The organism is Mesorhizobium sp. C264A (assembly GCF_040324515.1).
In the GTDB taxonomy this organism is placed as follows: domain Bacteria; phylum Pseudomonadota; class Alphaproteobacteria; order Rhizobiales; family Rhizobiaceae; genus Mesorhizobium.
The window spans coordinates 449,164-560,918 of sequence record NZ_JAMYVY010000001.1 but is presented as its reverse complement, the minus strand read 5'-3'; the positions used below and the strand labels follow the sequence as shown (position 1 = coordinate 560,918).

General features: G+C 60.4%; 118 protein-coding genes and 2 pseudogenes (2 of these 120 only partly in view). 71 read left to right on the top strand and 49 right to left on the bottom strand.

Going from position 1 to position 111,755, the window contains the following annotated elements; translation table 11 throughout:
• Positions 1-1,140, bottom strand: the 5' portion of a protein-coding gene (locus NKL04_RS02790) for a HAMP domain-containing protein (protein ID WP_031246159.1). Its footprint begins 4,572 nt before the window's first position; only the first 1,140 of its 5,712 coding nucleotides appear in the window; its start codon is at positions 1,138-1,140; its stop codon lies off the left edge, out of view.
• 312 nt (positions 1,141-1,452) lie between these two features.
• Here NKL04_RS02790 and NKL04_RS02785 point away from each other — a divergent pair, with 312 nt between their 5' ends.
• Complete coding sequence (locus NKL04_RS02785; protein WP_156951424.1) at positions 1,453-1,704, top strand: hypothetical protein; 252 nt, start codon at positions 1,453-1,455, stop codon at positions 1,702-1,704.
• 435 nt (positions 1,705-2,139) lie between these two features.
• Here the strand turns inward: NKL04_RS02785 and NKL04_RS02780 are convergent, their stop codons facing one another.
• The 4 genes from NKL04_RS02780 to NKL04_RS02765 form a co-directional block, all read right to left on the bottom strand.
• Positions 2,140-2,760, bottom strand: coding sequence for a cysteine hydrolase family protein (locus NKL04_RS02780; RefSeq protein WP_023687850.1), 621 nt, complete (start codon positions 2,758-2,760; stop codon positions 2,140-2,142).
• Between the two features lie 23 nt (positions 2,761-2,783).
• The gene (locus tag NKL04_RS02775) at positions 2,784-3,269 is read right to left on the bottom strand and encodes a DUF6894 family protein (RefSeq protein WP_156933725.1); all 486 of its coding nucleotides are present in this window, start codon (positions 3,267-3,269) and stop codon (positions 2,784-2,786) included.
• A gap of 101 nt (positions 3,270-3,370) precedes the next feature.
• On the bottom strand, positions 3,371-3,970 hold the full coding sequence (locus tag NKL04_RS02770) for a LysE family translocator (RefSeq protein WP_245271357.1): 600 nt from the start codon (positions 3,968-3,970) through the stop codon (positions 3,371-3,373).
• Between the two features lie 178 nt (positions 3,971-4,148).
• Positions 4,149-4,409 carry a hypothetical protein gene (locus NKL04_RS02765; RefSeq protein ID WP_352723240.1) on the bottom strand — a complete coding sequence of 87 codons (261 nt, stop codon included), beginning with the start codon at positions 4,407-4,409 and terminating at the stop codon, positions 4,149-4,151.
• On the opposite strand from NKL04_RS02765, the gene ku reads away from it, so the two are divergent.
• On the top strand, positions 4,408-5,427 hold the full coding sequence (gene ku / locus NKL04_RS02760) for a non-homologous end joining protein Ku (protein ID WP_502903335.1): 1,020 nt from the start codon (positions 4,408-4,410) through the stop codon (positions 5,425-5,427). The genes NKL04_RS02765 and ku overlap by 2 nt on opposite strands.
• 651 nt (positions 5,428-6,078) lie before the next feature.
• Here the strand turns inward: ku and NKL04_RS02755 are convergent.
• The 5 genes from NKL04_RS02755 to NKL04_RS02735 all read right to left on the bottom strand — a co-directional run bounded on the left by NKL04_RS02755 (position 6,079) and on the right by NKL04_RS02735 (position 9,918).
• Positions 6,079-7,125 carry an ATP-dependent DNA ligase gene (locus tag NKL04_RS02755; protein WP_050591512.1) on the bottom strand — a complete coding sequence of 349 codons (1,047 nt, stop codon included), beginning with the start codon at positions 7,123-7,125 and terminating at the stop codon, positions 6,079-6,081.
• A 128-nt stretch (positions 7,126-7,253) separates the two neighbouring features.
• On the bottom strand, positions 7,254-7,760 hold the full coding sequence (locus NKL04_RS02750) for a YciE/YciF ferroxidase family protein (protein WP_023668075.1): 507 nt from the start codon (positions 7,758-7,760) through the stop codon (positions 7,254-7,256).
• A gap of 331 nt (positions 7,761-8,091) precedes the next feature.
• A complete protein-coding gene (locus tag NKL04_RS02745) occupies positions 8,092-8,511 on the bottom strand; it encodes an HD domain-containing protein (RefSeq protein WP_023700051.1) in 420 nt (139 codons plus the stop codon).
• Positions 8,512-8,551: 40 nt separating this feature from the next.
• Positions 8,552-8,962 carry a DUF427 domain-containing protein gene (locus tag NKL04_RS02740; protein WP_031209115.1) on the bottom strand — a complete coding sequence of 137 codons (411 nt, stop codon included), beginning with the start codon at positions 8,960-8,962 and terminating at the stop codon, positions 8,552-8,554.
• A 635-nt stretch (positions 8,963-9,597) separates the two neighbouring features.
• On the bottom strand, positions 9,598-9,918 hold the full coding sequence (locus NKL04_RS02735) for a hypothetical protein (RefSeq protein WP_031209113.1): 321 nt from the start codon (positions 9,916-9,918) through the stop codon (positions 9,598-9,600).
• 202 nt (positions 9,919-10,120) lie between these two features.
• Between NKL04_RS02735 and NKL04_RS02730 the strand changes: the two genes are divergently transcribed.
• The gene (locus tag NKL04_RS02730) at positions 10,121-10,690 is read left to right on the top strand and encodes a GNAT family N-acetyltransferase (protein ID WP_023700047.1); all 570 of its coding nucleotides are present in this window, start codon (positions 10,121-10,123) and stop codon (positions 10,688-10,690) included.
• Positions 10,691-10,769: 79 nt separating this feature from the next.
• Here NKL04_RS02730 and NKL04_RS02725 read toward each other — a convergent pair whose 3' ends face one another.
• Genes NKL04_RS02725 through NKL04_RS02710 form a run of 4 tightly spaced genes read right to left on the bottom strand, consistent with a single transcriptional unit; the run spans position 10,770 to position 13,142 of the window.
• A complete protein-coding gene (locus NKL04_RS02725; RefSeq protein WP_031209111.1) occupies positions 10,770-11,102 on the bottom strand; it encodes a hypothetical protein in 333 nt (110 codons plus the stop codon).
• Between the two features lie 2 nt (positions 11,103-11,104).
• Positions 11,105-11,467, bottom strand: coding sequence for a hypothetical protein (locus tag NKL04_RS02720; protein ID WP_245260609.1), 363 nt, complete (start codon positions 11,465-11,467; stop codon positions 11,105-11,107).
• Entirely contained in the window at positions 11,464-12,684 is a 1,221-nt protein-coding gene (locus NKL04_RS02715) for an NRAMP family divalent metal transporter (RefSeq protein ID WP_023700044.1), read from the bottom strand. The genes NKL04_RS02720 and NKL04_RS02715 overlap by 4 nt, the downstream gene beginning before the upstream one ends.
• Positions 12,681-13,142, bottom strand: a complete 462-nt coding sequence (locus NKL04_RS02710) for a hypothetical protein (RefSeq protein WP_031209110.1) — start codon at positions 13,140-13,142, stop codon at positions 12,681-12,683. Before NKL04_RS02710 ends, NKL04_RS02715 begins: the two co-directional genes overlap by 4 nt.
• 528 nt (positions 13,143-13,670) lie before the next feature.
• Here NKL04_RS02710 and NKL04_RS02705 point away from each other — a divergent pair.
• From NKL04_RS02705 to NKL04_RS02695, 3 genes and pseudogenes are all read left to right on the top strand, one after another.
• Positions 13,671-14,456: an SDR family NAD(P)-dependent oxidoreductase gene (locus tag NKL04_RS02705; RefSeq protein ID WP_031209109.1), complete on the top strand. Its 786-nt coding sequence runs from the start codon at positions 13,671-13,673 to the stop codon at positions 14,454-14,456.
• Positions 14,457-15,060: 604 nt separating this feature from the next.
• Positions 15,061-15,463, top strand: a pseudogene (locus NKL04_RS02700) (SDR family NAD(P)-dependent oxidoreductase); the annotation flags it as partial.
• Between the two features lie 90 nt (positions 15,464-15,553).
• Positions 15,554-15,799, top strand: coding sequence for a hypothetical protein (locus NKL04_RS02695; RefSeq protein WP_023691400.1), 246 nt, complete (start codon positions 15,554-15,556; stop codon positions 15,797-15,799).
• Between the two features lie 191 nt (positions 15,800-15,990).
• Here the strand turns inward: NKL04_RS02695 and NKL04_RS02690 are convergent, their stop codons facing one another.
• Together NKL04_RS02690 and NKL04_RS02685 are read right to left on the bottom strand one after the other, a co-directional pair.
• A complete protein-coding gene (locus tag NKL04_RS02690; protein WP_023700039.1) occupies positions 15,991-16,407 on the bottom strand; it encodes a response regulator in 417 nt (138 codons plus the stop codon).
• Positions 16,404-19,511: a CheR family methyltransferase gene (locus tag NKL04_RS02685; RefSeq protein ID WP_031209107.1), complete on the bottom strand. Its 3,108-nt coding sequence runs from the start codon at positions 19,509-19,511 to the stop codon at positions 16,404-16,406. The genes NKL04_RS02690 and NKL04_RS02685 overlap by 4 nt, the downstream gene beginning before the upstream one ends.
• Before the next feature lie 146 nt (positions 19,512-19,657).
• Between NKL04_RS02685 and NKL04_RS02680 the strand changes: the two genes are divergently transcribed.
• Together NKL04_RS02680 and NKL04_RS02675 are read left to right on the top strand one after the other, a co-directional pair.
• Complete coding sequence (locus NKL04_RS02680; RefSeq protein ID WP_023668059.1) at positions 19,658-20,224, top strand: response regulator; 567 nt, start codon at positions 19,658-19,660, stop codon at positions 20,222-20,224.
• Positions 20,225-20,226: 2 nt separating this feature from the next.
• The gene (locus tag NKL04_RS02675; RefSeq protein ID WP_031197822.1) at positions 20,227-20,517 is read left to right on the top strand and encodes a hypothetical protein; all 291 of its coding nucleotides are present in this window, start codon (positions 20,227-20,229) and stop codon (positions 20,515-20,517) included.
• Positions 20,518-20,742: 225 nt separating this feature from the next.
• On the opposite strand, the gene NKL04_RS02670 is transcribed toward NKL04_RS02675, so the two are convergent.
• The 4 genes from NKL04_RS02670 to NKL04_RS02655 form a co-directional block, all read right to left on the bottom strand.
• Complete coding sequence (locus NKL04_RS02670; RefSeq protein WP_023681159.1) at positions 20,743-21,006, bottom strand: hypothetical protein; 264 nt, start codon at positions 21,004-21,006, stop codon at positions 20,743-20,745.
• A gap of 339 nt (positions 21,007-21,345) precedes the next feature.
• Positions 21,346-21,510, bottom strand: a complete 165-nt coding sequence (locus NKL04_RS02665; RefSeq protein WP_023681158.1) for a hypothetical protein — start codon at positions 21,508-21,510, stop codon at positions 21,346-21,348.
• 244 nt (positions 21,511-21,754) lie between these two features.
• Positions 21,755-23,248 carry an alpha,alpha-trehalose-phosphate synthase (UDP-forming) gene (locus tag NKL04_RS02660; RefSeq protein WP_245260253.1) on the bottom strand — a complete coding sequence of 498 codons (1,494 nt, stop codon included), beginning with the start codon at positions 23,246-23,248 and terminating at the stop codon, positions 21,755-21,757.
• A 291-nt stretch (positions 23,249-23,539) separates the two neighbouring features.
• Positions 23,540-23,764 (bottom strand): hypothetical protein, encoded by a 225-nt coding sequence (locus tag NKL04_RS02655; protein ID WP_023668054.1) that lies wholly within the window; start codon positions 23,762-23,764, stop codon positions 23,540-23,542.
• Positions 23,765-23,956: 192 nt separating this feature from the next.
• Here NKL04_RS02655 and NKL04_RS02650 point away from each other — a divergent pair, with 192 nt between their 5' ends.
• Both NKL04_RS02650 and NKL04_RS02645 read left to right on the top strand, forming a co-directional pair.
• Positions 23,957-24,427, top strand: coding sequence for a GFA family protein (locus tag NKL04_RS02650; protein ID WP_023691407.1), 471 nt, complete (start codon positions 23,957-23,959; stop codon positions 24,425-24,427).
• 174 nt (positions 24,428-24,601) lie between these two features.
• The gene (locus NKL04_RS02645; protein WP_023736055.1) at positions 24,602-25,486 is read left to right on the top strand and encodes an alpha/beta fold hydrolase; all 885 of its coding nucleotides are present in this window, start codon (positions 24,602-24,604) and stop codon (positions 25,484-25,486) included.
• Here NKL04_RS02645 and ligD read toward each other — a convergent pair.
• The 3 genes and pseudogenes from ligD to NKL04_RS02630 all read right to left on the bottom strand — a co-directional run bounded on the left by ligD (position 25,466) and on the right by NKL04_RS02630 (position 28,783).
• Positions 25,466-28,107: pseudogene (ligD, locus tag NKL04_RS02640) on the bottom strand (DNA ligase D). The gene NKL04_RS02645 and the pseudogene ligD overlap by 21 nt on opposite strands.
• A gap of 161 nt (positions 28,108-28,268) precedes the next feature.
• On the bottom strand, positions 28,269-28,562 hold the full coding sequence (locus NKL04_RS02635; protein WP_352723233.1) for a hypothetical protein: 294 nt from the start codon (positions 28,560-28,562) through the stop codon (positions 28,269-28,271).
• Entirely contained in the window at positions 28,559-28,783 is a 225-nt protein-coding gene (locus tag NKL04_RS02630) for a hypothetical protein (protein ID WP_155921617.1), read from the bottom strand. The genes NKL04_RS02635 and NKL04_RS02630 overlap by 4 nt, the downstream gene beginning before the upstream one ends.
• Positions 28,784-28,975: 192 nt before the next feature.
• Here NKL04_RS02630 and NKL04_RS02625 point away from each other — a divergent pair, with 192 nt between their 5' ends.
• Together NKL04_RS02625 and NKL04_RS02620 are read left to right on the top strand one after the other, a co-directional pair.
• The gene (locus tag NKL04_RS02625; RefSeq protein ID WP_023700031.1) at positions 28,976-29,968 is read left to right on the top strand and encodes a YihY/virulence factor BrkB family protein; all 993 of its coding nucleotides are present in this window, start codon (positions 28,976-28,978) and stop codon (positions 29,966-29,968) included.
• Between the two features lie 171 nt (positions 29,969-30,139).
• The gene (locus NKL04_RS02620) at positions 30,140-30,337 is read left to right on the top strand and encodes a hypothetical protein (RefSeq protein WP_023700030.1); all 198 of its coding nucleotides are present in this window, start codon (positions 30,140-30,142) and stop codon (positions 30,335-30,337) included.
• 91 nt (positions 30,338-30,428) lie between these two features.
• Here NKL04_RS02620 and NKL04_RS02615 read toward each other — a convergent pair whose 3' ends face one another.
• Positions 30,429-31,829 (bottom strand): phospholipase D family protein, encoded by a 1,401-nt coding sequence (locus tag NKL04_RS02615; protein ID WP_023700029.1) that lies wholly within the window; start codon positions 31,827-31,829, stop codon positions 30,429-30,431.
• A 413-nt stretch (positions 31,830-32,242) separates the two neighbouring features.
• Here NKL04_RS02615 and NKL04_RS02610 point away from each other — a divergent pair, with 413 nt between their 5' ends.
• From NKL04_RS02610 to NKL04_RS02585, 6 genes are all read left to right on the top strand, one after another.
• Positions 32,243-32,770 (top strand): YciE/YciF ferroxidase family protein, encoded by a 528-nt coding sequence (locus NKL04_RS02610; protein WP_023681150.1) that lies wholly within the window; start codon positions 32,243-32,245, stop codon positions 32,768-32,770.
• 54 nt (positions 32,771-32,824) lie between these two features.
• Positions 32,825-32,989, top strand: coding sequence for a hypothetical protein (locus NKL04_RS02605; RefSeq protein ID WP_023713350.1), 165 nt, complete (start codon positions 32,825-32,827; stop codon positions 32,987-32,989).
• Complete coding sequence (locus tag NKL04_RS02600; protein ID WP_245259911.1) at positions 32,986-33,198, top strand: hypothetical protein; 213 nt, start codon at positions 32,986-32,988, stop codon at positions 33,196-33,198. Before NKL04_RS02605 ends, NKL04_RS02600 begins: the two co-directional genes overlap by 4 nt.
• 68 nt (positions 33,199-33,266) lie before the next feature.
• Positions 33,267-34,043: an exodeoxyribonuclease III gene (gene xth / locus NKL04_RS02595; RefSeq protein ID WP_023700027.1), complete on the top strand. Its 777-nt coding sequence runs from the start codon at positions 33,267-33,269 to the stop codon at positions 34,041-34,043.
• Positions 34,044-34,159: 116 nt separating this feature from the next.
• On the top strand, positions 34,160-34,723 hold the full coding sequence (locus tag NKL04_RS02590) for a hypothetical protein (protein ID WP_032997193.1): 564 nt from the start codon (positions 34,160-34,162) through the stop codon (positions 34,721-34,723).
• Between the two features lie 15 nt (positions 34,724-34,738).
• On the top strand, positions 34,739-35,035 hold the full coding sequence (locus tag NKL04_RS02585; protein WP_023700025.1) for a SemiSWEET family sugar transporter: 297 nt from the start codon (positions 34,739-34,741) through the stop codon (positions 35,033-35,035).
• A gap of 1 nt (position 35,036) precedes the next feature.
• On the opposite strand, the gene NKL04_RS02580 is transcribed toward NKL04_RS02585, so the two are convergent.
• Complete coding sequence (locus tag NKL04_RS02580) at positions 35,037-35,636, bottom strand: cupin (protein ID WP_023700024.1); 600 nt, start codon at positions 35,634-35,636, stop codon at positions 35,037-35,039.
• Positions 35,637-35,676: 40 nt separating this feature from the next.
• Positions 35,677-36,186 carry a pyridoxamine 5'-phosphate oxidase family protein gene (locus NKL04_RS02575; protein ID WP_023700023.1) on the bottom strand — a complete coding sequence of 170 codons (510 nt, stop codon included), beginning with the start codon at positions 36,184-36,186 and terminating at the stop codon, positions 35,677-35,679.
• A gap of 140 nt (positions 36,187-36,326) precedes the next feature.
• On the opposite strand from NKL04_RS02575, the gene NKL04_RS02570 reads away from it, so the two are divergent.
• Entirely contained in the window at positions 36,327-36,503 is a 177-nt protein-coding gene (locus tag NKL04_RS02570) for a hypothetical protein (RefSeq protein WP_156932420.1), read from the top strand.
• A 282-nt stretch (positions 36,504-36,785) separates the two neighbouring features.
• Here the strand turns inward: NKL04_RS02570 and NKL04_RS02565 are convergent, their stop codons facing one another.
• On the bottom strand, positions 36,786-37,703 hold the full coding sequence (locus tag NKL04_RS02565; RefSeq protein ID WP_023700021.1) for a glycoside hydrolase family protein: 918 nt from the start codon (positions 37,701-37,703) through the stop codon (positions 36,786-36,788).
• A gap of 353 nt (positions 37,704-38,056) precedes the next feature.
• Here NKL04_RS02565 and NKL04_RS02560 point away from each other — a divergent pair, with 353 nt between their 5' ends.
• Genes NKL04_RS02560 through NKL04_RS02550 form a run of 3 tightly spaced genes read left to right on the top strand, consistent with a single transcriptional unit; the run spans position 38,057 to position 40,943 of the window.
• Positions 38,057-39,229 (top strand): glycosyltransferase family protein, encoded by a 1,173-nt coding sequence (locus NKL04_RS02560; protein ID WP_023729506.1) that lies wholly within the window; start codon positions 38,057-38,059, stop codon positions 39,227-39,229.
• A gap of 2 nt (positions 39,230-39,231) precedes the next feature.
• On the top strand, positions 39,232-40,374 hold the full coding sequence (glf, locus tag NKL04_RS02555; RefSeq protein WP_023700019.1) for a UDP-galactopyranose mutase: 1,143 nt from the start codon (positions 39,232-39,234) through the stop codon (positions 40,372-40,374).
• 47 nt (positions 40,375-40,421) lie between these two features.
• Complete coding sequence (locus NKL04_RS02550; protein ID WP_023687824.1) at positions 40,422-40,943, top strand: ferritin-like domain-containing protein; 522 nt, start codon at positions 40,422-40,424, stop codon at positions 40,941-40,943.
• A 69-nt stretch (positions 40,944-41,012) separates the two neighbouring features.
• Here NKL04_RS02550 and NKL04_RS02545 read toward each other — a convergent pair whose 3' ends face one another.
• Entirely contained in the window at positions 41,013-42,170 is a 1,158-nt protein-coding gene (locus NKL04_RS02545; RefSeq protein ID WP_023691420.1) for a hypothetical protein, read from the bottom strand.
• A gap of 299 nt (positions 42,171-42,469) precedes the next feature.
• Between NKL04_RS02545 and NKL04_RS02540 the strand changes: the two genes are divergently transcribed.
• The 5 genes from NKL04_RS02540 to cyoD all read left to right on the top strand — a co-directional run bounded on the left by NKL04_RS02540 (position 42,470) and on the right by cyoD (position 47,615).
• Complete coding sequence (locus tag NKL04_RS02540; RefSeq protein ID WP_023668030.1) at positions 42,470-43,360, top strand: MBL fold metallo-hydrolase; 891 nt, start codon at positions 42,470-42,472, stop codon at positions 43,358-43,360.
• A 340-nt stretch (positions 43,361-43,700) separates the two neighbouring features.
• The gene (locus tag NKL04_RS02535; RefSeq protein ID WP_352723228.1) at positions 43,701-44,522 is read left to right on the top strand and encodes a COX aromatic rich motif-containing protein; all 822 of its coding nucleotides are present in this window, start codon (positions 43,701-43,703) and stop codon (positions 44,520-44,522) included.
• 2 nt (positions 44,523-44,524) lie between these two features.
• Entirely contained in the window at positions 44,525-46,525 is a 2,001-nt protein-coding gene (gene cyoB, locus NKL04_RS02530) for a cytochrome o ubiquinol oxidase subunit I (protein ID WP_032910044.1), read from the top strand.
• Positions 46,522-47,208, top strand: a complete 687-nt coding sequence (locus NKL04_RS02525) for a cytochrome (ubi)quinol oxidase subunit III (protein ID WP_023668027.1) — start codon at positions 46,522-46,524, stop codon at positions 47,206-47,208. Before cyoB ends, NKL04_RS02525 begins: the two co-directional genes overlap by 4 nt.
• Positions 47,205-47,615 carry a cytochrome o ubiquinol oxidase subunit IV gene (gene cyoD / locus NKL04_RS02520; RefSeq protein ID WP_023668026.1) on the top strand — a complete coding sequence of 137 codons (411 nt, stop codon included), beginning with the start codon at positions 47,205-47,207 and terminating at the stop codon, positions 47,613-47,615. Before NKL04_RS02525 ends, cyoD begins: the two co-directional genes overlap by 4 nt.
• A 69-nt stretch (positions 47,616-47,684) precedes the next feature.
• Here the strand turns inward: cyoD and NKL04_RS02515 are convergent, their stop codons facing one another.
• On the bottom strand, positions 47,685-51,014 hold the full coding sequence (locus NKL04_RS02515; protein WP_023696344.1) for a DEAD/DEAH box helicase: 3,330 nt from the start codon (positions 51,012-51,014) through the stop codon (positions 47,685-47,687).
• Positions 51,015-51,324: 310 nt separating this feature from the next.
• On the opposite strand from NKL04_RS02515, the gene NKL04_RS02510 reads away from it, so the two are divergent.
• The 3 genes from NKL04_RS02510 (at position 51,325) to NKL04_RS02500 (ending at position 52,789) form a co-directional block, all read left to right on the top strand.
• The gene (locus NKL04_RS02510) at positions 51,325-52,164 is read left to right on the top strand and encodes a Crp/Fnr family transcriptional regulator (protein ID WP_245260969.1); all 840 of its coding nucleotides are present in this window, start codon (positions 51,325-51,327) and stop codon (positions 52,162-52,164) included.
• A 19-nt stretch (positions 52,165-52,183) separates the two neighbouring features.
• On the top strand, positions 52,184-52,420 hold the full coding sequence (locus NKL04_RS02505) for a DUF6894 family protein (protein WP_023668023.1): 237 nt from the start codon (positions 52,184-52,186) through the stop codon (positions 52,418-52,420).
• A gap of 192 nt (positions 52,421-52,612) precedes the next feature.
• Positions 52,613-52,789 (top strand): hypothetical protein, encoded by a 177-nt coding sequence (locus NKL04_RS02500; protein ID WP_023700016.1) that lies wholly within the window; start codon positions 52,613-52,615, stop codon positions 52,787-52,789.
• Positions 52,790-52,975: 186 nt separating this feature from the next.
• On the opposite strand, the gene NKL04_RS02495 is transcribed toward NKL04_RS02500, so the two are convergent.
• From NKL04_RS02495 to NKL04_RS02480, 4 genes are all read right to left on the bottom strand, one after another.
• Positions 52,976-53,368 carry a response regulator gene (locus NKL04_RS02495; protein ID WP_023700015.1) on the bottom strand — a complete coding sequence of 131 codons (393 nt, stop codon included), beginning with the start codon at positions 53,366-53,368 and terminating at the stop codon, positions 52,976-52,978.
• A 242-nt stretch (positions 53,369-53,610) separates the two neighbouring features.
• The gene (locus NKL04_RS02490) at positions 53,611-54,141 is read right to left on the bottom strand and encodes a DUF1003 domain-containing protein (protein WP_023681128.1); all 531 of its coding nucleotides are present in this window, start codon (positions 54,139-54,141) and stop codon (positions 53,611-53,613) included.
• A gap of 20 nt (positions 54,142-54,161) precedes the next feature.
• Complete coding sequence (locus NKL04_RS02485; RefSeq protein WP_023700014.1) at positions 54,162-55,220, bottom strand: alpha/beta fold hydrolase; 1,059 nt, start codon at positions 55,218-55,220, stop codon at positions 54,162-54,164.
• Between the two features lie 128 nt (positions 55,221-55,348).
• The gene (locus tag NKL04_RS02480; RefSeq protein WP_023700013.1) at positions 55,349-55,603 is read right to left on the bottom strand and encodes a hypothetical protein; all 255 of its coding nucleotides are present in this window, start codon (positions 55,601-55,603) and stop codon (positions 55,349-55,351) included.
• 220 nt (positions 55,604-55,823) lie between these two features.
• Between NKL04_RS02480 and NKL04_RS02475 the strand changes: the two genes are divergently transcribed.
• The 13 genes from NKL04_RS02475 (at position 55,824) to NKL04_RS02415 (ending at position 71,006) form a co-directional block, all read left to right on the top strand.
• Positions 55,824-58,976 carry a GAF domain-containing protein gene (locus NKL04_RS02475; protein ID WP_352723226.1) on the top strand — a complete coding sequence of 1,051 codons (3,153 nt, stop codon included), beginning with the start codon at positions 55,824-55,826 and terminating at the stop codon, positions 58,974-58,976.
• Positions 58,977-59,342: 366 nt separating this feature from the next.
• On the top strand, positions 59,343-60,311 hold the full coding sequence (locus NKL04_RS02470) for a manganese catalase family protein (RefSeq protein ID WP_023681124.1): 969 nt from the start codon (positions 59,343-59,345) through the stop codon (positions 60,309-60,311).
• Between the two features lie 142 nt (positions 60,312-60,453).
• Entirely contained in the window at positions 60,454-61,503 is a 1,050-nt protein-coding gene (locus NKL04_RS02465) for a chemotaxis protein CheB (RefSeq protein ID WP_023700011.1), read from the top strand.
• A 322-nt stretch (positions 61,504-61,825) separates the two neighbouring features.
• Positions 61,826-62,560, top strand: coding sequence for a heme-binding protein (locus tag NKL04_RS02460; RefSeq protein WP_502898378.1), 735 nt, complete (start codon positions 61,826-61,828; stop codon positions 62,558-62,560).
• Complete coding sequence (locus tag NKL04_RS02455) at positions 62,557-64,434, top strand: methanol/ethanol family PQQ-dependent dehydrogenase (RefSeq protein ID WP_031209100.1); 1,878 nt, start codon at positions 62,557-62,559, stop codon at positions 64,432-64,434. The genes NKL04_RS02460 and NKL04_RS02455 overlap by 4 nt, the downstream gene beginning before the upstream one ends.
• Positions 64,435-64,492: 58 nt before the next feature.
• Complete coding sequence (locus tag NKL04_RS02450) at positions 64,493-65,284, top strand: substrate-binding domain-containing protein (protein WP_023668012.1); 792 nt, start codon at positions 64,493-64,495, stop codon at positions 65,282-65,284.
• A complete protein-coding gene (locus NKL04_RS02445; RefSeq protein WP_023668011.1) occupies positions 65,281-65,814 on the top strand; it encodes a c-type cytochrome in 534 nt (177 codons plus the stop codon). The genes NKL04_RS02450 and NKL04_RS02445 overlap by 4 nt, the downstream gene beginning before the upstream one ends.
• Complete coding sequence (coxB, locus tag NKL04_RS02440) at positions 65,811-66,824, top strand: cytochrome c oxidase subunit II (protein ID WP_023700007.1); 1,014 nt, start codon at positions 65,811-65,813, stop codon at positions 66,822-66,824. The genes NKL04_RS02445 and coxB overlap by 4 nt, the downstream gene beginning before the upstream one ends.
• Positions 66,821-68,791, top strand: a complete 1,971-nt coding sequence (gene ctaD, locus NKL04_RS02435; RefSeq protein WP_023700006.1) for a cytochrome c oxidase subunit I — start codon at positions 66,821-66,823, stop codon at positions 68,789-68,791. The genes coxB and ctaD overlap by 4 nt, the downstream gene beginning before the upstream one ends.
• Positions 68,788-69,393, top strand: coding sequence for a cytochrome c oxidase subunit 3 (locus NKL04_RS02430; protein WP_023733209.1), 606 nt, complete (start codon positions 68,788-68,790; stop codon positions 69,391-69,393). The genes ctaD and NKL04_RS02430 overlap by 4 nt, the downstream gene beginning before the upstream one ends.
• The gene (locus NKL04_RS02425) at positions 69,393-69,734 is read left to right on the top strand and encodes a hypothetical protein (RefSeq protein ID WP_023687807.1); all 342 of its coding nucleotides are present in this window, start codon (positions 69,393-69,395) and stop codon (positions 69,732-69,734) included. The genes NKL04_RS02430 and NKL04_RS02425 overlap by 1 nt, the downstream gene beginning before the upstream one ends.
• Positions 69,731-70,609 carry a cytochrome c oxidase assembly protein gene (locus NKL04_RS02420; RefSeq protein ID WP_023700004.1) on the top strand — a complete coding sequence of 293 codons (879 nt, stop codon included), beginning with the start codon at positions 69,731-69,733 and terminating at the stop codon, positions 70,607-70,609. The genes NKL04_RS02425 and NKL04_RS02420 overlap by 4 nt, the downstream gene beginning before the upstream one ends.
• Positions 70,590-71,006: a c-type cytochrome gene (locus NKL04_RS02415; RefSeq protein ID WP_023700003.1), complete on the top strand. Its 417-nt coding sequence runs from the start codon at positions 70,590-70,592 to the stop codon at positions 71,004-71,006. Before NKL04_RS02420 ends, NKL04_RS02415 begins: the two co-directional genes overlap by 20 nt.
• A gap of 1 nt (position 71,007) precedes the next feature.
• Here NKL04_RS02415 and NKL04_RS02410 read toward each other — a convergent pair whose 3' ends face one another.
• The 8 genes from NKL04_RS02410 to NKL04_RS02375 all read right to left on the bottom strand — a co-directional run bounded on the left by NKL04_RS02410 (position 71,008) and on the right by NKL04_RS02375 (position 77,636).
• Complete coding sequence (locus tag NKL04_RS02410) at positions 71,008-71,814, bottom strand: lanthanide ABC transporter permease protein PedC (protein ID WP_023691435.1); 807 nt, start codon at positions 71,812-71,814, stop codon at positions 71,008-71,010.
• The gene (locus NKL04_RS02405; protein ID WP_023700002.1) at positions 71,811-72,536 is read right to left on the bottom strand and encodes a lanthanide ABC transporter ATP-binding protein PedB/LutE; all 726 of its coding nucleotides are present in this window, start codon (positions 72,534-72,536) and stop codon (positions 71,811-71,813) included. Before NKL04_RS02405 ends, NKL04_RS02410 begins: the two co-directional genes overlap by 4 nt.
• The gene (locus NKL04_RS02400; RefSeq protein WP_023704603.1) at positions 72,533-73,495 is read right to left on the bottom strand and encodes a PQQ-dependent catabolism-associated beta-propeller protein; all 963 of its coding nucleotides are present in this window, start codon (positions 73,493-73,495) and stop codon (positions 72,533-72,535) included. Before NKL04_RS02400 ends, NKL04_RS02405 begins: the two co-directional genes overlap by 4 nt.
• A complete protein-coding gene (locus tag NKL04_RS02395; protein WP_023700000.1) occupies positions 73,483-74,658 on the bottom strand; it encodes a lanthanide ABC transporter ABC transporter substrate-binding protein PedA1 in 1,176 nt (391 codons plus the stop codon). The genes NKL04_RS02400 and NKL04_RS02395 overlap by 13 nt, the downstream gene beginning before the upstream one ends.
• On the bottom strand, positions 74,655-75,326 hold the full coding sequence (locus NKL04_RS02390) for an ABC transporter ATP-binding protein (protein WP_023699999.1): 672 nt from the start codon (positions 75,324-75,326) through the stop codon (positions 74,655-74,657). Before NKL04_RS02390 ends, NKL04_RS02395 begins: the two co-directional genes overlap by 4 nt.
• Positions 75,326-76,210 carry an ABC transporter permease gene (locus NKL04_RS02385; RefSeq protein ID WP_352723222.1) on the bottom strand — a complete coding sequence of 295 codons (885 nt, stop codon included), beginning with the start codon at positions 76,208-76,210 and terminating at the stop codon, positions 75,326-75,328. Before NKL04_RS02385 ends, NKL04_RS02390 begins: the two co-directional genes overlap by 1 nt.
• On the bottom strand, positions 76,104-77,138 hold the full coding sequence (locus NKL04_RS02380) for an ABC transporter substrate-binding protein (RefSeq protein WP_031209097.1): 1,035 nt from the start codon (positions 77,136-77,138) through the stop codon (positions 76,104-76,106). The genes NKL04_RS02385 and NKL04_RS02380 overlap by 107 nt, the downstream gene beginning before the upstream one ends.
• Before the next feature lie 156 nt (positions 77,139-77,294).
• Positions 77,295-77,636: a DUF768 domain-containing protein gene (locus NKL04_RS02375; RefSeq protein WP_023667997.1), complete on the bottom strand. Its 342-nt coding sequence runs from the start codon at positions 77,634-77,636 to the stop codon at positions 77,295-77,297.
• A gap of 188 nt (positions 77,637-77,824) precedes the next feature.
• Here NKL04_RS02375 and NKL04_RS02370 point away from each other — a divergent pair, with 188 nt between their 5' ends.
• The 4 genes from NKL04_RS02370 to NKL04_RS02355 all read left to right on the top strand — a co-directional run bounded on the left by NKL04_RS02370 (position 77,825) and on the right by NKL04_RS02355 (position 81,152).
• Positions 77,825-78,781, top strand: coding sequence for an NAD(P)/FAD-dependent oxidoreductase (locus tag NKL04_RS02370; protein WP_031196940.1), 957 nt, complete (start codon positions 77,825-77,827; stop codon positions 78,779-78,781).
• A gap of 165 nt (positions 78,782-78,946) precedes the next feature.
• Entirely contained in the window at positions 78,947-80,233 is a 1,287-nt protein-coding gene (locus tag NKL04_RS02365) for an SDR family oxidoreductase (protein ID WP_352723219.1), read from the top strand.
• Entirely contained in the window at positions 80,233-80,715 is a 483-nt protein-coding gene (locus NKL04_RS02360; RefSeq protein WP_023699994.1) for a DUF2269 family protein, read from the top strand. The genes NKL04_RS02365 and NKL04_RS02360 overlap by 1 nt, the downstream gene beginning before the upstream one ends.
• 110 nt (positions 80,716-80,825) lie before the next feature.
• Entirely contained in the window at positions 80,826-81,152 is a 327-nt protein-coding gene (locus NKL04_RS02355; protein ID WP_023681103.1) for a low affinity iron permease family protein, read from the top strand.
• A 214-nt stretch (positions 81,153-81,366) separates the two neighbouring features.
• On the opposite strand, the gene NKL04_RS02350 is transcribed toward NKL04_RS02355, so the two are convergent.
• Complete coding sequence (locus NKL04_RS02350; protein ID WP_023667991.1) at positions 81,367-81,642, bottom strand: hypothetical protein; 276 nt, start codon at positions 81,640-81,642, stop codon at positions 81,367-81,369.
• 217 nt (positions 81,643-81,859) lie between these two features.
• On the opposite strand from NKL04_RS02350, the gene NKL04_RS02345 reads away from it, so the two are divergent.
• The 9 genes from NKL04_RS02345 to NKL04_RS02305 all read left to right on the top strand — a co-directional run bounded on the left by NKL04_RS02345 (position 81,860) and on the right by NKL04_RS02305 (position 91,078).
• Positions 81,860-82,966 carry an NAD-dependent epimerase/dehydratase family protein gene (locus tag NKL04_RS02345; RefSeq protein WP_023691443.1) on the top strand — a complete coding sequence of 369 codons (1,107 nt, stop codon included), beginning with the start codon at positions 81,860-81,862 and terminating at the stop codon, positions 82,964-82,966.
• Positions 82,963-84,036: a GDP-mannose 4,6-dehydratase gene (locus tag NKL04_RS02340; protein ID WP_023691444.1), complete on the top strand. Its 1,074-nt coding sequence runs from the start codon at positions 82,963-82,965 to the stop codon at positions 84,034-84,036. The genes NKL04_RS02345 and NKL04_RS02340 overlap by 4 nt, the downstream gene beginning before the upstream one ends.
• Complete coding sequence (locus NKL04_RS02335) at positions 84,033-85,325, top strand: TIGR04295 family B12-binding domain-containing radical SAM protein (protein WP_023699992.1); 1,293 nt, start codon at positions 84,033-84,035, stop codon at positions 85,323-85,325. Before NKL04_RS02340 ends, NKL04_RS02335 begins: the two co-directional genes overlap by 4 nt.
• Entirely contained in the window at positions 85,310-86,410 is a 1,101-nt protein-coding gene (locus tag NKL04_RS02330; protein WP_031209094.1) for a glycosyltransferase family 4 protein, read from the top strand. Before NKL04_RS02335 ends, NKL04_RS02330 begins: the two co-directional genes overlap by 16 nt.
• A 2-nt stretch (positions 86,411-86,412) precedes the next feature.
• Complete coding sequence (locus NKL04_RS02325) at positions 86,413-87,543, top strand: CgeB family protein (protein ID WP_023699990.1); 1,131 nt, start codon at positions 86,413-86,415, stop codon at positions 87,541-87,543.
• The gene (locus tag NKL04_RS02320) at positions 87,540-88,634 is read left to right on the top strand and encodes a CgeB family protein (RefSeq protein WP_031209092.1); all 1,095 of its coding nucleotides are present in this window, start codon (positions 87,540-87,542) and stop codon (positions 88,632-88,634) included. The genes NKL04_RS02325 and NKL04_RS02320 overlap by 4 nt, the downstream gene beginning before the upstream one ends.
• Positions 88,631-89,734, top strand: a complete 1,104-nt coding sequence (locus NKL04_RS02315; RefSeq protein WP_023699988.1) for a CgeB family protein — start codon at positions 88,631-88,633, stop codon at positions 89,732-89,734. Before NKL04_RS02320 ends, NKL04_RS02315 begins: the two co-directional genes overlap by 4 nt.
• Positions 89,735-89,757: 23 nt before the next feature.
• On the top strand, positions 89,758-90,798 hold the full coding sequence (locus tag NKL04_RS02310; protein ID WP_023681096.1) for a UDP-glucuronic acid decarboxylase family protein: 1,041 nt from the start codon (positions 89,758-89,760) through the stop codon (positions 90,796-90,798).
• 94 nt (positions 90,799-90,892) lie between these two features.
• Entirely contained in the window at positions 90,893-91,078 is a 186-nt protein-coding gene (locus tag NKL04_RS02305) for a hypothetical protein (RefSeq protein WP_023667982.1), read from the top strand.
• 8 nt (positions 91,079-91,086) lie between these two features.
• On the opposite strand, the gene NKL04_RS02300 is transcribed toward NKL04_RS02305, so the two are convergent.
• Positions 91,087-92,901: a hypothetical protein gene (locus tag NKL04_RS02300; protein ID WP_023699987.1), complete on the bottom strand. Its 1,815-nt coding sequence runs from the start codon at positions 92,899-92,901 to the stop codon at positions 91,087-91,089.
• An 85-nt stretch (positions 92,902-92,986) separates the two neighbouring features.
• Between NKL04_RS02300 and NKL04_RS02295 the strand changes: the two genes are divergently transcribed.
• The 11 genes from NKL04_RS02295 to NKL04_RS02245 all read left to right on the top strand — a co-directional run bounded on the left by NKL04_RS02295 (position 92,987) and on the right by NKL04_RS02245 (position 101,959).
• Positions 92,987-94,090, top strand: coding sequence for an inositol-3-phosphate synthase (locus tag NKL04_RS02295; protein ID WP_023736084.1), 1,104 nt, complete (start codon positions 92,987-92,989; stop codon positions 94,088-94,090).
• The gene (locus NKL04_RS02290) at positions 94,087-94,683 is read left to right on the top strand and encodes a histidine phosphatase family protein (RefSeq protein ID WP_023667978.1); all 597 of its coding nucleotides are present in this window, start codon (positions 94,087-94,089) and stop codon (positions 94,681-94,683) included. The genes NKL04_RS02295 and NKL04_RS02290 overlap by 4 nt, the downstream gene beginning before the upstream one ends.
• Positions 94,684-94,697: 14 nt before the next feature.
• A complete protein-coding gene (locus NKL04_RS02285; protein WP_023699986.1) occupies positions 94,698-95,798 on the top strand; it encodes a CgeB family protein in 1,101 nt (366 codons plus the stop codon).
• Entirely contained in the window at positions 95,798-96,601 is an 804-nt protein-coding gene (locus NKL04_RS02280; RefSeq protein ID WP_023667976.1) for a sugar phosphate nucleotidyltransferase, read from the top strand. Before NKL04_RS02285 ends, NKL04_RS02280 begins: the two co-directional genes overlap by 1 nt.
• A 3-nt stretch (positions 96,602-96,604) precedes the next feature.
• The gene (locus NKL04_RS02275; protein ID WP_023687791.1) at positions 96,605-97,366 is read left to right on the top strand and encodes a TIGR04290 family methyltransferase; all 762 of its coding nucleotides are present in this window, start codon (positions 96,605-96,607) and stop codon (positions 97,364-97,366) included.
• Complete coding sequence (locus NKL04_RS02270; protein WP_023699985.1) at positions 97,359-98,291, top strand: glycoside hydrolase 5 family protein; 933 nt, start codon at positions 97,359-97,361, stop codon at positions 98,289-98,291. The genes NKL04_RS02275 and NKL04_RS02270 overlap by 8 nt, the downstream gene beginning before the upstream one ends.
• 7 nt (positions 98,292-98,298) lie before the next feature.
• Positions 98,299-99,456 (top strand): glycosyltransferase, encoded by a 1,158-nt coding sequence (locus NKL04_RS02265; RefSeq protein ID WP_023744465.1) that lies wholly within the window; start codon positions 98,299-98,301, stop codon positions 99,454-99,456.
• Positions 99,457-99,464: 8 nt separating this feature from the next.
• A complete protein-coding gene (locus NKL04_RS02260) occupies positions 99,465-100,442 on the top strand; it encodes a GNAT family N-acetyltransferase (RefSeq protein WP_023667972.1) in 978 nt (325 codons plus the stop codon).
• A gap of 4 nt (positions 100,443-100,446) precedes the next feature.
• The gene (locus NKL04_RS02255) at positions 100,447-101,349 is read left to right on the top strand and encodes a class I SAM-dependent methyltransferase (RefSeq protein WP_023691450.1); all 903 of its coding nucleotides are present in this window, start codon (positions 100,447-100,449) and stop codon (positions 101,347-101,349) included.
• 73 nt (positions 101,350-101,422) lie between these two features.
• Positions 101,423-101,641 carry a hypothetical protein gene (locus tag NKL04_RS02250; protein ID WP_023691451.1) on the top strand — a complete coding sequence of 73 codons (219 nt, stop codon included), beginning with the start codon at positions 101,423-101,425 and terminating at the stop codon, positions 101,639-101,641.
• Positions 101,642-101,782: 141 nt separating this feature from the next.
• Positions 101,783-101,959, top strand: a complete 177-nt coding sequence (locus tag NKL04_RS02245) for a hypothetical protein (RefSeq protein ID WP_023667969.1) — start codon at positions 101,783-101,785, stop codon at positions 101,957-101,959.
• On the opposite strand, the gene NKL04_RS02240 is transcribed toward NKL04_RS02245, so the two are convergent.
• The 5 genes from NKL04_RS02240 to NKL04_RS02220 form a co-directional block, all read right to left on the bottom strand.
• Entirely contained in the window at positions 101,960-102,523 is a 564-nt protein-coding gene (locus NKL04_RS02240; RefSeq protein ID WP_023667968.1) for a sigma-70 family RNA polymerase sigma factor, read from the bottom strand.
• A gap of 623 nt (positions 102,524-103,146) precedes the next feature.
• Positions 103,147-104,118, bottom strand: a complete 972-nt coding sequence (locus NKL04_RS02235; protein ID WP_023687785.1) for an amino acid ABC transporter permease — start codon at positions 104,116-104,118, stop codon at positions 103,147-103,149.
• Between the two features lie 19 nt (positions 104,119-104,137).
• Entirely contained in the window at positions 104,138-105,418 is a 1,281-nt protein-coding gene (locus NKL04_RS02230; protein ID WP_023687784.1) for an NAD(P)/FAD-dependent oxidoreductase, read from the bottom strand.
• Positions 105,419-105,562: 144 nt separating this feature from the next.
• Positions 105,563-106,390, bottom strand: a complete 828-nt coding sequence (locus NKL04_RS02225) for a transporter substrate-binding domain-containing protein (protein WP_023691453.1) — start codon at positions 106,388-106,390, stop codon at positions 105,563-105,565.
• 299 nt (positions 106,391-106,689) lie between these two features.
• Positions 106,690-107,892 carry an MFS transporter gene (locus tag NKL04_RS02220; protein WP_031209088.1) on the bottom strand — a complete coding sequence of 401 codons (1,203 nt, stop codon included), beginning with the start codon at positions 107,890-107,892 and terminating at the stop codon, positions 106,690-106,692.
• 176 nt (positions 107,893-108,068) lie between these two features.
• Here NKL04_RS02220 and NKL04_RS02215 point away from each other — a divergent pair, with 176 nt between their 5' ends.
• From NKL04_RS02215 to NKL04_RS02200, 4 genes are all read left to right on the top strand, one after another.
• Positions 108,069-108,980 (top strand): LysR family transcriptional regulator, encoded by a 912-nt coding sequence (locus tag NKL04_RS02215; RefSeq protein WP_023691455.1) that lies wholly within the window; start codon positions 108,069-108,071, stop codon positions 108,978-108,980.
• Positions 108,981-109,270: 290 nt separating this feature from the next.
• Entirely contained in the window at positions 109,271-109,474 is a 204-nt protein-coding gene (locus NKL04_RS02210) for a hypothetical protein (protein WP_023667962.1), read from the top strand.
• Positions 109,475-109,698: 224 nt separating this feature from the next.
• Complete coding sequence (locus NKL04_RS02205) at positions 109,699-109,953, top strand: hypothetical protein (RefSeq protein ID WP_023699977.1); 255 nt, start codon at positions 109,699-109,701, stop codon at positions 109,951-109,953.
• Between the two features lie 314 nt (positions 109,954-110,267).
• A complete protein-coding gene (locus tag NKL04_RS02200) occupies positions 110,268-111,242 on the top strand; it encodes a L,D-transpeptidase family protein (RefSeq protein ID WP_023699976.1) in 975 nt (324 codons plus the stop codon).
• An 86-nt stretch (positions 111,243-111,328) separates the two neighbouring features.
• On the opposite strand, the gene NKL04_RS02195 is transcribed toward NKL04_RS02200, so the two are convergent.
• On the bottom strand, positions 111,329-111,755 hold the 3' end of the coding sequence (locus NKL04_RS02195) for a CHASE2 domain-containing protein (protein WP_031194956.1). The gene runs 1,619 nt beyond the window's last position; 427 of the gene's 2,046 nt are visible here — the last part of the coding sequence; its start codon lies off the right edge, out of view; it ends in the stop codon at positions 111,329-111,331.

Below are 111,755 nucleotides of genomic sequence, written 5' to 3'. Positions count from 1 at the left end.
GGTCAGGTTCTCGGCCATCGAGTTGACGTTGTCGGTGAGGTCCTTCCAGGTGCCGGCGACGCCGCGCACCTGCGCCTGCCCGCCAAGCTTGCCTTCGGTGCCAACCTCGCGTGCCACGCGCGTGACCTCGCCCGCGAATGAATTCAGCTGGTCCACCATTGTGTTTATCGTGGATTTCAGCTCGAGAATCTCGCCCTTCACGTCGACCGTAATCTTCTTCGACAGGTCGCCCAAAGCCACTGCGGTCGTCACTTCGGCGATGTTGCGCACCTGGCCAGTCAGGTTCTCGGCCATGGAATTCACATTGTCGGTCAGATCCTTCCACGTACCACCAACACCCTCAACGCGCGCCTGGCCGCCAAGCTTGCCTTCAGTGCCGACCTCGCGCGCCACGCGCGTCACTTCCGAAGCGAAGGAATTAAGCTGGTCCACCATCGTGTTGATGGTGTTCTTCAGTTCTAGGATTTCGCCCTTGACATCGACTGTGATCTTCTTCGACAGGTCGCCCGACGCGACTGCGGTCGTAACCTCCGCGATGTTGCGCACTTGCCCGGTCAGGTTCGTGGCCATCGCGTTGACGTTGTCGGTCAGATCTTTCCACGTGCCGGCGACGCCCTTGACCCGGGCCTGGCCGCCGAGCTTGCCTTCCGTACCGACCTCGCGCGCCACGCGCGTCACCTCGGAGGCGAAGGAGGCCAACTGGCCGACCATGGTGTTGACGATCTTGCCGATGCGCAGGAATTCGCCACGCAGCGGTCGGCCGTCAATTTCGACCATCATGGTCTGCGACAGGTCGCCCTTGGCGACGGCGCCGATAACGCGCGCAACCTCAGCCGTTGGCTGAACCATGTCTTCTATGAGATCATTGACTGAACGGACACTGGATTCCCAACTGCCGGTGGCATTGCGAACCCGGCCGCGCTCGCCTATCCGCCCTTCCTTGCCGACGACCCGGCTCAAGCGCTCGAACTCACGCGTTACTTGGTCGTTGAGGTCAGCGATCTCATTGAAAGTCTCAGCTATCTCGGAATCGAGGCCTTCATAAACATTGTCGATGCGGACGGAGAAATCGCCACGCCGGAAGGCTTTCAGAGAATTCAGGATGCTTCGACGGTCCAATTGCTTCTTGGATGCCTGCACGGTCACAGCGCCACTCCCAGCCCTATGGATTTATACGGATAAAGTTGCCCCCGCGGCCAATGGTGGATCGCGCCGCGAGACCCCAAACGCCCCATTTTCAATTTTGTTCCATCGTGCCGTGAAAATTCCAGGCCGACGATTGCGCCTTGGTTTGAACGCCGGATTTCATGATGCGGTTGCGATTTATCGGGCTTCAGCCGACCACGACACGTCATCGCCGTTTGCCATAGCCAGAGAGGCATGAATTGCGTTGCGCAACTCGGAAGGCGAGGCAGGCTTTGCGACCCATGTCCCTTGAAGGAAAATCGGATCGTGAAAACCCGAATTGGCGTAGCTTGCCGAATGGACGACAAAGGGGATGTTTCGGGCGTCAAGCAACGTAGCTATTCGTTCGAGCGCGATAAACGCCTCGTCTTCCAAAATCGCAACGGACCTATGGTGGTCCAATTATCGCAGTCCTTTGCTCTCCGAAGCGATCGGCAGCGCAGCACGCCGCCTGACCGGTTCCACCCGGTGGTCGAAGCTCACGGCAATTTTCTTGCCGGACAATGGCATGGACCATAAGCCCGACAATTCCTCGTCGTCGCAGCGACACTCAGGAAACTTGCGCGGATTCCATCGACCGCAAACGCCGTCGACACAATGTCGTCAGCGCGATTGCCAGCGACTAGGTTTCAAGGTCAATGACTTCGCTTTTCAGCAAATCACCCTCCCAGCGGAAGGCCGACGGCAGAGGCGCCGGATGTCTTGCAAAGATTGCTAGATGCCGGCATCGAGTCTTCGGCGCTGTATCCTGTCCATTCTATGACGGTTGGCCGCGCTGTCGATAGCTCTGCAAGGCTTTGTACGCTTCCAGACACTGATTCACGCGAGCGAGCAGATCAGGCAATCGTGCCGTTCATATACGTTTTCCGGTTCACTGTAGTGCCGTCCGCCAACTGAAACAGTCCGCCCGACCAGAATGACGATTGTCGGCCCTTTCACTTGAAGCCCCCCAGATCAGCGAGTGAGTTGTGGCCAACACTCCAACACCTCCGCCATGCTGGCCGCCTCAATCTGCTCACTGAAGCGGGAATGGTAGACTTCCATCAGTGCGTCATGGGTCTGGTCGGCAGAGCTGCAGATGGCATCGGTGACGAGAATGACGCGGAAGCCACGATCGATGGCGCCAAGCACGGTCGCGAGAACGCAAACGTCGGTTTCGCCACCGGTGATCACGAGCGCACGCACGCCGGAGCCACTCAGCAGCGCGTCGAGCCGCCCCTCGGTCCAGGGCGAATAGACATGTTTGTCGACCACCGTCGCCGGCGGTACAAATCGTGCAAGTTGAGGCATCAGCTCGATCAGGCGCGGATCGATGTTGGAAAGGGTTACCTCCGCCCACCGACGATAGTAGTTTGCCCACATTCCCGGCGCCTCGCCCGGGCGGGCGGCAGGAATGAAGCGCGTGAACAGGGTACGGCTGGCATGTCTGGCGACCAGTTCTTCGATCGCCGGGACCACCTTTTCAGCCCACGGCACGGGCCAAGGTCCACCCGGCGCAAACAGGCGCTGCATGTCGACGCACAGATGCAGGCCATCGTCGCCTATTGGTCCGTGAATCAATCCTTGGGCGGCCACTGGTGGATTCCGTCGGGTTTGGGTTACTGGCCTGCCTGCCGCGCTGCATCGGCCTCAGCCACATCAACAGTGTAAAGCAATTCACCGTTTTCGTTGGATACCCTTACAAGCCAGCCGGACAGAGCGTCCGTGCCAGGCTGCAGGTCGGCGAGAAGATCGATTGCGCAGCGGATAGCTTCGGACCGGGCCGCCTCAAGGCTCGCCATCCTCGACGGCGGTATGCGTCGGCTGGTTTCGCCATCGCGATACTCAAAGACATATACGTCGCCGGCGCCGTCGCTTGCAGAGGTTATCTCGACCTGGTCGAAATTGCCGTTGCTGCTCGCGTCATATTCATTGGCTGCGAGATCAAAGGTCGCTGTCTGGACCAGGATTGCCTTTGCGCGGGCAAGCACGTCATCTTCAGCTTGTATCCCGACGTTTGCCATGTCCACCGTAACGCAGTCGCCGCCCTCGCCGCAAAATATCACCCGGCGAACCGACTGCCCGTCTGGCGCCCTGGCATTCACCACTTCGGTCCGAACGACTTGCATGACACTCTCCTGCCTGTGTCTGACAATGTTCATGGTGCGCTTTCGGTTCCTGCGGATGCAGGCGCCGGCCCGGCAACTTAACGGCCTGCGCCGCCGCCAAAGGCCATTCGGAACCCAAGGCCAACAATGAGAAGGCCGGCGATCCGCTGCTGCCAAAGCCGCACACGAGGGCGCTTCAGGATCCAGGCGCCTATGCTGCCGGAGGCCACGGCATAGGTCCCCAACACCAACACGCCCGTCATTTTCTGAGTTGCTCCCAGCAGCAACAGTTGAAGCGTCACGGAACTCCCATGCGGATCAACGAACTGAGGCAGGAACGCTACCATAAACGTGATGGGCCACGGATTGAACAGGTTGCCTTCCCGTGCCGCGGCAACGGCCTTGATCGGGGTCGTATCCGGCCGGGCCTGTGTTTCCGGCTTCGTGAAGACCAGCCCTAGCCCGAGCCATACGAGATACGCCGCCCCAAGCCATTGCAGTGCTCCAAAAGCTAGTGGGGAGGTTCGCACGAGAGACGAAACACCGAACGCTATGAGAGGAAGCTGAACCATGCCGGCGCCGGCCGTCATCCCCAATACCGTGAACAGCGCAACCCTGCGTCCCTGCCCTATGCCGCGCGCCGTCACCAGCATGCTATCCGGCCCGGGCGGCATCTGCAGCAGGACGACCGTTCCCACGAATGCTATCCAATGGGCGGGATCGATGACTTGTTCCTCTCAACAATGATGCTCTTGTTGGACTTGGAGCGGCGATATAGCCGGTTAACGCGAAGCTGCGGCGCCGAGGCCGTTGCGCAGAAGTAGCTCATGTCTGCTTCAGAATTAACTGCAGAGCCGCGACCGCCTTGCTCCACGATCATCTCGGCAATGTACTCCTTGAGGTCCCCGACTTCGTCCTGAATGTCCTCGGGGCGATGCCTTCCTCGTCTGCATCCGCGATGCATTGGCTTGCGAGTTCCTCTGCGGCATCGACGCCCTTCCGCATGAGAGCAGGCTTTTCGATCACATGCTCCTCAATCCATACTCCGACGAAATGGACTGTACGATTTACGATGAGGTCAGCGTCTTCCGAGAGCTGCGCCTCGGTTTTCAAATCGTCCCTCGTGGACACTTTCATGGAAATCACCTCGGCAAATGGGCTCACTTCCAACGCCGACAGGTTGCCAAAGATGCACCGTGCCGATGAAAATCGCTGTCGAGACCGACAGGATTTCCCCCACCGGACATTCACGGTGCACCGAGCCCCCGCCGCAGGAACAATTCGAACGGAAACGCGTTGCCCTAGCTGGAAACGGGATAAGCGCAAAATGGCCGCGCCACGTGCTGCCTGGAAGGGCTTCTTGAAGGTTGGTTCGGTTACCTGCGGCGTGAAGATTGTCGGCGCAACCAGCGAAGCATCCAAGATCCATTTCAAGATTTTGAACCGCAAGGACGGTCTGCCGGTCAGGAGCGTCTACGCCGACGAGGAGACCGGAAAGCTGGTGGATGCAGCGGATCAGGTGAAGGGTTTCGAGATCGAAAAGGACGAATTTCTCCAGATCGAACCTGACGACATAAAGGCGTTGAAGCTGACGTCGAAGCACACGCTCGAAGTCGGCGAATTCGTATCGATTGACGATATCGATACGCGCTATCTCGAGAAGCCCTACTATCTGATCCCGGCCGACGGCGCCGCAATCGAAGCATACGGAGTGATCCGCGATGCCATGAAGAACAAGGGCGTGGCCGCTCGATCCTGCGTGGTGCTCTACCAGCGCGGCCGCGAAGTGCTGATTCAGCCCTATGGCAAGGGGATGGTGATGACCGAGCTTCGCAACCACAACGAAATGGTTTCGGAAAGCACTGTGTTCGATGGATTGGCCAAGCAGAAATACGACCCCGATCTGCTCGAAATCGCCGGCATGCTTATTGACAAAAAAGTGACGACCTTCGATCCCTCGAAATTTGAAGACACCTATGAAGACGCGCTGATCGCCATGATCGATGCAAAGCGCAAAGGCAAGAAGCTGCCGAAGCCCGCACCAAGGCCACAGGAGAATGTCATCAACCTCGCTGAGGTGCTGAAGAAGAGCCTCAAACAGGAAGGGCTGGCGAGATCCACAAAGAGAGCCTCACCGAAACGCAAGACAGCATAGTTGATAACTGCCCAGCCAGAAGGTCCGCACAGCAGCCCCAGCCGCCCTAAATCGCTCGGAACAATTCTCGCGGTTGCCCGTTGGCCACCAAGGACGATTCCTTATGGCCGAGATCAAGAACGTCGACAGGGCAGTCCTCAAAGAGCCAGAGGCAGCGGATGCCAACATTGCGCTCAAAGGAGCCGGAACGCAGGACTCTGATCGAGCGCCGACAAGCCCCAGGACCGCTGGCCATCGGTAAAATACATGGGGTGTGAAAAGACCCTTTCGCCTCCAGACGCGGCGACGCGAGACCTGGCGGGCCGAACCCCACGCCCAAGCGAAACCCGGAGAATAGATGTGCCCCCCAAACCAGAGCCAACCGAAGAGCCGCCAGTGGATGCGCCGACGTGGACGCCGGACATACGCGAGCCTGAGCCGGATCTTCTTCCCGACGAAGTGCCAGTTCCTAATCCGGACGAGAACCGTGATCCGCCAAAGCGAGGCGTGGTGACAGACTGAACAACGGGTTTGGTCCGGCATCCTCCTGCAAAGGCGTTTATCTCGCCGCCGGGTTCAAGATCGCCAGTGAAATGCGACTGGATTTGGCTACGCCGAATGCTTGACGGATTTGGTCTCCATAGTGTGGACCTGCCGACGCTTCGCCAAGCCTCATTTTCCAAGTATCTGTTCGAACGTGCATTGCTTCGGGCTTTTGTCAGGACGCCATCGCAGAAATTTGGTGCCATGACGGAAACGATCCCCGGTGACATGATCGAACCGCACCTCCGCCACCAGTTCGGGCCGCAATGGCTCCCATTGTCCGCTTCTTTCCGTGCTCCACCGACTGGGACCGCCCGGCGCTTTTCCCGTGAAGCCAGGAGCCGATCGCAAAGCTTCAAGTTGTCGCGTAAGCTTGGCCCTGTCCTCCCGGGCGATCGTCGAAGTGAACCCGACATGGTCGAGTTGCCCCTGGTCATTGTACAGACCGAGCAACAGGGAGCCGACTTCACGCGACTTCGCCAGGTAGCGGAACCCTCCGACGACACAATCGGCCGTGCGCAGGCGCTTGACTTTGACCATGGCGCGCTCGCCGGGCCGATATTCGTCATCGAGAAGCTTGGCAACGACCCCGTCGGTCGAACCTTGTCCGGATTGGCCAAGCCATCTGCCTGCCGCCGCCAAATCAAGCGTTGCCCGAGACAGTTCGAGATCCTTTCGCCCGGCCGACTTTACGAACAGTTCGAGTGCAGCGCGCCGAACCGAGAGCGGCTGTTGCATCAAGGCGCCCTCGGAGGTCGCCAACATGTCAAAGAGGATCAGCTTTGCCGGCGTCGCGACCGACAGTTTCCGGATCCTGCTTTCCGCCGGATGCAGCCGCATCTGCAAGGCGTCGAAAGAAAGAGAGCCTGCAATTTCGATGACGATCTCACCATCGACCACGAACTCTTTTGTTTTCAGTTCATGCAACATCGCGACGACTTCCGGGAAATACCGCCCTAACGGCTTGCCGGATTTTGCACGCAACTCCACGGCCGCGCCGGCTTTAAAGGCCAGGCAGCGGAACCCGTCCCATTTGGGTTCGTATTGCCACCGGCCAGCATCGGCCGGCAACGTGTCGGCAGCCTTTGCTTCCATCGGCGCCGTGCTCAACGCAACGCCGAAAGACGATTTTACACTCGTCGGCAGATCGCGAGAGATGGCAGATTCGCCCGTCATGAAAGTTCCGTGGACAACGATGGAGATCGACTCAACGCAGCATTGGTGCCGGCTTTGGAAAAAATCATGCTCCAACAGCGTTAGGTCATGATGAGATTTCAACCAATCTCATCATGACCTGGGACGGTCTACTCGGCAGCCTGCATGTTGATCTTGCTTTCCGCCATTTCGGTGAGCTTGCGATCGGTCGCCTGCTCTTCTTTCAGGTTCTTGGCCAATACGTTGGCGCAGTCACTGCGGCCAAGCTGCTTGGCCCAGGCGATGAGCGTGCCATATCTGGTCATCTCATAGTGTTCGACCGCCTGCGCCGACGCTATCAGCGCCGCGTCTAGAACCTCCTTGTCGTCGACGTCGCCGCTCACATCGTCGGCTTCCTCCAGAATGCCGTCTATCGCCGGGCAGTTGACCTCCTTGGCCTTGACGCCATGCAATTCGAACACCTGTTCGACGCGCTCGATATGGCCTTTGGTCTGCTCGAGGTGTTTTTCGAATCCGGCCTTCAATTGCGGATCGGTTGCCTTGCCGATCATCTTCGGCAGCGCTTTCTCGATCTGCTTTTCGGCGTAATAGATGTCGCGCAGCGTGTGCACGAAGAGATCGTCGAGTGTCTTGATGTCCTTCGAAAAGAAGCCCATGGCCTTACCTTTCATTGTGCAGAAGTTCGGGTCCGGCGGCGGCTTGCCCGCCACCCGCGGAGGCCGGGAACTCGTCCCGGCTTGCTGGTCAACGCACCGGTGCCGGAGGAGTTCCTGATTCCGAGCCGGCCGTTACTCCTTTTCGGGACGCTGCGGTCCATCTCCGGAGGAGCTTTGACCCGAACACACGTTCCATGGTCCAGGCGAGGACCCTCAGGCGCACGCCGGCGCGGAAAAACTGACGGCCAGGAGAGCCGAAACGTGCTGTGCGCCGCAAGCTCTCGCAGGCGATGGCTGCCTCGGCAGATGCAATGCCAGCGTCGGGCGCGCACTATTGTCGGGAGAACTCTTGGTCAAGTATGCGAAGGCCCTCTTCATATTTGGCCGCCGACGCTCCGACCTGCCTCGACTGCCAGATGTTGTCCTCCAGATCGGCGCGTTTTACGGGGAGCGCCACCGGGTTCGACGCAGCCCGCCGGACAAAGGCGAAATACTCCTCATCCGGCCTGCGCGACATGGCATCGACCGCCGCCGTAATTGTAGGTCCGAAGCCTGCTTCTTCGAGCTTGGCGCGGGACCAGCCTTCGCCTTTCTCCAGAACGTCATGAAGGTAGGCAACAGTCTTCTGATCGATTGTCTCGACGGCGTCGACGACACGGCGGCAATGCTCGATGTAGGGCCGCCCGGTCTTATCGCGCTGCGACGCGTGAACCTCCTCCGCAATCTTTGCCGCCTGGTAGAAAATGCTCATCGCGCCTGTCGTTACCGTGATTGTCTCTGCCTGATGAAACCTATTCGACGATATGTGGCGTGTGTCGCTTGTCCTCGGCAGGGTCGACATCGATACGGGCCTTTTCCGGATCGAAAGCGGCGTGACCTGCAATAGCCAGAGCGGCCGCATCGGGCGTTTCGTAGGCCCACATGAAATCGTCGGAAGAACTGCCGACGGCGTGGACACGCCAGTAGCTTGCGGTGCCTTTAAGCGGGCACCGGGTGGTGGTGTCGGTCTTTTCGAAAAGATCGAAATAGATGTCCTCGAAGGGGATATAGAAAACGGGCTCGTGCCCGTCTTCACGCAGGACCTTCGCCCGCTCCGTAGCTGCGACGATGGCGTCGGAAAACCGCACCGTCACCGTGCCGGAAAACGGTTCTATGGCCAATCGGCCAAGGTTTTGCTGTGAAGTTGCGCCTGAAGTTTGCATCTGAATTTCTCCCTGGCGATTACCGCAAGATCGGTCATGCCTGGAGACGAAATGCGCGGCGGCGCTTCAGGTTCCGGCATGTCCGATGAACCTGAATGGCGGGCCTGACTTAAGCGCCTCCAGCTTGCTGTATCCAGCAGTTCTCGTTGGTAAGGCGCGGTGAAATGCTCGTCCAACCCATTCGAAGACTTTAGAAGGACGACACGGTCGTCGCTTCCGTGGAGCGTCAGGGCTGGCACCGAAATGATCTTCGCCGCTACTTGCCGGCGGGCGAGTTCGTGGCTGGAGATGCTCCAGCTGTTTGGCCGTCGTCAGCTGCCGCCTCATGTACGGGCTCCGGGGCGGCCTCAGTTGCTGCCAAGTGGGCCGCAAGGTCCCTATAGACCTTGTCCCTGCCGCCATCGTGTTTAGCGATCAGGCCAAGTAGGTCATGACGGCTTAGCTTTGCAATCTTCATTAGGAATTCGAATTCGTGCTTCGGAATCGAGGCTGCTAAGCGATCGAGTTTGGCCCGCCGGGTCTCTTTGGACACATGTGCTCCTATGTATCCAGGCAGCATGCGAGGCACGTATTCGGAGGCCCGCCATTGTCTTGATGGCGGGCCTTCGGGCGGCCGAAGCCGCTAGGTCCATCGGCTACTTGTTGCAATTTTGCACGGCCGAGGTCGTTGCGCCACTTGCAGTGTTGTTATCGATGTCATTGCCTGCGGCGTCCTTGCAACGGTCGGTCATGCCGTTCGATTTTGTAGTCGAGTTTGTGGAATTCGGATCGGTTGGCACGGCCGCATTCCCGCTGCCAGTGCCATTGCCAGCGGCGCCGCCGCTGCCAACAGTTCCAGTACCAGTTCCATTACCCGTGCCAGCCGTGCCGCCAGCACCCGTTCCATTTGTCTGCGCCAAGGCGGAACCGGCCAAGGCAATAGTTAGCACCGACGCGGCTAGAATTTTCTTCAACATTGGAGTCTCCGTGTTTGAATCGCCGAATTGCGATCGCTTTCCCAACGACAGGTTTTTCTCATTGTTCCCGGCGTAATGGATTGTGATCCGCAGCAGCCTTCGTCGAGGTGGACACTCTTGACGGCGCACGAATTGTGATGAGACCTGACAACGGCAGGATGGGCTTTGTTCAACACCAAAGCGATATGTTGGGCGCGGCTGCATGCATCCGACGCGGATCGCGATGCGGGGCAAGACGGGTTACAACAGAAGCGGCGATCAGAGCTGCGAGCGAACCGGCCGCCTTGATGTTGATCTGACGGTTGAATCTCAAGACCATTCCGACGCAGGAGCAGAACGCATGCCGGCTCGATCCGAAGGATTTACAATCGCTCTGGCTCACAACGGGGATGCACGAACGCAGGCGGCCGCTGCGCTCTATCGACACAACATCGAACAAACCGGAATCGATGACCGGGCAGTGATCGGCGCGGAGCTTACCGACCCCTCGGGAAAGATCTGGGGTGGAATTTGGGGCAGAACGGAACTGGGGCTCCTGTTTCTCGACATGTTCTTCTTGCCTGATAAATTGCGTGGCCGATCCTATGGATCACAGCTTCTTATGGCGATCGAGGAGGAAGCCGTTAGGCGTGGATGCAAGAGAGCCGTCGTCGAGACGAGCAGTTTCCAGGCGCCTCAATTTTACCGGCATCATGGGTTTGAGGAATTCGGCAAGGTCGAATTCGTTATTCCAGGACACGCCCGCATCTTCCTTCGCAAGAACCTGCAGTAATCTTTGCGAAGGCGCCATCTGCACGAACGGCTGTTCGCCGGCAAAACGCCGGCGCCTTAGCCCTCCCAGCCGTAGCCATCTACTCCCGAAGGTCCTTTTGCCCTTTCCATCCGGGAAGCTCGGTCATCGGGCATAGCAGCCGCGGTCGCGCCGGATCGGAGATATCGAGTTTATCCCAGGGAATGCGGTACAGGCCGTCGCGGCGGCGCAGCCGAAGCAGGTCGAGCATCGCGATGCCGATGGTCGAGGCCGACAGACGCTCGAACGCGGCGTAGATGCCAACGTGGAATTCAGTAACGACGAGCTCGCCGCCACGCCGTTCGGCGAGAATCTCTTCGATGTGACCGATGCTCTTTCCGCGCTGCGAGAGCACGCGTCGCCCGGCAAGATGTTCGAGGTTGACTGTCCTCATCATCACGCTCCTGGGATGCGCCCGATGACATGATCGCGCAACCAGTCCTGCCAGGCGAAAATCGACGTCTCGCCCACCTCGATGTCACATTCGATGTCGAGCCCGTTGTCCTGCACCTTTTTCCACGCAATCCTGTGTGGCACGGCGTGGCGTTTGCCACCCACCCTCGTCGCCAGTTGCGCCATCCATTCCCCGGGCCGCGCGCCAAGGCGGCGCGCCAAAGTGATGGAGCCGAGTTCTATCGCGACAATCCTTGGTGGCTTGCCCCGCCGCAACTCGGCCACCACTCCGTCGACCTTGCCGATCTTGACCCGCCGGCGGTCGAACACCTGCTTGTCCAGGAGATCACGCATCAATTCCATCATGTGCCTCCGAATATCTGCAGCGGAATCGTCACCACGGCGAGCACGAAGGCAAGCGCGATAATGAAGACAACGGCGGCATTCGAAATGATGCCGTTGCGATGTTCGCCGACATAGCGTTCGTCATTCAGCAGGAAGAGAAATGGAACTACCGTCAGCGGAAGGCTCGCCGCCGTTACCGCCATGGAAAAGATGGTCAGCCTCAGTGGGTCGAGGCCAAGCATGATCGGAATGGCGGCCAAAAACAATGATGCCGTATAGACGGCACTGAAGCCCGGATCATCGCGCGGCTTGCGATCCTCGCCCCAGGTCCAGCCAAAGCCCTGTGCCACCAGATATGCCTGTTGCAACCCGACTTCGAGTGCGGCGCCGAAACAGGCAATGGCGAGCGAGGCAACGAATAGAACGAACCCCCAGAAGCCGAATATAGGGATCAGCATCAACGGCAGTTGGTGATAGTCGTCCACCTGGTCGATGCCGCGCGTCGCGAGAACGAGAGCAGCGACGATCAACACGCCGATCGAAATGGTCCCACCGAAGGTCATGCCCAGCCCGGCGATGGCACGATTGGCTCCCAGGTGGCTTTCATCCCATTTGTCCTCGATAGCTCCCGAGGAATAGAACATGAAAAGATAAGGCGATATCGACGCGCCGAGAATGCTGGCCGCCATGAACCAGTAATTGATGGCATCGTGAGCCGGCAGCGAAGGCACGGCGCTGCCAGCGACCGCTGTCCAGTCGGGCTTTAACATCACCGCACCAACCACGAAGCACAGCGTCACGAGGCCGAGGACCGAAACGCCTTTCTCGATAAAGCCAAACGTGCCTTTCCACAGCAGCAACCATGCCAGCAACGCCACCGGCAGTGCCCACCACTGGAAGCCTATGCCGGTGGCAAGTTCGAGTGCGATGGCCACACCGCCGATCTCAGCGGACAGCACCATGAAATTGACGAGAAGGACGACGAGCAACGGCCATAGGAAGACGTTGAACCCAAATCTTTCACGAATGCCCTCTGAGATCGTGTGATGGCTCATCGCGGCGAACCGACCGGCCATTTCAACCAAAAAGATGATGCATATGGTGCCGAGAACTATGGCCCAGATCAGCTGGAATCGGAAGGCGGCACCCGCCTGCGCCGCCGTAGCCATCGACCCGACTTCGAGGAAACCTCCGACACTGGTGACGACGCCAAGCGATATTTCCAGAAGCTTCTTCACAGCTTTGGTCCGAAAGCGCTGGTGTAAGCGGCGGCGAGCGAGCGCATGGCCGCCCGAAGATCCTGTTGTGCGCTTTTCACCTCAGTGCGATTGTTCACCCGCAATCCCGCCTCGGCATGCGCCACCGCCACCGACAAACTGTTGACTGCTGCCGTCAGTCCTGCTCGCTCGGCTGGTTCAGCGGTCTCGGCCGATCGAATTTGCGCCTCGACATCGGCCAGCGTTTTTCCGACCGAGTGCAGTGCGGCCGTGGCATAGGCGGACGGTGCCGCTCCCTCCACCCAGGCATCCAGTACCATCGATACGGTCTGTGCCGCGGAGGCCGCTGTTCGTGATTGCTGCGCCACCTGATTGGAAGACGAGCATCCGGCCAACCCGGCTAGCATCAGAAGCAAGCACAGCCAGCCAACCGGAAAATGACGGTCGTTATGGGGTACAGCGCGCGTTGGATGCGCCACGCGGATTTCCTCCCCTGCCCGAACCAACTGCGTCCGGCATCAATGATCTAGAGCGCTCGGAGAGCTCGTCAAACGAAACCGACGACGAGCCTGTGAGGTCGGCTAGTCCAACGTAACAAAACGCTCCATCCCGGACAGCCGTTAAAAGAGGGGGGCCCGCGCTTCTCTTTGGCGCGGAGAAGCGCGGGCAGATCGGGCTGAGGGGATGACCCGATCGCGCAGCATCAACATGGGAGGGCAACAACGCTGCACGGTTCGAACTTCCAACCGGGCCACTTGTTCCAACTTCAACTGATCCGTTCTGAGTACTCAATCCATGCGTTTGGGGGGCCTTTTTGAAGGTAGGCCATGGCGAGTTCTCATGGCGTAGAACGGTTTTTGTCGCAACGGCCCATCCATGAATGCGCGCGACGACCGCGATGACGACCGTCGCCTGACCGTCATGACAGCGCACGATCAATCCAGCCCAAACGCCGCGGAACAATTGTGCCCACTCGTGGTTCCGATGGCACGAAGATGGAGGATATGATGACGGACGCCAAACTCGCTGTGGTGACCGGCGCCTCGAGTGGCATCGGAAGGGAACTCGCAAAGCTGTGCGCTAAAGGCGGCTACGACCTGATCATCGCCGCCGACGAGCCGGCTATCCGGCAGGCGGCAGAGGCACTTGAGACCCACAATGTAACGGTCGAAGCCATTGAGGCCGATCTGGCGACCGTCGAGGGCGCCGATCGGTTGATCTCCCAGATCGGCGATCGCGATATCGACCTGTTGTTTCTCAATGCGGGACGCGGGCTCGGCAACGGCTTCGTCGACCAGGACTGGCGAAAAGTCCGCCGGATCATCGACACCAATGTCACCGGAACGGTCTATCTGGCGCATGAACTCGGCGCCAAGATGGCCCGGCGAGGTCGCGGACGCATCCTGTTCACCGGGTCGATCGCCGGCTTCATGCCCGGAACATTCCAGGCCGTCTACAACGGCACGAAGGCGTTCATCGATTCCTTCTCGATCGCGCTCCGCCATGAGCTGAAAGATAGCGGCGTGACGGTCACCGTGCTGATGCCTGGCCCCACGCAGACGCGATTCTTCGAGCGCGCTGAAATGATGGATACCAAGGTCGGCTCCGATGAAAAGGACAATCCGGCCGATGTCGCCAAGACGGGTTACGAGGCGATGATGGCCGGTGATGAACAGGTCGTCAGCGGTTGGAAAAACAAGCTGCAGGTCGCCGCCGCGCATGTCACGCCGGCAGGCACCTTGGCCGAACAGCACCGTAGGATGGCCGAGCCGGGGTCGGCGTCCAGCGACTGAGCCAATATTCGCGTCATCAAAAGGGCTGGCATTCCCAAGGCCGCATGTGCTGCGCGAGGCAATCTATCGCTGCCGCAAGGGCGGCACCATCTCGGTTCCCGGCGTCTGTGTTGGCCTGGTCGATCACATCCCGTTTGGCGGCGATGAATGAGGGACCGGCTTTCCGGATGGGCCAGACGCATACTCAACGCTACCTGGAACCTTTATTGGCGATGGTCCAGAACGGCGAAATCGATCCCTCCTTGTGATTACCCACCGGACCGATCTGAAAGCAGGGCCGGATCTCTACAAGACGTTCCGCCACAATCAGGAGGTTGTGTCAAAGTGGTGATGCGGCCTCACGGCCGAGACGGGCAAAGGCGACCCACACCTCACTGCATCACAAGGGAACATTCGCGTCGACGGCCGGTTAGGTGCCACTTCCGTAACGGTCACCTGCCGTCAAAGCGAGCCCATGATGAACCACGACCAGCATGACAATGTACCAGACGCAGCGCGCAGACTTGTCGTCGGAAGCATGGCGGGAGGAATTCTCGCCGCTTATGCTTCCACGGCGTCAGCCGATACGGGAACAGTGCCTGCTAAAGCAGGCCCTGCGAGCCCGATGCTAAAACAGAATCCGGCGACGCAATATCACCAGCCGCCTTTCAAGCCACAGGAACAGAAGTGGCCGGGTTTGGCCAGCAAGATGGTGCCGCGCCCGGATCACGGCGAAACAACCTACAAAGGATCAGGCAGGCTTGCCGGCCGCAAAGCGCTGATAACCGGCGGCGATTCCGGTATTGGTCGTGCGGCGGCGATTGCATTCGCGCGCGAACGTGCGGACGTTGCTTTCGGCTACCTCCCCGAAGAACAGGAAGACGCCGACGAACTGGTGGACCTAATAAAAGCGGCAGGTCAAAAGGCTTGCCGGCGATATCCGCAATGAGGCCTTTTGCAGAAAGCTGGCCGATGAAGCAGCAACGCCCCTCGGCGGTCTCGACATCCTGGTCAGCAACGCTGCCCGCCTCACTAGAGTCCACGGTCCTCAAAAAGGGGCGCCAAGGCCACCGCTCCTTAGGCGTGGTGGGCTTTCAGACCGTCTACAGGAGGAACCAATGGCTGGCGATGAAATAGAAAGAAGGCGACTGCAGATGTTGATCGAACAATATCTGGAGACCCGTAAGCGACGGCACGATTTCGTGTCGATCGCGAATGCCGAACTCGCGATCAAGGCGGTCATGCCGCATTGCCCGGTGTCGAGCGCAGCGTTGGCAGAGATGATTGCCGCTGGCGCCGTCACTTACGGCCTTGGCGTCCTATTCGACGCGAAGCAAACCGAGGGCGAACTGCCCGTTGTTTGATAGGCTCATCGTCTGACCAATCGTCGCGCGGTCGCGAAATTTCGCCCAGCTCTGGAATACGCCAGACCGGGAGCATGCCAATCGTGCCGGCCGGATCGCAGGCACTTGCCGGCGACGCCGTCTCGGGCCTGGACCCGAATGTCGTCGCATATCTGGTGAAAAACCAGTGTCTTTGTCCCACGAGAAGTGCGTTACCGGGCTTCTCGTTGGGTTGGCACCGTTCCGCTGTCCTGGTGTCTTGCCAAAGCTGTCGGTTGAACACCGAGCATATTTCGCACGGCCTCGACCAGCGCAGCAGCCCACACGGGTTTTGACAGCATCTTGTGATGACGCAAATCCTGCGGGATGTCGGATGCCGTGTACCCACTGACGAAAACAAACGGAATTCCGCGTTGCGCTAGAAGAGGGACAAGGGCAGCGCTGGTCTCGCCGCCGAGACCAATGTCCAGGACCGCGGCAGATATGACTTCACTCTCGATCAGCTTTTTCGCGCGAGCAACGGACGGCACTGGCCCGGCGATGGCGAAGCCGGCCTCTTCCAGAATTGCGCGGTGCTCCTCCGCGACCAGCCATTCATCTTCGACGACAAGGATACGAGATGCAGTCACGTTTCGCTCTCCCGATGATCAAACGGAAACTCAATCCGCAAGCTCAAACCATCGGAACCGAAAGATGTTTCAAAATTTCCGCCAAGCCGATACTCAATTTCGCCTTTTACCAGCGAAAGACCAAATCCCGTCTTCTCAGGTGGAGTGACAGCGGGACCGCCGCTTTCTAACCATTCGAGCTGAAAACCGTGATCCGACGCCGACCAAGTCACGGACACCACGCCGTTTGGCACGGACAAGGCGCCATATTTTCCAGCATTCGTGGCAAGTTCATGGATCACCATGCCAAGCGACAGGCCCTGCTGAGGCTTGAGCCGAATGTCCTCGCCTGTGGTGTTGATGCGTTCCAGCCCGAACGGCTCGACTTCCTGCCGCACGATTTCCTCTACCGAGACCTCTTTCCAGCTTTCGCGCGAGAGCACTCCGTAGGCCCGCGCCATGGCGCGCAGGCGACCGATGAGCGCTTCGGCGAAAGCCTCCGAAGAGGGAGCATTTTTCAGGGTCTGACTGGCAATGCTGACCGTAACGGCCAGCATGTTCTTGACCCGATGATTGAGTTCCGAGATCAATATCCGCTGGTGGGCTTCGGCTTCGGCCATGGTCGTCACATCGACAAAGGTCACCACCACACCTTGGATTTTCCGCACGCTGTCGCGGTAGGGGATCAGCCGCACGAGATAGTGGATGCCGTCGCTATCGCGCGGTAGCTGGTGCTCGATCATCTCGCCGGCCCTGAAAACCTGCGCGATATGGTCGCGCAGGTGCGGATAATCGAGCCGGCTGGCAAGATCGGTAAGCGGTCTTCCGATGTCGGTCGGCAGCAAATTGAAGAACGAAGACGCCGCCGGCGTGAAGCTGCGGATAACCAGCTTGGTATCGAGAAAAACAGTCGCGATCTGTGTGCTCTCGAACAGGTTCTTCAGATCGCTGTTGGCCCGATCGAGATCCTCGATCTTGGAAACCAGTTCGGCATTGATGGTGTTCAATTCCTCATTGAGGGACTGCATTTCTTCCTTGGAGGCCTCAAGCTCCTCATTGGAGGACTGGGCTTCTTCGTTGACTGAGACGAGTTCCTCATTGGAAGATTTCAACTCCTCCAATGCGGTCTCATATTCTTCGATCGTCGATTGCAGGCGCTCGCGCGTATCGCGGAGCTCGCGCTCGAAATCAGCAATCCCGGATGGCTGACGAACCTTTAGAGCCTCCAGCCGCGGCTGCGGCTGGCCCACCGGTTCGAACAGGACGAGAAACAGCGGCTCGCCGCTGCCGCGATCAACCAAGGGCTCGATCGTCAATGTGACGAATTGGACACGATCTTCATCTTCTTCAATGGCTATCGCTTCTCGCACAACCGTGCGCCGGCCTTCGGCCGCTTCCCGCAAAGCGCCGCGCAGTTCCAGACGCAGGCCGCTTCGTGCCATTGTGAGCAATTGTCTGCTCGGCACCCCTTGCGGCGGCTCGAGATATTTGCCGGTTCTGACCGAGTAATAGACGACATCTCCATCACCATTGATGACGACATGGGCCGGAGCGTAGCGTTCGAGAACATGGGCTTCAACGGTTTGCCTTAGGGAATAAGACAAGCCGCGGCGGGCATGAGTGTCATTGGCGCTGGAAAAGTTGCTTGCAGGCGCAGCATTCAACAAGATCGGCAGCCGCGGCGGCGCCGTATGTTCTCGTGCCTTGAATATCCGTTGTTTCTTGTCGACCGGGGCAAACAGATCGGCATGCTGGCTTATGCTCTCGGAGGTGCCAAGGAACAGATAGCCGCCGGGCTTCAGAGAATAGTGGAAGGTCGGAATAACCTGCTTTTGCACATCGGGGCCGAAATAGATCAGCAGGTTCCGGCACGACACCATGTCCATGCGCGAGAAGGGTGGATCGCGGATGACGCTGTGCGCCGAGAAGATGCAGAGATCACGTACGCTCTTGCTCAAGATGAAACTTGTGCCGTCATTGCTGAAGAAGCGTTCGCGACGTTCAGGCGAAACGCCCGCAAGCAATGACTCCGGATAGCGCGCCGAACGTGCGATGCCCAACGCCGCGTCATCGATGTCCGTGGCGAAAATCTGGATGCGCGGCACAGCCGAAAGTGTATCCATATGCTCGCGCATCAGCATTCCGATCGAGAAGACTTCCTCGCCGGTTGCGCAGCCGGGCACCCAGACGCGGATCGTATCGTTGGCGTCCTTGCCTTCGAAAAGTTTGGGGATGACGGTTTCTTCCAGGGTCTTGAAAGCGTCCGTATCGCGGAAGAAATTTGTCACGTTGATCAGCAGGTCGCGAAACAGCGACCGCACTTCCTCCGCATTTGAACGAAGCAACTCTATATAGGCATCGATCGCGGTGTTCTGTGTTATTTGCATGCGTCGCCTGACGCGGCGCAAGAACGTCTTGGCCTTGTAGCCCGAGAAATCATGTCCCGAATGGCTGCGCAGGATCGCGTAGATTTCTTCCTGGCCCTTGCGGAGTTTCAAAGCACTGGCCTTGCCATCGTCAGCTTCAAGCTCGTCGAGCAGTTCAAAGCTGTGGGCAAATTCCATGAGTTTCGCACCCATCTCATCGGCCGGGATGGCGATATCGATCAGACCGGAACTGATCGCGCTGCGCGGCATGTCGGGATTGCTCGGACCCGACTCGTCGGAGAGTTGCGCCAGCGTCAGGCCGCCATGCTCCTTGATTGCCTTGATGCCCAACGTACCGTCGGAATCGCCGCCCGACAGGACGACGCCGACGGCGTATTCGCCCTGATCCTCGGCCAGCGCGCTGAAAAAGATATCGATGGGCTTGCGCTCCCTGGACACCGAATTCGGTTGGCGCAGCTTTAGGCTGGAATTTTCGATGGTGAGGATCGCGTTGTGCGGCATCACATAGACGGTGTCAGGATGGATATCCATTGCATCTTCAGCGACACGAACCGGAATTCCGGTGTAAAGCGCAATCACTTCGTGCAGCAGACTTTCCCGTTCCGGGCTGAGATGCGTGACGATCACGAACGCCATCCCGCTCGAAGACGGCATCCCGCGAAAAAATCCCTCCATGGCGGCAATGCCGCCCGCAGAGGCGCCAATACCGACTATGGGGAACCTCGGCAGCTTTTGCATCAATTGTCCTGCTTCAGTGAAATACAACGCGGCAGCGCTGATTTCGATCCAATGTGTAAACCGTTCCTGGTCGAATTCCCATCCCGCACCGCCGATAGCCACGGAACCGATGGACGCGACCGCCGTTTAAAGCCCGGAGGGCTGCAATGTTATTAGGCATGCGAATTCTGCTCGTCGAGGACGAATTCTTGCTGGCAAGCGAACTTGCCTCTTATTTCAGCGATTGTGGGGCGACCGTTTTGGGGCCGGTGTCGTCAGTCAGCCGGGCTCGACGATATATCGATTCAGCGGACGGGGCGGTGCTGGACATCGATCTTAACGGTGAGACTGTTTTTCCCCTCGCCGATGAGCTGACGGACAGAGGCATCCCGTTCGTATTCTTCTCCGGAAACGATCAGATCACCCTGCCGGAGCGGTTCCGGTACACCCAAAACCTCTCCAAGCCGGCCGGGTTCAGGACGGTTGCCGGGATCCTCGCCGCGCAATCAACAGCGCTTGGTGAAGACAATGTCTTCCGCGCTCTTCCAAAACTGAGGCTGTCCGCGCGGCTGCTGCTGGGCGACCCACAGGCGGCCGATCGCCTCGTGGAACGCACATTGAAGGCGGCGCTGGAGGAGCGGTTGTCGACGCGGCATGACCTTCCCTTGAGCGAATGGCTCAATACACTCATGGAGGAGGTGCTCCGCAACGACAGGTCTGGCATCATGAATTAAGATTGTCCGATAGTTTGCCGCAGGCCGCCCTGTCGACCGCCCCCGCTACGGTACCCCTCCCCAAGAGCGCTTCGCTTCGTCTTGCAAATACGGCCGCATTCCTGCTAGAAATCCTCGTGGCCAAACCTCCGCAAACCAAACCTGACTCATTCCGCGATCCTGTTGAAGGCGACGCACTCGCAGCGCTGCTCGACGAAATCGCGGAAGAGGAAACACCTGAACGGCTGTTGAAGCTCGCCCTTGAGCTGCAGCAGCAACTGCTGTTGTCAAAGCAGCTGAAAAATCCCAACTGAACGGCCTGCAGCTAGGCATCTTGATTTGCCTCGAGTTCCACGATGGCGTCATCGCCTCGTTCGCCAGACCGATGCTGCTGCGGTAATCTTTCTGCGCTCGATGTGGGCGAAACCCCAGTCTCAATAGCTCAGCGGTTCCTGCGCCCAGAAGGCCCTGATCCCATCATGACGCCGATGAGACGACCAGGAAGATCAGGGCCAACTTGGGTCGCAGCCCAAGGTCGATCACTGCTGCCCTGGCATCTCGGTATTTTCTTGCGGGTTCTTTTTAACGCCGGGCGCGGGTGATGTCTCAGCGGGGGCATTACCGCCTTGGTTCTGTTCCGGGGTGCGCTTTACTGGCGATGTCTGCCACGATCCGCCTGAAAGGGGTATGAACACAAAGAAGGCTAGCAGGGCGACGAAGATCACAGCCGCAATGACGACGCCCCACCCGAGTACATTTCGGGTGCCACGCTGTTCTTCCTTCCGGGACACATGCTCCGTCATCACTGGACTCCTTTGTGTCATTCGACGAGGTACAAATTTATCGTGCAGATCGACCGCACGGTCTGCTCTTCCCCGACGCGTGCCGCCGGCACAGCCGAAGAAGCTGAAGCTAATCTTCTCCAGCTTTTCGGCTGCCTGGTTTGGCGGCCCGCTTTGGGGCTTTCGGCACTGCCGGTTTCCGCTCGGGTGCAGGCGGATTGATCGCCTCGTGCGCCAAACGGGCTTTGCGCAATCGCGCCGTTTTCTCTTCCCGCGCCTTGCGCTCGGCTTCCATTACGCCTTGTGCGTAGAGGGTGGCTCGTGCGTCTCTGTCGTTTGCGGATCCACTGGCCGCCATAGTCAGCCCTCCGCCTTGTAATTTCTTGCTTCCTTCTTGGCGCCGTCTTTGCCGTGCTCGGCTGCAAGCTCTTTGGCCTGCCCGGGTGACACGTCGGTGGCTTCGGCCAACTTGATTGCCTCTTGTTCAGAGAGATCTCTGTCCTTTCGCGTGGGGTTCTTTGTCATCGCAGATCTCCTATCAGAGCCCAAACGACCGGACCGGCGGTGTGTTCCCTGGAGCCTTCGATAGTCCACCGATTGAGGCGGGCTATCGCGCTTCCGTCAATGAGCGAAAAGTTTTGATGCGGACGACAAGATACATGATCAGCTTCAAGGCCTTTCGAACTGCTCCGGCCAGCCGGGTTATGGCCGGGCTATGGCCGCGTGGGACGCGTGACACACGGACGGATTCAGGCATCGATGCCAGGCGCTAGTTCTCGCCCGCGAGCGTGGCGAGAAATGACCGCCGCCATTCTGCTGCGTCATTGCGCGTGATGCGCTTGAGCAGTGCACTATGCCTTGCAATTCTTTCCTCAAGCGGCATCGCGAGCGCTTTTGCGATCGCGTCAGCAACCTCGTCGACCGCATACGGGTTCACGATCAAGGATTCGGCAAGTTCTTCGGCCGCACCCGCAAAACGCGACAATACCAGCACTCCGGGATCGGCTTCGTCCTGCGCGGCTATGTATTCCTTGGCGACGAGGTTCATTCCGTCACGCAGGGGCGTGACCAATCCGACCTGGCTAGCGCGCAACAGGCCAGCAAGCCGAGAGCGTGATACGGCACGGTGGATGTAGCGGATCGGGGTCCAAGCCAAATCCGCGTATCTTCCGTTGACCGCGCCGGCGGTTGCCTCAAGCTGGGCCCGGATGTCGGCATAGGCGCTGACCTCCTCGCGCGTCGGCGACGCAATCTGCAAATATGTTGCCGCCCGCTCGTGTTCCGGATGCCTTTCCAAAAGACGCGCGAAAGCCTGCATGCGGCCGGGGAGACCCTTGGAGTAGTCCAGCCGATCGACGCCGATGATTTGCTTGAGGCCCAGAATCTGGCGGCGCATGGAATCAATCTGCACATCCTCCGCCGCCTCATTGGCCATGCGTGCGATTGAATCGACGTCGATGCCTATCGGAAAACACCTCGACAACACCGTGCGGCCGTTCATCTCAGCCGAACCATTGATATCAAAAGTAGTGGAGTTGGCCGCCTGCACTGAGCGCCGGAAATTCCCCACGTCCGTTTCGGTCTGGAACCCCACGACGTCATATTGAAGCAGGTCATCGATGAGTTCTTCATGGTCGGGCGTGGCTTCAAACAGGTCGGGCGGCGGGAACGGTATGTGAAGAAAAAACCCGATCCGATTCCGGACTCCCAGCCGCCGCAACTGGGCGGCCAAGGGGATAAGGTGGTAGTCGTGAACCCACACCAGGTCGTCGTTGCCCGACAGCAGTCCTGCGAGCGCCTTCGCGAACCGCGCATTGATCTGCCGGTAGGCGTGTAGAAACTCTGCCCGGTGGTTCACCAGGTCGAGTCGGTAATGAAAAAGCGGCCACAGCGTGCTGTTGGCATAGCCATTGTAATAGAGCGAATACTCCTCATAGGGCAGGGTAAGCGCAGCCGTCTCGATCTTTCCCACCCGTTCCAAGCGGATCAGCGGTTCGTCGCTCGCGGCGTAGTCCTGATACTCGGCGCTTGCTCCTAGCCACAGGCCTCCACGCTCGGCCAACGCATCCCCGATGCCTACAGCAAGTCCGCCGGCTTGCGACAGATCGCGAATGCTCCCCAGCCTATTCGAGACGACAACCAGACGACGCGGGATGGCGCGATCGCCAGTTAGCTCAGCCTCCCCACCTAAGGCGTCGCGCTCAAGGGGATCACCAACCGTTTGCGAGGCCTCGTTGAAAATTTCATCCGGTCGCTGCAACAAGAGCAAATCCTGAGCGTGAAGATCGCTTGGGGAACGGTCCGCGCGTGCGATTGTTCCCGACGTAAGTGTCCAGCCGGACTCGCTGGATCACATTCTCGGCCCGCTCGGCGCCTTTTTCAGCGGCTCTCGCAGGATCGTCGTCGGACGCACCGGTGATGAGACCCCGATCCAGCACGCCGAGCAGCCGCTTTGGCGACGGCCGGACTTACCGCTTTGGTATTCATGCTGCCGGATCCCCTGCCCTGTCATATCAACTCCCCACCTTGGCAAAAGCCCCAACTGACCAAACGGTCAGTCCACCTCGATTACCTTGCGCGTCGGCTTTCGTTGGCGGGGCGGCTGCTTTGCGGCTACGGGCGCCGGCGGGGTCTGCGCTATCGATGCCTCCAACAACTGTCGCTGTTCTCTAAGCCGCGCCGTCTTGGCTTCCCTGGCATGCCGCTCCGCTTCCAACAGCAACTTGGCTTCTCGATCCGCCCTCTCGATCTTTTCCCTGTCGATGCGTCGTGTTTTCAAGGTCGCCTCCTTTGGTCAGACGGCGAACAAAGTGCGGACCTGAAAAAATGTTCCCAACAAACTAAGGCCTGATCTGCCTCAAATGATATTGACGAGCAACGTGCAAGTTGCGCGCATCTGCGGCTCTGTGACGTCCAAAGGAACTGCTTGCCGTTCGCGGCGTTACGCCACCAAGCTGGCCGGAAGACTACCATGGACGACAAACCACGAACGACGATCAGAAAACCGGCCCGGATTGATCGAGGGCATTGCTTTTGCGGAGCCATCACAGCTGAATTCAGTGGCGATCCCTTTTGGATTTGTTTCGACCACGACGATGACTGCCGACGAGCGATCGGCAGCCCACTGACGATCTGGATTGGCTATCGTCCAGATCAGGTCCATTGGCTCGGCCCAAAACCAAAAACATTCTCGAAAACCAGGGGCGTCGTGCGCTCCTTCTGTTCGGAATGTGGCACCTCGATTGGGTACACCGATGAAGGCTTGCCAAACGAGTTCTACATCTCGATCGGATTCATGGACGCGCCCGAGAAGTTCCATCCCCAAGCTCAAGCCTATTGGGAAATGCGGCTGCCGTTTATCAGGATGGATGACGGTTTGCCTCGCGTCGAGGGCTACACCCGGGCGCGCGACCCCACCCAGGGCAATCCCAGAGACCGGTGAGGCAGGAGGCTGGATCCGGGCGTCAGCGCCAGGGCTGGCGGATCCTGAACGGCGGCCGAACCATTGGAATGAGAGAAATGTCCAAACGGACAAATGCCCGAAACCAATTTCACCGGGGTGGGTTGAAGATGGACATGCGGGACTTGTTTTCACAGTCTGACGACAAAGAAGCGGATGTTTGAAGGATTCAAGCTAGAGACCGTGGATCTGCCCGAGTCCTCACTGAGAGTCAGGTATGGAGGTTCAGGCCCGCCGCTTCTTTTGCTGCATGGCCATCCTCGGACGCACGTTACCTGGCACCGGGTAGCCCCACTTCTCGCCGCCGACCACACAGTTGTCTGCCCCGATCTGAGGGGCTTTGGCCGGTCCTCGGTACCGGCGGACGCCGTAGACCATGCTGGATCCTCCAAGCGTGCCAAGGCCAGGGACTGCATCGCTCTCATGCGACATCTCGGCTTTGGCCGGTTTGCGATCGCAGGCCATGACCGCGGCAGCTACACAGCGTTCCGAGCAGCGATGGATCACCCGTCAGCGATCAGCCATCTGATCGTCATGGATAGCGTCCCTATCCTGGAAGCCCTCGAACGCTGCGACGCCCGCTTTGCGAAGCTCTGGTGGCACTGGTTCTTTTTTGCACAGCCGGACAAGCCCGAACGCGCAATCATGGCCGATCCTGACGCGTGGTATGGCGGCTCAGCCGAGTCCATGGGGGCTGAGGCCTATGTCGACTACAAGGACGCAATCCACGATCCGAATGTTGTTCACGGCATGCTTGAAGACTATCGGGCAGGTCTGGCCATCGATCAATTGCACGATATCGATGACAGGAAAGCTGGTCGCCGGGTCGCGTGCCCGACCTTGGCGCTCTGGTCCGCCCGCGATGACCTTGAGGCACTCTACGGCAACGTGCTCGATGTTTGGCGACCCTGGACCACCGAACTGAAGGGCCAACCGATCGAAAGCGGACATCATATGGCCGAAGAAGCAGCCGAGGCGGTAGCCGCAGCTGTCATGGCGTTCTTGCGCGAACCGACGTCGTCATGCGGCGAGCTTTGCTGAACCAATCCGTTTGATGGCACTGCTGATCGACCGTTCGCCATCATCGTAGTCAGCCCAGGCGATGGTCTTTTTGAGGTGGCCCGGAACCGTGCGAACGGTGTATTTTTTCGGATCGAGATCCGCCTTCACCTGACTCCAGGTCAGCGGCATGGATACAGTCGCGCCTTCCCTGGCGCGAGGGGAGAGAGGGGCGACGGCTGTCGCCATGCGATCATTCCTGAGATAGTCGAGAAAAATCCGGGATGTCCGCAGCTTCTTGGCCATGTTGACGAGGTAGAGATCGGGGCTGTCTGCCGCCATCTGCATGCAGACGGCCTTTGCGAAGGCCTTGGCCTCGGCCCATGTCGTCTTGCTGCGTTGGGCCGTCAATGGCGTCACGACATGCAAGCCTTTGCCGCCCGTGGTTTTGCAGAAGCTCGCCAAGCCCAGATCTTCGAGACGATCGCGCATTTCCTTGGCTGCCGCGACCACCTTCGCAAAAGGGACTTCCGGACCGGGGTCAAGGTCGAAGACAAGTCGGCCAGGTATTTCGGGATGACCCGGCTGGCAATTCCAGGGGTGAAGCTCAAGGCCGCCTATCTGGGCGATCGCGGCCAGACCCTCGACGCGGTCGATTTGCAGATACGGTTTGTGATCGCCGAAGACTTTTACCAGTTCCAGCAGATTGGATGTGCCTGGCATTGCGTGGCGCTGGAAAAACTGCTCGCCGGCGTAGCCATCCGGCGCGCGCACGAGTGAACAGGGACGACCTTTGATATGTCTGATCATCCAGGGGCCAACGGTCTCGAAATATTCTGCAAGATCGAGCTTGTCGACGGGCTGACCGTCGCCGGCATTCGGCCAAAGCGGCTTGTCCGGCTTGGAAATGATGACGCCCATGACAACCGGGCTTTTTCCTGTCTTGCCAGTCACCTTGGCAGGGTCGGCAATCGGCGTCTCTTGAGGATCGGCTGGACGCTCGGCCTCGACGTCTTTTGCGGGCTTGTCTTCACGCAGGCCTTTGAAGGCGGCCTGCCGGATATTGCCACCCCCGGTCCAGCCGGCGAACTCGATTTCCGCGACCAATTCCGGCTTCGTCCAGAAGACGGTTGAATTCCTTTTCGGTGCGCCATCGCCGGTAAACGGCGACGTCGCGGCTTTCATCTCCTGCAGCCTGGGCATCAGCTGCTTGACCTTTGCCTCGCTGAATCCGGTCCCCACACGGCCGATATAGGCGAAATGTTCACCGCTATTGACGCCGACGAGCAATGACCGGAATTTGCCGTTGGTCGTCGACCAGCCGCCGATGACCACCTCATGCCCGGCGCGGCATTTCGATTTGGCCCAGGTGTCGGTCCTCCCCGAAACATAGGTTGCATCGGCCCTCTTGGAGACAATCCCCTCAAGCGAAAGGCGACAGGCAGAACGCAGCACCGCGTCGCCGCCATTGCTGAAGTGCTCGACATAGCGGATGAGATTTTGCGCGCCGCGATCGACTTCGCCGAGCATCTCGCTCAGACGTTCCTTCCGTTGTGAGAGAGGCATCTTTCGCAGATCGACGCCATTTGCGAAGAGCAGGTCAAAAGCAAAGTAGATCAGGTCTTTCGTCCGGCGCTCCGACAGCGCCGCCTGCAGTGCGGCAAAATCGGGCGCGCCGTTCTCGCCAAGCGCTACGATCTCGCCGTCGATGATGACGTTTGGGAGGCTGGCGGCCTCCTTTGCGATGGCGCCAAATTTCTCCGTCCAGTCAAGACCCTTGCGGGTCTTAAGGGCGATGTCCTTGTCTTCCACGCGCAACTGGACGCGATAACCGTCAAACTTGATTTCGTGAACCCAGTTCGTCCCGGCCGGCGGCCGGGAAAGCGTTGCGCAAAGCTGTGGTGGGATGAAGTCGGGCATCTTCGCCGCTGAGGCACCAGCGGCTCGCTTCGGCCGCGGAGCAGGCTTTGCCGACTTGGCGGCGCGCTTGTCGGCATGGCCGCGCTTGCTGTCCCAAACGGCATCCGCATCGGCCGACGATGAACCTTTGATCATGAACGGCTTCGGACCTGCCCCCTTTCCCGCTGCAATCCTTTCCATGCTCCGACCGGAGGCGACGGATCGGTTTTGAGCCAGCACCGCATCGCCATTGCCCTCTGTCGCGTATTTGTCGCGAGTTTGATCAGCAGCCAGTTGGTCCGCTTCCCGCCATTGCGGTCATGCTTCATGCGCACGAGGACGAAGCTTCCATGCAGGCGCTTGCCCTGCAGCGTGAATTTCAGGTCGCCTTTTTCCAACGCCTTTTCGGGAGACATGGCGCCTTCCGGTTCCCAATATCCGCGATCCCACAACTGCACCGTGCCGCCACCATATTGTCCTTTGGGAATTGTGCCTTCGAAGTCGCCGTACTCCAGCGGGTGGTCCTCAACCTCCACGGCAAGTCGTTTGTCGTGAGGATCCAGTGATGGACCTTTGGTCACAGCCCATGATTTGAAGACCCCGCCAAGCTCGAGGCGAAGATCATAGTGCAGCCGCGTGGCCGCGTGTTTTTGGATGACAAACCGAAGTCGATTCGAACCCGCAATCGAGCTTTCGCCGCTGGGCTCTTTCGTCTTCGCGAAATCCCTTTTGGCCCGGTAGGTTGAAAGCTCGCCCGTTTTCATGGAAGTGCCCCGACTAATGACGCAACGCCGGGACTCAACGCAGTGGGTGAGATTTGGTTCGGTTCATAGCCGAGACGACGCCGATGCTGCTTTCCGCTTCAGAGTGGCATCGGCGTCAAATGAGGCCTTCACGGAGACTACAGGTGTCGTCACCGCTGACGTTAAGGTTCCTTGGTTTGCCCAACCATTTTTGCAAGCTCTGAAAATGGTGGGATGTCCAGTTCGCCTTGCGCGTTGTTTGCGATCTGCAGAAGCCGGATCGGGAAGCAGATCGCGTCACGGTTGGCCGGTGACATGTCTTCGTAGGTCCGCTCGTCACCTGTCATGGACGCCTCTGCCTTTCGCAGGGCGGTATCGATCTCGTCAATTGACAGCAGACCTTTGTGAACGAGCAGGTTGTTGATTGACGCGACCGCCATCATGAACCCTTCAAGCTGAAGATTGGCAACGTTCATGGCTTGACCGTGTTTCCGCCGCCCGGCCTCGCCGGGGCGTTCTGGCCATCGGATTGGTGCGTCTTGTCATCCACCTCATTGACTGGCCGCGTCAGACCGACCCCACTCTTGGGTTTCTTGTTGCCGGCCGCATCCTGAGAGAACGCATCCGAAGGATCAGGACCTGTTCTAGCCGGGTACTTCGTTGCGCCGGTCTCGCGACGGTTTTCATTATCAGGCATTTTTGATCACTCCAATCGGATGACCGATAACCACTACGAGCCCGGCGAGTTCCGGCGCCGCATGGAACATTTCTGGCCGTTCGTGCAGAGACAAGCGGGCGTGTCTCGGCATCGCGCCTCGCGCACTGGCGGCAGGTCTCGCTTTCGTTGCCGACAGCACTAGGTTGCTCGTTGAGGCAAAAGGAATTCCCCATGCGGGTGGCACGCGAAGCCTGGGTTCTTGGCAAGGAGAGCATCCTCGGATTCATCAACGACAATGCCCTCAGCCACGGTGCGGCGATGGCGTTCTATGCCGTTACGTCCCTGGCCCCGATCTTGTTGATCGTTGTTGCGATTGCTGGACTTGTCTTTGGGCATGAAGCAGCTCAACTCGCTCTGTCGGCCGAAATCGCAGGCGTGATGGGATCGCAAACCGGCGACCTTCTGCGCAGCACCATCGAAAGCGCTTCTCACAGAACCGCCGGCACTGTTGCCACCTTGGTGGGCATCGTCACCCTCTTCGTGACAGCCTCCGGGGTGTTTGGCGAAATGCAGCTTTCGCTCAACACAATCTGGAAGATTGACCCACCACCCATGTCTGTGTCGCGATTGGTGCGGGCGCGGGCGGCCAGCCTGGGTCTGGTTGCAGCGTTGGGATTTCTACTGCTTGTGTCGTTGGCGGCGAGTGCCGCCATTTCCGCGCTTGGCGCTGTCATCAACGCCCATCTGCCGTTCGGCACGATCATTCTCGCGTCGATAAACGGCATTGTATCATTCGTGCTGATTTCCGCTCTGTTTGCCGCGATCTTCAAGATCCTGCCGGACCGGTCGCTCGCTTGGCGCGATGTCGCAATTGGCGCGGCAGTGACCGCTTTGCTCTTCACCATCGGCAAGTCGCTGATTGGCTGGTATATCGGAACCAGCGCGATTGCATCCTCCTATGGCGCGGCGGGTGCACTGCTGGTCGTGCTGCTTTGGGTTTACTATTCGTCTGAGATATTCCTGCTCGGCGCCGAGTTCACGCGGGCCTATTCCGTCCGTCTCGGCAGTCGGTCCGACCTTCAACCGATAGTGGAGGCAGAGAGCCCGTCGCGACAGACATCGAACCTTGGACCAACCATCCAACGCGAGGTGCAGGCCTGGATTGTGATCACGGGTTTGCTGACCTTCGTGGCGACACGGGTCTGGCCATCGCGGCGATCTTAGCTGCGTCCCACCAATTCTGTTTCTTTGGAACGCAACCCGGACACCGGAATTGCATAGGAACAGGAGGTTGCCCATGCCAAATTCCGCTTTGAGACGACAGTATCCGGCCAGACTACCGCTCTCGAGGAAGAGCTAGCGAGTGCGGAGATGGCCAGTCCGAGAGCAATAGAGATGGCGCGCGTAGCGGTGGCGGCGGATCCTGGGTCAGGAACCAAGCAATCGGGATCGACTATCAAGGTCTACGATGAAGCCGGATACCTGGTCGCCACAGTCAATTTTTCCGACGTGTTGCCGAGTGATCCGGACGCCGGACAGCATGGGATTGGCGACGCGGTTGTCGAAGAACCGGGTGTGATGCGGTCTGGCTGACCCGTGGTAGATCAGGGTTTCACGTTTCGCTCACGCGATCCCCGGCAGGGCAATTCGCTGAGATCGCGAGGTCCTCGGCCATCATCAGATGCTAGAGCTGAGATTCGATCGGGAGGTGACGGACGAAGACCGCCAGGATACGGCGAAAAAATCCGGCTTCTGGTTCATGCGTATAGTCCTGAATCTTGCCTTCGCCGCATCCATGCCAATGCAGAACATTGTGCTTCAGTTCGAGCCGATAGCTTGTTTCCGGAGATATTTCCGATTGGAATCGATGCCGCAGCTCGGCGACCAATTTCGGATCCTCAAACAGCACGCCCATTTCCGAGTTCAAGGACACTGACCGTGGATCGAAATTGAAGGAACCGACGAAGCCGATATTGTCGTCGACGGTGAAAGCTTTCGTATGCAGACTGGCGCCCTTCGAGCCAAACACCGAGATTGCGGAGCGCCGGTTGAACGGCTGAAGCTCGAAAATATTGACGCCATTCCTCAGCAGCCGCTTGCGATAATTTGCGTAAGCGCCATGGACTGCGGCGACGTCCGTGGCGGCCAGGGAATTGGTCAGAACCGAAACGTCAACACCGGCGCCGACAAGGTCCAGCAAGATCGCTGTGCCCCTTTTGCCGGGGATGAAATAGGGCGACACAATTTCCAGACACCCGCGCGTGGATTGGATGATCGGACGCAGCTCTTTCATAAGCCAGCTGCGACGTCTCCAACCACGAACCTTCTCCGGCGGATCGGAAATGACCCGCACGCCATCCACCCAATGAACGTCGTTGCTGGCCGCAATAAACTCCGTGATCGAGCCCCGGTTGCCGATGCCGTTCAAGAATTTGGGATCGGGGCCGGTATCGCTTCCTTCAAGCCATTTGGCATGCTCATGCTCAGCCACTGATCCCAAGGTTTTGATTGGCTTGGCTTCATTGCAAGCCCAGAAGGCATCGAATATCGCCGCGGTTTGCCGTACCGCAGGCCCCAGGAGCAGCAGATCGAGGTCCCGGAAATTGGTTTCTGCCGCATCGAAATAGGCATCGCCAACATTCCGACCGCCGACAATGGCAAATTTGTCGTCAACGATCCAAGCCTTGTTGTGCATCCGTCGCGTCAATGCAAAGAGCCGCAACAGCACTTCCACACCACGCATGATCCGGCCGCGCCTGATACCGCTCGGATTGAACAACTTCAATTCGATGTTTGGATGGTTGTTCAGCGCCAGATATGCCGCATCATTTTTACGCGGATTGACGTCGTCAAGGAGCATGCGCACCCGAACACCGCGCTCAGCAGCTCGAAAAACCTCGCGAAGCAGCAAGCGGCCGGTGTGGTCATCATGCCAAAGGTAATACATCAGGTCGAGGCTGCGCTCAGCGCTCCTTGCCGCCAGCACGCGCACAGCGAAAGCGTCATAATTGTCCGAGACAAGCAGCAAGCCGCTCTTGCCGGTTTTGATGTTGTCGTCTGCGGTTCGCGAAAGTGATACGTCCATAAAAATTGCCACCTTTGGACGGTGCTCGCTGCCATCCCGCTCAAATCATAGCTAGAACCATTCTGAGGTATTCTGGTTGCATACGCATTGTCCAATCACCCAATTGCTGGATGCAAGCAGGGCCAGCAATCAAGCGGCTGCAGAGCGGTCAGGAGGCTTGAGAGGCGTTGCCCCGACTGCTCTGCTGCCGCCGCGGAACTTGCGTCTCCTGCAGTCAGACCGCACGACCGTTGGCGGGAGCCCGATGGCGTGCGCCCCGCCGCGGCTCTTCGACGAGAATGACGTGGTCGTTGTTCTCAGTGAAGCGCAGGACCCTTTAAATTTAGATATCTCCATTATCCCGGAACCGGGTTCGGGTTTCCGAGTTAAGAAAATGCTCGCGACGGGCAATTTTCAACAGAGGAGACGGCACAATGCCCACTGCCAAGAAAGCCAATGGCAACAACAAGGACCTGGAGGACCTTTTCCTCGATGGCCTCAAAGACATCTACTATGCCGAGAAGAAAATTCTGAAAGCCTTGCCGAAGATGGCCAAAGGCGCATCCGAAGAGCAAGTTTCGGCAGCATTCGAGAAGCACCTCGCTGAAACCGAGGGGCAGGTCGAACGTCTGGAGGAGGTCTTCGAGATTCTCGGCGCGGCCGCGCGCGGCAAAACCTGCCCGGCGATCGACGGCATCCTGGAGGAAGGATCTGAAATCCTTCAGGAGTACAAGGGTTCGACTTCGCTCGATGCAGGGCTCGTCGGTGCCGCGCAAGCCGTGGAGCACTATGAGATTGCCAGGTATGGAACCCTGATTGCCTGGGCTACGACGCTCGGCAAGGATGACGTGGTTGCGCTCCTCAATGCGACACTTGAGGAGGAGAAGGCCACCGACGAGGCGCTGACTGCCCTCGGTGAAGCCGGCGTCAACGAACGAGCGGCAGAACGGAAAGCGGCTTGATTGATCGCCTACCCAACCGCCTCGGCGACCTATGTGCCGAGGCGGTCCCGGGAGATGAAGGACATGATCACGCATATCTACAAAGGACTGGAATGTTTCCTGCTTGAGTGTTCGGCCGCGCTGGTCAGGCGCCGCGCCCTTGGTGGTTCGCGCAGCGATCCTCGGCAGTTGCGAGAACAGCGCAGAGATGAGTTCAGGGCCCGCAAAGGCGCCGAATGAGCGCCAAGATGGAGAGTCGGATGGGCTTCTTTGGAAAATATTTCTCAGGACTGTTGAGCAAGAAATCGACTGACGGCAAGGGGAGCGGCGATATGCGTAAAGCTACCGGCGCGGGTCCGGCGATTGCCGCGCATTCCAAAGATGCAAAGACATCCGCTGCTTCCGGTCAAAGCACCAATGCTTCGAGCAAAAATGCAGATGGACGATGACAAAAGGCAAGATTTGGCTACCGACCCTATGTCGCATCGAAGCGGCGCAAAGACGTTAAATCGTCGAGATGACCCGCATCGCAACCTTCAACGTCAATGGCGTCAACGGCCGACTGCCAGTGCTTCTCAAGTGGCTTGGCGAAACCGGCTATGACATCGTCTGCCTTCAAGAACTGAAGACCTCTGACGAAAAATATCCCGTCGATGCGATTAGAAACGCCGGCTATGGCGCAATCTGGCACGGACAGAAGTCCTACAATGGCGTGGCAATCCTCGCTCGCGGGATTGAGCCGCTGGAACGTCGTCGAGGTCTGCCGGGCGATCCCGACGATTCGCACAGCCGCTACATCGAGGCAGATGTGAATGGGCTTGTTGTCGGCTGCCTGTATTTGCCCAATGGCAATCCAGCGCCGGGGCCGAAGTTCGACTACAAACTTCGCTGGTTCCAACGTTTGATCACCTATGGCCAGGTGCTGCTCGGCGATAGCTCACCGACCATCCTGTGCGGCGACTATAACGTCGTTCCAGGCTCGATCGACGCGGCGGTGCCGGGGCGCTGGGTTGGCGATGCCGTTTACTTCCCCGAGAGCCGGAGCGCGTACGCCGAAATGCTTGCTCAGGGCTGGATCGATGCCGTCCGTCGCATTCATCCAGAAAAGGGAATTTACACCTATTGGAACTTCTCCTACCGCGGCGGGTACGATCGGAGTTCCGGGCTCCGGATGGACCATCTCTTGCTGAGTTCATCCCTATTGGATCGCCTGAAGAATGCCGGAGTAGATGCCGAAACGCGTGCATGGGACAAGCCGAGCGATCATGCGCCAGCCTGGATAGAACTTGATTGAGCTTCCTCGGCAAGGAGCCTGAAGACCTGGTGGCGCTCCTTCGTGATTAGATTTGGCCGCATGTCTATCGCCAACAATGAGGACTGCCGGCGCCAAGCGATTCAAAGGACGCAATGATGACAAACACTCAAAAGGAAGCTGAACTGATTGCGCGCCTTGCACGCCAGCATGGCGTCACTGATGGCGCTGTCATGGCTGTCCTTGAGGCGTTGCGGCGTGGTGGTGGAACCATGGCCCAGTTCAGCCACGTCGACTTCGGAGGAATGTCACGATGGTCCTCCGGCATGACGATGGTCGGCGACATGTTCGATGACAGCCTCAAGGCGAAGCTCAACACTATCGCGGCGGAGCTCTCGGCCTACCTGCGCGATCATCCCGCCAAGCCACAACGCGACGACACGAGCTATCGTTCTGCAGCTATGGCCCACGCCGGCTCATGGTGGCCTGAGGAGTTTGGGAGCCCATCTGCCGCTGGTTCTCAAAACAATATGCGCTACGCAGCGTTTCCTGAGCAAAGCCGCCTGGTCATCGACGATCATGGAAAGATGGAGATTTATGACACAGGCGACCATCGCATATCCGGTGTTTCGCAGAGCCAGAGCACGGACTCCACCCTGACCTTTGTCAGCCAGCACGGCGTGGTCCGCGTATCTGATCTCAAGCGCGTATCTGCGACGTAGGTCAGGGCCGCTTCAATGCAGACAGTCACGCTCATCGGCTATCTCGCGACCGTCTGCTCGATGAGCAGTTTCACCCCGCAAGCCTGGAAAATCATCAGGACACGAGAGACAAGCGGCATCTCCGCACCGATGTATGCCATCACTGTGTTGGGCTTCGCCTTGTGGCTGGCCTTCGGCATCATGAAGGCAGAGTGGCCGATCATAGTCACGAATGGCGTCTGTCTCCTGCTGTCAGCCTTCATTCTCACAATGACAGTCCTGCCGCAGGCTGAGAAAGACGCAGTTGCCAAGGCTTTCGACCCCGACGACTAAATTAGCGCTTCCAACTTTTCAGCAGCGGACCTTGGCTGCCATATGCAGGATCCTTGCGCGGACGCCCCACGCTGGGGATTGTTGCGAGCGCATCGCTATGCTGATCCTTGCTCCTACATTCGTCATAACTCCCAAACGGAGGATACGCGCCGACAACCAAAAAATCATCGGATGCCGAGAGGCATTGGTGCCCGGTGCCTGCCGGGAGGACCGCGACGTCACCGGCCTTCAGCGACAGCGTTCGTCCTTTCTTGCCGCCAAACCGGACTTCAGCGTTTCCGCGCGCAATGCCCAGAACCTCGTGTATTTGCGAATGATAGTGAACATAATCATAGATGCCGTTTCGCCAGCTATCGCCCCATCCGTTTGCCTCGAAAAGCACCTCCATGACGGCTGCTGGATCAAGTCCTTCGGGCAATTCGACGGCGCCTCGATAAACGACGAGCGGCCATGCTGGATGATTGGGTACAAGTCCATCATCCTTGAACCAGAACTCATTCGACTTTCGCTGCCTCACAAATCCGGCGACAGCTTGCTTGCGCGGTCTTGCGAAACCGGTGACGTTCTCGATCACTTTCTTGCTGGTTTCCAAAATGCTCATCGACGCTGCCTCTAAAGCAGAGGTTAGTTTAGCCGCTCGCTCAGAGCTCGACCTTTGCGTTGTCGCCCACATTCGGCTTGGCGCCGGTAACGGCCGCAAACACCATCGTTGCGGTAGCCATGATTAGCCCCGGGCTGTCCCACAATTCGCCTTCGTCGGGTTTGACCGTTATCAGACGAATCTCGGGATCATCGGCATTATCCCACCAGGCTGCGTCAGTTTTCTCCCAGAGTTCGGTGATCTTTTCCCTATCATTTGTCACTGTGGCCGGGCCTGACATCGTGACGTATTTGTAGTGGCTGTTGTCACTCCAGGCCAATGTGACCTTTGGATAGGTCGACAGTTGCTCGCTCTTGGCGCTGTCGTCATTGACGAGGAAGTATATGGCGTTTTCTTCACGGACCACACGCGCAGATAGCGGACGGGCTCGATTGTACTCGCCGTCCCAGGTCACAAACATGCAGACGTCGATGTCCTCGGCGAGTTCCCAGATGCGGTCTGTTGCCTCGGCGGGCGTGAGGTCCGTCTGCTGCTCTCGGCGGTTAGCCATAAGCGTCCTCCTGCGGGTGAATATCCTCGCTCACAACTCACGTCCCGCCACGACGTTCCAACTCACTGGGTCCTTCGGCTTGCTAAAGCGGTGGAACTTTCGAAATTGCCGGAAGTTTGGATGGCAAACGCGAGGCCATGATGGCGGACAAGACGCTTCGAACATCAAAACGGACACCCGAGCAGGACGCTAAGGGTCAGTCGGAAAAGGACCACAAGGGCGGGGGGAGCGATGGCGTCGCCAGCGCCGATCCGCGGGTGATCTCCGGCAAAAAAGACGGCGACGCGACATTCCCTGTCAAGGGACCGAAGAAATAGCTATGAGCTCATTGGCAGGGCATCTGGCGGTGTCATCAATGCCACTGAGAAAATTGACGAACGGCTCAAGTCATTTCGCTAAAAGCGACAGAGTTAAGGCCGGCCTTCCCGACTTGCCGCCCGCCAAGTGCGATCGCGGCAATCGTCGATCCGCATCGGCCATGTCGTGTCTCCTACTGCGTCGTGATGACACTTTGCTACCGTCACCGACGCGGATCACCTTCAACCCTCCGGAGTTGCATGACGCGCATCGGCCTCAAGGCGCTAATGGCAGCCTGGAAATCACGCGACCTTTGAAAAGAGAGCGACGTCGCATCTGGCTAAACCATAGCGCCATCGGTGATCGGTTGTGGCAACCCGGCTCTGGTAGAACAGTGAAAGCTGACTGCCATCGATCATCACAGTCGAGTGGCCGTTCTCGCCCGGTTGACCTGGCTCCAACACCGGGCCGATCGAAACGTAAGGCCCGCTGACCTCGTCGGCGATGGCAAAAAACACCCGTTGCCGGTTTCCCCGAAGGCCATTCGGAAGAAAGCAGGTGGCGTTGAGAAGCACCCGGCCGTCCGGCAGCTCGATCAGTTGCGCGCCCTCAATGCCCCATTCGTAGTCGGGATCATCTCTGGTGTTATGGTGGGGAACATCGTTGTGGTCGAGGATTTTGCCGATCCGCTTCCACGGACCGAACCACGAGTCGGACTGGCTACGTGCCAGATAGATGTCGGGCTGAGGCACCCTCGTGAATTTTGGCATAGCCGAATAAACCAGGTAGCGCCCACCTCCAATGACTGCTGGATGCGGATCGTAAATGCCGTCCTCTTCCGTGTCCGGGATGGCCAGAATGGCCGGACTGAGGACTACCCAATGGAACCCGTCGTTGGAAACCGCATGCTCGCAACGGCCACCCGACTTCATGAATTCCGTCTGGATGAACATGTGGAAGACGCCGCACTCGTGGGTCACACCGGGAGCCGCAACACCAGTACCGTTGATTGGAAGTTCGATCGGCTCATGCTCGGCCCACGGCCCATAAAGATCGGGCGCCGTGGCATGCAAGATTCTCCACGTCTCGGTGGTGACCGTGCCGCTTGACCCGAAGACGTGCCAGACACGGCCATCGAAGACAGGACACGGGTCCTTGAGATCATCCACGCTTTGCGGATGAAACAGTGGAAAAACGTTGGTTTCAAAGTTGATGTTCATGTCAGCCCCGGAATTCGCCTCGGCAGTCGGAGACGCGCAGAGATACAGGCGAATCATTGATGTTAGGCACATTCTATAGCCAACGAGTTCAACGCAAATACGGCAATGCCGCTGTCCACCAGCATTCCTCGTTGAACCACGCTTTCAGTGGCGGCCGGGTTCCGACAGCCGCCCTTACCTCCGCAACCAGATCCCGCTTCGTGCGTGGACCAAGCGGGCGACTGGGCCTTCTTCATTTCAGTTGGAACAACTCACCTGATCGAAAGTTAGGAGCTGGAACTAAGTAGTTCTCTCCATTCGCGATTAACAAATGTTAATCGTAACATAAATAGTGTCACAGAGGGAGTATGTCAATGGAAGCGGCCTTTGGCGGGGTAACCGGCAGTCAATATGTTCGTCGCGAAAATATACTGGTTTGCTTCTCCCACTTACGATGGAATTTTGTTCACCAGCGTCCGCAGCATCTCCTCACTCTCGCATCCGCTCAGCAGAGAGTGGTCTACTTTGAAGAACCCGTTTTCGAAGAATTGCCGCAGCCGCTGATGCGGACGAGCGTGGCATCGGAAAACATTCTGATTGTCACACCAGTGCTGCCGCTTGGCACGTCGGCCGCGAAAGCAGATGCCGTCCAGCGGAGATTTGTGCAGCAGACCATCGCTTCTATGCCGCATAGCCGGCTGATCGCCTGGTACTACACCCCAATGGCTCTCCGCTTTACGGAATTCCTCGACCCAGACATATGCGTCTATGACTGCATGGACGAACTCTCTGCGTTCAGGAATGCGCCCCCCGAGCTGGGCCAGATGGAAAAGGCGCTTCTGCGCCGCGCGGATCTGGTTTTCACCGGTGGTCTAAGCTTGTTCGAGACCAAGCGTCACCTCCATCCCGCCATCTTTCCATTTCCGAGCAGCATCGATGTGAGGCACTTTCACACCGCAAGACAGCCAGGAAGGGACCCAGCCGACCAGGCGGGCATTCCTTCCCCGAGGGTTGGATATTTCGGCGTCATCGACGAGCGGCTGGACGTCGATCTCGTGGCGCTAGCGGCAAAGACAATGCCGGACGTGCATTTCGTCATGCTCGGTCCGGTTGTCAAGATCGACCCTGCAAGCCTGCCGCAAGCCGAAAACCTTCATTGGCTTGGGCCGAAAGCCTACTGCGATCTGCCCGACTATTTGCGCCATTGGGACGCCGGATGGATGCCGTTTGCCCTCAACGAGGCGACGCGTTTCATCAGCCCGACCAAGACGCCGGAATTTCTCGCGGCGGGTCTGCCGGTGATCTCGACGGCAATCGTCGACGTGGTTCGCAGTTACGGTGCTGCCGGGCTGGTGGAAATCGCCGACTGTGACGATCTGGAAATCAAGCTGCGCTCCGTTCTTTCGCGACCGCGTCAGATGCTCCTGCAGCAAGTCGATGCCTACCTTGCGGACATGTCCTGGGAACGGACATGGAATGCCATGGCAGCTCACATTGAGCGCGCCTATCAACGCAAGAAGGTCGTGCCCCTTCGCAGGAGTGCATAGCCATGTTCGATTGGCTGATCGTCGGCGCGGGTTTCGCCGGCAGTGTGCTTGCCGAAAGGATAGCGTCGCAGCGTCAGGAAAGCGTTTTGCTGATCGATCGCCGCAGCCATGTGGGAGGCAACGCCTACGACTGCTACAATGAAGCCGGCATCCTCATTCATCGCTACGGCCCGCACATCTTCCACACCAACAGCCAAACGATCGTGGACCACCTTTCCCAGTTCACGCAATGGCGGCCGTACGAGCACAGGGTGTTGGCGGCCGTGGACGGGCAACTCGTTCCCATCCCGATCAATCTCGACACCATCAACCGGCTTTACGGGCTAGACCTGACCTCGGCACAGCTGGAGGATTTCTTCGCGTCGCGACGCGAAACGGTGGAGGACGTCCGAACGGCTGAGGACGTCGTCGTCAGCACCGTGGGGCGCGAGCTCTATGAAAAATTCTTCCGCGGCTACACAAGAAAGCAATGGGGCGTCGATCCCAGTCAGCTGAGCAAATCCGTGACGGCACGAGTGCCGACCAGGACCAACCGTGACGACCGCTATTTCAGCGACAGCTTCCAGAAAATGCCGGCCGGCGGGTACACGCGGATGTTCGAACGCATGCTCGATCATCCGAACATCAAGATCATGCTGCAGACCGACTTCCGTGAAATTCGTGAGAAGATACCGTTCAGGCGCATGGTTTATACCGGCCCGATCGATGAATATTTCGGCTGGCAGCTCGGGCACCTTCCGTACCGTTCGCTTCGTTTCGAGCACGTTACACTGGATTGCGAGCAATTTCAGCCGGTTGCCGTGGTCAATTATCCCCAGACGGAAGATTACACGCGCATTACCGAGTACAAACATCTGACCAGCCAGCAGAGTTCGCGGACCAGCCTGACCTACGAATACCCCACGGACATCGGGGACCCGTACTATCCCGTGCCCCGGCCCGAAAACGAAGTGCTCTACAAGCGCTATGAAGCGCTCGCGGCAAGCTGCCCAGACGTCTGGTTTGTCGGTCGGCTTGCAACTTACCGCTATTACAACATGGACCAGGTAGTCGGACAGGCTCTGGCCACTTTCTCGCGCATCCAAAAAAGCCTCCCGGCCTGGGCGCGCACGGACGAGCCGTTGTTGGCCGAGCCGAGAAGATAGTTTCTTTCAAGACGGAAGATCGGGCGGGTATCAGAAGGAGAAACTCGATGGATACAAACTTCAACTCGGAAAGCCGTGAGATATTTATCGTCGGCTTGCGCAACGCGCACGCCATGGAAAATCAAGCGCTGTCGATCATGAAGCCTCAGGTCGAGCGTATAGAGAACTATCCGGAGGTGGCCGATCGCTTGCGCCGGCACATTCAGGAAACCGAAGGCCAGATCACGAGACTCGAGTCCGTCCTGGAGGGCCTTGGCGAGGAGCACTCCACCCTCAAGGACACCGCCTTGTCGATGGTTGGCAGCGTGGCCGCCATTGGACATTCGATGGCCGGCGACGAGATCATCAAGAACAGCCTGGCGAATTTCGCATTCGAGAACTACGAGATTGCTGCCTACAATTCGCTGCTGGTACTGGCCGACGCCGGGGGCTTCCAGGATGCTGAAAGGGCCCTCAAGCAGAACCTGAACGAAGAGGAAGCCATGGCCAACTGGCTCAAGGAAAATCTGAGCGACGTTACCATGCGGTATGCCAGGTTGCGCGAGGCCGGGGCGACTGCAAAAAGCTGATGCACCGCACCGGCGCGGGCGGCGTTTCGAAACAGACGCTCGCCCGCCCCTCCCTCGTTTGAGGCCTCTTCAAGGCGTCGTGTCCGCCACGAGAAGAGCTTGCTGACGGGCCAGTTCATCTGCTGTGGGTTTGCGCAGGTGTCGCCTGCCATCAGCCTGGATGACGGAAAACAAACCAACCTCGGCATGTCGCGAATTGTCCCAGCCCGGGTAGGCCGTTATCGGGTACAGGCAAATACCCTCGATCGGCGCTCCGAGACTGATTGCGGAACGCACCTCGTCGCAGACATAGTGGAGCCAAGCCGGCCCGCCGGATCCCTCGGAACCGGTCTCCGCAATGAACATCGGCTTACCGTAGCGGTGGGCAACTTCTAGCAACATTTCTGACAGGGCGCGGTACTCGTGGTGTCCCATCGGAATCGTCGGCCCGTTTACGTACCATTGATTGTGCGGATAAAAATTCAAGCCCACGACATCGACAACATCTTCGCTCCCGCCCAACTCAGGTTCGACGCGGCCCAGCAACATGTCGTAAGCTTCGAACTGCCCCTGTCGGGCGTTTTCGGCCCGGCGCCGTTCGCTGCGGGTCCGGTCACGAGGGGCGATATGGATAAGCGGCTCGGCCCACACAAATCTGCAGGCGGGGTCGATCTCCCGCATTGCACGAACACCCGCGATGGCGGCCTTCACGAGGTGCCGCTTGAACCATCCACGTTTGTTCGGCCCCACGCGCGGGAAATAGCCGACCTCGACAGCCCATGCGAAAAAGGAGATTTCGTTGATGGGACACAACAGAGGCGATGTTCCGGTGATCGAACGGTGTACCTTGACGGCTTCTGCCGCGAACGAGGCATAGGCGTCGATGAAATGCAGCGAGCCCTGATCGACATGGTCCGGAGATCCGTAGTGAAAGATGTCCCAGATTACCTGAACACCTGCCGATCGGGCTGCCTCGACCATTGGCGCCCAACTTGACCAGTCATAGGTTCCGGGAGCGGTTTCGATCAAATGCCAACGCAGGCCGTCGCGGATGGTGCGAAGGCCGAGTTCGGCGCAGCCGCGGTAGTCGCCCAGGGCATGCAAATTATGCGAGGTCGCACGAATAAGATCGAGGCGAACGCCGTCCTTGCGCCGGTGCGAGGAGCATTCAAAGCCTGCCATGAAAAAACTGGCGAAGCGCGAAGCTTCCGGAACCGAGGCCTCCGTCTGGCGTCCCACTTCGCTCATTTTTCGAAGTCTCCTTTGGGCAATCGGCTTCGAACTCGGCCGCCTTGTCCGGACCGGGAACCGCGTTGGCGAAATACCGAATTCAGTCGGGCGCGCCCCATGTTCGTTGCTCAGTCCAGCTCGTCCTTGCGTGGCCGGGTAGTGCCGAACCCATTGGTAGAGCCTTTGTTCCGGTGGTGAACTGTCCGGGCGCCGCGTGCAAATGAGGAACAAGGAGGCCCGTCCCAAGTTCGGGGCGATGTACAGCCGCCGTCATCCACTCGAGCGGCTGCTCGGCAACAACAGAGGCATGGGATCACATGACCGTTCAGATTCGACTTTCCGAGATCGACCACGCCAGGCGCGAGGATCGTGGCGACGGCGCTTGGAGCATCGCACCGGACCTGGGTTACTTGCGGCTAGCAATCGTCAATGTCGTGTTCTTCGGCGCACCGGGCAGCGGAGATCGGAACTGGGTGCTGATCGATACCGGGTTGCCGACGTCTCGCAGCAGCATTCTAGCGGTCGCGGAAAAGCGGTTCGGCGTTAACGCACGGCCGGCTGCAATCATCCTGACCCATGGCCATTTCGACCATGTGGGAACGGTTCTAGAACTCGCAAATGGCTGGGACGTGCCTGTCTTCGCCCATCCACTCGAGCACCCCTATTTGGACGGAACCACATCCTATCCGCCACCGGATCCCTGGGTTGGGGGTGGACTGATGGCGCTGCTTTCACCGCTTTTTCCACGCGGGCCAATCGATCTTGGCAGCCGTTTGCAACCCTTGCCCGCCGATGGATCGATCCCCGGAATGCCCGGATGGCAATGGCTGCACACACCCGGACATGCCCCTGGGCATATCTCGCTCTGGCGCGAGCAAGACCGCTCGCTCATTGTAGGAGACGCTTTCATCACCACCGGTCAGGAGTCGGTCTATGAAGTCGCCATTCAGGATCTCGAGATGCACGGTCCGCCGCGCTATTTCACGCCAGACTGGGATGCAGCGGAAAGGTCCGTGAAGCATCTGGCTGCCTTGGGTCCCCAGATGGTCATCAGTGGACACGGTGCGGCTGCTGCGGGAGTGGGCATGCGGCAGGCTCTCGATAACCTGGCTGAGCGATTCAGGGTATTCGCCGTCCCGCCGAAATTGAAATTCGTGCGCGAGCCAGCGTCGCCGATAGCTAGGCCAATCGAGCCGCCATCGTTCTGAAATTATGGTCGGATTGGCCAACGCGGGACCATCGGACAGAGTAACTCGGTCCAGCGGAACAAACCCGGCCGGCGACAGTTGGGGCACTCGCTCAGGGGGCGACACCCTGCGAAGTGCCGCGAGGTTCCGCGCCATGGGGAGGCTCAGATGGAAACCCGATGAACGCATGCCCCTAGCACGCGTTCCCGCAAAGAGAGATTGCAGAGCCGGTGTTGTTGCCATCCAGCCCTAAGTTGACACGCCAACTGCTCTGGATCCTCGGAGGCGCATTCTTGCCCGGTTGCGCGGGGGAGTGCTCGATCCCCAAGGACCAATTGGCGTCGGCAATCGCACGATCCTTTTGAACTCGCTGGCGGTGATGCTGGTGATCGTTGTTCCCACGCTTGTTGCACTTCTGGCATTCGCCTGGAAGTTCCGCGCCTCGAACAGCAACGCCCGCTATAACCCGGAGTTCACCTATTCGGGACGCGTGGAGTTGATCGTCTGGTCGATCCCGACGCTCACCATCCTGTTCATTGGCGGTCTGATCTACTACGGATCGTATCAGCTCGATCCGCGCAAACCGATCCCTTCTAGCCAGCCGCCGCTCGACATTCAGGTGGTGGCGCTCGACTGGAAATGGCTGTTCCTCTATCCCGAGCAGGGCGTGGGCGCTGTCAATCAACTGGTTATCCCCGCCGGTGTTCCAGTGCGTTTCAAGTTGACCTCGGCCAGCGTGATGAACACGTTCTTCGTGCCCCAGCTTGGCAGCATGGTCTACGTCATGAACGGCACGCAGACCGAATTGCATCTGCAGGCCGACCGCGAGGGCAGCTTTTTCGGCCAGTCGGCGCACTTCAGCGGCGACGGCTTCTCGGATATGAATTTCAGTGTGAGCGCGGTTTCAGCCGATGCCTTCACCCGCTGGGCGTCATCGCTGCGTGGCGGGGGCGGCGTGCTCAACGCCAACGCCTATCGCGAACTCGCCCGGCAAAGCACAAATGTGGCGCCGGCTTCCTTCGGTCATGTCCAGCCTGGGCTGTTCGAAGCGGTCGTTCAGCAGACGCTCCCACCGGGTCCGGGGCCTGCTGAGAGCGCAGCCAGCGGCGAGCCACAGGTGAGCCCAAGGGCATTACCCGCGGCGGCGGCAACGATGACCCATCATCCACAAGGCGCAGAATGACGATGCTGGGCAAGCTCGACTGGTCGGCCGTTCCTTTCGATCAACCTATCCCCCTCGGCGCAGCCCTTGGCGTCTTTCTGGCAGCAGCCGCCGTGCTTGGCTGGATAACGGTGAAGGGCTACTGGCCATATCTGTGGAGCGAGTGGATAAGCTCGGTCGACCACAAGCGCATCGGCGTGATGTACATTGTGCTGGCGATGCTCATGCTTCTTCGTGGTTTTATCGATGCTATCATGATGCGCACACAACAGGTGCTGGCGATTCACGGGCCGGGCTACCTCCCGCCGGAGCATTACGACCAGATCTTTTCCGCGCACGGCACGATCATGATCTTCTTCGCCGCGATGCCGTTCATGATCGGCCTGATGAATTTCGTCGTGCCGCTGCAGCTTGGCGTACGCGATGTCGCTTTTCCGACGCTCAATTCCGTCAGCTTCTGGCTGACGGCTTCCGGAGCCCTGCTGGTCAACATCTCGCTTGTGGTCGGCGAGTTCGCGCGCACCGGCTGGCTGCCCTATGCCCCTTTGTCGGAAACCGCCTACTCGCCGGGCGTCGGTGTCGATTATTATCTGTGGGCGATCCAGATCTCCGGCGTCGGCACGCTGCTCACCGGCGTCAACCTGGTGACGACCATCCTCAAGATGCGGGCGCCGGGAATGGGCTATCTGCGAATGCCGATGTTCTGCTGGACCTCGCTCGCGTCCAACCTGCTCATTGTCGCAGCCTTCCCGATCCTTACCGCCACGCTCGCAATGCTGACGCTGGACCGGTATCTCGGCTTCCACTTCTTCACCAACGAAGCTGGTGGAAATCAGATGATGTTCGTCAACCTGATCTGGGCGTGGGGCCATCCCGAAGTATACATCCTGGTGCTTCCCGCCTTCGGAATCTTTTCCGAGATTTTCTCGACTTTTTCATCGAAGCCGCTGTTCGGATACCGTTCGATGGTCGCGGCCACGATGTTCATCTGCATCGTCTCGTTCATGGTCTGGCTGCATCACTTCTTCACCATGGGTGCCGGAGCGGACGTTAATGCCGCCTTCGGCATCGCCACGTCGGTCATTGCCGTGGGAACCGGTGTGAAAATCTACAACTGGCTCTTCACCATGTATGGCGGGCGCGTTCGTTTCGACACGCCGATGCTTTGGGCATTGGCTTTCGTGACCACCTTCACCGTCGGCGGCATGACTGGCGTCCTGCTTGCCGTCCCGCCGGCCGACTTCGTGCTACACAATTCGCTTTTCCTCGTCGCGCATTTCCATAACGTCATCATCTCGGGCGTGTTGTTTGGAGCATTCGCCGGCTTCACCTACTGGTTCCCCAAGGCGTTCGGTTTCCGTTTGCACGAAGGCTGGGGAAAGGCGGCATTTTGGGTCACCTTGGCCGGCTACATGCTGGTCTTCGTACCGCTCTATATTGTCGGTCTGCTCGGCATGACGCGGCGCCTGCAACATATCGATATGGACCTTTGGGCACCGTGGCTGGTGGTGGCCGCTTTCGGCGTGGTGGTGATGATCGCCGGCGCGGCGCTGCAGATCACACAGCTTTTCGTTTCGGTCCGGCATCGCGACAAGTTTCGCGACGAAACCGGCGACCCGTGGGACGGGCGTTCGCTGGAGTGGTCGACATCTTCTCCTCCTCCTGTCTTCAATTATGCACGGCTGCCTCACGTGGAAGACGAAGAGCCCTACTGGAGCATCAAGCAACGAGGGATCGAACAGAGCTCGGACGAGGAAAAGGCATATGAGCCGATCGAGATGCCTCGCAACAGCCCGACTGGCTTCGTCACCGCCTTCTTCAGCACACTGATCGGCTTCGCGCTGATCTGGCATATATGGTGGCTGGCGATCGTCGGCTTCATCGGCGCCTACGCAACCTTCGTCGTATTCGCCTGGCGCGATCATGGAGACTACGAGATCCCTGTCGACGAGGTCGCCCGCATCGATCATGACCACAAGGCAGCCCAGTTTGCCTGGCTGCGCGGGTGGGAGCGCCCGGCATGAGCGATCACGCATTCTCCGGCGACATCAGCGCCGGCACCCAGGCACGTGACCCGTATCGGCTTAATCACACCGGTCGGCATGCGGTGCGCTCTGCGACGGGCCACGGAGAAGGCGGCCCGGCCTCAAAGTTCGTCACGGTGACCTACGGCTTCTGGATCTTTCTCCTGTCCGACATCATCATGTTCTCGGCATTTTTCGCCACCTACGCCGTGCTCGCCAAGGCAACCGCCGGCGGACCGACAGGCAAGGATCTGTTCGAACCGACACGGGTTGCGGTCCAGACGGGCCTTCTGCTCACTTCGAGCTTCACCGGCGGCGTGGCAACACTCGCCACCCGTCGCAGATCAATGGCTGCCACGCAGTTCTGGCTTCTCGTCACGGGGTTGCTCGGGGCAGCGTTCCTGTTCCTGGAACTACAGGAGTTCGCGGCAATGATCGGCGAGCAGGCAGGCCCCTCGCGCAGCGCATTTCTTTCTGCCTTCTTTGCGCTCGTTGGCTGCCACGGTGCCCACGTCGGTCTCGGCCTGCTCTGGCTGGGAACGATGATGGCGCAGCTGTGGGTCAAGGGCTTTCGGCCCGACATCTTGCGGCGGCTCCACTGCTTCGGGCTCTTCTGGCACGCCCTCGACATCATCTGGGTTGCCATCTTCACCCTGGTCTATCTGCTGGGAGCATCGTCATGACCGAGTTCGAGAGCAAGACCGGCGAGTTGCAGGACCGCCGCGATTCAGCGCCGGGCGAGGAACACATAAGCGAGCACGAAACGGCTGGGGGCCTCTCGGGCTATGTGCTCGGCTTCGGCCTGGCTATCCTGCTCACGATCGCGTCATTCCTGGCGGCGCGAACCGACCTGATTTACCAGCCCGCGGTCATCTCGGCCCTGGTGGTGCTCGCCGTTGCGCAGATGGGCGTGCATCTTGTCTTCTTTCTGCACCTGACCACCGGGCCGGACAACACCAACAACATCCTGGCGCTGGCCTTCGGCGTGCTGATCGTCGCGCTGGTGGTTCTGGGCTCTATCTGGATCATGGCCCATCTGAATGAAAACATGGCTGCCATGACACCCCATCAAGCCGGAACCATGCCTTGAACGCTCCCCGCGAACGCACGGCCGCCCGCAGCGCCATTCGCACGGATGGCCCAGGAGACAAAAGGCTCGTCAGATCTCGTGCTTTGGCTGGGCTGCGCGTAGGGCATCAAGCGCTAAGCGAACCGCATCGATGCCTGAGACGCTGGGCTGGATAGGCCTGAAAATCAGGCGGCCGTTCCGGTAGTCCAGGCCCAACGCCTTGCTGTTCCGCCATTGGGACGCCGACGGCTTGTTCCGAGGGGTGATCGCGATGGCCTCGGGACCGACATCGACTTTGCCGACGCCCAATTCCGACGCTGCTATTCGCAACCTGGTAAATTCCAGCAAAAGGGCTACTTCGCCAGGCATGTCTCCAAAGCGGTCCTCGAGCTCTTCGCTGAATGTATCGAGGTCCGGCTCCGAACGGATGCGGGAGAGCCGCGCATAGAGGCCAACGCGCACCGTAGGCTCGTCGACATAGCTCTCGGGAAAAGCCCCCTTTCCCGAGCCATTGATCTCGGCAAGTTGCTTGCTGAAGTTGGCCCCTCCGCCAGCCGCCGAGACCGCCCGCTCCAGCAAGTGCTCGTACAAGCCCACTCCGATCAGCTTCATATGCCCGGCCTGGTCTTCGCCGAAAAGATCTCCGGCGCCACGCAGGTCGAGGTCTCTTTGACTGATTGCCAGGCCGGAGCCGAGCCGATCGAGCGCAAGCATCGTCGAAAGCCGGGCCCTGGTGCCGTCGGCCAGTTCAACGCCAGGCTGGGTCAGAAGAAACGCAACGGCCTGCACCGCCCCCCTTCCGACCCGGCCCCGCAACTGGTGCAACTGCGCCAGACCGAACCGGTCGGGGCGCCAAACGATGATGGTGTTGGCCCGCGGCACATCGAGGCCGCTCTCGATGATGTCGGTGCTCAACAAAATGTCGCCATCACCGTCGGCGAATCCGACCATGACTTCGTCCAGCTGTCTCCCCTTCATTTCACCATGCGCCGTCTTGACCCCGAGTTCCGGCACCAGTCTGTTCAGCTGGTCACAGGCCGGGGCAATATCCTCGATCCGCGGGACCACGAAGAAGCTCTGTCCACCCCGGTGAAATTCACGCAGGAGGGCCGCGCGCACCGATGCTGGATCGAACGCTGCCAAGATCGTGCGAACGGGACGTCGTTTGGCGGGCGGAGAGTTTAGAACGCTGACGTCCTGGATGCCCGACAACGCCGATTGCAGCGTCCGGGGTATCGGTGTGGCGCTCATGCTCAGCGTATGGAGGCGAGGCGTCATGGTCCGCAGGGCCCGCTTCAACTTGACCCCGAACCGGTGCTCCTCGTCGATCACCAGCAGTCCAAGATTGGCGAAGGTGACGCTCCTGGACGCCAGGGCCTGAGTACCCACAACGACCGCAACCTGGCCGCTCCGCAGACCCTCTTTTGCCGCTCTCGCCTCCGCTGCCCCGACCATCCTAGAAAGGTGGGCGACCTGCAGGCCGGTTCCTGCGAAGCGGCGGCTGAACGTCTCATAGTGCTGTCGTGCCAACACCGTTGTCGGCGCTATGATAGCAACCTGTTTCCCGCAGAAAGCCGCGGCGGCGCAAGCACGCAGGGCGACCTCTGTCTTGCCGAAGCCGACATCGCCGCAGACGAGCCGGTTCATTGTTCTTCCCGACGAAAGATCATCGAGCACAGCGCGGATGGCGGCCGCTTGGTCGGGCGTCTCCGTATAGGGAAATCTCGCCGCAAAACGGGCCAAGTCCGTGCGGGAGGGCTTTATGATCTCGGCAGGCTGGCTGGACCTGATTTTGGCAAGACTCAAGAGGCGTTTGGCCAGCCTGTCGATCTCGCGCAACGCAGCTTCGCGTCGCTTCGGCCAGCCCTCGCCTTTGAGGCGATCAAGCGACACTGCCTCCGGTTCCGAGCCGTAGCGCCATATTCGTCCAAAGTCGTCGACCGGAACCAGCAAGGAAGCCCCGCCATGATATTCCAGTCTGACGACATCCTGTTGCTGGCCAGCCAACTCGACCTGTTCGACCGCGGCGAGCACGCCCAGGCCATGGTCTTCATGGACGACGACATCGCCAATGCGCAACTCGGGTTCGAGTATGCCCGTGGTCGCGCTCCCGCTCGCCTTTAACGCGGGCCCAAACAGGTCGGATGCGGCCACCACGGCGATATTGGATTGCGCGTCGACAAACCCTTCGTCGAGGACGAATTCAGCCTTGAGAACAGAGCCCCTCGCGGCCGAAAGGATTTGCGGCAAGTCGGCCGCTTCCTCTGCCCGCCGGCCTAGTCTCCTATCGAGCAGGCGATCTGCTCGCTGCAGTTCAGAGGCATCGCCGGTGAACACTACTCTGACTCCGGCACTCGTCTGCCCTCTGATGAATTCCGCGAAATCATGCCCGGGTCGGGCCTGGCGGAAGAATTTGGGAACTCCCACGGCAGAAACGGCTAGTCTCACGCAGCAGCGGTTAAGCAGAGCAGCGTCCCACTCTTCACGGGATAGGTAAAATCGTCCCGGCAAAGGTTTTTTCGTTCCGGCTGCCTCCTGCCTGGCACGACGTGCATCCTCGACCAGATCCAGAATTCTGCCGAGCGGCTGCCCGTCGGTCCCTTCAAGGAAGGAGATCGAAGCGCTGGATGCCGCATCGAAGACGGATGGCATAGCGCCATACGATGCGACCAGGCGCTCCTCCATCGACGTCGTGCGCATCGCTGTCAACTCAGGATGCTCACCAGCTTTAAAGATCAGCTCGGATGCCGGTCCGACCGTAATCGAGTCTCGAACCTGATCGCTGAGCTGACTGAGCGGGTCGTAGGTCTTGAGCTGCCGGATGCAGGCATCGGGATCAACGATGACGCGAACGGGGCCATCCGCGCCAGCAGGGAAAATATCGATGAGATCGCCCCGAAAGGCTATCTCACCCGGTTCGTCGACCCTCTCGTCGACGACATAGCCAATGGCTTCGGACCAGGTTCTAAAATCGTCACGGTCGAGCTTTTGTCCCACCTCCAGAATTGTGAAACCGCCAGCGATGACCGGAGCAGGCGGCACCCGCTGCAGAATGGCTTCGAGCGACATTACAGCGATGCGCGGGCGATCCGGCTTCGTTGCGATCTCACGCAACGCACGAAGCCTTCGCCCCATATTGGCGCGTGTGGGCCACACCCTGTCGTAAGGCAGGCAATCCCAGGACGGCAGCAAGATTATATCCGCGTCAGGCAGGAACTGACGCAAGGCGCCGGCGATCTCCTCGGCACTGCGTTCCGAGGGAGCTATATGGATGATGTGCTTGTCCCGACTGGTCTCCAGGCCACGGGCCAGCGCTACCGCGATTGCTGAGGATGGCGGTCCGCCGTGCTCTATCGCAAACCCGCTGTCATCCGTGTGATCGATTTGTTCGACATCCGTCCGCGAAATATGCCTGTTCACTGAAATCTCACCTTGCCACTGAGACAACGTCAGCGGAGCCACCCCGTTCCTGGCGGCGCATCAAAGAGTTCCAGGACGGGCTGCGGGTGCAGCCCTTGAAATTGGGGGGAGCGACTGGGTCAAAGCTGCGCCGTGATCGGCGAACTCCTGGGGCTGGCTGCCCAGCGGGACAATTTCTAACCGAGCCTATGTCATAGGTTAATGCATTGCTGCCTGGCTCACCTATGGCTGTCCTAAAAAACTGGTGCTTGGATCATTCCGGGATCTTCAACCACCCTCGACGCTGGCAAAACGCTCCAGGCATGGGACCATGCCGCACGGCGGCGCTTTCTGCCGCCGCGCATATGTCCCCATGCCAGTCGGAACTTTTGGCGCGGATAATAGTTCGATCACCAACATCAGCCAGGTAGTCAATTTGTTCCCCACCTCATCCTCGGATGTACTCATTCGCAAGCTTCAGACCATCTCGGATCTTCGAGAGGCCGACATCGGCGTTCTGAAAGGCATTCCGATCCAGGAGAAGGAATATTCGGCCAACCACGATCTGGTGCGTGAGGGCGACCGTCCTGTTTACTCGTTTGTCGTTCTTGATGGCTTGGTCGGTTCCACCAAACATACGGGCGAAGGAAAGCGACAAATCACATCATTCTTCGTCGCCGGCGACATTCCTGATCTGCATGGGCTGCATCTGTCGGTCATGGATTGTAACTTCTCGACCCTTACGCCGGCGCGAATAGGTTTCATGCGGCATGACACCCTGCGTGCCGTTTGCGACCAGCACCCTCGCATCGCCACCGCTTTTTGGCGGTCGACGTTGATAGATGCCGCGATTTACAGGGAGTGGGTCATCAATGTGGGAAGACGCGAGGCATACACCCGCATGGCTCACATCCTGTGCGAACTGATTTTTCGCTTGCGCTCTATGGGGCGCATTGAGGATCACGTGGCGGATATTCCCATTACACAGGCGGCCCTTGGCGATGCACTGGGTTTGTCCACGGTCCACGTCAACCGGATGCTCCAGGAACTACGACGCAGAGGTCTCATTGCCACCTCGGGATCAAAAGTTCACGCACTGGACTGGGCTGGCCTCACTCACGCAGGAGATTTCGACACGACCTACCTGCACCAAAGGAACCCCGCAGATTAGCAGTGACGGAAGCTCTCCGATGGCACGATTTTTCTTCGACAGCGGCGATGGCGATCTCATCTTCGAGGACGAAATAGGTGTCGAATGCGCTGGCCTCGAGGAGGTCCGCCGCGCGGGATTCGAGGGCCTTGTCGACCTCACGAGAGAGTCACTGAAGAGCGTCGACGGGCAGCAATTGTTTATCGAAGTGCGCGATGAAAATGGCGCCAAGATTTTGCGGCTAAGCCTCTCGCTTCGGGTAAAATCGAACGTATAAATTTGCACCCTACGCGCAGCGTTAGGCGAGCGGACTGGGACTGCAAACATCCACTGGCATGTCGTGTCTCAAAACCAGGGCCACTTTTGAGCGACATGCATTAACCCATAGATTGTGCCTCGATTTGTGTACAGGACGGGGAACCATCAAAGAGCCGCCGAGTTCGTCCAACGGACAAGCTCGGAATCTAACATGGAAGAAATCGGCAAGGCACAACAAAAGGTCATAGCCCGCCTCATACGGGAGTGGATTTCATCGGACGCCAATCGTCGCCAGCTTCGCCAGTTGCTGGATCTGCCGACAGATACGGACATGCCCAGCGAGCATCGGTCATTGCTTGACGAACTCGACCGAAAGCTCAACCAATGAGCGCCCCTGCTTTCGGGAGGGCTTCCGAGTGGATGCGAGCCGGTGGCGAGGGAAAGGAGCTGAGGTCGACATCTGGTTGAGGCCGCCGACATTTGACCGAAGCAGACGCGAACGCTTTACGCGGGGACGGCGCCGATTGGCCGAAGAAAGAATGTTCGGTGGTTTCGTGGAGCCGCGGTCGGATTCCTAGAGGTGAGTTTCTGCACCTTGCTGCGCGTTTAAAAGTTGAGAAACGGCAGTTATGATCTGCGGCAGAAAAAAGGGCTTGGTGATCATTATGCTGTTGGGCACGCCTTCCGCTCCCCAGTGTACCGCGCTGTCGCCACTGATATAGACAACCGGGATGGTCGAGTTGGACCTTCGCAAGTGCCGAGCGACCTCCCACCCCGACTGTCCTGCTCCCAGACGGATGTCCGTGAGCACGGCCTTGAACTTGGTCGGATCGGGGTCGAAAGCCGCCAGCGCGTCGGCGGCACTCCGAGTGCCGACGACCTGGAAGCCGGCCTCCTCCAAAGCTGACTCGAGGTCGAGCAGGATCATTGTCTCATCTTCGACGATCAGAACAGCACCTTCGCTCATCCGGAATCTCCCCAAGCCGCCACCGCTAATACGAGTTCGGCGTCAACTTGGTTCCATCTGACGCGCAGCAGCCTGTTGGTATCGAAGCTCTACGCTGCCTCGATTGCGCGGCGGACTTGTGACGTGGGGAAGCCACCCTGGAAAAGGCCGACACCGGCTTAGCTGCTTCGACAGCCTTGGACAATGAGGCTGAATTACAGGTTGTAGCCGACGCTTAACCGTTGCCGACGAGGTCGCTTTGATCAAGCGTTCTCCTGATCTCCAGAAGCTTGCTGGATCTGCGTCATCACCTTTTGGGGATCCACATTCTCGGCGAGTTCCGGCAGCTCTTTGTCGGCCGGGGTCGAGATATTCAGACGCGCCGTCAAGGCAGCCACCATCTCGATCAGCCGCGTGGTTTCATGTTCGTTCAGAAGGCTGATCTGCAAATCCAGTTCGGCTCGGCGCTCGCTGTGGGCGGCCATTCTGTTCTGATTGATCAGCACGAAAGTAGACAGGAAGATTGCCTCAACCGAGGCGACCATGGCCAGGATCACGAAAGTCGGGTCCCAGGCTGGGACGGCTGGTATCGCGCCAAGGTTCGCGAGGACCCAGACGACAAGAATTGCAAGGTGCAGATAGACGAAAGTCATGCTTCCCGCGAAGCGCGAAACAGCGCCGGCGACCCACGCTTGAACGCCTTGGTGCTCCTCTTGCTGCCGCCTGTGCTCGACCAGGGCCTGTATGTTCTGGTGGAGCACCGACTGCATGTCGGCTGGACGTTGGTCGCTCATTTGAAAGCCCCGTTTGGAGATCATTCCGTGCAAGCGGCGTCGCTTATCGCCGGTGGCTCCCGCGAGGCCGGATCTGCCTTGAACTCGTCGGCACACGACTTGGGTCGCTGCCGACGGCCCGCTTGGAACAAGGCGTGCCGTCCTGCAATAGTGTGCACCATGCCGACCACTGCCTGCGGGGCGCTCTGATGAACCATATGGCCGGCGCCCGGAACCACCTCAAGGAGAGACCCACCGACTTCCGCGTGCAAGCGTCGTGCATCGCGTTGCGCGTCGAACAACCGGTCCCCGGATCCCGCCATGATGCCGGTGGGCACGGCAATGTCCCTATAGTTGGCTTTTCCCAAGAGGGACGCGGCCAGCATCGATGCTGTCTCCAGAGAAACCGCCCGCAGTTGGGAAGGGCGGCTGGCGACATCTTTGGCCAGTGCGGCGAAGTCGCCGGCGACGACGGCGGGTTTAAAGATCTTCTCCATTGCCCAATGCCAAGCAAGCCTTACAAGCGGGGGCAGCAAGGTGTGACGAAACGCGGTGCCGATCACAGGCAGTGCAGGGAGTGCGGCCAGTGCAAGATCCAGCCGCGGTGGCGGATAGTAATAGCCCGAGACCAGCACGATGCCGACGACCGATTGAGAATGCCTGCGCGCCAATTCGAGGGCGATCCAAGCTCCCCAGGAATGTCCAAGCACGAGGTATTTCTCTATACCCAGCCCGCAGGCCGCGGCATGTATAAGGTCGGCTTGGTCGCGAGCGGACCAACGCCGGCCGCGCGGCCGTGAGCTTCGCCCAAAACCGGGACGATCAAATGCAAGCACCCGGTAGGTCTTTGCCGCCTCATCGAAGATGCCGCTCGACTTGAAATCCTCCGCCATGGATCCATTGCCATGCAAGAGAAGGAGCGGCATGCCGGTTCCGGCTTCGATAAAATGCAGGCGCACACCATAGATCTCCATCACACGTCCGCACGCCCGGCCGGCAATCGCACGTTTGGCGCGGATGGCGTTGTATGCCGCCAGCGCCGCCAACGAGGCCGCGAGCAACCCGGTCGCGAGTTTCGGTCCATCTCTGTCGAACGCCATGCCCGTGCCTGTTGGAAACTATCTCCCGACCCCAACTCTCGGGGCGAAAGCTTGTTCCGCCAGACAAGACAACGCTGTACAACCGGCTCAAGCGGCTAAAGTAGGCCTTCTCCACGGAGTTGGGACCGTTAAGCTTGGGCAGCGCTGCTGCCTCCCATTTTCCAATCACCCTGCCAACGTGCGCGCACGGCAATCATCAGCATGGCCGCTTCCGTCATCCCGGTCTGGAAAAGTCTGACCAGCTCTCTCGCGATGGATTCTGCCGCGGTAGTGTCCGACGAAATCTCAAATTCCTGACACAGCGCGTCGAAGACCGACCGAAGCGTTCTCAGGTCGTCTGGATAGAGAGCGTCCGTATTCGTAAGAATGGGTCGGTCAAGCATCAAACGTCTCCAAACGAGTGAAGTGCGGTTCGGGCACCCAGCCAGCGGGAGCTCGTCAAGTGCCCGCTGGTTTCCCCTTTATCCGCCACAGCGCGCCAAGCTGTCATTAACCTATGACCGGTGCGGCGTGTTCGGCTGACCGGCCCGCCAAAGAAACTGCCGTCCCGCGGGGAACTCTTGGCCGCAGACTGCATTTAAGTCCGGGCAAAACGGGGACGAAATGGGGGCCACTTCAAGCAATCCGCGATCTGAACTGCAGCGCTTCGAGCTTTTGGCAGCGCTGGGCGACCGTATTCGCGAGATTACGGATCCCGCAGAACTGGCCTACGCAGCCGCGGAACTGCTGGGGAACCATTTTGGCATCAGCCGAGCCGGATACGGCACGATCGATCTAGAGAAAGAAACGATCACCATTGACAGGGACTGGAACGCGCCAGGCATCAAAAGCCTGGCTGGGACGCTGAATTTCAGGAACTACGGCTCGTATATCGAGGATTTGAAGCGAGGCGAAACCGTTGTCTTTGAAAACGCCGAGACAGATCCGCGAACCAGCAGCCATGCGGAGGCACTCAAAGCCATCAGCGCCCAATCCGTCATCAACATGCCCGTTACCGAGCATGGCGGGCTGGTGGCGCTGTTATACCTGAACCACTCCGCGCCCAGACGCTGGGCGACGGAGGAAGTAGCCCTCATTTCGGCAGTCGCGGACCGGACGCGTACGGCGATAGAACGCCTTCGCGCCGAACTGGCCCTCCGTGAGAACGCCGAACGCCTTGCTTTTCTCGACCGCCTCGGCAGGGAGATAGCCCTCGCGGCCGACGCCGATGCTGTCATGCAGATCACCACTCGGCTCCTCGGCGAACATCTTGGCGTCTCGATTTGCGCCTATGCCGACATGGAGCAGGACCAAGACCATTTCACCATCCGCGGCGATTGGAGCGCACCTGGCTCGCCCAGCATCAGGGGATATTACAGTCTTGCCGATTTCGGTCGCCTGGCTGTCACCAACCTCAGCGCCAACAAGCCGCTTATCATCAACAACAACCTTGAGGAAATTGCTCCCGAGGAAGCGAAGACCTTTCAGGATATCGGGATAACGGCAACCATCTGTATGCCTTTGGTCAAACAAGGCCGACTGACTGCCCTGATGGCCATCCACGACAAGCAGCGCCGCGTCTGGTCGCAACGCGAACTGTCCTTGCTGACCGAGGTGACGGAGCGGTCCTGGGCTCACATCGAGCGCGTTCGCTCGGAACAGGCGGCACGGGCCAGCGAGGAGAGGCTGAGGCTTGCCACCGACGCGGCCGCTATTGGCACCTGGGATTACGATCCCATCAGCGGAGTGCTGCGTTGGGACGACCGGTGCAAAGCCCTTTTTGGTTTGCCGCCGGACGCGGAGGTGACATATGAAAGCGCCTTCCTGGCGGGCCTCCACCCGGAAGATCGCGCACGGGCCGACGAGGCCGTACGCCAGTCGCTCGCGCCGGGCACCCCCTCCCGCTACGACATCGAATACCGGACGATCGGCCTTCGGGATGGCAAGGAGCGCTGGATTGCCGCAACGGGGGAAGCGCTTTTCCAGTCCGGCCGTGCGATCCGCTTCATCGGCACCGTGGTTGATGTCACCGCGCGAAAGCGGGTGGAGCATCAGCTTCAGTTGATGAACGCTACGGCGGCAGCCGTGGCGGCCGAGCTTGACGTGGAGCGAATTGTCCAGACGGTAACCGATGCCGGCGTCGTGCTGTCGGGCGCACAATTTGGAGCTTTCTTCTACAATGTGATCGACGACAAGGGCGACAGCTATGTGCTCTACGCCCTTTCGGGGGCACCTCGTTCTGCTTTCGAAAACTTTCCCATGCCGCGCAACACCGCGGTGTTCGAGCCCACTTTCCGCGGCACAAGCGTGGTGCGTTCCGACGATATCCTCACCGATCCGCGTTACGGAAAGAACTGGCCCCGCAAGGGAATGCCGGAGGGCCATCTGCCGGTGCGTTCCTATCTCGCCGTGCCGGTCGTCTCGCGTTCGGGCGAGGTCCTGGGCGGCCTCTTCCTTGGTCATTCAGAGACCGGCGTGTTCGCCGAACAGCAAGAAGCGGCCTTGCTGGGGCTTGCCGGCCATGCCGCGACGGCCATCGACAACTCCCGGCTGTTCAAGGCGCTGCAGACACTCAACGGCACGCTCGAACAACGTGTCAAAGATGAAGTTGCGGAACGCGCCAGAGCAGAAGAGCACCTGCGCCAAGCCCAGAAGATGGAAGCTGTCGGACAGCTCACCGGTGGCATCGCGCACGACTTCAACAATATGCTGGCCGTCATCATCGGCGGCCTGAACCTTGTGCAGCGCAAGCTCAGAAACGGCGATACCAACGTCCACCAATTCGTAACCGGCGCGATCGATGGAGCACAACGTGCCGCAGAACTTACCAGGCGACTGCTCGCCTTTTCCCGCCAGCAACCACTGGCGCCGAAGCGGCTGAATCCAAATCGCCTCGTCTCCGGTATGAGCGAATTGCTGAACCGGACGCTTGGCGAGACCATCCAGATCGAGACCGTGCTCGCTGCGGGCCTATGGCATGTCGAGGCCGACGCAGGGCAATTGGAAAGCGCGCTGCTCAACCTTTGCGTCAACGCAAGGGATGCCATGCCTGCTGGCGGCAAGCTGACGATCGAGACATCAAACGCCCACGTCGACGATCGCTATGCCAGGGAGAACGCGATCCCCTCCGGTCAGTATGTGATGATAGCGGTCACCGATACAGGAACGGGCATGACTGCTGATGTTGTCGCAAGAGCCTTCGATCCGTTCTTCACCACCAAGGGGGTCGGCAAAGGCACCGGGCTGGGACTCAGTCAAGTCTATGGGTTTGTTCGCCAGTCCGGCGGCAGTGTGAAGATCTATTCCGAGCAGGGCATCGGAACCACCTTGAAAATATATTTGCCGCGCTCGCACCACGGCGTGCTCGACAGCCAAATCGACGTCGTGGCAGGCGAGCACCCCGGCTGTGCAGACGAGATCATCATGGTTGTCGAGGATGAAGATCGCGTCCGGCTGACGGCGGCGGAAGCGCTGCGGGAACTGGGCTACTCCGTGCTGGAAATGCAAGGCCCACGCGACGCGCTGGCGGCCATCGAAAGCGGGCAAGTGCCGTCGCTTTTGTTCACCGACGTGGTGATGCCGGAGATGTCGGGCCGGGAGCTGGTGGATCAGGTCAAGACAATGCACCCGTCGTTAAAAGTGCTCTACACCACCGGCTACACACGAAATGCGATTGTCCACAACGGCACGCTCGATTTCGGAACCGAACTTTTGACCAAGCCCTACACGATCGACGAATTGGCAGAGAAAGTCCGGAAGGTGCTGGATCGAAAGTGAACGGGCAACAGCCCGCGACGCTGGCCGTGTGACCGAACCCGGCGTTTGCCGCATAAGGTGTGCGGCGAAACGGGCCGAAGGTGTCGACACCGACATCGTATTAATATGGCCCGGCTTCACTTTTCCGAGCCAGTATCCCTCCAGATTTTGTCTACCTCTTGCCCATCCGCGGCCTTGCTCATTGCCGTGATGGCGCAGCACGATCGAAATCTCGTTGCCGCCGGTCACCGGTCGGAGAATAAATGCCGCCTCTGGCTCCCTGCGATGCTCAACACTGAAGTTGCCGTAAAAATGCTCGCTGGCCGATGGCCGGATGGAACAATCAACTTGCCGGGATGTTCGGATGATCTAACCGGAGAGATGTCCATGTTCATGCACAACAAGCGCCTGCAATACACCGTTCGCGTCTCGGAGCCGAATCCTCGCCTGGCCTGCATGATCATGGAACAGTTCGGCGGCGCCGATGGCGAGCTTGCAGCGGCCATGCGCTATTTCACGCAAGGGCTTGGCGAGGACGATCTTGGCCGTCGCGACATGTTGCTCGATATTGCGACCGAAGAACTCAGCCATCTCGAAGTGGTGGGATCAATCGTCACCATGCTCAACAAGGGGCTTAAGGCACAGCTGGCCGAGGGCCAAATGAAGGAAGCGGACCTTTACCTGATGATCGGCGCCAGCGGCACAACAGCCAAGGAATCAATTCTGTTCGGCGGCGCTCCCGCGCTGTGCGACTCAGCCGGCGTTCCCTGGACCGCGGCCTATGTCGATTCGCGCGGTGAACCTACGGTGGATTTGCGATCGAATATCGCGGCCGAAGCTCGCGCCAAGATCGTTTACGAACGCCTCATCAACATCACCGACGACCCGGGAATCAAGGACGCGCTCGGCTTCCTGATGACCCGCGAGATCGCGCACCAGAAGTCGTTTGAGAAAGCACTCTACGCGATCGAAAACAATTTCCCTTCCGGCAAGCTCCCAGGCGTAGAGAAGTACGCCAGCATGTATGTCAACACCTCTCAAGGCGACGGCGATGTCGCTGGCCCATGGAATTCCGGCGAAGAGTGGGATCGGATCGATGACCTTGAAGAGGTGATGCCCGTCGACGGCGGAGACGGCCTGGCAACTGTCAAGCTGGGGGCCAAAGACATGAAGGTGGTGGCCAGGATGGCCGACCGTACGCTTTCCGATCCGGCTTCCGATCCGACAACAGGCGCTGATCTAGGAGCGGGCCCGGGAGCTGGCCGTACCAAGAACGCCGATTTCGGCGGCGCGGCAAGCATTCAGGAGGCCCCGGCCGTGGCAGAGGCTGCTGTCAAACGCGCACGTAGGCGTTAGTACAGAGCCGACATCATTGCGGGCATCTATGTTCCGCGATGCGGCCGGAAGCTAACACCGACGAAGGCAGGGCGCCCGACCAGCAACGGACTTGGCCGGAGCGCTCGCATCGACATCTGTGCTGAATGTGGGTGAAGCAACCATGGCCACCGCCGCACCACGATCAGATTCGGAGCGTGCGGGCCAGCCGGACAAGGTCCGTCCCGACGGTTGCAAGAACCGGTGCATCGTGACAATCGGAGCATCGGCCGGCGGCGTCGACGCGCTGAAGAGACTTGTCCGCGATCTTTCGCCGGACATCCCGGCGGCTCTCCTCGTCGTACAGCACGTTGGTCCCACGAGTTACCTCGGCGACATTCTCGGTCGCGCTGCCAACATGCCCGTTGCAAATGCCTCCAACGGCATGAAGGTTAAAAACGGGCACATCTTCGTTGCACCGCCCGGAGCTCACCTTCTGTTACATGACGATCATATGCTGCTGCGGCGCGGGCCGCGCGAGAACCTGGCGCGCCCCGCCATCGACCCCCTGTTTCGATCGGCGGCCTGCAGCTTTGGCGGCAGCGTGATCGGCGTCGTGCTCACAGGCAGCCTCTCCGACGGCACCGCCGGCCTGCACGCAATCAAGATGTGCGGAGGCGTCAGCGTAGTCCAGGACCCCGGCGACGCCGCAGTACCCGATATGCCGCTGAGCGCCTTGCAGAATGTGGAAATCGACCATTGCGTCCCTCTGTCCGAAATGGCTGGCCTGTTGCACAGGCTTGCTTCCGAAATCGCAGGGCCGACACCAGAAATCCCGTCCGGCATCCGCCTTGAGGCAGCGATTGCAGCTCAGGAGCACAGCACAATGGAATTGACCGAAGGCCAGCTTGGCGCCCCCTCGACATTTGTCTGCCCCGAATGTCATGGCCCCCTATGGGAGATAGAAGACGGGCCGATTACCCGTTACCGCTGCCACACCGGACATGCGTTCGGAGCAGACGTTTTGATGCAGGCCCAGGCTGACGATGCGGAGCAGGCTCTTTGGAGCCTTTTAAGAGCGCACCAGCAGCGGGCTGAGTTGGCGAAACGTACGGCAAAACGCGAAGCCGCGCGGGAAAGACACAGCCTGGCCAGTCAAATGGCTGCGCGGGCCGCGGAATACGAAGCCGACGCGAAACTTATTGAAGAGATCATCCATCGTCGAACGCCGTGACAAGGCAACAGCGTTTGTCAGGGCGGGTACGTCTGCGCTGTCCCGATCGCGGTTTTCCCGGATCAGCCGCGTTGCCTCACCGCTTGGCCTGTGGCCACGGGTGTCCAGGTCCCATGCTTTGATTGAACACCTGCACCCAAATCCAACTGCATGAATTTTATGCAAAGCAGGAACATAGAAGCATTACGCGAGTTAGGCACTGACGCATTGGACGTATCCTCGCATTCTGCGGTCTGCCGGGGTGGTCCTTGTTATGTAAACGAATGCCAGGACAATGTATCGCTATCAGCTTTTCGTACCTCTTTTTGGCCTGCTGTTGCTGATGGGTGGCCTGTTCCACGGGCACGAGGCCATGGCGCAGGAACCCTGTCCGGCCGACCACGACAAGCTGCTTGCAGCCCTCAAAGCCAACGTGAAGGCAAGCGGCGGACCAGCCAATGGCGGCTTTGAAACCAACGAATGGGCAGCCATCGTTGCCCGTGACGGCACTGTCTGCGCGATTGCGTTCAGCGGCCCCACCCCCGACTCGCAATGGCCGGGAAGTCGGCTCATAGCAGCGGAGAAAGCCAACACGGCCAACGGTCTCAGCCTGGCTCAGATGGCCCTCTCGACGGCCAATCTCTATGCGGGGGTGCAGCCCGGGGGGCCGCTATTTGGCCTGCAGGAGACCAATCCTGTCAACCAGGCCGCGGCCTATACGGGCGATCCCAAAACGTTCGGAAGCGGCGGCGACCCGCTCGTCGGCAAGCCGATCGGAGGCGTCGTGGTGTTTGGCGGCGGACTTGCCCTCTACGACGGCAAGAGCATTGTCGGCGGCCTCGGCGTTTCAGGCGATTCCTCATGCGCCGATCACAATGTCGCCTGGCGTATCCGCGCGGCGCTCGGCTTCGACAAGGTCCCGGCAGGCGTCAATCCAAATCGCAAGGATGCCATTGTCTACGATCTGGACCCCGGCGGCAAAAGCGCTTCGGGCTGGGGCCATCCGCTTTGTGCCGGAACGGAGGCCGACATCGCGGCCGAACTCGGCGCCGGCGTGGGAGGCTCGATCAATAAATGAAAGCTATGCCGCAGTTGGCATTAACGCGCGTTGACGTAGAACGACGTACCCGCAAATTGGCAGCCGGGAATTCCTTTGGCGCTATCCTTCTGGTGACGCTGCTCGCCTGCCAGCTGCTTCTGGGCGCTGCGTCCGAGCCTCCTAAAACACCAGCGATCGTACCGCCAGCCGCAGCTTCGCCACCCGATGACGGCCAATGGACGATGCCGGCCAAGAACTACGCGTCGACGCGCTTCAGCGAACTCTCCGAGATCAATGAAGGCAACGTCAAGAACCTGCAGGTCGCGTTCACGTTCTCGACAGGCGTGAACAAGGGCCAGGAAGCAGCGCCGCTGGTCGTCGGCAACAACATGTATATCGTGACGCCCTTTCCCAACTTCGTCTATGCGCTCGATCTCTCCAAGCCCGGCGCCCCGATAAAGTGGAAGTACGAACCCAATCCCGAGCCGGCGGCACAGGGGGTGGCCTGCTGCGACGTCGTCAACCGAGGGGTGGCATTCGCCGACGGGCGAATCTTTTTCAATACGCTGGACGGCCACACGATTGCCCTTGATGCGAACACGGGCAAGCCGATCTGGAACACTCATGTCGGCAACATCAACATCGGCGAGACCATCACCATGGCGCCGCTTGTGGTGAAGGGCAAAGTGCTGGTCGGCAATTCCGGCGGCGAGATGGGCGTTCGCGGCTGGGTAAAGGCGCTCGACGCCGGCGACGGTCATGTCGTCTGGATCGCCTATAGCACCGGGCCGGACAAGGACGTGCTGATCGGATCGGACTTCAAGCCGCACTACGACATGGACAAAGGCAAGGATCTTGGCGTCACAACGTGGCCGCCGGAAGCCTGGAAGATCGGCGGCGGCAACATGTGGGGCTGGATTTCCTATGATCCCGATCTGAACCTGATTTTCCACGGCACCGGCAATCCCGGACCATGGAATCCGGATTTGCGGCCGGGCGACAACAAGTGGACGTCTGGCATTTTCGCGCGCGATCCCGACACCGGCGCGGCGAAATGGTTCTATCAGTGGAGCCCGCACGACCTCCACGACTATGACGGCATCAACGAGCAGATCCTGCTCGACATGACCTGGCAGGGCAAGCCGCGCAAGGTGCTGATCCGGCCGGAGCGCAACGGCTATCTCTACATCCTCGACCGGACAACCGGCGAGGTGCTGTCGGCAAAACCCTTTGGTCCCGTAAACTCCAGCAAAGGTGTGGACCTGAAAACCGGTCGACTGATCGTAAATCCGGACAAGAAGACCGGCACCGGCAAGGTCGTTCACGATATCTGTCCGACGGCGTCGGGCCTCAAGGACTGGCAGCCTTCCGCGTTCTCGCCGAAGACCGGCCTGCTCTACATCCCGCACAACAATCTGTGCATGGATGAAGAAGGCGTCGAGGTGAACTACATCGCCGGCACGCCCTATGTGGGCATGAACGTCCGCATGATACCAGGGCCTGGCGGTAATCGCGGCGCCTTCACCGCCTGGGACATCGCCGCGGAGAAACCCGCCTGGAGCCTCAAGGAGAATTTCCCGGTGTGGAGCGGCGCGGTAGTGACCGCCGGCGACGTTGTGTTCTATGGCACGATGGAAGGCTGGTTCAAGGCGGTTAGCGCCAAGACCGGAGACCTGCTTTGGCAGTTCAAGACCTCGTCCGGGATCATCGGCCAGCCCATCACCTATCGCGGTCCCGACGGGCACCAATATGTCGCCATCCTCTCAGGCGTCGGCGGCTGGGCCGGCGCCATTGTATCGGGCGATCTTGACCCGCGTGACGCCACCGCCGCGCTCGGTTTCGTCAATGCCATGAAGGATCTGAAGAACGCGACAACCTCGGGAGGCACGCTTTATGTGTTCCGGCTGCCTTGATGGATTGTACTTGACCGTAGGTCCGGCGCGAAAGGCGTGTCAACGGCTGGTGATCGGCATGGCCGCCATCGCCTTCGTGTTCTTGACGGCCACAGCCGACGCACGTGAGCTGAGGGTCTGCGCCGATCCGAACAACATGCCGTTCTCCAACGCGGCCGGTCAGGGCTTCGAGAACAGGATCGCCGAAATCGTTGCGTCCGATCTCGGCGCGAAGCTGACCTATACCTGGTGGGCGCAGCGCCGCGGCTTCATCCGAAACACGCTGAAGGCCGGTCTATGCGATCTCGTGCCGGGCACGCCGAGCAACCTCGAAATGCTGCGCACCACCACGCCCTACTACCGATCGTCTTATGTCTTCGTCACCCGCAGGGACGGCCCCGACGTAGCATCGTTCAATGATCCGCGGCTGCGCGACATGCGGATCGGTGTTCAGCTCATCGGCGACGATGGCGCCAATTCGCCTCCGGTCCAGGCGCTTGGCCGCCGCGGTATCGTCGGGCACCTCGTTGGCTATCCGGTCTATGGCGATTATTCCGCCCCCAACCCGCCGGCGCGCATCGTCGAAGCGGTGGCGAGTGGCGAGATCGACCTTGCCGTGGTCTGGGGCCCCCTCGCCGGCTACTTCGCCGCCAGGCAGAAGGTGCCGCTCCGCATCACGCCGGTTGCGCCCCGCATCGACGGACCGCAACTGCCGATGATCTACGACATCTCGATGGGCGTCCGCCGCGAAGACGATGCGCTGCGCGGCGATGTCAATGGCGCCCTGTCCAGGCACAAGGTCGAGATAGATGCCTTGCTGTCACAGTATGGCGTGCCGCGCCTCGATGCCCCGGGGAGCCCGGTGCGATGAGAGCCGTTGTGGCCATGCTCCTGTTTCCAGTCCTGGCCCTCGCTGCCTGCCAGCGCGAGGAACGTGACACGCGCCCGCAATCGGCGCTCGGATCGGGCGAGCAGCCGACGCCTGTGACCACGCTGGAGCCCGGCGGACAGCGGCCCCCCGCCAGCGACAACAAGGCGGCGAGCTTCGAGGCCAACGCCTTCCACATGAGCGAAGGGAAACGGCTTTTCGGCTGGTTCAACTGTTCGGGATGCCACGCCAATGGCGGCGGCGGCATGGGGCCGGCCCTGATGGACCAGAAGTGGCTCTATGGCAGCTCGATCGAAAGCATCCATGCCACGATCCGCGACGGTCGGCCAAACGGCATGCCGAGCTTCCGCGACAAGATTCCCGACGACCAGATCTGGGAGCTTGCGGCTTTCGTGCGCTCGCTGAGCGGCAACGCGCCGTCTTCCGCCGCACCGCAACGCAATGACGACATGATGGCGCATCCTTCGGAAAACCGCATGCCGGACGCGGCCACGCTGGGGAAGTCGCCGTGAAACGTCTCGTCTCGATGGCGTTCGCCACCGCCGGCGCTCTGTTGCTCCAGGGATGCGCGGGCTGGCAATCCGCCCTCGACCCGAAAGGTCCCGCGGCGAGCGAACTGGCATGGCTGATCTGGTTCTTCACCGCGCTCTGCGCCGTGGTGTGGGTGCTGGTGATGATCGCCCTCGTCGTGCCCTTGATGATGCGGTCGCGCGCGCAGGCGGAGCCGCTCGCGATCGAGGCCGGCGCCGACGACCGGAAGCTGCGCGCGGTGATGACCGCCGTCGGGTTGACCGCCATTGTCCTGATCGGACTGACCTTGCTGAGCTTCTTCGCCAACAGGACGCTCGCCGCGATCGGCTCGGATGCCGCACTGACCATTCGGGTCACCGGCCATCAATGGTGGTGGGAGGTGCGCTATGAGGATGCCACGCCAAGCCGCATCCTGACCACGGCGAACGAGATCCATATCCCAGCCGGGGAACCGGTGCGGCTTCTTCTGACCTCGACCGACGTCATCCATTCCTTCTGGATTCCGAGCCTTTCGGGCAAGCTCGACCTCATTCCCGGCCACATGAACGTGCTCGACCTCAAGGCAGACAAGCCTGGTGTTTACCGAGGTCAATGCGCCGAGTTCTGCGGGGCGCAGCACGCAAACATGGGCACCTTCATCATCGCCGAGCCGCGTGCGAAGTTCGACGCCTGGTGGAACGACCAGTTGCAGCCGGCAGCTACTCCGACGGGGGACGAGGCCAAGGCCGGCCAGGATCTGTTTCTGAAGCGCCCTTGCGTGATGTGTCACAGAATAGGCGGCACGCCTGCCGGAGGAACGGTCGCCCCCGACCTCACCCATATAGCCAGCCGGCAGACGCTTGCCGCCGGGACATTGACCATGAGCCGCGGCAATCTCGCCGCCTGGGTAGCCGACCCACAGGGCATCAAGCCCGGATCCCACATGCCGGTGGTGGAGCTCAGCGGCGACGAGCTCAACGCCATGGTCGCCTATCTCGAGGCGCTTAAATGAGCAGCGCGGACCTCACAAGCGAACGCGACCTGCCGCGCGAAACGCCCGCCACAGGCGACGTCGCACCCGAGCATGACGGACCGCGCGACACCGGCATGGACGATGCCAACCTGGATCGCTGGCTGGCGCGGACATGGCGCACGCCTCCCGGCATCATCGGCGCGCTGTCGAGCGTCGACCACAAGGTCGTCGCACGGCGCTATCTGATCACCGCCTTCGTGTTTCTGTGCCTGGGCGGGCTCAACGCTGTCGCCATGCGCATCCAGCTCTCAGGGCCGCAGCGCGGTCTGATCGGCCCGGACCTCTACAACCAGCTGTTCACGATGCATGGTGTGACCATGATGTTCCTGTTCGCCGTGCCCATCGTGCAGGCGACAGGCATCTATCTCGTCCCGCTGATGGTCGGCAGCCGCAACATCGCCTTTCCCCGCCTGAATGCGTTCAGCTACTGGATCTATGTTTCGGGCGGCATATTCGCCTGGGTGTCTTTCGCGCTCAACATGGCGCCCGACGTCGGCTGGTTTGCTTATGTGCCGCTGTCAGGCCCCGAATTCGCGCCGGGCAAGCGGGCCGACGTCTGGGCCCAGATGATCACTTATACAGAAGTATCCTCCCTGGCCGTCGCGGTGGCAACCATCGTCACCGTGTTCAAGCAGCGAGCCCCCGGCATGTCGCTGGACAGGATTCCGCTCTACGTCTGGGCAATGCTGGTTACCTCCTTCGTCGTCGTCTTCGCCATGCCCGCGGTGATGATCACCTCGACCTTCCTGATCCTCGACCGGCTGGTCGAAACACATATCTTCAACCCGGCCGAGGGCGGCGACGCACTGCTCTTCCAGCATCTGTTCTGGTTCTTTGGCCATCCCGAGGTCTACATCATCTTCCTGCCGGCGACGGGCATGGTCTCCGCGATCATTCCGGTCTTCGCCCGGCGTCCCGTGTTCGGGCATCTCGGGCTGGTCTTGTCGCTGATCGCCGTCGGCTTCCTTTCGTTCGGCCTCTGGGTCCATCACATGTTCGCGACGGGACTACCCAAGCTCGGCGCCAGCTTCTTCACCGCGTCGAGCATGCTGATCGCCATCCCCAATGGCGTTCAGATCTTCTGCTGGCTGGCGACCTTGTGGGACGGCAGGCCGGTGATCCGCACGCCGCTGCTGTTCGTGTTCGGCTTCTTTTTCATCTTCGTCATCGGCGGCCTCACCGGCGTCATGCTCGCTTCGGTGCCGCTGGACCTCCAGGTGCACGACACCTATTTCGTCGTCGCCCATTTCCATTACGTGCTGATCGGCGGTTCGGTCTTCCCGCTGCTGGGCGCCGCCTATTTCTGGTTCCCCAAGATCAGCGGCCGCATGATGAGCGAGCGTCTCGGGCGCTGGCATTTCTGGCTGGCTTTCATCGGCTTCAACGCGGCTTTTTTCCCAATGCATCTCGTCGGGCTCTGGGGCATGCCACGCAGGGTCTACACCTATCCGGCCGAGCTTGGCTGGGGCAACATCAACCTGTTCATCAGCGCCGGCGCGGTGCTCTTTTTCCTCAGCTTCGTACTGTTCACTTTCAATCTTGTACACGGCGCGTTGAAGGGCGCACTGGCCGGAAACAATCCCTGGGATGCCGGTACGCTCGAATGGGCGACGTCTTCGCCGCCGCCAAGCTATAATTTCGCGCGGATACCGATTGTCACACATGTCGAGCCGCTCTGGGCCGAACGCGAGGCGCTGCCTGTGGCGACCGGACTCCGCGTCGATGTCCGTGAGCTGTTGATCTCAACCGTGGCGGAAGCCCACCCCGACATTCGCGAGAAATCGGCGACACCGTCGATCTGGCCGCTGCTGGCGGCAATCGCCGTCGGGGGTACGTTTGTCTATTCGATCTTCACGCCCTGGGCGATCGTCTGGGGCGCCGCGCCGATCGCCATCACCTTGATCGGCTGGTTCTGGCCCAAGGACGACCCGGAGGATGAGGGATGAGTGAGCGTCCCAGCTTGGATCTTTCGGACCTCCCAACCTTTGGACATGGTCCGCGCAGCCCGACCTGGTGGGGAACGCTCGGCTTCATGGCGCTGGAAGGCATGGGCTTTGCGTTGGCCGCCGGCGCTTATCTCTATCTCGCGACCTTGTGGCCCAATTGGCGTCTAAGCGCCCCGGAACCCAACCATTGGCCCGGGACGATCGTCACCATCCTGTTTATCATCAGCGTGGTGCCGAACCACATGCTCCACGGCTACGCCAAGCAATGCGCGATCGTGCCGGTGCGGATCGGGCTGGTGGTGATGTCGCTGCTCGGTCTGGCCCCGCTTGTCGTGCGCTGGTTCGAATTCCCGGCGCTGAACATCTACTGGGACACGAACGCCTATGGCTCGATGCTCTGGGTGCTGCTCGGGCTGCACACCACACACCTGATCACCGATGTCGGCGACACCATCGTTTTGACGGTGCTGATGTTCACACGCCATGGCTATAGCGGCCGGCGCTTCGGCGATGTCGGCGACAATGTCTTCTATTGGGATTTCGTGGTGCTGACCTGGATCCCGATCTATCTGCTCATCTACTGGATGCCGAGGCTAGGCTGATGCGTGCGTTGAAAATGGGAACGTCCTGGGCTGGGCTTCTGTCGGGGCCGATGGCTTGGGCAATCTCGACGCAGCTGAACTACGCACTCGTACCATGGCAGTGCAACCGCCAGGTGCCGGTGGTGCTTCCCGTGGCACTGGTGCTCGCCGTGCTTTCGCTGCTCGGCGGTGCCTTGTCATGGCGGGCGAAGCGGCAGGGCGGCGCCGCCTTCAAGCCTGAGCGCACGCGCAGCACCGAGCAGTTCGTCGCCGATCTCGGCATGCTTGCGGCATTGCTGTTTGCCCTCGTCATCATCATGCAAGGCAGCGCGGCTCTCATTCTCGACGAGTGCCTGCGATGAGCTTCGACGCGTTCTTCTCGACCTCGATCTGCTACGGCGCCGGCGCGCCCGAGGCCGGATGGACGCTCGCATTTCCCATCACGTTTCCGCTGGCCGCGATTGCCTTCCTTTATTCCATCGGAGCGACTCGGTTGTGGCGCCGCAGCAGCCGAGGCCGTCCCGAGCGGATGCGGCAGGCGTTGTTTTTCGCCGCCGGTTGGGGCGTGCTGACGGCAGCACTGGTCAGCCCCATCCATGCGCTCGGCGAGCGGGTGTTTGCCGCCCATATGATCGAGCATGAACTGCTGATGGCGGTGGCGGCGCCCCTCCTTGTCGCCGCTTGCCCAGGCGCAGTCCTGCTCTGGTCCTTGCCGGCCTCACTTCGCCGCGGAACGGGCAAGCTCACGCGCGCAAAGACGCTGCAATCGGTTTGGGCCCTGGTGATCCGCCCCCTCAACGCGACGATCATTCACGGCGTCGCCATCTGGATCTGGCACATTCCGGCGTTGTTCCAGGCAGCGCTCCAGCAGGGCTTTCTTCATTATGCCCAGCATGCGAGCTTCCTCGGCACAGCCTTGCTGTTCTGGTGGGCGCTCCTTCCGCGCCCCGGTCGACAGCAGACCTATGGCAGCTCCGTCATGCATCTTTTCTTCACCTCGCTTCATACCGGCCTGCTCGGTGTCCTGCTGCTGATATCGCCCAAACTCTGGTATCCGGAGAATGGCGCCGGCGCGGCATTGTGGGGAATGACCGCGATCGAGGACCAGCAGCTCGCCGGATTGGTAATGTGGGTTCCGGCCGGCTTGATCTATGGCGGCGCCGCCCTGCTGCTCGCCGGCCTCTGGATAAGCAGCAGCGCAACCAGGGAGGCAACACATGCGCTCCGACCTGGGTAGGCTGATCGGGGGCGCCCTTGCCGCAATCCTGCTGCTGGCCGCGGCTGTCGCTGCGGCGACTTTGTGGTCCGACCGGCGCGAGCGCGTCCGGCACGAGTCGGATGCGGCGACCGGCGGCGTAGGCGCCCGCGCCATTCCAATCATGACGGCGAATGGCTGCTCCGGCTGCCATACGATACCCGGCGTGCCGGGTGCGCAAGGCCAGGTCGGACCCCGCCTGGACGGTGGCCTTGCCGACAGGGTCTTTATCGGTGGCCTGCTGGCAAACAATCCGGAGAACATGATCCGCTGGATACGCTCGGCGAGGGAAGTCAATCGGCACACGGCCATGCCGTCGACGAGGATCACCGAGCAACAGGCGCGGGACATCGCCGCTTATCTCTACGCGTTGAAGTAATTCATCCCTCGCCGCCGCGCCGGGACCACAAGCCGCGGCCGGGGTCATAGCCGATGACCGCCGCGAGGAAGAAGGCGATGAGGCAGCCAAGGACCACAACCGCCGCGACAGGATCGAACCGCAGATAGAGCGCGAAGCGTATCAGCTCGACCGCCGAGCTGAACGGGTTCCAGGCGGCGATTGTTGCCAGCACCGGTCCCGCCTCGGCAAGCCGCCACAGCGGATAGAGCGCCGTCGAGGCAAAGAACACCGGAAAGATGACGAAATTCATGACACCGGCAAAGTTCTCCATCTGTGTCGAAACCGAGGAGACAAGCAGTCCGAACGCGCCAAGCATGAGGCCCGCCAGCACGAGCGCCGGAAATACCGCGACGTAGCCGAAAACGGGCGGCCGCACATCCCAGAAACGCGCGATCAACAGAAACAAGTAGACCAGCGGCACGCCAACGATCACGCTGGCCAGCAGGCGCGCCGCAAGCAGGTACCAGCGCGGCAATGGTGCGGTCAGCAACAGGCGCATGCTGCCCATCTCGCGATCGTAGACCATGGCCAGCGAACTCGCCATGGCATGGAAGAGCAGCATCATGGCCGCTAGCCCAGGCACCACATACACGTCATAGAGAACATAGGTCTGGTAGGGTGGCGTGATCGACAGACCGAGAACGGAGCGGAAGCCAGCGGCAAAGATTGCCAGCCAGACCAGCGGCCGTACCATCGCCGAGAGCAGCCGGCCGCGTTGCCGCAACGTCCGCAGCATCTCCCTGCGCAGGATGCCGTTGAGCGCGCGCACTGCGTGAGACGTTTTCATTCGGACTCCGTCAGCGACGCGAAGGCCTCGCCCGTGCTCGCCACACCGAGATCGGCAGCCAGACGATCGGCGCGGCCGGCCCACCGCATTGTGCCTCGATGCAGCACCACCACATCGTCATCCGCCGTTAGTTCTTCCAGAAAATGTGTTGCCCACAGGACGGCAATGCCGCGCTCGCGGCAAAGCTCCCGCACGTGCCGCTCGAGCGCGCGGCGGCCCGGCACGTCGAGCCCGGTGGTCGGCTCATCCAGCAGCAAAAGGCGTGGGCTATGCATCAGAGCGCGTGCTATCTCGACACGGCGACGCTGCCCCCCGGAAAGCGCTCGGGCAGGATCGTCGATCCTGTCCAGCACGTCCAGCCGGCCGAGTTCGTGGATGGAGCGCTCCTTGCTCAAGGCCTGGCTAAGCCCATGCAAGGCCGCGTGGTAACGCAGGTTCTCGCCGGCTGTCAGATCGAGATCGAGGGTCGGCAACTGGAAGACGACGCCCATCTGCGCCAACGCGGCGGACGGGTTGACATCCATCGCCTGGTCGAAGACATGCACCGAGCCGGAGCGGGCGTGATAAAGACCGGTGATCAGCGAGAACAGCGTCGTCTTGCCGGCGCCGTTGCGGCCTAGCAAGATGCACATCCTGCCTTGGGCCACAGAGAAAGAGACGCCGTCGAGAACCCGCCGGTTTCCGAAACTATGGCCCAGATTCTCGACCGACAAGGCGTTCATGGCCCGATCACGACGCCCCACGGCCCCCGCCCCACCGGCAGCGATTTCACCACCTCTTGGTTTTCCAGATCGATGAAGGAGATGTCGCCGGAATTCCCGTTTGCGCTGACCAGGCGCTTCTGGTCGCCGGAGAGCGCCACGTGCCAGGGTCGTTGACCAACAAGGTAGAGCCGACGGACCGTCAACGTTTTCACATCGACTTCCGCAATCCTGTTGGCGGGGCCGAGCGCCACATAGACGGTCGTGCCATCGCGGGACGTCGCCATGCCGACCGCCTGCACACCCTCGCGTCGTATACCCGGCACCTCGAACTCGACTTTGCCGGTCTGCGCGCGCGTTGCCGTGTCGAAGACGGTGACGGTGCCCCGGATCTCCGAGGACACCCAGAATTGCTTACCGTCCGGCGAGAATAAAGCCGCGCGCGGCCGGGTATCGACCAGCAGATTGTCGACGAGTTCAAGCGTGCCTGCGTCGATCAGATGCACCATGCTGGTGGTCTCCGAAGTGCAGGCGACATAGCGGCCGTCGGCGCTGGCCGCCATTCCTTCCGGTTCGACGCCGACATCCACGGTGCCGATGACCTTGGCCGCGGCGATGTCCACCACCGACACCAGATTGTCATTCTCGTTGGCGACGAACAGCCGCTTGCCATCGGGATGGACTGCGAAGAATTCCGGATCGGCTCCCGAAGGCAGTTCCCCGACGACCCGCCGCTTCGCGACGTCGACCACGTCGATGCGGTTGTCGTCGCCTTCCGCGACGAAAAGCATCTTGTTGTCGATCGACAGCGCCAGCCCGCGCGGACGGCGGCCGACATCGATCGTCGCCAGCAAAGTCATTGTCACGCCGTCGACGACCGCGACCGTATTATCCTGCTCATTGGAAACGTAGATGGTCTCGGCGGCGGCGGGAGCAGCAAGAGCGAACGCCGCCAACAACAGGGTCATCAGAACTTGCATGTGCTCTCCTCCAGGTCGATGCCCAGCGTGTCGAGCGGCGTGCGCTGATGCAGGAAGCCCGGTTGCGGTGAGCTGGAAATCAAGAGGCGAGGCCCGGCGATCAAAATGGGCTGGCGCATCTGTCCGTCCCAGGGACGGAAACTAAGCCCCTGCCCCTTGAAGCCAGCGAGAAGAAACGCGTCGCCGCGTATATATCTGCCGATTGCCGCGGGATCGAGACTGTGCAGGCGCGTCGTCGCTTCGCCGATACTGCGCACAGCGAGCCAGGCCGCGTAGTCGCTGGGCAACATCCAGCGCCCTGCCTGCCTGTGGAAACGGTCCTGCAGTTGCGTGGCGCCCCATTCCTCGCTGACAGCGCTCCAGCCTGTGGCGACCAGCCCTTGCGTGCCGGCGACGATTCTCGGCAGCGCGGTGCGGCCCTCCAGATAGGCGCCGAATTCATCCGCCTCGTCGGCGACCACGAGCACATCATAGTCGCTGACCTGCGTGACCGCGGGTATTTCGGTCTGCAGCGTGACATGCCCTGTATCGGCACGTCCGTTGGCGGGCCTGAATGTCCACGGCTGGTCGATCGTGATCTCGGCTCCGAAGCGAGCCGCCGCCCGTCGAAAGGCCGCAGCCATCGCCTGATCCTGCGAATGCGGCCCCACAAGCAGGAACCAACGCTGCCAGCGCTTCCAGGCGAGATATTGCGCCAGCCCGTCGGCGAGCATGGCCCGGCTCGGGATCGTGTGCAGCACGTTCCCACGGCAGTCCTGCTGGCGAAGCACGTCGTCCGGCGCCCGGCTGTTGAGCAACGTCATCTGCTCGGCACCGGGCGCGGCACTGGCCTGTAGAAGCTGACGGGCGTCGAGATCGGCGATGACAAAGGCGATGCCGGCATCGGCGAATTGTCTTACCGCGTCGTCCGGCGTTTCGGTTGGTTTCAATATCCTTTCCTCCAGCCGAAATTTCTGCCCAAGAAACCGGCCGGTGCTTTCGTCGTCGGCAATGCCGAGCCGTGCGCCTTGCAGGCCGTCGTCGGTGACGGTTTCATCAAGGGGTCCAAGGGGCAGAGCCGGTTTGCGCTCCTGGCCGATATACCCGATCACCATCGTCTGTTGCTCGGTGACGCCAGGGCCGGTGATCAGCAAAAGAAAGAGAAGGCCCAGCAACAGTCTCATTGTGTCGCCCCCAGCCCAAAGCGCGACGATCCCGCTTCATCGCCACGAGAGATTGCGACATCGCGCACGATGCGCGCCGGCGATCCCTCCAGAACAATAACCCGATCACCCAGCGACGAGGCATAGGCGAGATCATGCGTAACCAGCAGCGTGGTAGTCCGCCGACTGGCGAAACAATCCTGCAGCAGGCGGCGCATGGCTTGCGCGGTCGCCTCGTCGAGTGAAGCGAATGGCTCGTCGAGGAGCAGGAGCGCAGGCTCCACGGCGAGCGCCCGGGCAAGCGCTACGCGCCGCGCCATGCCGCCCGAGAGTCGCTGCGGATAGCTCTTCTCATTGCCTTTCAGGCCGACAGCGGCAAGCCACCGGGCCGCATCGGGCGCGCGATCCGGGATGGCCATCTCTACATTGCGCAAGGCGGTGAGCCAGGGCAGCAGCCTCGGTGTCTGGAACAGCATGCCTATCGGAAGCGGTCGTCCGCTCACGCTGCCGCGAAATTCGCGGTCGACGCCCGAAACGATCGACAGCAGCGTCGACTTGCCGACACCGGAAGGGCCGGTCAGGACGCAGACCTGTCCGTCGGCTATATCAAGCGACAGCGCGCGAAAGATCGTCCGGCGCTGTCCGTCGTCACCGGGGAAAGTCTTGTCCTCGATCCTGATCCTCAGCATCAGCGTCGCCAGGCGAACAGACGACGTTCCAACGGCACAAGCAGTCCATACTCTATGGCAAGCATCACAACGCCGAAGCTGATCGCATAGGCAAGGATGTGGGTGACGTCGAAGTTCTGAAAATAGACCTGTAGCTGGAACCCGACGCCGTTGGAGCGGCCGAGCAGTTCGGCGAGCAACACGATCTTCCACGTTAGTGCCAGCCCGCTGCGCAGGGTGACGAGAAAGAACGGCGCCAATTGCGGCAGCACGACATGCTGCAGCTTTGCAGCACGCCCGAAGCGATAGAGCTCAGCCATTTCGGCAAAGTCCTTGTCCAGCCGGCTGGCGCCTTCACGAATAGTCACCACGACGTTGGGGATCTTGTTGAGCGCGACCGCAAGGACAAGCGCGGTCTCGGCAAGACCAAGCCAGATATAAATTAGAATGACCGTGATCAGCGCCGGCATGTTGAGGAGTAACACGATCCAAGGCCTCATCCATATGTCGGCTCTGTGCGAGCGGCCTGCCGCGTAGCCAAGGGCCGCGCCAATGACGATTGCCGACCCGAGGCTTGCCACGACGCGCGCAAGCGAGATGCCCAAATGGTATGGCAGCTCGCCCCGAACCGCTTCGTGCAGGAGAACCGAAACAACCTGGACCGGACCAGGAAACAGGCGATCGGCGGCGATCGATGATGCAATCTGCCAGACGAGCACCATGGTCAGCAATGCCGCAGTGGATTGCGAACGCTGCATTGTGATGGGGAACGCTGGGACATCGGTCATTGGCGCGAGCTCAAGCCGGTATGGCCCGGAAGACACCAGGATCGAGGCTCGTTGCCTTGCCGACCAGATCTTCGCCGCCCAATTCGGCCAGGATTGCAAACAACCGGGCCGCGCCATCACGTTCGGCTTTGCCGAACCGACGAGGGATTCCGGCTCGATAGGCGGCGCGTAACGCCGCCTGTAGGTGAGGATCGTCCGTGCCCAATTGGGGCGCGAGCACCCGCCATTCGTCGTCCGAAGACTCGAGCAGCGACTTCGCTGCCGCGGTCGCGCTCGTGAATCGCGCGAGGGCTACCGGGTTGGCCCGCGCCCAGCTTTCATGGAAGACGTAGCCGAGCATCGGCAAGTCCACGGATACGCCAAGCCCCTGCAGGATTTGCGCGACACTGAGCAGAGGCCTTGCCCCCTCTGACTCGAGACGGGCGGCGAAATTCCAGAACGTCAGCAGTGCATCCAGTCGCCCCGCCAGAAATTCCTGCTCCAACAAAGGCGGCGCGCCGAACACTGGCTCCACCTCTTCAGCAAGATCGCGCTTCACCTGACGGAGGCCGAGCGCGCGCAATAGGATCCAGCTTTTGTCCAGCGGACCACCTGCGATCCCCAGCCTTTTGCCCTTAAGGTCCGCAAGAGTTCGAATGGGCGAGCCTTGCGGCAGTTCCAGCGCGCCGACGGCACGAGAATAGGGATAGAAGACCAGATCAGCGCCTTCGCTGCGCTGGCGCATGACCCACACCCAGTCCGAAACGATGACGTCGACGCTGCCCGCCAGCAATGCGGTCTTACCGGCTTCGGTACCGGCAAGCCGCTGAGCCTCGATTGATACGCCGTGCACAGTGTCCAACGCATGTCGCCGCATGACGTCAACTTCCCAGGCGGCGGTGCCAAATCCCAGCACGCCAAATCGCACGAGCGGCGATGGCTGTGGCGCGGCTTCTGCGGAAGCACCCAATAGCCAGCAACAAATACCCGCAAGAGCGGCCCGCCGCGAGATGTGACCCTGATCATGCCGGGTCAGCCATTCGCCTGGAAGGGTAGCAGTCAGCACGGGCGCACCGGGTGTGAAGGAACTTTCCTAACGCCGTGGCGGCAGGAATGTTCCTCAATGGTGCATGGAACTAACGGGAAAGCACCTAAGGTCCGTTTTTCAGCTCGTAAGCAGCCCGGGGGGCTTGTTCAGGCGAACAGAAGAAGGTGTCAGGGGCTACGGTCCGCTCTTGGCATCATCGACCTCCAACGCGTCCATTACAGGTGCCGGATCGCTCTTTTCGGAGCTCGGGCTCTGCACCCCGGACCCGGCGTTCTCGATCGCTTGCACGATAGCATCTTCGATGTTTCCGAGTTCGTCCTCCCTTACTTCACGCCCATAACCAGCCACCTCGGCATCTTGCTCGAATTGCTGAGCGAGCACCGCGACGCTGACTTCCTCTCGACCAGGAAGTGTGCCGACATTCTCCTGTAGCCAGTTTTGAAAAAACTCTCTGGTCGCGCTCATCTCAGACCACCCTTTCGCCAAACTAAGCGCGACGATGAGCCGAAGTTCCATGATGCGTTCACTTTCCCAGTGGCGCTGTACTCACAGCGTTGGGAGCCACGAGGTTTTTGCAGGCTTGATGAGGCAGTGGCCTTTCTCTTCACGACTCGATTGGAGTTCACTCTTATTGTGCAGTGTGCATCCTGATTGCGTCCATTTCGACCCTGTGGAACAAGCTCGTTGAGTTGAAGTTAGGCCCGATGCCAAGCTTTTCGGGCGAACCAAGCTTTTCGGGCGCACTAGTTTTTGACGTTGCCATCGTCGGCGGCGGCCCCGCGGGGCTCGCTGCAGCCATGTATTTAGCCAGGTTTCTGCGTTCGGTGATCTCGCTCGACGCGGGGCATGCGCGTGCCAAGCTCATCCCAAAATCCCGCAACTGTCCCGGCTTCCCCGACGGCATCAGCGGGGAAGAACTGCTCGGCCGCCTACGAGCCCAGGCACAGCTATACGGCGCGAGCCTTGTCCATGGTTGCGTAGGCCACGCCGAAAAACGCGAGGGTTTTTTTGTCCTGACGACCACCTGCGGGATTGTCCAAGCAAGGCGCGTGATTCTGGCAACGGGCATTGTGGACAAGGCACCTCCCATTGAAAGACTGGAGGAGGCGATCGCAACCGGCATTGTCAGACTGTGCCCGGTTTGCGATGCATATGAGGCCCGGGGTAGCCGCATCGGCGTTGTTGGTCCGGAGCATCTCGCCGTCAGGGAGGCTCTGTTCCTGAAGGGATATGGCAGTCAGGTCGCCTTGCTCGCCAATAACCAGGATGATGTTTCCGAAGCTGCCCGGGGCGCCGCCTTGGCAGGCGGAGTTGAAATCTGGGACGCTGTCGATGACCTGATCCCTCGACGAACCGGGTTCGATGTCGTCATGGCCGAGGGCGCCCCGATGCGCAACATCGATGTGGTGTACCCTTCGATGGGCAGCGACGTACGCTCCGAACTCGCGGTTGCTCTGGGGGCTAACTGTGACGCAGAAGGCTATGTCCTGGTCAACCGACACCTTGAGACTTCAACGCCAGGACTCTATGCCATTGGCGACGTGGCCGAGGGGCTCAATCAAATTGCTGTTGCGTTCGGAGACGCCGCCAAGGCTGCAACTCACATTCATAACGACCTCCGCGATTGCGCCGAGCCGGCGACGAACTTCCGGCGAAGTTGACCTGCAGATGCGAACGCACCGTACCGGCTCACCTTTGGCTGCGTTGATGCCCGGAACCTGTTCCACCCGGCGTGAGACTACCGGCTTCGGCTTTGCTAGAGTTCTCCCAGGCGCAGCCGCTGGGTTGATGGACGGGCACGCGCTGGCGAACGGCTGGAGGAAGGAATGAAAATTCTCGTCACCGGCGCGTCAGGTCTGATTGGAGCCGCGCTTTGCGCGCGCCTGGCCGGCGAGAGTCATGAAGTGGTCCGCGTGCTTCACCACGCAGACACTGGCGTCCACCCGGAGATCCGAACCGTTTCCCTGGATATGGCGCGGGCCTTGCGACCTCAGGACTGGACCCCCTATCTCGCCGGTGTGGACGCCGTCGTAAACTGTGCCGGCGTCCTGCAGGATAGTGCCCGGGAAAACACCCGGCATGTCCATTCTACCGGCGCCTCGGCTCTCTTCACCGCGTGTGAGCACGCAGGTGTGAATAAGGTGATCCACTTTTCTGCCATCGGGGTCGATCGCCAGCAGCCGTCCGCCTTTTCCGCCAGCAAGCTCGCCGGCGATGAGGCACTGATGGCACGTAGCCTTGACTGGGTCATCCTGCGCCCCTCCGTAGTACTGGGAAGGCCGGCCTTCGGCGCAAGTGCACTTTTTCGCGGCCTCGCGGCGTTGCCGCTCTTGCCGTTGATGCCCGACACGGGCCGTCTCCAAGTCGTCCAACTCGATGACGTGATCTCCACCGTCCTGTTCTTCCTCAAACCCGGCAGCCCATCGCACCTCACGCTGGACCTGGCTGGGCCCGAGGCACTTTCGATGAGCGAGGTCGTGGGTCGCTATCGCCGCTGGTTCGGATGGAGCAGTGCTCGGGAGTTCATCTTGCCGAATTGGGCCGCAGCTATCTTGTACAGGTTCGGGGATGCCGCGGCTCAGCTGGGCTGGCGCCCGCCGATGCGCAGCAATGCAGCAAAAGAGATTGCCCGTGGCGCTGTCGGCGATCCCCAACCCTGGATGACGGCGACCGGCATTCAACCATCAAGTCTTACATCTGCACTGCGTTTAAATCCTGCGACGGTGCAGGAGCGATGGTTCGCCGGTCTTTACTTTGTCAAGCCGGCGCTCTTTGTCGTCTTGCCGCTCTTCTGGATCATGACCGGCATCATTTCCCTGACCGCCGGCTGGCGCAGCGGAGTTGACTTGCTGATTGGCACTGCCGCCGGCCCCTTGGCCGAACCGGCGGTAGTCGCCGGCGCGTTGGCTGACATCGCCGTCGGGGCGCTTATCGCCTGGCGCCCAACCAGCCAGCTTGGTCTTTTCGGCGCAATCGCGGTATCGCTTTTCTATGCGACCGCTGGGAGCATTCTGCGGCCGGATCTTTGGCTTGAGCCACTCGGGCCGCTGATCAAAATCCTCCCGATCCTCGTTCTGCATTTTGCAGCGCTGGCCATTCTGGAGGAACGCTGATGATGTACTTCGTGCTTAAATACCTGCACGTGATCGGCGCTGCTGTGCTGCTCGGAACTGGTGCCGGCATTGCTTTTTTCATGCTTTTGGCACACCGGACCGGGAATGCCGCGGCGATCGCAGCCGTCGCCCGCATTGTCGTGCTGGCTGATTTCCTGTTCACGGCTACGGCCGTTGTCGCACAACCTCTGACCGGACTGGGCCTCGCTAGGGTTGCGGGGTATTCGCTGTCCGAAGGATGGATCGTTCTCTCGATCCTGCTCTACATCTTAACGGGCCTGTTCTGGCTGCCTGTCGTGTGGATGCAGATCGAGATGCGAAATCTAGCCACACAGGCCGCACTCTCCAACCAACCTCCTCCCGAGCGCTACCATCAGCTGTTCAGACGCTGGTTTGTCTTCGGCTTCCCAGCTTTCGGCGCCGTGCTCGCCATTTTCTGGCTGATGATTGCGCGCCCGGCAATCGAGTGGTCATCGTTGTAGCTGCGATCGGCAAGCACTGCGCCGTGAATTCATCCGTCGCGCCTAGCTGGCTCGTGCCGGCGCGATGCACTGCGGTCGGGAACCACGGTCACTGCCGCGAGTTCTTTCGCATGGCCAATCATCCCGTCACCGGCGTGCTTACTTCAATCGGCACATTAACCTCCCGCCCCGCGGCATTCCTGATCCTGTTGGTCTACGCAATCCTTTGGATGATCTTCGAGCGACAAACCCTGGACTGGCATGGAGCGGCTACCTTGTTTACGTGGGCCATGACGCTGTTCATCCAGCGTGCCGAGCACCGCGACACTCAGGCCATTCACGCCAAACTGGATGAGATCCTGCGATCAGACCACAATGCCTCGAACATCACGCGGATCGACGATGAAGAGCCCGAGGAAATCGAAAAACACCGCCACCGCAGGCAGCAGGACGACTGATGAGCGGCGTTTTGGTTTCACGGCAGGACGAGTAGCGGGTTTCCAGCTTTTGACGCCTATTCAGCCCCGCCGCCTCCTGCGCTCAGGCCCAGGCCTTCGATCCTTGCTGCGGCTGTGGTTCAGCGACCGAAGGATCGGAGCCCCTATTGTTCCACCGCATCCAGAAAAATTTGCCCGAGAACCAGGTCGGGCAAATCGGCCGGCTCGAAATGCGTCATTCGCCCTTCTGGTTGCGCTCGACGAACTTGTTGAAACGGCTGGTTTGTCCGTCACCAGTCTTGGACTGGTAAAGAAAGGCCAGATCGTTCTCGTCGAATATGCGGAAGAACTCATCCCATTCGACCGGCTCGAATGCTTCCTCGGGTTTGCCGAAGTCGATCCGCAGGATGCCGCCCGCGCCTTTGGTGCGAACCACTGCCGGGCGTCCATCCCGCTCCTCGGCCCATTTGCGGATTTCGTCGTGATTGGTGGTCGTTTGCGACTGGGACATTGAAATCTCCTTTGATCATCGGCGTTGCCAACATCGGGCATCGCCGGGGCTGCCGGCGTCCTAACAGCACAAGGGCGGCAATGTTCCGGCACGGCGCGGCGAGCGCGATGTGGCTGCTTCCGAACGAAGCCGGCCAAAGGAACTTTGTTGAAGCCAAGGGAACAAACCTTTTGCCGAAAAGTTCGGGTCGCCAAGATTACCTGTCTGAGGAGTGGTCGTGAAACGGATATTGGTTACAGGGGGATGCGGCTTCATCGGCCGGCATGTCGCCCAGGAACTCATCGAGCAGGATTATTCGGTTCGCATTTTGGATGTGCTGCTGGAGCAGGTGCACGCAGGCGAAACAGTCGCCCTTCCCGCCGGGGCCGAGCTGATCAAGGGCGACATTCGGGACCGGGAGGCGGTCGCCAAGGCGCTGGAAGGCGTTGACGCGGTCATTCATCTGGCCGCGGAAGTCGGCGTCGGACAGTCGATGTACGAGATCGCGCGCTATGTCGGCACCAACGATCTCGGCACCGCGACGCTGCTCGAGGCGCTGATCAAACATCCGGTCGAGCGCATTGTCGTCGCCTCATCGATGAGTGTCTATGGCGAGGGCCTCTATGCTACATCGGACGGCCGGCGCATCGACAATGCCCGGCGCAAGGCGGGCGACATCAAAAACGGGCAGTGGAATCCGCTGTCGCCGGAAGGCGAGCCCCTCTCTCCCCTGCCGACGGACGAGGAAAAGCCGGTCGACCTCGCCTCTATCTATGCGCTGACGAAATACGCCCAGGAACGCGCCGTGCTGATCTTCGGCGAAGCCTATGGCATCGATGCGGTCGCGCTGCGCCTGTTCAACGTCTTCGGCGCCGGCCAGGCGTTATCGAACCCCTATACCGGCGTGTTGGCCAATTTTGCTTCGCGTCTCGCCAACGGCCAACGGCCAATGATCTTCGAGGATGGCGAACAGAAGCGCGATTTCGTCCATGTGGATGACGTCGCCCGCGCCTTTCGTCTTGCGCTGCAGCAACGCCAGGCAAGGGGTCACGTCATCAACATCGGCAGCGGCCGAGCCTATGCTATCAGCGACGTCGCGCGGGTACTTGCCGAGGCCATGGGAACGCCGGACCGCTCGCCAGAGTTGCTCGGCAAGGCGCGCTCCGGGGATATCCGCAACTGCTTCGCCGATATTTCCAAGGCCCGTGAGCTGCTCGGTTTCGAGCCGAGGCAACAACTGGAGAATTCGCTCGCCGATTTCGTTTCCTGGGTGCGCAACTCGTCCGCCATCGACCGCGGCGCCGACATGAAACGCGAGCTTGAAGAACGTGGGCTGGTGTCATGAATACGCGCAATCGACGCGACGCGCCCGTCGCCATTGTCGGCGGCAGCGGCTTCATAGGATCGAACCTGGCCGACAGCCTGTTGTCGGATGGCGAGCCGGTGCTGGTGATCGACAATCTCAGCCGCCCCGGCGTCGAACAGAACCTTGAATGGCTGGCGCAGAAACACGGAAGCCGCCTCATGGTCGAAACGATTGACGTGCGCGACGCCAACGCGCTTGCGCCCGTTCTGAAGAGTTCCAAGGCGATCTTCCACCTGGCCGCGCAAACCGCCGTCACAACGAGCCTGGTCCAACCGGACGAGGATTTCGACATCAACCTTCGAGGAACGTTCAATGTCCTCGAGGCGGCGCGGCTGAGCAGTGAGTTTGTTCCGGTGGTCTTCGCCAGCACCAACAAGGTCTATGGCAGCCTGCCAGACGTCGCGGTTCGCGAGGACGGCGATCGTTACCTGCCTTGCGACGGCATCATCCAAGCGAATGGCATCGACGAGACCCACGGCCTGGATTTCTGCACGCCCTATGGCTGCTCCAAAGGCGCGGCGGACCAATATGTGCTCGACTATGCCAAATCCTACGGCATGCCGACGGCGGTGCTGCGGATGAGCTGCATTTACGGGCCGCGCCAGTTCGGAACCGAGGATCAAGGCTGGGTCGCGCACTTCCTGCTGAGTGCGCTGACGGGACGTCCAATCACCATTTACGGCGACGGCAGACAAGTGCGCGACATACTGCATGTCTCCGATGCGGTCGCCGCCTACAGGGCCACGCTCGATCGTATCGAGACGACCAAAGGACAGGCATTCAATCTTGGCGGCGGCCCCGATAATGCGATCAGCCTGCGCATGCTGTTGAGCGAGATCCGTAGCTTGACCGGCCGTGAGCTTTCGATCCGCCATGATGGCGAACGCACCGGCGATCAGCCCTTCTTCGTCGCCGACACCCGCAAGATCAAAGCGATGCTTGGCTGGAAAGCTCGTGTTTCATGGCGCGAAGGCATTCGCGATCTCGCAGACTGGCTGCAACAACACCGGCTCCAGCCTCGCCCCGAAGTCGTGAGGTACGTCGCATGAAAATTGCCCTGGTAAACCCGTTCTGGACCTATGACGACAGCATTTATTTCGGCTGCCGCCAACCGCATCTCCCGCTGGAACTCGGCTATTCGAAATCCCTGCTCGAAACAGCCGGCCATGAGGTGTTGATGCTGGATGGGCAATTGCAGAAGCTCGACAACTCGGACCTCTCCGAGCGTGTGGCTGATTTCGCGCCTGCAATGACGGTCGTCAGTACCGCCCCGACTTATCTGTTCTGGCGCTGCGCACCACCCGAGTTGCGCGTGCCGGCCGATTTCCTCAACCGTCTCGCCGGGCGCGGTGGACGCACAGTCGCGGTCGGGCCGCATGGCTCGGCTACGCCCGCGCCAACCTTGCGCAAGCTTGGCGTCGACATTGTTGTGCGCGGCGAATGCGAGGAAATCGTCGCGGAACTTGCCCGGCGCGACGACTGGAGCGCTGTGCCCTCGACCGCTTACCTGCGCGAGGCCAAGGTGGTTTTGAACGGCGGCGTTCACGCCAGCTCGTTTGTCGATCATCCGCCACTCCAATGGCCATCAGACTGGATCGCTGCCCATTCGCATCACCATCACAGGTTCGATGACAAGCAGGTTGGGTTCGGCGCGGAGGTCGAAGCATCGCGCGGCTGTCCCTACAATTGCAGCTTCTGCGCCAAGATCGATTTCCGCGATGCCTATCGCCGCCGAAACCACGAGGCGGTCATAGCGGAAATCGATCGGCTGATTGCCCAAGGCGTCGGCTACATTTATTTCATCGATGAAATCTTCCTGCCGCAAAAAGCGCTGTTGGAAGCGTTGATCCATCGCGACGTGAAGTTCGGTGTGCAGACCCGCATCGACCTTTGGAAACCCGAGCTGCTGGAACTGCTTGGTGCGGCTGGCTGCGTCTCCATCGAGGCCGGTCTCGAAAGCCTGACCGTGGAAGGTCGTGCGATGCTGGCGAAACGCTGCCGGCTGGGTACCGAGGAACTCGCCGCGCTGCTCGTCAATGCCAGGCGTCACGTTCCGTTCGTACAGGCCAATCTGATCGGCGTCGTCGAGGATGACCCTGCCCTTGTGGACTACTGGCGAACGCACCTCATCGACAACGGCGTGTGGGCCAATGAACCCGTACCGCTTTATCCATATCCGAGTTCGCCAAGCTATCGCGAGCTTTGGGGCGAACCCGACGACCTCGCCTGGGAGCGCGCCCATGATCACTATCTCGCATCATTCCAGAAGTTCAGCGACATCCAGGAAAGGCGCCCGCGTCCGCTGGCGGAACTGGAGGCGACATGTTGCGGACACTGACGCCGCGCTCGCGGCGCATCCTGATGACGGTCGACGCCGTGGGCGGCGTGTGGCGCTATGCGCTCGACCTGGCCAGGGAACTTGTCAACGGCGGCGATACCGTGGTGCTTGCCGGCCTCGGTCCGCCACCGTCCAGGCAGCAGGCCGACGAGGCGGAGGCTTTCGCGAAGCTGATCTGGCTGAACACGCCGCCGGATTGGATGACCCGCAACGGCGGTGATCTCGACGCGCTGCCGCGGGAGTTGCATGCGCCCATGCGCGACCACGCCATCGACCTTGTCCATTTCAACGCGCCTTCGCAGGCAGCGGGATTCGACGCGCCATGCCCGGTCGTGGTGGTCTCCCATTCCTGCGTGACGACTTGGTTCCATGCGGTCAGAGGACAGGCGGCGGATGGGGCATGGGCCTGGCAGAAGGAGCGCAACAGACGCGGCATGGATCGGGCCGACGCGGTCATCGCGCCGAGCCGCAGCCACGCCGACATGCTAGAGACCTGCTACGGCCCGATCGCGCGCTTGAGTGTGGTCAGAAATGGTGCCCGTCCTCTGCTGAATGCCGAAAAGCACCAACCGCTCGTGTTCGCTGCTGCCCGCTGGTGGGACGAGGGCAAAAATGCCGCGGTGGTCGACCAGGCGGCGTCCCTGACGCGATGGCCTCTGTTTGCCGCCGGGTCGACGAACGGCCCAAACGGCGAGCATGTCAGCTTCAGCCATGCTGTTCCTCTGGGAGCAGTGCCGTCCGACGAGGTGCGTTCGTTGATGGCTCGCGCCGGCGTTTTCGTATCGCCATCGCTCTACGAGCCATTCGGCCTGGCCGCGCTGGAAGCCGGCATGTCGGCTACGCCCCTGGTGCTTTCCGATATCGCCACCTATCGCGAACTATGGGACGGGGCCGCGATGTTCTTTGACGCGCGCGATCCGCACGATCTCGCTGCCTGCCTCAATCGTCTCTCCAGCGATGCCGAGCTCCGGCGAGAGCTTGGCCAGGCAGCCATCCGACGCAGCCGCAGGTTTAGGCTGACAAAACAGACAGCGGCCATGCGCGGCGTCTACGACAAAGCGGCCTTAGCGATGGCGGAGCGCTGATCATGCGCTTTGTGTTCTACACCCACTCGGTCGTTTCCGACTGGAACCATGGCAATGCCCATTTCCTGCGCGGCGTCATGCGAGAGCTGGTCCAGCGCCGGCATCAGGCGATTGCGCTGGAGCCGGCGAATGGCTGGAGCCGGTCGAATCTGCTGGCTGAGAAGGGGTCGTTCGCCATCGAACGCTTCCGCAAGGATTTTCCCGAACTGATGCCGGTGACCTACGATGCCGGATTTGATCACGAAGCCTGGATTGCCGAGGCCGACGTTGTGATCGTTCATGAGTGGACGGATCCGGAGCTTGTCGCACGTATCGGCCGTGCCCGGGCCGCCGGCGGCAACTTCATCCTTCTTTTTCACGACACCCACCACCGGGCCGTGTCTGCGACCGAGGCACTCTCGGCGCTCCGGCTGGAGCACTATGACGGCGTTCTCACCTTTGGCGAAACCTTGCGCGAGAGCTATCTGCGCGCCGGCTGGGGCAAGCGCGTCTTCACTTGGCATGAAGCGGCGGACGATCGCCTGTTCAAGCCGCACCCGGAGATCCACCCCACCTCCGATCTGGTCTGGATCGGCAACTGGGGCGATGATGAGCGGACCGCCGAACTCAAGGAGTTTCTGATCGAGCCGGTGCACGATCTCGGCCTTGATGCCGCTGTTCACGGCGTACGCTACCCCAAGACCGCACTTGCGGATCTGGCCACCGCAGGACTGCGCTATGAGGGGTGGATCGCCAATGCCGACGTGCCAAAGGCCTTCGCCGCGCATCGTGTCACCGTTCACATCCCACGGCGCCCCTATCGCCAGAGGTTGCCCGGAATCCCGACGATCCGCATGTTCGAGGCACTCGCCTGCGGCATTCCGCTGATTTCGGCGCCATGGTCCGATGTCGAGCAGCTTTTCAGGCCCGGTGTCGACTTCCTGTTTGCCGAGAATGGCTCGCAGATGCGGCAACAGCTTCGGACGGTGTTGTCCGACGAGGACTTTGCGGCCTCCTTGGTGACCTCGGGTCTCGAGACCATCCGCTCGCGGCACACCTGCCGCCACCGCGTCGACGAGTTGCTCGGCGTGCTCACGCAATGCGCGAACCGACACACCGCCGTCCCGACAGCCGCAAAGGAAGCCGTCGCATGAAGATCGCATTCTATGGATCGAGCCTTTTGTCGTCCTACTGGAACGGTGCCGCGACGTACTATCGCGGTTTGCTCAAGGCACTTGCGCAATTGGGTTACGAGATCACGTTCTACGAACCCGATGTCTACGACCGGCAGAAGAACCGCGACATCGAAGCGCCCGACTGGTGCACTGTCGTCGTTTACGAGGCGACCCAGCATGCGCTGATGCAGGTCGCGGCTCGTGCCGCCGGCGCCGACATCGTCGTCAAGGCGAGCGGCGTCGGTTTCGAAGACGAGGCGCTGCTTCGCGCCGTTCTCGACCACGCCCGCAGCGACGCGCTTGTCGTATTCTGGGACGTGGATGCGCCAGCCACGCTTGCCCAGTTGCGCGACGAGCCGGACCACCCGCTCCATCGTGCACTGCAGGAGATCGACCTCGTGCTGACCTATGGTGGCGGCGATCCCGTTGTCTGGGCCTATCGTGCCATGGGCGCCAAGGAGTGCGTGCCCATCTACAATGCGCTCGATCCCGAAACGCACCATCCGGTCGCCAGCAAAGCGCGTTTTGCCTGCGACCTGGCGTTCCTCGGAAACCGGCTGCCGGACCGTGAAGCGCGTGTCGAATCGTTTTTCCTCGATCCCGCCAGCCAGCTGCCGAAACAGCGTTTCCTGCTCGGAGGCTCGGGTTGGGGCGACAAGCCGCTCCCCACCAATGTAGGCTGGCTCGGCCATGTCGGCACCCGCGACCACAACGCCTTCAATGTCACCCCAAAAGCCGTGTTGAACATCAGCCGCGACAGCATGGCCGCCAACGGTTTTTCACCGGCCACGCGAGTGTTCGAGGCGGCCGGCGCGGGCGCCTGTCTCATCACGGATGCATGGCTGGGCGTGGAACTGTTCCTGAAACCAGGCGAGGAGATCCTGGTCGCGCGTGACGGCGGCGATGTCGCCGAAATAATGCGCTCGCTGACCCCCGGGCGGGCCAAGGCAATCGGCCAAGCCGCACTTCACCGCGTGCTGGCGGACCATACCTACGCGCTTCGGGCGGATGTGGCGGATGCCGTCTTCAAACGTCATTTCGAGCACGGGGCCGTGGAGGCAGCGGAATGACCAAGAAACTGGACATCGTCTTTCTCGGCCTGTCGCTGTCCTCATCCTGGGGAAACGGCCACGCCACGACTTTCCGGGGTCTTTTGAAAGGCTTGCACGGACTCGGTCACCGGGTGACTTTTCTGGAGCGCAACGTGCCCTGGTACGCCAATCACCGCGATCTGCGCGATCCGGAGTTCTGCGCCTTGCGCTACTACGAAACCACTGCGGAGCTGCAACGCGACTACGCACAGTGCCTGGAGCAGGCCGACATCATCGTCATCGGATCCTTTGTTCCAGAAGGACGCCAGGTCATCGACATCGTCGCCTCGCTTTGCAAGGGGCAGCTCTGCTTTTACGACATCGACACCCCGGTGACCCTGGCCAAGCTTTCAGCCGACGATTGCGATTATCTGAGTTCGCGGCAAATTCCGTATTTCGATGTCTATTTCTCCTTCACTGGCGGACCAACGCTCAACCATCTGGCGCAAGACTTCGGCGCGCGCCATGCCGAACCTCTCTATTGTTCGGTCGATCCAGAACGGCATCACCCGACAGGAGATCGGATCCGCTGGGATCTCGGCTATCTCGGCACCTACAGCATGGACCGGCAGACAACGCTGAACGCTCTGCTGCTCGAGCCCGCACGGCATATGCCGAACCTCCGTTTCGTCGTGGCCGGCTCCCAATATCCATCCGACATCATCTGGCCGGACAATGTCGAACGCATCGAACATTTGCCGCCAGCCGATCACGCCGCGTTCTATAGCCGTCAGCGCTACACGCTGAATGTCACACGCAGTTCCATGATCACCGCAGGATGGTCGCCCAGCGTGCGCCTGTTCGAAGCGGCGGCTTGCGGCACGCCCATCGTCAGCGACCGCTGGCCAGGGCTCGACAGCTTCTTTCCTGCATCGGCGATCCACACCGCCGCGGAGACGGACGAAGTCTCCGATATCCTCGTTGGCGAGTCCGAGCGCGCACGCCTGGCCATGGCCGGCCGGGCTCGCAAACTCGTCCTCGCTTCCCACACCGGTGGGGCCAGGGCTCGCGAATTCGTGGCGGCGCTGACCCAACCAAGGGCGACGGCCCTCGATCTCGACATTGGAAGTGCAGCATGAACGGCAGACAGGAGAAAACAGCGATGCGACAGACAAGAAAGGCGCACAGGGCAAAGACGGTGCTTGTTGCCGGCGGCGCGGGTTTCCTCGGTTCGCATCTTTGCGAAGTATTGCTCCGCAACGGCTGGCGCGTGATCTGCGTCGACAATTTTCTGACCGGGCGCATGGAAAACATCATCTCGATCATGGACCGGCCGGGTTTCCGGTTGATCGAGCAGGACATCTGCCGGCCACTGGATCTCGGCGAGCCCGTGGATCACATCTTCAACCTGGCCTGCGCCGCCTCACCGCCGCGTTATCAGGCCGACCCGATACACACCACGCGTACCTGCGTGATCGGAACCCTCAACCTGCTCGAACTCGCTGTCCGCAATGACGCGCGACTGCTGCAGGCCTCGACGAGCGAAGTGTATGGCGATCCGGAACAACACCCGCAAAGGGAGGATTACGTCGGTCATGTGAACTGCACCGGCCCACGCGCCTGCTACGACGAGGGCAAGCGCACCGCCGAAACGCTTTGCTTCGACTATCTAAGGGCCGGCAAGGCCGACGTCCGCGTCGCGCGCATCTTCAACACCTACGGTCCGAGAATGGATCCGGCCGACGGTCGCATCGTCTCGAATTTGATCATGCAGGCGCTCGAGAAGCGTCCGCTGACGATATTCGGCGACGGCCAGCAAACGCGATCCTTCTGCTATGTCTCCGACTTGATTGATGGATTGATGCGCCTGATGAACATCGACCCCAATCCGGGCAAGCCGGTCAATCTGGGCAATCCCGGAGAATTCACCATCGTGCGACTGGCGGCATTGGTGAAGGCGATGACCGGCACCAAGTCGGATCTGAAATTTCTGCCCCTGCCGCAAGACGATCCTCGGCGCAGGCAGCCTGATATTTCGCGTGCGAAAACGCTGCTCGGCTGGTCGCCGAGAGTGCCGCTCAACGAAGGGCTCAAGCTGACGATCGATTATTTCGCGGCGCTCGAAGGCACCGGCATCGGCGATCAGATGACAGGCCTTGCCAAAAGGAGACCCGCAGGCGGGCTGCAGAACCTTCCTGCATGACGTGGGCCGCGGCCGGACCTGCCCGGAGATCGTGCGGAACATCCATCCAACCTTGTAGTTTGGCGGGAGGGACCCGATACGGAGGATCATCCTCATGCAACCCAAGCGACCCGCGAAGGATGTCGACAAGATTGCCGAACGCGAGGCGGCTGCCTATCTGCGGCGCTCCTCGATCACCTATCTCGAGTGCTGCGTCAGCCTGATGATGACGCATCTGCAGCGCGAGGAAGTGGCCGCTATTCTCGAGCAGGAAGCAGACATGCTGCGAAGGCTGGATTGATCGAAACGTTACACCTGAGATTCGTCCAGGAACCGTATCAGCCCCGCCCTGTATCGGTCTGCCGTCGCGGCCAGCCTCGCTTTTTCCTGGCCATTTTCGGATTGCGCAGCCGTGCTCCAGAGCCCGATTTGGAACGCCAAATAGCAGGGTTCGAAAAAATCGATGTGCCCATTGTCAATGTCGAGCCCCATCCCCTCGACCAATGTCGTCACATCGCTGTCGGACAGTCCATATTCAACACGGGCGCCGGCAATGTCCCACTCTATCGGCTGGCAGCCAATCAAATCGTGTGCCCGGCAATGCTCGACCGCATCTGTCTTGACCACCGTGCCATCGGCACAAACGAGAAACTCCCACGCGTGAAGCTTTCCGTCGATTTCCACCGGCTGCAGAACATGCGTAGGGGTTTTTTTCGAGAGCCAACGGCGCAACGTCGCCGCTCGGTTCTCGCCCAGGGCTTCAGATGTATTGGAAACAGCCATTTCCGCGAGTGCGAGCAATGATGCACCCGGTTCGCAGGTTCGGAGATTGAGCGCCCGCCAGGTGAGATAGCGCGCCAACTCCGCGACCAGCCTTCCTCTTGGCAGCGGCGCCTGGTCCATCGTGGTGCCGTCAATCCACCGTTCGACCAGAAAGCCGTGGCAAAGCCCGACCACTTGCGATCCGAACCCGGCTTTCCCCAACATTTCCGCGGCTCGTCTCTTACGCCGTCCGGTTTCGCCGAGGCCGGCGAATTTGACGAGCCAGCGACCACACCCCGCGGACGCCAGGAATTTACGCCGCTCGATGCCGCGCGGGCTCGGCGGCCAATGCTTTTCGTCGACGTAGTGGACGCTCCTCCATTCGCCACCAGACAGTTCGGTCAGGCGTAATTCGGGGCTGCCGACCGCCTCGGCCACCCATTCGCTAAGCGTGGGAATGTTCGAGCTTTCGGGGAAGGTGCATTCGAGCGCCGTCGCCACATGTTTCGGACAGCGCGACCATGTCTCCCTGGCCTCCCGTGACGCTTCGATGCCCGGGTCGCCAGGATGGCTGGGAAACAGGTGAATGCGGTCCATACCAATACCCAGTTCCCGCAGCCACGCGACGACGGCGTGCATCGAACTGCCGGACAGACCGGGACCTTCGTCTACAACGGCGAAGCGTGCCGATGGATTGTTCTTCCAGGAAGCGATCGAGCGCGGATCGGCATTGATGTGCCTGCGGAAAGGATGGCCGACCGGACGAACGCTGAACGGCGCCGGCGCGCCAATCGCGGCAGCCACTATGGCGGCAAGCCCCAGGCCGATGCTGCGGATGCCGATCACGCATGTGTTCGCATCGAGACCTGACTCCTGCGCCGCTCCCAAATAGCTTTCGGGATAAAGCGCGTAATGCGCGTAACCCTCGGCAGAACCGGTCAGAACCTCAGCCTCGCAATCCAACCCGTCCAGCAGTTGGAGAAGTCCCGGCTCGATGCCACCGCCCACGGCGAAACCGCTTCGCCACGACTTCGCCACCTCTGCCGCAAGACCAACCAGCAATCTGGCGCCTTGCTGTTGCCGCGGCGAAAAGATGTCGATGCCCCTGTTCTCGAAATCGACATCGGCAAGCGCGCGAACCAGTTCCGATACGCTGATGAATAGGCCGACCAACGCGGCATGGCGTCGGACGCCATGAGCCATGCGGTCCAGACTTTGAGCAATTTCGCTCGCAGCATCGCGAAGCCGTTCTGCGCTCTGCCTCCGCTTCTGGTCGCCGTAAACGATCATCGATCGGTTTTCCAATGCTTTGCCTTGCGGCAACGCAGCGAGCGCTGCTTCGATCCATGCTGTCTTGCGCAATTTTTCGGCAGGCCAAGGAACATTCCGGCACGCTGGTGGTTCGGCGGCAGGAACTTACCTTTGAACAGCATAGGGCGGCAGTTTCGTGGGATCGAAAAAGGTTCGTGTCGGTATCGTCGGGGTCGGCAATTGCGCATCCTCCCTGGTGCAGGGCCTCTCCTATTATCGTCACGCAAAAAGCAACGAACCAATCCCAGGGCTGATGCATGCCGACCTCGGCGGCTACCATGTCGACGACGTCGAGATTGTCTGCGCGTTCGACGTCGCCAGGAGCAAGGTTGGCCTCGACGTCGCTGAAGCAATCTACGCCGCCCCCAACAACACGTTCCGCTTTGCCGATGCGGCGGCAAACGGCGTTCGCGTCGAGCGCGGACCGACACTTGACGGCATCGGAAAATACTTGCGCGACGAAATCGAGGAGGCGCCGGAGCCGGTTGCCGACGTCAGCGAAATCCTGCGCAACAGCGGCGCCGACGTGCTGGTCTCTTACCTGCCGGTGGGCTCCGAGGAGGCGACGCGCTTCTACGCCGAATGCGCGCTTGAGGCCGGCTGCGCCTTCGTCAACTGCATACCCGTTTTCATCGCCTCACGTCCGGAATGGCGCCGGCGCTTCGAGCAGCGAGGGCTGCCGCTGGTCGGCGATGATATCAAGAGCCAGGTCGGGGCGACCATCGTTCACCGCCTGCTGGCCAATCTCTTCCGCGAGCGCGGCGTGCGCATCGATCGCACTTATCAGCTGAATTTCGGCGGCAACACCGACTTCCTCAACATGCTGGAACGCGAGCGGCTGGAATCAAAGAAAATTTCCAAGACCCAGTCCGTGGCCAGCCAGTTCGATGTTCCCCTGGAGCCGGGCAATATTCATGTCGGACCCAGCGACCACGTACCGTGGCTGACTGATCGCAAATGGGCCTATATCCGAGTGGAAGGGACGACCTTCGGCGGCGTGCCGCTCAACGCCGAGCTCAAGCTGGAAGTCTGGGATTCTCCAAATTCAGCCGGCGTGGTGATCGATGCGATACGCTGCGCCAAGCTTGCGCTCGATCGCGGCATAGCGGGAGCACTGACCGGTCCCTGCAGCTATTTCATGAAGTCGCCTCCCGAACAGTTCACCGACGCCGAAGCGCGGCAGCGCACGCTCGCCTTCATCGCCGGCAAGGACGAGCCTTTGCTGGATGCCGCGGAATGACGACAACGTTCTTTTTGATCCGTCATGCAGCGCACGACAATGTCGGCTCCTATCTTGCAGGACGGATGGATGGCGTTTGCCTTGGCGAGGCTGGGAAGGCGCAGGCCGCGCATCTTGGTGGCCGCATGGCCCGGGAGCCGATTGAAGCCATCTTGTGCAGCCCGCGTGAGCGTACGCAAGAGACGGCCGTGCCGATCGCGCTTGCCTGCGGCGTCGGTGAAATCGCGATCTGCGCCGAACTCGACGAGATCGATTTCGGCGATTGGTCGGGAAAGACCTTCGACGAGTTGAATGGCGATGCCGGTTGGCGGGCGTGGAACGACCAGCGGCAGGAGGCCAGGACACCGAGCGGCGAGACCATGCTGGATGTGCAGGAGCGGATCGTCGCACTGATGAACGCAGTGCGCGAGCGACATCCGAACCAGTGTGTCGCCCTGGTCAGCCACGCCGACGTCATCAAGGCCGCCGTCTGCAAGGTGCTTGGCTTGCCGGTCGGCGACTGCTTCCGCTTCGACATCGATCCAGCCTCGATCACGACGATCGTGTCGGGTGACTGGGGCTCCAAGCTCCTGCGAATGAACGAAGCTGCCTGACGAGGACTTTCCGGATGCAGATGGTCATTTTCGGTCTCACCGTTACATCATCATGGGGCAACGGCCATGCCACGCTCTGGCGCGGTCTGATCCGCGCCCTGGGTCGGCTGGGATGGTCCATCACCTTCTTCGAACGCGATACCCCCTACTATGCCGGGACGCGTGATCTCGATCGGCTCGATGGCGGCAACGTCGTCATTTATCCGGACTGGGAGGACATCCGTCGCGTTGCGGAGCGGGCAATGAAGCAAGCGGATGTCGTCGTCGTTACCTCCTACTGTGCCGACGCCGTGGAGGCCTCGCGGCTGGCGCAGCAGACAGGTCGCGGATTGCGTGTCTTCTACGATCTCGACACTCCGGTCACGCTTGCCCGCATCGAGCAAGGCGAGCGTCCGCCCTATTTCGGACCTGAGGGTCTTGCCGATTTCGACCTCGTTTTGAGTTACACCGGCGGCTCTGCGATCGAGGCGCTTAAGTCGGTTTTAGGCGCGCGTCACGTGGTGCCTCTCTATGGGCATGTCGATCCCGACCAACACCGGCCGGCAGAGAAGCGGGCCGAATTCGCCGGTGATCTGTCCTATCTCGGAACTTACGCGGCGGATCGCCAGGCCGGCGTCGAAAAGCTGCTGGTCCGCCCGGCCGCGCGCCTGCCCGACCACCGTTTCATCATTGGCGGCGCGCAATATCCGCAGGAATTCCCATGGAGCGACAACATCTTCTTTGTCAGGCATCTTCCGCCAGCCGACCATCCGGCTTTCTTCTCATCATCTCGCCTGACACTGAACGTCACCCGGGAGGCGATGGCGCAAAAGGGCTGGTGCCCGTCGGGACGGCTCTTCGAAGCGGCCGCGTGTGGGGCTGCCATCGTCACCGATGCATGGCCGGGCCTGGCCGAATTTTTCGAACCCGGCCGCGAAATCTTGTTGGCGCATGACACCGATGATGTGGTCGCCGCATTGCGATTGCCGGAGCGCGAGCTCGACGGCATTCGAAGGCGTGCCCGCGACCGGGTCTTGGGCGAACACACTTCCGCACGGCGCGCGGCGGAACTGGATCGCATCCTGAACGAGGCCTTTCAAAGATCTCCCGGCGAACCGATGAGGGAAGCGGTCTAATGTTGGGCATCGTACCCGCTGCCGGGCGCGGCAGCCGCATTCAGCCGCTCGGCTTCTCGAAAGAGCTGCTGCCGGTCGGTAGCCGGATCGATGGACAGACCGAGCGTCCATGCGCCGTGAGCGAGTATCTGGTACGGCGCATGGTGCAGGCCGGCGTCGACAAGATTTGCTTCATCATCGGATCGGGCAAATCCGACATCCTTGAATACTACGCCGCCGGCTACGGTGACGCGGCGGCTCTCTTCGTGGTGCAGCCGAACCCCGTCGGTCTGTGCGATGCGATCTTCCGGGCGGCGCCCCTCGTCGCGCCCGACGAGGTCGTCCTGGTCGGCCTTCCCGATACGATCTGGTTTCCCGAGGACGGTTTCCGCCATTTGCCCGACGATCAGCTCTCATTTCTGCTTTTCCCGGTGGATCAGCCGGAATTCTTCGACGCCGTCGTCACCGACGTCCACGAGCGCGTGATCGAAATCCAGGTCAAACGACAGGATGCCGCCACGAACTGGGTTTGGGGTGCGTTCAAGATGCCGGGCCATATCCTGCATCAGCTTGCGGCACTCTGGCGTGAGCGCGAGCGCAGTGACGAATATATCGGCACTTTGGTCAACGCCTATATTGCGGCCGGCGGTACAGCTTTTGGTGTCAGGGCTGGGTCGGACTATGTCGATGTCGGCACTTTCAACGGCTATCGAACAGCTCTGCGGTTGCTTGAAAACGACGCCTCATCCGCGCAGCGCCGGCCCACCATGATCATGCCCGGCGCGCAGTCGCATGTACCCGTCGTTCCTGGCGAAGGAGCCTGAGCCATGCTGCATTCCCATGCCGAAATCCGCCGCCGCATCGATGCGCTCGGCCCGTGGTTCCACAACATGGAACTTGCCGGCGTCGAAACCGCTCCCAACCATTTTCTGGGCAACTACCCGCTGATCAAATGGCGCAAATTTGCCAATGCCATTCCTGCTGATCTGACGGGCAAGGCGGTACTCGATATCGGCTGCAATGCAGGATTTTACTCCATCGAGATGAAGCGGCGAGGTGCTGACCGTGTCCTCGGCATCGATTTCGATGACGCCTATCTGGCCCAAGCTCGCTTTGCCGCCGAGGTTGCCGATTGCGAGATCGAATTCCAGAAGCTTTCGGTCTACGATGTCGGGTCGCTGCGCGAGACGTTCGATGTCGTGCTGTTCATGGGGGTGCTTTACCATTTGCGCCACCCCTTGCTCGCGCTCGACCTGATCCGCGAACATGTCGCCCGTGACCTGATGATCTTCCAGTCCATGCAGCGCGGCAGCGCGGATCTGCCCGAGTTGGAGGAAAACTATCATTTCTGGACGCATGACCTGTTCGACCAGCCGCAGTTTCCCAAGCTGCATTTCATCGAGCACCGCTATGCCGACGATCCCACCAACTGGTGGATTCCAAACCGCGCCTGCACCGAAGCGATGCTGCGCAGCGCCGGTTTCGAGATCGTTCTGCACCCCGAGCAGGAGGTCTATTTCTGCCGCGCAGCCGGGGACCCGGCCGGCGGCGGCGCCATCTACCCCTCGAAAGGACAGCTCCATGATTGAAGCCGCCATGATCTGGAACGAGCCCAACAACAAATCGCATTGGGACCCAGAGCTCGATCCCGATTGGAGCCGCTTTGCCAGGATGGCGATCTTGTCGGCTGACGCAATCGCGTCGGAGAACCCGTCTTTGACGAAAGTACTCGGTGGCATCTCGCCGATAGATCCGGGCTTTATCACCCGCATGAAGGAATTCGGCGTGCTGGACCATGTCGATGCCGTCGCCGTGCACGGCTTTCCGCTCGACTGGAACCTGTGGCAGATCCACGAATGGCCACAGAAGATCGGCGAGATCGCGACCGTCACCAACCTTCCCATCTGGGTCAGCGAAGTCGGCGTATCGACCTTCGGCGCGGAAGAAATCCAGGTTTGGGGGCTCAAGCGCACCGCCGAGTTGCTGATTGGCAACGCACCACGCATCCAGTGGTACAGCCTCTACGATCTTCCGCGCGAATGGGAAGCAACGACGCGGCATCGCGAGGCGGAGGGCTCTTCTTACTATCGACATTTCCACATGGGGCTGCTGCGCCAGGACGGTACGCCAAAACCTGCGCTGGAGGAGTTCCTGCGCTACACGCCCGCAATGGGGCTGGTGCAGTGGTTTCATTTCGAGGACCCCCGGCTGGACGATGCCGTCGCCTGGATGAAGCGGCTGGGCGTCACCAATATGCGCACGGGGCTTTCCTGGGCAGACAGCTTCCGGCCGAACGCGCTGGACTGGTTCGACCGGCAGATGGAGGCACTCGCCGATTTCGACGTGACGGTCACCTTTTGCTTTACACCGCAGCATCGCGGAATGATGCCCCACCACACCAGCCCGCCACTGGCGCCGGAGGAGTTCGCGGAATTCTGCGCAACCATGATCCGCCGCTATGCGCCCGGCATGACGTCCGCTTCGCTCCCGACGCGGCGGGCCTCGGCAGCGTGAAAGTGTCATGCTGCCAATGCATCAGACGCCTGACACATTGGACGAATTAGCGGCATCATCGGCAGGTGGTGCGGCATACGGGACCGAGGCGCAACCAGCCGCGGCGCTCACTGTCCTCAATGTCGCCTACCCTCTCGCACCCGTCGGACCCGATGCTGTCGGCGGTGCCGAACAGGTTCTGTCGATGCTCGATCGGGAGCTGGTTCGCGCCGGCCACCGCTCTATCGTCATTGGCTGCCGCGGCTCCAGCGCGAGCGGTACCCTTGTGGAAATACCGGCTGAAAACGGCGTGCTCGACGAGGCGGCGAAGAGCCGCGCGCAGCAGGCTCATCGCAAAGCGATCGCCGCTGCCCGCGCCCGATGGCCGATCGATGTGGTTCATCTGCACGGCATCGATTTTCATGCCTATCTGCCCGACGATGGTCCGACCCTGGTGAGCCTCCACCTGCCCTTGGACTGGTATCCGGCCGAGGCTCTGCGACCGACGCGCGACGACCTGTGGCTCCATGCGGTCTCGCCCACCCAGCAGCAAACGGCGCCACCAGGGGCCAGACTGGTGGCGCCGATTCCCAACGGCGTTGACATCGAAGCACTGAGCCTGGTGCAGCCGAAGCGAGACTTTGCCCTGGTTCTCAGCCGGGTCTGCCCGGAAAAGGGCATTCACCTGGCCCTGGACGCGGCCAAACAGGCGCGCGTGCCCCTGGTCATCGGCGGCAAGGTCTATCCCTACGAAACACATACGCGCTACTTTCGCGACGAGGTCCAATCCCGTCTTGATGCTCGCCGCCGCTTCCTGGGCCCGCTCGGTTTTAACGCCAAGAGGCGCTTTCTCAACGCAGCCCGCTGTCTGGTCATTCCAAGCCTCGCCGCCGAGACAAGCTCGCTTGTCGCCATGGAGGCCCTCGCCTGCGGTACCCCGGTGGTCGCATTCCCGAATGGTGCGCTTGCGGATGTCATCGAGCACGGCAGGACGGGCTTTCTCGTCAACACAGTCGACGAGATGGCCCAAGCCATTCTTGCGGCGCCCAGCCTGGACGCCGAGGCGTGCCGGGTGGAGGCGCGACGGCGGTTTTCGCTGGAACGGATGATCTCGTCGTATATGGCTGCCTATCAGGCGCTGGCACAACTTGGCACAGATTGCCGGCGCTTCGCTGCGGCACCGTGAGAAAAGCAGTGTTGCGCAGCGAAATCATCGATGACCCCGTAAAATTCGATGCCTTGACGCCGCACTGGTGGAAACTGTGGGAGCAGAGTTCCTCTGCGACGCCGTTCCAATCCCCCGCCTGGCTGGTGCCATGGTGGCGCGCATTCGCACCCGGTGAACTGGCGACAGTTGCGGTCTGGCGTGGCGGCGATCTGGTCGGGCTGGCGCCACTCTATCTCGAGCATGGAACGGCCGGTTCGAAGCTGCTTCCGGTCGGTATTTCGCTCAGTGATTATCTGGACATCCTGGCTGTCCGGGATATCGAGGCGGCGGTTGTCGCCACCATTGCCGAAACGATCTGCTCGGTCGGGTGGTCACAATGGATCTTGTCTGATCTGCCGCAAAACAGTGCCGGTCTTACGATCGCGCATCCCGGTTTAACGGTCGAGAGGCCGGTAATTCATGCAGCCTGTCCCGTGCTTGCTGTTGCCGGCGACGACACGTTGGCCGGCTGCGTTCCCGCTCGGCGCAGGCGCCAGTTGCGCCGGGCGCGCCAAGCGGCGTCCAGACGCGGCCGGCTCGCGTTGGCGTCAGCGCGGGGCGATCAGAACTTCCTGAACCAATTGATCCGCCTGCACCAGGCACGCTGGGTTGGACATGGAGGTGGTGTATTGGCCGACCCCGCCGTGCAGCACTTCCATGGGCTTTCACTTCCCTTGCTCGATGCTCACGGCCTGGTCCGATGCTGGTTGCTCGCGATCGATGGCACGACTGTCGCCGCCTATTACGGATTTCACCACCGCGGCCGCGCCTATGCCTATCTCGGCGGCCTAGATCCTGCATATGCCGAGGAGAGCCCAGGGGCGATCCTGATCGGCCACGCGATCGCGGAGTCGATCCGCGAGGATGCGCGCGAGTTCGACTTCCTGCGCGGCCAGGAGGCCTACAAATATGGCTGGGGCGCCGTCGACAGGTGGACGATGCGGAGGATCTGGACGCGGAGTTGATGTCATGAGTGTGCACGCGCAGCGCCGGACATCGGTCAGACGGGCGGTCGAAGATTGCATGGCCGATGGTGCCTGCGCCGAAGCTGTTCTCGTCAGGCTGGCGCTTCACCTGCCGCCCACAATTGAAGCGGCGGAATTGGCGGAGTTCGTGCTGAAAGTCCGTCCGGCGGATACCGGCGATGCTGAAAGACTGCGAAAGGTCGCTGGACTGCTGCGCCACAGACCGGGCGTCCTTGCCACTTTGCGAGCGACAGGCGGCGCCGTTCGGCATGAACGCGGTAACGGCGAGACGGATATTGCCGTCGTCACGCGGCTGGCCTCGAGTTTTGATGCCGCGGCAGCAATTTCGACAGCCGCAAGTGTCCAGTTAGGATCCCTTGGCGATGACGAGCGGCTGACAGCCATGACCGACGAAATCGTTGAATGGCTCGAGGCGCGAGAATTCACCGGAATTGAACGAGACATTCTCGACATCGGTTGCGGCATCGGACGTTTCGAGCGCGCGCTGTCCAATTCCTTCAAGCGGATGGTCGGCATCGACATATCATCGCGGATGATCTCTATCGCCTCCGAGCAATGCGCAGCGCTCGGCAATGTCGAACTGCGCCAAACCTCCGGTCTCGATCTGGCCGACTTCGACGACGACAGTTTCGATTGCGTGTTGGCGGTCGACAGCTTTCCCTACCTGGTCCTGGCCGGCATGGCTGAGCGGCTTTTCGATGAAATTGCGCGCGTTCTCAAACGGCCGGGCCGGCTCGCATTGCTCAACTATTCTTATCGCGGATCGCTTTCTTTGGACCGGGCCGACATCGGCCGTCTTGCGCAAGCTCACCAATTGCGGGTCGTCATCGACGGCGAGAAGCCGTTTGGGTCATGGGATGGCGACGCCTTCCTGCTTGCTGGGTGAGACGGAACATTACAGCGCGATGCCGGTTCGGGCGTCGGCACCGATCGGTGTCCTGGATTCGAAGGAGGAGATCATGGCATCCGGCGGCAAAAAGCATTTCGGCCAAGGCAGCCAAGGCAAAGGTGCCGGCGCCGGCGCAATGACCACCTTGGACAAGGACAAGATCGAAGAAAACGCGGTTTTGTCCAACCGCGACAGGAAGCAACATAGCCGAGAGCGCGGGCTGGACGGCAATCGAATCAAGTCCGATCAATTTCAGGATCACGCCGCAAACCGGTTGCTGAAGGACTGACGCCACCGCGCCGCGTCTTGCCGCGGCATGGAGGAAAACTGTGCAAGGGCCGCCGGTGAGCCTCTCGGCGGTCGACAGCGCCTTGTAGTGCCGAGCGCTCATCATCAGACTTGGATCTAGGGATGCTATCAAGAGAACGTGATGTCTCATTCGAGCGACGATACCACGGATCTGCTTGTCGAGATGGCAGTGGATCAGGAGATTGCTTCCCTGCTGGCCGCCATAGAGCAGGAAAAGATACCAGACCGCCTATCCAAGCTGGCGATCCAATTGCAAAATGCTCTCGTCGAGAAGCGTCGGCGAGACGTGAAGAGCTGATTATCTGCGGCTGTCGACCTCTATATCGAGCTGACCATCCGACAGCTGATTTCGCCTTTCTATCAATGTCTGCAACGAGCTCTCCCCGAGTAGCTCAAGGATGTTGGCGCGGGCACGGTTCAGCCGGCTCTTGACCGTCCCTACCGCGCAGCCGCAGATTTCGGCGGTTTCCTCGTAGCCCACTCCTAAAACGCCGATCAGCATCAGCACCTCGCGCTGATGTTCGGGCAGCTTTTGGATGGCGCCGTGAACTTCCTTGCTCTGAACGGTCCATTCCTGGGTAGCTTCCGAAATCGGTCTCGAAGACGCGCAGTCGAGAAGGCCTGGCGCTTCCCGTGCAGCGATCTTGATCCGGGTGTAGTAGGTGTTGCGCATGATGGTGAAGAGCCACGACTTCATGCGTGTACCAGGTTCGAACTTGTCGATGTTGGCGAGCCCTTTGGTCAACGTTTCCTGCACCAGATCGTCGGCATCGTCTGGAACGCGGCAGAAGGTGCGCGCGAAAGCCCGCAGGGCAGGTATCAGATCAACGATGGAAACGTCATTGGTTTGTTGGTCGGCCAAGAGATAGCCTCCGGATGACAATGGTCCAGCTCCCAGAAGAAAGAGTGAATGAACGAAGCCAGAGCTAAATGCATGGAAGTTTGGTTCGTTCCCGCCGTTGGAAACAACTCTTCGAAAATTCCACCGGGCGCGAACACGCCGACTACGGTCTTCCCCCAACCACGCCCACTTCAAAGGAACGAAACACCATGCCGAGCTTCATTCCCGGGAAGTCTCGCCGGTGCGTTTGGCTGTGCAGGGCATGGACCGAGTCGTGCGGCTGGTAACGCGCAAACCACTGCTGACAAACCTATTGGCGAACCACGTGGCGAACTCGGCTACCATCGATACATAGCGATAATGGTTGGCCGGAGACATGTTAGAGTCATTAATTTTGTTAACTTATTGGCGCGGGTGAAATCCAGCAATCGGTCGTAGTTGCCGGGCGGTCGGCCAACGAACATGCTCGTCCAGCACTTGCTCTATTCTGCCCTCCGATCGGGCTAAGCCGATGAAATACCGGGTTGATTCACCCCTCACGACGTCGCCGAACGGCATGCTGTCGCGTACAATCTGCAGCTGCTCTCCGAAGCTGGCTGTTGCGGTGCTGTGCAACTCGCTTTGGCGAAGATCACGGATGACGATCAGCGCTTGAGTGAGCGCCCGAACCGGTCCTCGATCCGCGACTGAAGGAACTCGAGCCCCATCGAGAGCAGCCAATAGATCATCGAGGCGGTGATGAGCATCTCGATGTGGCGGAACTCGGTCTGGCCCTGCGTGCGTGCGAGATACATGATCTCCCAGACCCCGACCACCGAGACCAGCGAAGAATCCTTCAGCATCGCAATGAACTGGTTGCCGGTCGGCGGCACGATGACGCGCATCGCCTGCGGCAGGATGACCAGGAACATCGTCTGGTTAGCGCTAAGGCCGAGTGCCGTAGCACCCTCGGTCTGGCCGCGCGAGATGCTTTCGATGCCGGCCCGGAAGATCTCGGTCATGTACGCGCCGTAGCAGAGCGACAGCGCCATGATGCCAGCCGGCACGGCGCCGATCACGTAGCCAATCTGCGGCAGGCCGAGATAGATGATGTAGATCTGCATCAGCAACGGCAAGCCACGAAACAGAGAGGTATAGAAGGTCGCCAAGCCATAGACCACGCCGTTGCGGGAAAGTTTGGCGATGGCGCCAACGAAGGCGATGAGGGTGGCGATGGCGATCGAAATGGCCGAAATGTAGAGGGTCGTCACCACACCCTTCGAGACGAGGAAGCCGATCTTCTTGGCGATGAACGCGAAGGACAGGTCGAAGGAATAGAAAAACAACATTAGCAACACGAACAGCTCTATCCAAACTGCCACAATCTGCTGTTTGCGGCTGAGATACCGCAGCGCGTTCCAGTTCGCCACCAAGATCAATGCGATCAGCACCGCCGAGACCGCCCGCCCGACGTCCGGGTTGGCGGCGAGCCACTCGACCGACCCCGGAACGAGCTTGCCGAGCCAACTGGCTTTGATGCCGAGCCCATACAGGCCGGCGGCGATGGCGGCGAGCACGAAGAACACGCCAACGCGGCGCGCCGCGTCCGGGTGGTTGAGCAATAGTCGGCCGATCACGTCTTCGATCTCCCTGCGGTCAGCGGGCCCGCTCGCGCCACCAATCCTGCGCCTGCAGCTTCCAGTAGGTGAGTTGCGCAACCGCAAGTCCAGCCGGGCCGCCCGCCCAGGCAAGGCCGAATGGTGCAAACAGCCGGTAACGGTCCGATTGTCCCAGTATGGCTTCGGCGATCAACTTGCCGGCGATCGCCGTGGTGTTGATGCCATGGCCACCAAAAGCCGTGAGGTACCAGACGCCCGGCTGCAACGGGCCTATCTGGGGCATCATGTGCCGGGCATAAGACATGAGCCCGGACCAGGCGAGTTCGGTCTTGAGGTGTTCGAGCTGCGGATAAGTGGTGACCATCTCACGGCGCAATTGCCTCGCCAACACGCCCGATGAGGCTGCCCGGGTGGTGATGCGCCCTCCCCAGAGCAGCCGCCTGCCGCCTTCGACAACACGGTAATAATCGCCTGCGCGACGGTTATCGCCGACGGCGTCGGTCGTCGTAATCGCCTTGGCGATGAGGTCAGGCGCCTCCTCGCTCACCATAACGTAAGTGGCGATAGGCAGGAATGCCCGCTGCAGCCGGCCGACCAGTGGGCCCGTATATCCGCCGGTGGCAACTACGGCCTGGCGGGCGCGCACTTCGCCGCTGTCGGTACGCAAGATCTTTTCGGCGCCGTCAAGGTTGGCTTCAACGGCAGCCGTTCTCTCGTATATCCTGCCGCCCAGCCGCTCGATCTCGCCAGCAACGGCGCGCAGATAGTTAAGCGGATGCATGTGGAAGGCGCTGGGATCGCGCAGGCCTTGGTGGTAGCGATCCGAATGCAGCACCGCTCGCACCTGGTCGCGATCGAGATAGTCGAGCCGGTAGTCGAAATCCCGCGCCAGTTGCTCGGCATATGCCTTGAGCACGGCGCCGCCATCGTGGCGAAGCACGCTCAATATACCGGAGCGCGGCTCTGCCGCCTTGACGTCGAGATCGCGGATCGTCTGCCGCACGAAGTCGACGCCTTCGATGGACAGGCGGTGCAGTTTTTGTGCCGCGTCGACGCCGGCCATCGCGGCGATGTTGTCGGTGCCGGTGGCGAAACCGGGATTAACGAAGCCGCCATTGCGACCGGAAGCGCCGAATCCTATCCGCTGCGCCTCAAGCACGACGACCTGCTGGCCGGCGCGAGCCAGCTGCAACGCCGTCGTCAGGCCGGCCAGTCCGCCGCCGACAACGACTGTCTCGCACTCGGAAACGCCGCTCAGCGGCGGTCTGATGGTGTTGTCGGCAAGCGTGCGTCGGTAATATGTGTCAGGACATGTCATGATCAATATGATGAGGTGGCGGCACTAGAGCATTTTGCAGGCAGGCGGAGCCGCCCGGTGTCGTGGAAATGCGGCTGAAACAAAACAGATGGAGCGGGATGTTCAATTGAATGCACCCCGCTCAAGCTTTATCCACGATGCCTCTCAGTCAGAGCTGTAATCCTTGCCGTACCACTTGGTGGTCAGTTTCGCGAGGGTACCGTCCTTCTTCATCTCGTCGAGAATGCCGCCGATCTTGGCATTCCACTCGGCATCACCTTTTTCCGCGATCACCACCAGTGGCTCACGGAAGGCATAGCCGCCTTCCAGGACACGCAACGGGTAGCCGTTCTTTATCGCGTTCTGAGCCGTCTGTTCTGGTGCGATGACCGCGTTGAGGCGCACGCCGTCGCCGAGCCTCAAATCGTCGAACGGCAGCATTGAGTCAGCGAAAGTCCTGATCTCACCGGGCTCCAGCTTGTATTCGATGGGCGGCAGGCCGGGAGCATCGATCTCGAGTTGTCTACGGATGAAATCCTCCGACGTGGTGGCGGTCTCGACGCCGATGATCTTGCCGTTCAGGTCGGCGACCGATTTGGCCGGGCTGTCCTTGTGAACCACGTAAACGTAGGGGCTATAATAATAGATGCCTTCGAAATCGATCACCTTGGCGCGCGCTTTGGTCGGCGTCACCGAGCCGACACCCAGATCGTAACGTCCCTGCCAATGGCCGCCCGTCATCGTCGCCCAGTCCGGCGTATCGAAACTGACCTCGACACCGAGGCGCCTTGCGATCTCTTTCGAGACATCTATGTCGAAGCCGACCAACTGATTGCTGTCGTCGAGGAAACTCTGCGGCGGCCAACCGCTGTTTGTGGCGACCACCATTGCCTTCTTCGAGGTAACCCGGTTGATGGTTTCACCCGCCGAGGCCGCAGACGCGAACGCGAGCGTGGTAGTGGCCAAGGCCAGCCACGCGATCAATTTCCTCACTTGAACCTCCCTCTTCATCGTCATTCAGACATATGCTTCCCAGAGCGCGCTCCCGTAGAGAAACAGCAATTGAGAGCGCGGCATGAGATCGATCTCATATCAGCACACATATCGACGAGGGGATCAAGTCCTTTTTCAAGTAGCCAGTTGTCCTCCGGGGGCGCAAAGCATCGGCACCCGCACGGTGCGGCGGAACCCGCGTTTGATGTGATGCGCGTGACTTTCAAGACAGAGGAAACGAAGATCTACTTCAACCTATCACATCATTGCCAGATGGGCGGCACAGGATGGCTTGCTGTCTACGAGTTTCCGATGTTCCGGTTAAGCATGGGTGCGCGGCACACCGGCAGCAGCACCAGCAGGATGATGGCGGAGTCGACCCAGAGGACCCTGTTCACGCCCATCGTGTCGACGATCTGACTGGTCGCTAGGGTACCCACGGAGATGGCAAGATTGAAAGTGAAGCAGTAGATGGCCGTCGCGGTCTCCGCGCTTTCTGGTGCTGCACTCAGCACCCACGTCTGCAGCGTGATGGGCGCCGCGCCATACGCGAAGCCCCACACCAGCAGCAGGATGGTTCCTGTGAGCGGCGTGACCCCGAGCAACGGGAAGAGAGCCAGCGTGGCGCCGAGCCCAATGACGATGCAGGCCAATGTGCGACCGACGGATTTGGCGGCCCAGACGCCTGCGACGGCGTTGCCAATCATTCCGAGAATGCCATACCCCAACAGTAACCAACCTATGCTCCCTGCAGTGACGCCCGAGACCTCCAGCAACACCGGGCTCACGAAAGTGTAGGCACCGTAGTGGGCAGCCACCAGCAGTGCGGTCGCAACCACGCCCGACAGGAGGGCGGGATTGCGCAATTGCGCACGCAGGGCTTTCACCTCCACAGGCTGCGCCGCCTCCAGCTTCGGAAGCACAAGCAGGGCGGCGAGCAGTATGGCAAAGCTCAGGCCGACGAGAGACCAGAACGCGCCGCGCCAGCCGACTAGATCACCGATGATCGTGCCGGCCGGCACGCCCAGCACCGCAGCGGCACTTACACCGCCGAAGACAGTAGTCATGGCGCGCGGCACGGACGGTCCAGGAACAAGGCGTACTGCGATGCTTCCGGCTATCGCCCAAAAGCCACCGATGGTGATCCCGACGAGCAGCCTGGACGCGAGCAGAACGGGAAAGTTCGTTGCGAGCGCTGAAATCACGCTCGCCGCAGCCATTACCGCGAGCAGGCCCGCCATCAGAATACGCCGGTCGAGCCTCCCCACTGCCAACGGCAAACCGATAGAAGCGAACGCCGCAATTACGCCGGGTATCGTCACCGTGAGACCGCCACTCCCAATAGAGACATTCAACTCGGAAGAAATTGCCGGAATCAGCCCCACAGGGAGTTGCTCCGCAGTGATCATCGAAAAAATACCCAGCGATACAGTGAGCACGGAGAGCCACATGCGAAAAGTGGCTCCCTCTTTCTCCCGAAGGGCTGCTTTGGTCAGAGACATGATCACCTCCAGCCCGCGAGAAGGCACTCGACGCCAACGTTTCGGGCAAACGTTAGAGAGACGGATCGGGCAATTGATCTCGGCCTGGTTTCAGATAATCTGTCCACTGCAGATTGATAATCGAGGGAGATATGGATGGTGAATTCACGAAACGTGAATGAAAGAGGTGATTGCAGTTGGACCGGCTGACCAGCATGACCGTGTTTGCCAACGTCGTCGGTGAAGGCAGCTTCGCTGGAGCGGCCAAGCGGATGCGACTATCGCCAGCGGCCGTGAGCAAGCATGTCCAAATGCTGGAAGAGTGGCTTGGCGCACGCCTTCTCAACCGGACGACCCGGCGCATCAGCCTGACAGAGCTCGGCGCCTCCGTCTACGAGCGCAGTCTGCGCATAATCGAGGATGTCGAGGAAGTTCGTACGAGCGCGGCCGAGAGCAAGACACGTCCCACCGGCTCACTGCGTGTCAGCGCGCCGATCTCCTTCGGCGCGATGCACCTTGGGAGAGTCGTTGCAGAATATCTCGCGGTCTACCCGGAGGTGTCGGTTGAGTTGGTGTTGGACGACCGTGTGGTTGACATCGTGGAAGAGGGCCTGGATGTCGCGGTACGCATCGCTCCACTCACGGTTTCCAATCTGGTTGCTCGCCGAATCGCGCCTTCACGCGAGGTGGTCTGCGCTTCGCGCGATTATCTGGACAGACGCGGGCGTCCCACAAAGCCGTCGGATCTCCACGACCATGATTGTCTGGACTACGCGTTGCGCGCCAGCCGCGGAAAATGGCGGTTCGACGGACCAAAGGGGGAAGTGGCAGTAAAAATCACTGCACGGATGACGGCAACGAACGGGCAGCTCCTGCGCGATGCGGCGCTGGGTGGAGCAGGCATAGTACTTTGCCCCACTTTCCTTGTTGGAGAAGCCATTCGTTCGGGCCAACTGGAGACAGTGATGCCCCAGTTCAAGCCGGTAAGCCGGTCGATCTACGCGATGTACCCGTCAAGAAGGCATCTTTCCGCCAAAGTTCAAAGCTTCGTGACGCTTCTCGCCGCCCACTTTGGTGAGAACCCACCTTGGGACAACTTTGGACCATGACGACTGGAATGTTGAGCCCAGAGGCCGCGCGCACTTGCACGGCCTTACTGTGCATGGGACCAGCACCCAGGGCCAAGGGGCGGTGCATATCGAGCCGTCCAGCACCTTTTCGAGACTGAAGCATCCGCTATTTGCCGACGGTCAGTCGCTGAGGCTCAATCCACCGCCCATCCTAAGCGCCGCCACAGCGCAAGTTGTAGCATCTGCGGTGTCTCTGGTTCTCTGCGGCCACCGGCGGAACGGGTTGTAAGCGGGCGCGTTCCTCCAGCGTCAAGCTTGGAGAACATACCATGGATGACGAGCTGCGCCTGAAGTTACAAGAGCTGAGCCAAAGCATGCAAACGCGAGCGGCCGAACTTTCGACGCTCGGCGGCAGCGCAGACATAAGTACGGTGATGTCGGGGATCGCCGTCGCTCTGGAGGCGCTACTGGTGATTGCCGAAGAGATGAAAACGCCACGTTCCGGCCCTTCGGTCCTGCCCGACGCTACATGAACATCTCCGATCGTTTGGGAGAGGCTCCAGAGCGAGAGCGCCTACCGCCCACCAGCAAATCGCTCGCCGAGGAACTGGCTTTAATCCACATTCTGGGTTGGAGAGTGAAGAGCGCAATCTACTCGGTGGAGTACTCCAGGTGGGGTGAGCGTCGGCAGAAATGGATTTTGCACTCGACGATGCCTTTTGGGTAATCGAGGACGGCCTTAGGACGGAGGACCACGATGGCTTGGATGGCCGCAATTTGCCCGATTACAGATGAGCAGGCGCTCGTTAATTCGGAGACAGTTGGTGACATCCGGGAGTTTCGCTGTCCGAGTTGCGGCGACTTCAAAATCACGAACTCGGCCACCGCGATGTTCAAAGGCCTATCGGCAGAACAGAAGTTGGAGCGCTTCGAATACGCTAGGGCAATCGCGGGCGACAACGCGATCACAGTGACGACGGAACATGGATCTATCGATACCGAAGATCAATAGAATACCCGCCCGACAAGCCGGTTCCCAGCGCATCTCCTCACTTGCTGCCCTGAGACCATTTGACTGCCGGTCCAGGTAGTGGGCAGTTTGAAGGTAGAAGCTCACGTCAACATGGCCAGGCCATTTTTACACTGCCGATCTGCACGGCCAGCAACGCCTCTCGTGAGGGGCAAGGCATGGGCATCGAACGTCTCGGACCGGTCGGCGGCATAAGGCTGGTTGCCTATGATCCTCCTACCGGCGAATGGAACCAGATCTGCCACAGCGCGTCATAGAAGCAGATCAGGTGCGATTTAACGTAAGGAGTGAAATCGATGATCAGGCTCCTTCTCCTCCTCGCCATTGCACTCGCCTTCGCATGCGGCGGGACGGAGGCGGCCAAGCTGGACCTAGCCGCGGTAAATCAGGCGCAATTCTCCGCCGGCGATCCGAAAGGGCTCGATCCTGCCGTGCTGAAGGCGCAAATTTTTTTGGATCGTGCGCGCTTCTCACCGGGGCTCATCGACGGCCGCCTTGGAGAGAACTTCGCCAAGGCGGTCAAGGCCTTCCAGGCGTCGAACGGACTGGCGCCAGATGGCAAGCTCACCCAGGCGACTTGGGACAAGCTGATGGCAACCTCCACCAGCCCAGCTCTGATCACCTATGAACTGACCCGCAAAGATGAACGCGGCCCCTTCACCAAACGCATTCCGGGGCGCATGGAGAGGATGGCTCGCCTGAGAAGGCTTGGCTATCACGACTCGATCGAGAAGCTGGCGGAGCGCTTCCATGTGAGCGAACCATTGCTCAGGAGGCTAAACCCAGGCACCGGATTCAGGAAAGCTGGAACCACGCTGCTGGTACCAGATGTTGGCCGGGGTGAACCTCCCGCCACCATTGCCGGCGTCGAAGTCGACAAAGGCGCTCATCAGGTGCGCGTGCTCGACCCCTCCAATAAAGCGCTTGCCGTCTACCCTGCCTCGATCGGGAGCGACGAGAAGCCGGCACCAAGTGGGCAGGCAGAGATCCAAAGGGTGGTGCACAACCCGACCTATCACTACGATCCCGATTTTGCATTCAAGGGAGTCAAAACCAAGCGGCCCTTCACCATTGCTGCCGGCCCTAACAATCCCGTGGGATCAATCTGGATCGACCTCTCCATCGAAAGCTACGGCATTCACGGCACGCCCGAACCCGGCAAGATCGGGAAGACCTTCTCTCACGGCTGCATCAGGCTAACGAACTGGGATGCCGAGGACCTCGCCTCAATGGTGCACAAACATATGAAGGTGACTTTCAAGGACGAGTGACGCAAGCCGTCGCCATCCCTCGATGTCGCCGAAACAAGATGTCCGTCGGTGCCCGTGACAATCGCATCCTGCGACCCGTTGGCCGATCAGCGCGTGCTTCGGGTTCGGGGTGCAACATCAAGCGGCGCCATTTGCACGGATGGCGGCGAACCAACCACCATGGCGGGGGCGCCAGATTGCTCACCACGTTGGCTCTCTAGTTCGCGGCTCATACCTTGTTGAGCAGCTTGCATCTCCGGAACGGTGAAAACCGGGACCTCACCCTTGAAACCCTGGAGCTCAAAGGCGCCCGCCTGGACGACCGGCATCGATGCTCCTGCCGCAAAGCCGGGTCCAAGCACCAGGGGGATGCCCAGCTTCTTGGTCGTCGATTCGAGCCGTGCCGCGCGGTTCACCGGGGAACCGATCGCGGTGTAATCGAAGCGCCGTTCGGAGCCGAAATTGCCTACCGAGCAGATGCCGGTCTCGATGGCGACGCCGATTTCGATGGAGCGATGGCCATCCGCGGTGAAG

What these genes read in the sequence shown, in the direction of transcription:
- NKL04_RS02645 (WP_023736055.1), top strand. Translation starts at nt 24,602, where the DNA reads ATGTTTGAAGGATTCAAGCTAGAGACCGTGGATCTGCCCGAGTCCTCA.
- NKL04_RS02560 (WP_023729506.1), top strand. Translation starts at nt 38,057, where the DNA reads ATGGAAGCGGCCTTTGGCGGGGTAACCGGCAGTCAATATGTTCGTCGC.
- NKL04_RS02735 (WP_031209113.1), bottom strand. Translation starts at nt 9,918, where the DNA reads ATGTTGAAGAAAATTCTAGCCGCGTCGGTGCTAACTATTGCCTTGGCC.
- NKL04_RS02390 (WP_023699999.1), bottom strand. Translation starts at nt 75,326, where the DNA reads ATGCTGAGGATCAGGATCGAGGACAAGACTTTCCCCGGTGACGACGGA.
- cyoD (WP_023668026.1), top strand. Translation starts at nt 47,205, where the DNA reads ATGACCGAGTTCGAGAGCAAGACCGGCGAGTTGCAGGACCGCCGCGAT.
- NKL04_RS02630 (WP_155921617.1), bottom strand. Translation starts at nt 28,783, where the DNA reads ATGCCTGATAATGAAAACCGTCGCGAGACCGGCGCAACGAAGTACCCG.
- NKL04_RS02200 (WP_023699976.1), top strand. Translation starts at nt 110,268, where the DNA reads ATGATCAGGCTCCTTCTCCTCCTCGCCATTGCACTCGCCTTCGCATGC.
- NKL04_RS02265 (WP_023744465.1), top strand. Translation starts at nt 98,299, where the DNA reads ATGCTGCCAATGCATCAGACGCCTGACACATTGGACGAATTAGCGGCA.
- NKL04_RS02600 (WP_245259911.1), top strand. Translation starts at nt 32,986, where the DNA reads ATGAGCGCCAAGATGGAGAGTCGGATGGGCTTCTTTGGAAAATATTTC.
- NKL04_RS02410 (WP_023691435.1), bottom strand. Translation starts at nt 71,814, where the DNA reads ATGAAAACGTCTCACGCAGTGCGCGCGCTCAACGGCATCCTGCGCAGG.
- NKL04_RS02365 (WP_352723219.1), top strand. Translation starts at nt 78,947, where the DNA reads ATGAAAATTCTCGTCACCGGCGCGTCAGGTCTGATTGGAGCCGCGCTT.
- NKL04_RS02430 (WP_023733209.1), top strand. Translation starts at nt 68,788, where the DNA reads ATGAGTGAGCGTCCCAGCTTGGATCTTTCGGACCTCCCAACCTTTGGA.
- NKL04_RS02385 (WP_352723222.1), bottom strand. Translation starts at nt 76,210, where the DNA reads ATGGCGCGGCCCGGTTGTTTGCAATCCTGGCCGAATTGGGCGGCGAAG.
- NKL04_RS02590 (WP_032997193.1), top strand. Translation starts at nt 34,160, where the DNA reads ATGACAAACACTCAAAAGGAAGCTGAACTGATTGCGCGCCTTGCACGC.
- NKL04_RS02415 (WP_023700003.1), top strand. Translation starts at nt 70,590, where the DNA reads ATGCGCTCCGACCTGGGTAGGCTGATCGGGGGCGCCCTTGCCGCAATC.
- NKL04_RS02565 (WP_023700021.1), bottom strand. Translation starts at nt 37,703, where the DNA reads ATGAACATCAACTTTGAAACCAACGTTTTTCCACTGTTTCATCCGCAA.
- xth (WP_023700027.1), top strand. Translation starts at nt 33,267, where the DNA reads ATGACCCGCATCGCAACCTTCAACGTCAATGGCGTCAACGGCCGACTG.
- NKL04_RS02325 (WP_023699990.1), top strand. Translation starts at nt 86,413, where the DNA reads ATGCGCTTTGTGTTCTACACCCACTCGGTCGTTTCCGACTGGAACCAT.
- NKL04_RS02505 (WP_023668023.1), top strand. Translation starts at nt 52,184, where the DNA reads ATGGCACGATTTTTCTTCGACAGCGGCGATGGCGATCTCATCTTCGAG.
- NKL04_RS02500 (WP_023700016.1), top strand. Translation starts at nt 52,613, where the DNA reads ATGGAAGAAATCGGCAAGGCACAACAAAAGGTCATAGCCCGCCTCATA.
- NKL04_RS02275 (WP_023687791.1), top strand. Translation starts at nt 96,605, where the DNA reads ATGCTGCATTCCCATGCCGAAATCCGCCGCCGCATCGATGCGCTCGGC.
- NKL04_RS02270 (WP_023699985.1), top strand. Translation starts at nt 97,359, where the DNA reads ATGATTGAAGCCGCCATGATCTGGAACGAGCCCAACAACAAATCGCAT.
- NKL04_RS02290 (WP_023667978.1), top strand. Translation starts at nt 94,087, where the DNA reads ATGACGACAACGTTCTTTTTGATCCGTCATGCAGCGCACGACAATGTC.
- NKL04_RS02725 (WP_031209111.1), bottom strand. Translation starts at nt 11,102, where the DNA reads ATGAGGACAGTCAACCTCGAACATCTTGCCGGGCGACGCGTGCTCTCG.
- NKL04_RS02545 (WP_023691420.1), bottom strand. Translation starts at nt 42,170, where the DNA reads ATGAGCGAAGTGGGACGCCAGACGGAGGCCTCGGTTCCGGAAGCTTCG.
- NKL04_RS02340 (WP_023691444.1), top strand. Translation starts at nt 82,963, where the DNA reads ATGAATACGCGCAATCGACGCGACGCGCCCGTCGCCATTGTCGGCGGC.
- NKL04_RS02360 (WP_023699994.1), top strand. Translation starts at nt 80,233, where the DNA reads ATGATGTACTTCGTGCTTAAATACCTGCACGTGATCGGCGCTGCTGTG.
- NKL04_RS02445 (WP_023668011.1), top strand. Translation starts at nt 65,281, where the DNA reads ATGAGAGCCGTTGTGGCCATGCTCCTGTTTCCAGTCCTGGCCCTCGCT.
- NKL04_RS02355 (WP_023681103.1), top strand. Translation starts at nt 80,826, where the DNA reads ATGGCCAATCATCCCGTCACCGGCGTGCTTACTTCAATCGGCACATTA.
- NKL04_RS02755 (WP_050591512.1), bottom strand. Translation starts at nt 7,125, where the DNA reads ATGACGGGCGAATCTGCCATCTCTCGCGATCTGCCGACGAGTGTAAAA.
- NKL04_RS02705 (WP_031209109.1), top strand. Translation starts at nt 13,671, where the DNA reads ATGACGGACGCCAAACTCGCTGTGGTGACCGGCGCCTCGAGTGGCATC.
- NKL04_RS02400 (WP_023704603.1), bottom strand. Translation starts at nt 73,495, where the DNA reads ATGCAAGTTCTGATGACCCTGTTGTTGGCGGCGTTCGCTCTTGCTGCT.
- NKL04_RS02745 (WP_023700051.1), bottom strand. Translation starts at nt 8,511, where the DNA reads ATGAGCATTTTCTACCAGGCGGCAAAGATTGCGGAGGAGGTTCACGCG.
- NKL04_RS02245 (WP_023667969.1), top strand. Translation starts at nt 101,783, where the DNA reads ATGTCTCATTCGAGCGACGATACCACGGATCTGCTTGTCGAGATGGCA.
- glf (WP_023700019.1), top strand. Translation starts at nt 39,232, where the DNA reads ATGTTCGATTGGCTGATCGTCGGCGCGGGTTTCGCCGGCAGTGTGCTT.
- NKL04_RS02210 (WP_023667962.1), top strand. Translation starts at nt 109,271, where the DNA reads ATGGATGACGAGCTGCGCCTGAAGTTACAAGAGCTGAGCCAAAGCATG.
- NKL04_RS02465 (WP_023700011.1), top strand. Translation starts at nt 60,454, where the DNA reads ATGGCCACCGCCGCACCACGATCAGATTCGGAGCGTGCGGGCCAGCCG.
- NKL04_RS02335 (WP_023699992.1), top strand. Translation starts at nt 84,033, where the DNA reads ATGAAAATTGCCCTGGTAAACCCGTTCTGGACCTATGACGACAGCATT.
- NKL04_RS02220 (WP_031209088.1), bottom strand. Translation starts at nt 107,892, where the DNA reads ATGTCTCTGACCAAAGCAGCCCTTCGGGAGAAAGAGGGAGCCACTTTT.
- NKL04_RS02370 (WP_031196940.1), top strand. Translation starts at nt 77,825, where the DNA reads ATGCCAAGCTTTTCGGGCGAACCAAGCTTTTCGGGCGCACTAGTTTTT.
- NKL04_RS02495 (WP_023700015.1), bottom strand. Translation starts at nt 53,368, where the DNA reads ATGAGCGAAGGTGCTGTTCTGATCGTCGAAGATGAGACAATGATCCTG.
- NKL04_RS02575 (WP_023700023.1), bottom strand. Translation starts at nt 36,186, where the DNA reads ATGGCTAACCGCCGAGAGCAGCAGACGGACCTCACGCCCGCCGAGGCA.
- NKL04_RS02285 (WP_023699986.1), top strand. Translation starts at nt 94,698, where the DNA reads ATGCAGATGGTCATTTTCGGTCTCACCGTTACATCATCATGGGGCAAC.
- NKL04_RS02460 (WP_502898378.1), top strand. Translation starts at nt 61,826, where the DNA reads ATGGGTGGCCTGTTCCACGGGCACGAGGCCATGGCGCAGGAACCCTGT.
- NKL04_RS02450 (WP_023668012.1), top strand. Translation starts at nt 64,493, where the DNA reads ATGGCCGCCATCGCCTTCGTGTTCTTGACGGCCACAGCCGACGCACGT.
- NKL04_RS02680 (WP_023668059.1), top strand. Translation starts at nt 19,658, where the DNA reads ATGTTATTAGGCATGCGAATTCTGCTCGTCGAGGACGAATTCTTGCTG.
- NKL04_RS02625 (WP_023700031.1), top strand. Translation starts at nt 28,976, where the DNA reads ATGCGGGTGGCACGCGAAGCCTGGGTTCTTGGCAAGGAGAGCATCCTC.
- NKL04_RS02255 (WP_023691450.1), top strand. Translation starts at nt 100,447, where the DNA reads ATGAGTGTGCACGCGCAGCGCCGGACATCGGTCAGACGGGCGGTCGAA.
- NKL04_RS02330 (WP_031209094.1), top strand. Translation starts at nt 85,310, where the DNA reads ATGTTGCGGACACTGACGCCGCGCTCGCGGCGCATCCTGATGACGGTC.
- NKL04_RS02610 (WP_023681150.1), top strand. Translation starts at nt 32,243, where the DNA reads ATGCCCACTGCCAAGAAAGCCAATGGCAACAACAAGGACCTGGAGGAC.
- NKL04_RS02765 (WP_352723240.1), bottom strand. Translation starts at nt 4,409, where the DNA reads ATGAAAGTGTCCACGAGGGACGATTTGAAAACCGAGGCGCAGCTCTCG.
- NKL04_RS02670 (WP_023681159.1), bottom strand. Translation starts at nt 21,006, where the DNA reads ATGACGGAGCATGTGTCCCGGAAGGAAGAACAGCGTGGCACCCGAAAT.
- NKL04_RS02650 (WP_023691407.1), top strand. Translation starts at nt 23,957, where the DNA reads ATGGACGACAAACCACGAACGACGATCAGAAAACCGGCCCGGATTGAT.
- NKL04_RS02205 (WP_023699977.1), top strand. Translation starts at nt 109,699, where the DNA reads ATGGCTTGGATGGCCGCAATTTGCCCGATTACAGATGAGCAGGCGCTC.
- NKL04_RS02605 (WP_023713350.1), top strand. Translation starts at nt 32,825, where the DNA reads ATGAAGGACATGATCACGCATATCTACAAAGGACTGGAATGTTTCCTG.
- NKL04_RS02540 (WP_023668030.1), top strand. Translation starts at nt 42,470, where the DNA reads ATGACCGTTCAGATTCGACTTTCCGAGATCGACCACGCCAGGCGCGAG.
- NKL04_RS02570 (WP_156932420.1), top strand. Translation starts at nt 36,327, where the DNA reads ATGGCGGACAAGACGCTTCGAACATCAAAACGGACACCCGAGCAGGAC.
- NKL04_RS02580 (WP_023700024.1), bottom strand. Translation starts at nt 35,636, where the DNA reads ATGAGCATTTTGGAAACCAGCAAGAAAGTGATCGAGAACGTCACCGGT.
- NKL04_RS02305 (WP_023667982.1), top strand. Translation starts at nt 90,893, where the DNA reads ATGCAACCCAAGCGACCCGCGAAGGATGTCGACAAGATTGCCGAACGC.
- NKL04_RS02350 (WP_023667991.1), bottom strand. Translation starts at nt 81,642, where the DNA reads ATGTCCCAGTCGCAAACGACCACCAATCACGACGAAATCCGCAAATGG.
- NKL04_RS02550 (WP_023687824.1), top strand. Translation starts at nt 40,422, where the DNA reads ATGGATACAAACTTCAACTCGGAAAGCCGTGAGATATTTATCGTCGGC.
- NKL04_RS02490 (WP_023681128.1), bottom strand. Translation starts at nt 54,141, where the DNA reads ATGAGCGACCAACGTCCAGCCGACATGCAGTCGGTGCTCCACCAGAAC.
- NKL04_RS02615 (WP_023700029.1), bottom strand. Translation starts at nt 31,829, where the DNA reads ATGGACGTATCACTTTCGCGAACCGCAGACGACAACATCAAAACCGGC.
- NKL04_RS02455 (WP_031209100.1), top strand. Translation starts at nt 62,557, where the DNA reads ATGAAAGCTATGCCGCAGTTGGCATTAACGCGCGTTGACGTAGAACGA.
- NKL04_RS02405 (WP_023700002.1), bottom strand. Translation starts at nt 72,536, where the DNA reads ATGAACGCCTTGTCGGTCGAGAATCTGGGCCATAGTTTCGGAAACCGG.
- NKL04_RS02470 (WP_023681124.1), top strand. Translation starts at nt 59,343, where the DNA reads ATGTTCATGCACAACAAGCGCCTGCAATACACCGTTCGCGTCTCGGAG.
- NKL04_RS02315 (WP_023699988.1), top strand. Translation starts at nt 88,631, where the DNA reads ATGACCAAGAAACTGGACATCGTCTTTCTCGGCCTGTCGCTGTCCTCA.
- NKL04_RS02740 (WP_031209115.1), bottom strand. Translation starts at nt 8,962, where the DNA reads ATGCAAACTTCAGGCGCAACTTCACAGCAAAACCTTGGCCGATTGGCC.
- NKL04_RS02510 (WP_245260969.1), top strand. Translation starts at nt 51,325, where the DNA reads ATGCCGCACGGCGGCGCTTTCTGCCGCCGCGCATATGTCCCCATGCCA.
- NKL04_RS02585 (WP_023700025.1), top strand. Translation starts at nt 34,739, where the DNA reads ATGCAGACAGTCACGCTCATCGGCTATCTCGCGACCGTCTGCTCGATG.
- NKL04_RS02320 (WP_031209092.1), top strand. Translation starts at nt 87,540, where the DNA reads ATGAAGATCGCATTCTATGGATCGAGCCTTTTGTCGTCCTACTGGAAC.
- NKL04_RS02475 (WP_352723226.1), top strand. Translation starts at nt 55,824, where the DNA reads ATGGGGGCCACTTCAAGCAATCCGCGATCTGAACTGCAGCGCTTCGAG.
- NKL04_RS02525 (WP_023668027.1), top strand. Translation starts at nt 46,522, where the DNA reads ATGAGCGATCACGCATTCTCCGGCGACATCAGCGCCGGCACCCAGGCA.
- NKL04_RS02665 (WP_023681158.1), bottom strand. Translation starts at nt 21,510, where the DNA reads ATGACAAAGAACCCCACGCGAAAGGACAGAGATCTCTCTGAACAAGAG.
- NKL04_RS02480 (WP_023700013.1), bottom strand. Translation starts at nt 55,603, where the DNA reads ATGCTTGACCGACCCATTCTTACGAATACGGACGCTCTCTATCCAGAC.
- cyoB (WP_032910044.1), top strand. Translation starts at nt 44,525, where the DNA reads ATGCTGGGCAAGCTCGACTGGTCGGCCGTTCCTTTCGATCAACCTATC.
- NKL04_RS02230 (WP_023687784.1), bottom strand. Translation starts at nt 105,418, where the DNA reads ATGACATGTCCTGACACATATTACCGACGCACGCTTGCCGACAACACC.
- NKL04_RS02395 (WP_023700000.1), bottom strand. Translation starts at nt 74,658, where the DNA reads ATGAGACTGTTGCTGGGCCTTCTCTTTCTTTTGCTGATCACCGGCCCT.
- NKL04_RS02250 (WP_023691451.1), top strand. Translation starts at nt 101,423, where the DNA reads ATGGCATCCGGCGGCAAAAAGCATTTCGGCCAAGGCAGCCAAGGCAAA.
- NKL04_RS02280 (WP_023667976.1), top strand. Translation starts at nt 95,798, where the DNA reads ATGTTGGGCATCGTACCCGCTGCCGGGCGCGGCAGCCGCATTCAGCCG.
- ctaD (WP_023700006.1), top strand. Translation starts at nt 66,821, where the DNA reads ATGAGCAGCGCGGACCTCACAAGCGAACGCGACCTGCCGCGCGAAACG.
- NKL04_RS02750 (WP_023668075.1), bottom strand. Translation starts at nt 7,760, where the DNA reads ATGGGCTTCTTTTCGAAGGACATCAAGACACTCGACGATCTCTTCGTG.
- NKL04_RS02720 (WP_245260609.1), bottom strand. Translation starts at nt 11,467, where the DNA reads ATGATGGAATTGATGCGTGATCTCCTGGACAAGCAGGTGTTCGACCGC.
- NKL04_RS02635 (WP_352723233.1), bottom strand. Translation starts at nt 28,562, where the DNA reads ATGAACGTTGCCAATCTTCAGCTTGAAGGGTTCATGATGGCGGTCGCG.
- NKL04_RS02420 (WP_023700004.1), top strand. Translation starts at nt 69,731, where the DNA reads ATGAGCTTCGACGCGTTCTTCTCGACCTCGATCTGCTACGGCGCCGGC.
- NKL04_RS02425 (WP_023687807.1), top strand. Translation starts at nt 69,393, where the DNA reads ATGCGTGCGTTGAAAATGGGAACGTCCTGGGCTGGGCTTCTGTCGGGG.
- ku (WP_502903335.1), top strand. Translation starts at nt 4,408, where the DNA reads ATGGAAATCACCTCGGCAAATGGGCTCACTTCCAACGCCGACAGGTTG.
- NKL04_RS02375 (WP_023667997.1), bottom strand. Translation starts at nt 77,636, where the DNA reads ATGGAACTTCGGCTCATCGTCGCGCTTAGTTTGGCGAAAGGGTGGTCT.
- NKL04_RS02620 (WP_023700030.1), top strand. Translation starts at nt 30,140, where the DNA reads ATGGCGCGCGTAGCGGTGGCGGCGGATCCTGGGTCAGGAACCAAGCAA.
- NKL04_RS02310 (WP_023681096.1), top strand. Translation starts at nt 89,758, where the DNA reads ATGCGACAGACAAGAAAGGCGCACAGGGCAAAGACGGTGCTTGTTGCC.
- NKL04_RS02685 (WP_031209107.1), bottom strand. Translation starts at nt 19,511, where the DNA reads ATGCAAAAGCTGCCGAGGTTCCCCATAGTCGGTATTGGCGCCTCTGCG.
- NKL04_RS02485 (WP_023700014.1), bottom strand. Translation starts at nt 55,220, where the DNA reads ATGGCGTTCGACAGAGATGGACCGAAACTCGCGACCGGGTTGCTCGCG.
- NKL04_RS02695 (WP_023691400.1), top strand. Translation starts at nt 15,554, where the DNA reads ATGGCTGGCGATGAAATAGAAAGAAGGCGACTGCAGATGTTGATCGAA.
- NKL04_RS02730 (WP_023700047.1), top strand. Translation starts at nt 10,121, where the DNA reads ATGCATCCGACGCGGATCGCGATGCGGGGCAAGACGGGTTACAACAGA.